This is a genomic window from Kribbella endophytica (genome assembly GCF_054781295.1).
Genome location: NZ_BAAGUR010000004.1, coordinates 799,715 through 913,290 on the forward strand (window position 1 = coordinate 799,715; position 113,576 = coordinate 913,290).

Sequence of the window (113,576 nt, forward strand, 5' to 3'; positions counted from 1 at the left end):
ACTTCACCGGCTACTGGCGGCGCGCGGAGATTGTGGCGTCCGACGTCGACCCCGCCGTACCGGACCTCGAGCGCAACGACGAGGCTTTCGAGAAGTTCCACGAGCTGTCCGAGTTGCTTCCCCCACTGGCCGTTCGGGCAGCCGCGAATCTCGGGATCGCCGACTGCATCAGCCGCGGGGTGCGCACCGTCCCCGCGCTCGCGCGGCACACCGGCGCGAACGAACGCTCGCTGGCGAAGTTCTTGCGGTACCTGCAGGCGATCGAACTCCTGGAACCAGTGGGCGACGAGTACAAACTCACGGAGACCGGCGAGTTCCTGACGAACGAGTCCGTGCTCGATCACCTGGTGTCCAGCGGGGTCGAATTCCGCATGTCACAAGCCTTCTTCGGCCTCGAGGAGGCCGTCCGCCACGATCGTCCGGTGCTGGAGTCGGTGACCGGCAAGGACTGGGACGCTCTGCGCAGCGACGTGACCTTCGAGCACAAACGGTTGGAGAACAAGTCCCAGTTCGCTCAGGTACTCGCCGAGCCGCTGGCGAAGTCACCCGCGCTCGGGGGCGTCGGCACGGTCGTTGTGCACGGAGCTGGTGCCGGGGTCCACGCCGACTACCTCACCGCGGGGCGTCCGGAAGCAAGGGTGACCGTCGTGGCGCTCCCGACCGCGGCGGACTGGTTCCGCAGGGACCTGTCGATCAGCATCGCGGACGCGACCAGACGTGACCGGATCCGGATCGTCGAGCAGTCGGTGTTCGAGAAGACCGAACCCGCGGACGCCGTACTGATCATCGACACACTCGGGCAGCATCCTGACGCGGAGGCAAGGCTCATCCTCCAGCAGGCCGCCGCGAGCCTGAGCCCCGGTGGCCGGCTGCTGCTGGTGGAGGCTACTTTCGATCTCGACGAACTGGACGAACACGACGCAGAGCTCGACCTCATGCGGTTGACGCTGCACGGATCCGGATACCGCACCGAGGACGAACTCGAGGCGGTCATCGCCGCTGCCGGCCTGACAATGATCGAGAAGTCGCTCGTCGGCTGGGGCAACACGCTGCGAGTACTGACACAGCCTGAGCCGTAGCACCTGCGAGGTCTGACCCCTGCAGGCCGGAGAACACCAGCAACTCACCGGTCTGCCCGCTCACCGGACGACCCGGATCGTCATCGCCCGGGGTGTAAACCTCGCTGGGACGCCACTACTCTCCGAACCAGTCGACTGTTGACCGGCTGCGGGCTGATCGATTGACAGCATGTGACCAACTCTTGCTTGCGGGTGGCGCCGGTGCATAAGTTTTCTCCGTCGGTAAGTCATAGGATCTGCTCGGCCTCAGGGCTCGCAGCTCCTGGGGGTCCTTGTCCCGCGGTGAGGAGATGACGGATGACTGCCCAAGCCAACTACAACGACTTGGCCATGACCCTGCACGACCAGATCGGAACCCTGGCCACCGTGGAAGGTGTGCTGCAGTTCGCCGTAGAAGCGCTGCACTACGACCACGCGTCCGTGATGCTGATGCACCGCAAGCAGCCTCTGACGATCGCGGCGACCGACCAGTTGATCACTGACGCGGATCAGCTTCAGATCGACCTCGGCGAGGGGCCCAGCTTGCTGGCCATCTCAGGCCGCGACGACATCCTGGTCGAGGACACCAGCACCGACACCCGATGGCCCAAATGGGCACCAACCGCAAGCGCCAGCGGTATCCGCTCCGTGCTGGCGATCCGGTTGTTCACTTCGCATTCCACCAGCGGCGTACTCAACCTGGTGTCATCGCAGCCTCTCGTCGTCGACGAGGCCGAGCGCGAGGCAGCCCGGCTCCTCGCCCTGCACGCCTCGATCGCCATCGCATCAGCCCGGACCGAGGACTCCCTGCACCGAGCCATCGACTCGCGGAAAGAGGTCGGGCTGGCCATCGGGCGGCTGATGGAGCGGTACGACGTGGACGCGGTGCAGGCGTTCGCCGTACTGAAGCGCTACTCCCAGGACCGTAACCAGCGCCTGTACGACGTCGCCCGGCACGTCATCCAGACCGGAAGACTGGCGGACTGAGAGTTACCCGACGGTCTGCAGCGCTTCGACCTGCTGGCGCTGCCGGTGGGCATCACAGGCTGCAGCGGGCGGTGACTCGAGGTCGATGAGATATGCGTCGGTCTCGCGTCAGAAGTACGGAGACAGCCGTCCTCCGGGGTGCCGGCGCTCAGTGCCGCGCGGCGGCGAGGTGGGCGAACGGGGGCGGGCCGAGGATCTCGATGCCGCCGTTGTCGCGGCCCGACTGCGCGATCTTGGCGAAGTCGACCTCGTGGGTGGCGCCTTCGACGTAAGGCTCGCTGGCGCCCAAGTAGAAGTCCTGCCCGATCCCTGGCGTGAGCAGGCACAAGATCCTCGCCTTCTCGGAGGTGACCAGGAACGCGTGCGGCATGCCGCGCGGCACCATCACCATCCCGCCCGCGCCGACCCGGCGCTCGGCGCCGTCCAGGTGCATCAGGAGCTCACCCTCCAGCACGATCATCGACTCCTCGGCCTCAGGATGGAGGTGTAGCGGCGTCACCTTGCCGCCCTCCATCGCGTCCTCGAACAGCAGATAGCTCCCACCGGTCTGCTCGGCCGTGGCCAGCCAGCGATGTACTCCCCCGCCGAAGAACCAGTGCAGCTCGCCTTCACCAGCGTTCCGGACGATTGCTTCGAGTCCACTCACGGTCCCCACCTTCCAAGTTTGTGAGACTTCGGTCTCACCTTGAGAGTGCGGTATCATCTTTAGTGTGTCAATGCCCTACGAGCTCGGCGGCCGCAGCCGGCAGAAGCAGCGCACGAGAGATGCCCTGGTGGCGGCCGCTCGTGAGCTGGTCGCGTCCGGGCTGACGCCGACCGTCGAGGAAGCGGCCGTGGCGGCCGAGATCTCCCGCCCGACCGCCTACCGGTACTTCCCGAACCAGCGCGCCTTGCTGTCCGCAGCCCATCCCGAGACCGCCGCCACCAGCTTGCTGCCGGAGGACGCGCCCGCCGATGTGAGCGAACGCCTCGCAACCGCGATCGACACCTTCACGGCCCTGATCCTCGAAACCGAGGACCAGCAACGCACGATGCTTCGACTCTCTCTCGAGGCCGATCCCGCCGAGCGTGCGGCGCTCCCGCTACGGCAGGGCAGAGCGATCGCCTGGTTCGAGGAGGCGCTGGCTCCCCTTCGTGAGGAGATGCCGGCGGAATCCGTTCACCAGTTGGCGATCGCGATTCGCAGCGCCACCGGGATCGAGGCCCTCAGCTGGCTGCTCGACGTAGCGAAACTACCGCACGACGAGGCGGTCGCGGTGATGAAATGGTCAGCCCAGTCCCTGCTGTCCGCGGCGGTGGCCGGGTCGCTCCCGCCGGTCGGGTCGCCTTTCGAAGGGCCATCTGAGTGAGCGCTCCCATCGTGAGCGCCGACGGTTACCCCGCGTAGCGAACGCGGAAGGACGCGATCCGGTCGTTCATGTAGTCGGAGACGTACCACGCGTTCGAGCGGTAGGTCTCCTGGTCACCGACGAACCACCCACCGGTGTAGGCGGTCGTGTAGTTGCACGAGCCGTGCACGGTGAAGGACGAGATCCGTCCCAGCATGTAGCCGGGGTGAGGGATGCCGTAGCCCTCCGAGTCACACGGGCCGTACTGCCCGTAGTACTCGGCATAGACACCGCCGTACCCGATGTCGTCGTAAGCACGGAGGAGCAGCAAGCCCGCCTGAGCCCTGATGCCGGTCAGTTCCTTCTCGTCGGTGGCGCACTTCTGCGCCAGGATCGGGCTGGTCCTCGTGCCGGCGTCGTACTTGTCCAGTACGACGACGCAGCGTCGTGGACCCTCGGCCTCGGTAGTGGCGGCCGCGGAGGGTGCGAGGCCCGCGCTGACGCTGCATACGGACGCGGTCAGCACAGCCATGGTGACGAGGCTTTTCATTGTGCGCATGTAGGTTCCTTGCTCCGAGGCCGCCGAAGCGGCCAGACGATCAGCGATGCGCAGAGGTAACACCTCGAGAGGGGCATCCTCGCGTCACTTCGACCCTGATCGATCCGGACGGTGCCTCGTGACATCTGGCCGGGACTTTCGGCCCTACCGGCGAAACGCGCCGCCCGCGAAGCTGGACGGCATCATGAAGTACTCACGACGGTCGCCGCTTGTCCCGCTCCACCGCGTAGACGGCGGCCTCGGTGCGGCGCTCCATGCCGAGCTTGCGGAGCAAGCCGGAGACGTAGTTCTTCACCGTCTTCTCGGCCAGGAACATCGTCTGCGCGATCTGCCGGTTCGTCTTGCCCTGCGCGATCTCGGCAAGGATCTTGCGCTCCTGCTCGGTCAACGACTCGTACCGCGGATCGTTGTCCTCCTCGGCCGGGTGCCGCAGACGCTCCAGTACGGCGGTCGTCATCGCGGGGTCGAGCAACGACTCCCCCGCCGCGAGACGCCGTACCGCACCGACCAAGTCCGTACCGCTGACCTGCTTCAACAGGTAGCCCGCGGCACCGGCCATGATCGCGGTGAACAAGGCCTCGTCGTCGGAGAACGACGTCAGCATCAGACACGCCGGCGGATTCTCCATCGCGGACCGGATCTCGCGGCACACCGTGATGCCGTCACCGTCGGGCAGCCGCACATCCAGTACGGCGACGTCGGGCTGCAACGCAGGAACACGCGCGATCGCCTGCGCCGCCGTACCGGCGTCGCCGACGACCTCGATGTCGGGTTCGGCCTCCAGCAACTGACGCAGGCCGAGGCGCACCACCTCGTGGTCGTCGAGCAGGAACACCTTGATCGTCATCGTGCCTCGCTCACCGGGTGGAAGTCCCTGCCGCCCACAGTAGCCCCGAGGCGCCTCGGGAGGCTGAGATGACTTCCGCGCGACACTTCGACGACACCGGCCTGGAGATCCTCGACGCGCAGGAGTGCCTGCACCTGCTCGGTTCGGTACCGGTAGGGCGGCTCGTGTTCACCCTCGGCGGCTTGCCCGCGGTCCGGTTGATCAACTTCCTTCGCGACGGCGACACCATCGTCTTCGCCACCGGCGGAGGCGACAAGTACCGCGCCGCCGAACGCGGCGATGTCGTCGCCTTCGAGGTCGACGACATCGACCAGGACCGTCACCTCGGCTGGACCGTGACGGTGGTCGGTCATCTGTCGGTGGTCCCGCCCGAAGAAACAGCCCGGTTGCAGCACACCCTGCCGCTGCGGCCATGGGCTCCCGACAGCGACCAGTACTTCGTCCGCCTCGGTATCGAGTCCACCTCCGGACGACGCCTGCTCCCCTGGGGACTCCGCCCACGGACCGACTGAAGCAGCGCGGCAGTCCGCGGGTCCTTCGTCCCACCTGGACGTCTGTTCACTTTCCGCTACGCCTTCCGTACGGTGGGGCCGTGACCGAGCGACCGAAAGATCCCAACGCGAGCTGGGACGAAGGCACGCTCGAGTTCGCCGCGCTGTCTCGCGTCAGGCTGGACGCGCTGCTGCAGGAACTGCTCGGGCGCGTCGACGAGATCATGGATTCCCAGGAACGCCTGCGGGCCCTGCTCGACGCGGTCGTCGGCATCGGCGCCGATCTCGACCTGAACAGCACGCTCGACCGGATCGTCACCGCCGCCTGCAAGCTCGTCGGGGCCCGGTACGGCGCACTCGGCGTCGTCGGCCCCGACGGCAAACGCCTGTCGCGCTTCATCACCCACGGCGTCAACGCCGAGCAGATCGCTGCCATCGGTCCCTATCCCGAAGGTCACGGCATCCTCGGGCACCTCATCGAGCACCCCGAACCACTGCGGCTGACGGACCTTTCCCAGCACCCACGATCGTTCGGCTTCCCGCCCAACCATCCGCCGATGAACTCCTTCCTCGGCGTACCGATCCGCACCCGTGACTACGTGTTCGGCAACCTCTACCTGACCGAGAAGCCCGACCACGCCGACTTCACCGAGGACGACGAGCGCACCGTGACGGCGCTCGCCGTGGCGGCCGGCGTGGTGATCGACAACGCCCGCCTGTACGCCGACACCGAACGCCGCCGCCGCTGGCACGAGGTGACCGCCGAGATCACCCAACTCATGCTCGGCGAGTTCGATCCCCAGGACGCTCTGCAACTGATCGCCACCCGCGCCCGCGAGGTGTCCGGCTCCCTGGTCGGCGCGGTCCTGCTGCGCGCCGACGACCACCTGGTCATCGAAGCCCTCGACGGGCCCGCGCCGTTCCAGCGCTTCCTCGGCCGAGCGATCCCGCTCGACCAGCCCGGGCTCACCGACATCCTCGAGGGCGACCAGCAGGTGGTGATCGAGGACCTGGCCGAAGTCTTCAAGGACCACGGCCGGCTGACCGATGCGCCAGAACTCGAGAACCTCGGCCGGACCATGCTCGCCCCACTCCCCGCCGGCACCGGCACCACCGGCGGCGTACTCGTCGTGGCCGCGGCCGCCGGCGCCACGCTGGCGGTCACTCCTGGCACCGATCTGGTCCGCATGTTCGCCAACCAGGCCACGCTCGCCCTCGACCGTGCCCAGGCCCAGCGTGACCAGTCGGTGATCGCTGTGCTCGAGGACCGCGACCGGATCGCCCGCGACCTGCACGACCTCGTCATCCAGCGGCTCTTCGCGACCGGACTTCAGCTGCAGGGCATGCAGCGCATGGTCCAGCCGGACGTCCAGCAGCGGATCAGTCGGGCCGTCGAGGACATCGACACCACGATCCGCGATCTCCGGGCCGCGATCTTCGAGCTGCACCACCAGCCCGAGCAGAGCTCACTGCGGGCCGATGTGCACGCGCTCGTCGCCGAGTACGCCGAACCGCTCGGCTTCCGCCCCCGCCTGGTGTGCGACGGCCCACTGGACACCGCCGTCCCCGCGACCGCCCGGCCACAGATCATCGCCGCGATCCGCGAGTCGCTGTCCAACGTCGTCCGGCACGCGCGGGCAACCAACGTCCTGGTCGAGGTCACCGTCACCGCCGACGAAGTCGTCGCACGAGTGACCGACGACGGCGTCGGAATCTCCGGCAGCAGCAGGCAGAGCGGCCTGCGCAACCTGCGCGAGCGCGCCGAGGCGTTGGGCGGCGCCGTCCAGCTGACGCCCAACGAGCCGCACGGCACTGTGCTGGAGCTCCGCGCACCGCTCAACACGCCCTCCAACTGACCGGGACCGGTTGATCGCCGCCAGGCAGCGCGGCGCGAAATGGGTGCCGAACGGCCTGTCAGGTCGGGACTCTTGCCCTCTGCGCCCACCCTGAGGCGAGGACGACTGTGGGAGCAGGCACGAAAGTCGTGCCGCACAGGCCGAGGAGGCCCCCATGTCGGACGACCAGCTGTCGCTGCAACAGATCGACGTACTGCTGACCGCCGCCGTGGCGGCACCGAGCATGCACAACACCCAGCCCTGGCGGTTCGAGGTCAACGGGCACGTCGTCGACGTCTTCGTGGACGGCTCCCGGGCCCTGCCCGCCGAGGACCCGACCGGCCGCGCGATGCGCATCGCCACCGGCGCCGCGATCTTCAACCTGCGCTGCGCCGCCGCCTCGATGGGTTTCGAGAGCTGGCTGGGACTGTGCCCCGACCGGCGCGAACCGGACCTCGTCGCCCGGATCGTCGTCGAGCCCCGGCGTACTGCCGACAACGAACTGCGCGACCTGTACGACGAGATCCCCCGCCGGCACACCAGCCGTACGCCGGTCCGCTCCGAGCCGTTGTTCCAGGAGGACCGCCTCAGCCTGATCCGCGCCGCCCTGGCGTCCGACGCGGAGCTGACCTGGCTGTCCGAACCGCAGATCTGCACGGTGCTGGATCTCGTCCTGGACACCGAGCTCCGCGAGATCCACGACTGGCACCGCAGCGCCGAACGCACCCACTGGATCGGCGGTGAACGCCCCCACGAGGGCGTTCCCAGCGCCGCACTCGGGCCCCGTACCGCGCACTACCCCACGGCCGTCCGCGATCTCGGCACCGCGCCTGCGGACCGGATGCGTCCCCAGGCGACCTTCGAAGAGCACCCGGCGCTCGCCGTCCTGTCCACCGTCGACGACAGCGCGGCCGACCAGGTCGCCGCCGGCATCGCGCTCGAACGGGTGCTGCTCGCCGCGACCAGCCGTGGCATCGCCGCGTCGTTCCTCAACCAGCCGCTCGAGTACGACGACCTGCGCGCCCGGATCCAGCGGACCACCGGCAAGCCCGGCTTCGCCCACATGGTGATCCGCTTCGGACGGAACAGTTCCGCAGGCGTCACCGGACGCCGGGCCGTCGCCGACGTCGTCACGATCCGCTCGACGGAGGAGTCATGACCACCCTGCAGCTGGAGCTGGCTCGGTGGGAGAACGAACTGGAGACGCTCGAGAACGAGTGCACCGCGGAGGACTGGAGCAGGCCCGAGCGCTTGATGGCCGCGGTACGGAAGACGCTCGCCGCCTACCGGCGCAGGATCCTGCCGCGGCTGAAGGCCGAGCACGACCTCGTTCTGCCCGCGCTACCGGACGTCGCGGCGGTCGCTGCCGTTGAGGCCTACGACGCCATCGTCGAGGACGAACTCGTCCAGCACGTGGAGCGGTTGGACGACCTTCGCCGCGAGCTGGTCCGGGTCGGAGCAACAGCCGAACTCGAACTGCAGATCGCGGAGAGCCTCGCCGCGCTGCGCGCTCTCACGAAAGTGGCGGTGCGATTCGGCCGAGAGCTCGAGGAGCCACAGCTGGACCAGGCCCTGACCTCCGCGCACGCGTCCGGCCTCGCCCGAGCTGTCCGCCGCTACGCACTGAGCCTGCGATGAGTGAGCACGCACGATGCCCAGCCGCGATGATCCACCACGAGGAGAAGACATGCACGAGGTGACGGACAAGCCACTGACGTCCGACGAGGTCGACGCGTTGGACGCCTACTGGCGGGCCGCCAACTACCTGGCGGTCGGGCAGATCTACCTGATGGACAACCCCTTGCTGACCGAGCCGCTGCGCCCGGAGCACATCAAGCCGCGGCTGCTCGGCCACTGGGGCACGACGCCCGGGCTGAACATGGTCTACACCCACCTGAACCGGGTGATCAGGCAGCGCGACCTGAACATGATGTACGTCATCGGCCCGGGCCACGGCGGTCCCGCGATCGCCGCCCAGACCTGGCTGGAGGGCAGCTACAGCGACACCTACCCCGACGTCTCACGAGACGCGGCCGGCATGCAGCGGCTGTTCCGTCAGTTCTCCTTCCCCGGCGGCATCCCGAGCCACGTCGCGCCCGAACTGCCCGGCTCGATCCACGAGGGCGGCGAGCTGGGCTACTCCCTGAGTCACGCGTACGGCGCGGCGCTCGACAACCCCGACCTGGTGGTCGCGTGCGTGATCGGCGACGGCGAGGCCGAGACCGGACCGCTGGCCGCGTCGTGGCACTCGAACAAGTTCCTCGACCCGCGGACCGACGGCGCGGTGCTGCCGATCCTGCACCTCAACGGCTACAAGATCGCCAACCCCGCCGTACTGGCCCGCATCGGTGACGACGAGCTCACCAGCCTGATGGAGGGCTACGGCTACCGGCCGTACCTCGTCGACGGCGACGACCCCGAGGCCGTGCACCAGCAACTGGCCGCGACGCTCGACCAGGTGCTCGACGAGATCGCCGCGATCCAGGCCGAGGCCCGCGCCGACGCCGCAGTGCCGCGCCGGCCGTGGCCGATGATCGTGCTCCGTACGCCGAAAGGCTGGACCGGACCGCACGAGGTCGACGGTGTCCTGGTCGAAGGTACCTGGCGGTCCCACCAGGTCCCGCTGTCCGGCGTACGGAACTCACCCGAGCACCTCGCCCTGCTCGAGCAATGGCTGCGCAGCTACCGCGCCGACGAGCTCTTCGACGAGAACGGTACGCCGCGCGAGCAGCTGCTGGCCCAGGCCCCGGTCGGCGATCGGCGGATGGGCTCGAACCCGCACAGCAACGGCGGAACGCTCACCCGCGACCTCACCCTGCCCGACATTTCGTCGTACGCCGTCGAGGTGCCGAGCCCCGGTGGTACGGCGCACGAGCCGACCCGCGTGCTCGGCGACTACCTGCGCGACGTGATGCGCGCAAACCTTGCCGAGGGCAACTTCCGCGTCTTCGGTCCCGACGAGACCGCCTCGAACCGGCTCGGCGCGCTCTACGAGGTCACCGACAAGGCATGGAACGCCGAGATCCTACCGACCGACGAGCACCTCGCGACCGGCGGCCGCGTGATGGAGATCCTCAGCGAACACACGGTCCAGGGATGGCTCGAAGGCTACCTGCTGACCGGACGGCACGGCTGGTTCTCCTGCTACGAAGCGTTCGTGCACCTGGTCGACTCGATGGTCAACCAGCACGCCAAATGGCTCAAGGTCACCCGCACAATCCCCTGGCGCCGCCCCATCCCGTCACTGAACTACCTGCTCACCTCCCACGTCTGGCGCCAGGACCACAACGGCTTCTCACACCAGGACCCCGGCTTCATCGACCACGTGGTCAACAAGAAGGCCGAAGTCATCCGGGTCTACCTGCCACCGGACACCAACACCCTGCTCGCCACCGCCGACCACTGCCTGCGGACCCGCAACTACATCAACGTCATCGTCGCAGGCAAGCAACCGCAGGCCGACTGGCTCGGACCCGAGGACGCCGAGCTGCACTGCGCCCGTGGGCTCGGGGTGTGGGACTTCGCGTCGAACGACGACGGTGAGCCCGACGTCGTGATGGCCTGCGCAGGCGACGTACCGACGCTGGAGACGCTCGCCGCCGTCAGCCTGCTGCGCGAACACCTGCCCGCATTGAAGATCCGCGTCGTCAACGTGGTCGACCTGATGCGCCTGCAGCCGTCCACCGAGCACCCGCACGGCCTGTCCGACCCGGAGTTCGACGCGCTCTTCACCACCGACAAGCCGGTCGTCTTCGCCTACCACGGCTACCCGTGGCTGATCCACCGCCTGACCTACCGCCGGCACAACCACGAAAACCTCCACGTCCGCGGATACAAAGAAGAAGGCACCACCACCACACCGTTCGACATGGTCGTCCGCAACGACCTCGACCGCTACCACCTCGCCATCGACGTCATCGACCGCGTCCCCGGCCTCGCCCAGCGCGCCGCGACCGCCCGGCAATGGCTCACCGACCAGCGCACCCGCCACCACGCCTACATCCTGCAACACGGCGAGGACCTCCCCGAGATCCGCGACTGGCAATGGACCCCGCAGTGACCCGTACCCATGGCCGGCCACTGGCTGGCCTGGCTGAGGTAGGCGCGGACCACGCGAACCGCGGCCTCTCGCCGACCTTCGCCGCTCAGCCGCCGCGAAGAGGACTCATGGTCCTCGCACTCGGGACCTTCCGCCCTGCCGGGGATCCGGCGTAGGGCGGATGCTCGAAGTAGCGGGAGACCAGCCGGTTGCCCCGCCGACGAAGGAGACACGATGTCCAAGAAAGTGCTGGTGGCCTACGCCACCAAGATGGGCGCGACGGCCGGCATCGCGTCGGCCATCGCCGACGAGCTGCGCCGCAAGGGCCACGACGCCGACGTGCGCGAGGTCGACGACGTGCAGACGATCGACGAGTACGACGCGGTGGTGCTCGGCAGCGCGATCTACATGCGCCGCTGGCGCCCCGAAGCCGTCCGATTCCTGCGCAAGCACACCGGGGAGCTGCGCGACCGCCAGGTCTGGCTGTTCCACAGCGGCCCGGTCGGAGCTGACCGGGAACAGATCCAGACGATGCCGGCCAACGTCACCCGGCTGGCCCGCCGGATCGGAGCGACTCCCGCGATGACCTTCGCCGGCCGGCTGGAGCCTGACACCGCGAAGGGCTTCCTCGCCCGCCGGATGGCGACCAGCAACCTCGCCGGAGACTTCCGCGACTGGGACCTGGTGAATGCCTGGTCCGAGGACGTCGCCGCCGCGATCCACGCCACCGAAGCAGCCCCGTGGCACCGCCCGGCGAACACATAGCACGATCAAGCCGACGCCCCGGGAGATGCAGAGCCACGCCGCGTGGTTGACCAGAGGGTGAGGACTCCCTGGTCAACCACGCTGCCCCCGGCGCATCAGCGCAGCCGCCGGGAGTACCAGTCGGGTTCGGGACCCTCGACGGGCGCCAGGCGGAGCTTCACGTCCACGGTGTACGCGCCTGACGGTGCGGCCATCAACGGATTGATGTCCAGCTCGGCGATCTCCGGAACGGCCTCGGCCAGCCAGGCGATCCGGTGCACGACCTGCACGACCGCGGCCTCGTCAGCTGGTTCCGCCCCGCGGTAGCCGGCCAGCAAAGGTGCACAGCGCAACGACCGCAGCATCTCGGTGGCGTCGAGGTCGGTGAGTGGCAGACCACGCCAGCGCCGATCGGCGAGCAGGTCGGTCAGGACTCCCCCGCTGCCGGCCATCACGACCGGGCCGAACAGCGGGTCCCTGACCATGCCGATCACCAGCTCCGTGCCCTTCGGCGCCATCGCCTGGACGACGACCCGTTGGTCACCGGTGGACGCGACGATCTCGTCGTACGCCGTCTCGACCGCCTTTCGGTCGCCCAGGCCCACCCGGACTCCCCCGACGTCGGTCTTGTGGACGATCCCTTCGGCCGCGGTCTTCAGCACCAGCGGGTACCCGATCGACGCCGCCGCGGCGACCGCCGCGCTCCGTCCGGAGACCTGGAGTGCGGAGACCACTGCGATGCCCGCACACCGCATGAGCTGCTCCGCGTGCTGGGTGTCGATCCAGCCGCCGGCCGGCCGATGTTTCAGGTAGTTGCGCACCACCATCCGCGCACCGTCACGATCGACCCGGTCCAGGACCGGTACGACGCCTTGCGGCCGAGCCCGCCACTCGGCGTATCGGACGACGTGCGCCAGCGCGCGCACCGCACTCTCCGGAAACGGGAAGACGGGCAGACTCGAGCCGTCTTCGAGCGCGACCAGCGGTGCCGCTTCTGGTGCGCCCAGGCAGTTCACGAGCACCGGCAGTTCCGTGCCCGCCGCGGCATCGGCGATGGCGCTGTAAGTGTCCGCAACGCTGCCGGCACGAGTGGCGGCGTAGCAGACCAGGACGGCGTCGACCTCACCGCTCACCAGGACGGTTCGCAGCGCGTGCTCGAGGGTCCGCGGCGAGGCAGCGGCCCCGAGATCCACGGGATTGCCGGCCCCGACCGCTCCGGCCGCATCGGCGAGCTCGTGCTGAGTCGCCGCGCTGAACTCCGGGATCTCCAGACCGAGCCGGGCCGCGGCATCCGCCGCGAGAACTCCCGCACCACCGGCGTTGCCGATGACGGCCAACCGGCGCCCGCGTGGGAGCGGCCGGCCGGACAAGAGGCGTGCAGTGTCGACGAGCTCTTCGAGCGTCTCCATCCGCAGTACGCCGGACTGGTCGAACAACGCGTCGACCGCCGTGTCCGGGGTCGCCGCGGCGGCGGTGTGCGAGGCACCTGCCCGGCGTCCACCGCTGGACCGTCCGCCCTTGACCACCAGGATCGGCTTGGTCCGACCGACCAGCCGGGCGATCCGGCCGAACTTGCGCGGGTTGCCGAACGACTCCAGATACAGCCCGATCACCGTCGTCCGCGGCTCGTGCCACCAGTGCAGCAGCAGGTCGTTGCCGCTGACATCGACCTTGTTGCCCAGGGAAACGAATTCCGAGATGCCCAGGCCGGCGCGGGCGGCCTGATCGAGCACCGCGATCCCGATCGCTCCGGACTGCGCGGCGACCGCCAGGCTGCCGGGTGCCGGGTCGAGGTTCGCGAAGGTCGCGTTCAGCCGCACGTCCGGCGCGGTACTGACGACGCCCAGACAGTTGGGGCCGATCAGCCGGATGCTGTGCTCGCGGGCGACCGCCAGGATCTCGGCCTGCAGACGGTTGCCCTCGGCGCCGAGCTCGGAGAACCCGGCGGTCAGGATCACCGCACCGGCGACACCCGCGCGACCGCTCCCGACGAGCACGGACCGCACCTGGGCTGCCGGCACCGCGACGACGACCAGGTCGACCGGACCGGGAACCTGCTCGATCGACGGGTAGGCCTCGATGTCGCCGATCCGGCCGGCGTGCGGATTGACGGCGTACAGGCGGCCAGCGTAGTTGCCGTTGGCAATGTTCCGCAGCGCCTCGTGACCGATCCCGCCGGCGCTGCGACCGGCCCCGATCACTGCGACGGCCCGGGGCGCGAAGAGCGGACGCAGCGACTCGTCCCCGGCCTTTCCCTCCCGTTCGGCCATCCGGTCGAGGGTGCCGTCCGAGTACGCCGTGTCCAGGGACAGCTCGACCAGCCCGCTGTCCAGCGTGCGGACCTGCGCGAACCCGGAGCCGGCGAAAACCTTCAGCATGACGGCGTTCTCGGCCAGTGTGTCGGCTCGGAGTCGCCGAATGCCGTGCTCGCGGGCGAGCGCCGCCAGCTGCTCGAGCATCAGCGTCCCGATCCCCCGGCCGTGCACCGCGTCGTCAAGCAGGAAGGCCATCTCAGCCTCGCCCGGCCGCAGCAGCTCGTAGCTGGCGACTCCGACCAACTGCCCGCCGTACTCCGCGACCAGGCCCGTGTGGTCGTGACCGGGCACGGCGAGGTGGTGAGCGTGCTCGTCCGCGCCGGACCGGCTGAACCCGAAGAACCGCAGGTAGATCGTCCGGTCCGAGACACGATGGTTCAGCGCCTTCAACGCGTCCTCGTCCTCGGGTCTCAGCGGCCGGATCCGGACCACCGAGCCGTCGGTGGCCAGGACGTCCCAACCGCTGACGGCCGAGGTCGGCTCTTCGAGCGTCGTCATCTCAGGTCCTCTCGTCATGTTCTATCCCACTGGTTCCGGCACGGGCACGACCGAGGCCTGGTCACCGATCCGCACGAGCCTTCGGCTGCCAACAGGACGGAGAACCCTTCGCCCCACGTCGATCCGATGGATCGACGGGACCCGGACCTCCATCGAACGCACACCGACCGTTGGGGCCGCCAGCAACTGGTCCATGCCGTGCTCGTCGCGATACGCGATGGCCAGGTCGCTGAACGCCGCTCCGTAGCAGCGCTTGACCGCCGCGAGCAGATCCCGGCCGTTCCTGACGTCGAGGAACGTCTCGGACCGCCATGCCGTGCCTGGCAGCCCGGTGGTGTTCTCGTTCCGTACAGCGACGCGCGTGCCGTCGCCGCCGAGTTCGGCGTACGCGGCGAGGATCTCCTGGGCGAGGTCGTCGGGGAACTTCGCCCACGCGATCGCGGTGCGGATCGCCGCGCCAACGGCGAGCAGGTCCCTGCCGTGCCGGAAGCGACGAACCTCCGCAGCGATCACCGGCCCGAGCCGCGCGGAACGGACGAACTGCCCGTACGCCGCCGGCGTGATCGCGAACGCCGTACCGGACCGATCGGCCGCCCGAGTGATGTGATCGTTCATGACATCGTCCTTTCCACACTGCACCGGGGCCGTGGAGCCGGCCTCCTCGTCTGCCTCCATTCCATGCCGTCCGACGCCTGGTCAGCAGAGTCGAAGGTCCCTCGGCCTTCCGCCGGACGGCTCTACAGCAGCCGGTGCCTCGTCCGAGGACGAGACACCGGCTGGTTCAATGGTGCTGCGGGTCAGCGCAGCCAGGAGTACCGCTGGACGATGCTGGTGCCGGCCCAGGTCTTGCCGAAGCCCCAGACGTTGCCTGCGGCCACCAAGGCCAGGACGATCAGGGTGATGGCGCCGAGGATGTGGTCGTCGAGGAACGGGTTCGTCTCCGGGGGTAGCGCGGCGGTCCACATCATCAGGTAGAGCACGGTGCCGGCGACGGCGGCGATGCGCATCCCGATACCGAGCATGAGGGCCAGGCCGATGCCGGCCAGGGCGATCATGAACAGCGGGGTGACCCAGAAGTCACCGACGAGGGACTTGTAGAAGTCGGCGAACGGGCCGCTGGTGCCCTTGCCGAGGAAGCCTGCGGTCGGATCGCCACCGTCGATCCAGCCCTTGCCGGCCGGGGTGGCGTAGCCGAAGCCGAAGACCTTGTCGACGAAGGCCCACAGGAAGGTGAAGCCGAACGCGATCCGCAGGACGGCCAGCGCGCGACCGGCGGCGGTGCCGACCCGGCCCGGCTGGGTGCCGGTCGTGGCCGGGGCGGAGTTGTCGGTGGTGCCGTCGTGCCGGTGGCCGAGGATCGTCATGAGGTGTCCTTCGTTGAGCTGGTTGATGCCTCAAGCCTCGCGCCCGGACCGTCACCACCGGCAGGGCCGTGAGTCCCCGCTCCGCCCTCCCAAGGTCCCGACCTCGAGGAGCTGTCGGAGGCGGCCGCCCAGGCCCAGCTGCTGGTGCCGCCCGTCGCGGGAACTACGGCCGCCACTGGTCCCCACGTGGGGAACCAGTGGCGACGAAGGTTAGTCGGCTGTGAGTTCGTAGGCGCGCAGGATGGTCTGGTCGACGGTATTGCCGCTCAGATCACGCGCCTTCGCTCGGAGCGAGACGAACCCGGCGCTCGGCTGGTTGAGCGTGGCCGTCCACCCGGTAGGCGTCTTCCGGACCGGCACGCTCGCCCAGGTCTTGCCGTCGTACGACACCTCAACCGCGAGGCTGACCACCCGAGCCCGGGTGGAGCCGTGCTGGTGCTCGACCCGCACGGGGAGGTCGAACCGCCCTCCCAGAGCCTGGTTCCGCTCGTTCACGTGAGGCGCGAACCGGACGGACATCAGCGGTAAACGGGTGTTCTCACCATCCGGCGTACGAGCCGACTGGAAGGTCCAGGACGAGGTGATGTCGGTCGACCAGCGGAAGAATTCCTCGGACCGCTGGACGTGCTTGGTCAGCCGGTAGGTCCCGGCCTCGGCAGGAAGCGCGAAGGTCTGCTGCAGGGGGGACTCGGAGGTACGCAGCAACGAGCCGTCGCGATAGAGGCTGGTGGTCTCCTTCTCGACCTCGGAGACCCCGAACCGGCCGGCACCGGGATCGGCGAACATCGGCGCCGCCACCGTCAGGATGTCGCCGTCCCGCCAGACCCAGGGCTCGTCCTCGCGCCCGGGGTTACCGGCCTGTGAGCTCGGGAGGTTCGGGCCGACCACGGGGTGGTTCCAGGTCAGCTTGGTGGTCTTGCCGCCCGGGTACGACCGTATCGGCTCGGCGGTCAGCGCGATGTACCTGACCTCACCGTCCGGCAGGATCCGGATGGTGTCTGCCTCGAAGGCCCAACGTATTCCGCCGGTGACCGAGTAGTACTCCTCACGCTGGAACGGCATCGTCATCTCGACCGCCGGGGTGAAAACGAACCCGGCCACGGGTCGGCCCGCGGTGTCGCTGGCAGGCAGTACCGGATATCCGAAGTTGTTCATTCGGTTGCCCTTGGCACCGAGGTACGTAGCGTCGATCCGGGCGTAGTCCTTCGGCGCGGTGACCAGCGACGGGTTGTCCGGGAAGCGGGCCGGCCAGCTGATCGCGTCGTGGTAGAGGTACGGGCTGTTCAGATAGAGGTCCCGCTCGGGATCCTGGCCGTCCGGCATTCTCGCCCAGGCGAGGTGTGCGAAGCCGGTGAAGGTCTTGGCGGAGCCGGTCAGGTTCGGCGCGACGGACAGGCTGGGCGCGTAGTCCGGCCGGAACGAGTTGGAGATCGCGAGACCAGTGGTGAAGGTGAAATCGCGGAGCGGCCGGGCGAAGCCGACACCACCCGTGGCCGCGGTGGCTCCGGCGACCGGGGCCTTGAGCTTGATCGGCTTGGCGCGGCGCGCGTCCAGTACGAGCGTCCCGGGCTTGTCGACCACCACATCGGGCTCACCGAGATAGATGGCCTGCTCGATGCCCACGCCGCTGAACATCGCGATACCGCCGTCGACCACGTACCGGCCCTTCGTCAGCGTCAAGGTGTCACCGGACGAGGCGAAGTAGCCCAGCAACGTGTCGACGTTGAACACGAGCAGCCCGGCCGACAGGTCGTCACTGGGGACCACCGGCTTGCCGTCGGTCCCTAGAATCGTGAACTTCTGCTCGTACGTCGGCAGCGCCTTGCCGACACCAACGGCCGTCCGGACGACCTGGCCATTGCCGGTGGCAACGATCCAGCCGGCGTACGCTCCGTCGGGCCCCGGCAGGGAGGTGTCCGCGGTGACGTCCAGTGTCACCGTGCCGTGGGCGGGGATCCGTACGACGGACCGGCTCAGCTTGAACATCCCTGCGGGAGCCGTACGGCCCTTCGGCCCCTTGGCGCTCAGCTCGAGCGTCAGCGTGACCGCCTGGTCGCCGTCGTTGCGATACGTCAGCGCCTTGGTGACGGTCTTGTCGTCGTCGTGCGGCGCCTCGACCGGCCCGAGGTCGACCTTGCTCGGTGAGGTGGTGACCGCCTGCTTCAGCGCACGGGCGATATCGACCCGGCCGGCGCCCTGGCCGAGAACACCGATGCCGGGCAGGCCGAGAGACGACCCGGTCAAGGCGGAACGCAGCTCCTCCGCCTTCCAGTCCGGGTGCAGCTGGGCCAGAATCGCGGCGGCGCCCGTCACGTGCGGAGCCGCCATCGACGTACCGGACAAGTCGGCGTACGAGTCGTTGACCGCCAACGGCTCCAGCCGTGCACCAGCGGCCCGGGCCGCGACGATGTGGCTGCCGGGGGCCGCGATGTCCGGCTTGAGGCCGAAGTCGTCGGCGCGCGGACCACGACTGGAGAAGGCGCTCAGGCCGTCCGATTTGGTGACCGAGGCAACCGTCAGGGCCGCGTCCGCCTCGCCGGGACTACCTACGCTGAAGTCTGCGCCGGAGTTCCCGGCGGAGATGACGAACAGCGCGCCGGTACTGGCGGTGAGGTCGTTGACCGCCTGCTCCAGGGGGTCGATCCCGTCGGTGGGACCGCCGCCGAGGCTCAGGTTGATCACCCGGGCGCCCGAGGTGGCTGCCCACTCCATGCCCGCGATGATCGCCGAGAACTCGCAGTCGTACAGGCCGCAGACCTTGCCGATCATGAGGTCCGAATCCGGTGCTACGCCGCGGTACTTGCCATCGGAAGCCGCACCCGAACCAGCCACCGTCGACGCCACGTGCGTGCCGTGACCGGCTTGGTCGACTGCATCCTCCCCCTCGCTGGTGAAGCCCTTGGCAACGGATACACGGCCCTTGAGGTCGGGGTGCGTCTCATCGATGCCGCTGTCCAGTACGGCGACCTTCACGCCCTTGCCGGTGGCTCCAGCCTTCCAGGCCTCCGGAGCGCCGATCTGCTGGGTACTACGGTCCAGCAGTGGTTTGACCCCGCCATCGAGCCAGACCTTGCGTACGTCACCCGCGAGCGCCGTACGACGCTTGGGCTGCTTGTTGTCGGTCCAGCTGTCCCAGAGGAGGTTGGCCGACACGCGCTGCTGGCTGATCGCCAAGGCGTCCACGATCGGCAACTCCCGGCGGACCGTCGTACCGGCCGTGAGCGCGGAACGAGCTGTGCGGGCGGCTCCGTTGTACTGGACCAGCAGGGGCAACGTCGGCGAACTGGCGTCGTCCAGGCGCAGGTCGGCCAGCAGGGAGACGTCGAACAGCCGCTGGTCGAGTACGCCGGAGGCCAGCAGCGGCACAGCGTCCAGCGGCACGATGGTCTGTTTGTTGCCGAGGGCATGCTTTTGGAAGACCATGCCCTCTCGGCCCGGTCCGGGCTGGACGTCCACGGCTTGGCCGGCTCCGCCCCGATGACCGGGGCGATACGTCACCTTGTCGCCGGTGATCAGGGTGATGGTCACGCTCTTGCCCAACAAACCGGCGGAGGTAGTGGTCGGCTCGGCGGCCGATGGGCGGAACGGGATCGCCGTGGCGGCCAGCGCGGCGGCCATGGCAGCGGCAAGCCAGCGCTTGCTGCGGGGTCTCGTCAAAACACACCTCTTCGAATAGGGCGGCGATGGAGGACTTCCCGCAGGGTAAAGCGGACGAAGGCCAGGAGTGGCCGTCGCCGGGAGAGCGGGGAGCTGATCGCGAGCCCACCGCTCCGAGGAGTCCGACACGCTCACCAGCAGGCGGTGCTCAAACCCCCCGAGGCGGCGAGTGCGCCAGGACCCAACCGAGCGCCGCGGTCAGGTCGCCCTCATTCAGCACCCGGCCGTTCCACCGCACCGACCGCCCACCGGCCCCGAGCGGAAGCCAGTACAGCTCGATCCCCGGCTCCGGCATCGACGACATCACATCTCGCTGTCAGGAGTCAGTACGGTTTCGGCCCGCTGCTTGATGCCGAGCAGGCACTTGCGCATCATCGGAAAGTCGAACGGCTCGACCAGGAGAAGGCTGAACAGGATCGCCGGATGTGTCCAGCGATAGTGCGTGCGGACTCTCGTCAGCAACCGACTGGCATCTGCACCGGCCGGTTCCAGGAACCACAGCCAGGTCGTGTACCCGGCCTTGTCGCCCCAAAGCAACCAGCGGCCGGGCTCCAGATCCTTGACGTACAGTCCACCCCCACCCGGCCCCAGCGGCACTACACGAAAGCAAACGCGACCACCGCGGCCGACGTGAACAGAGCCGGCCAAAGCCGCGGCCGAACCTGGCGCGGAAGAATACTGTGGCTATCGGCAACCAATCTGCTGGCTGCCTGCACGGAGCCCAGTCCCCTGGCCGGCTCCTTCGTGATCTGCGCGTCCATGGGCATGGCAGGTCAGTTCACCGTCGTGACGAGGTCTTCGACCGCCCGTGGCTGTGCGAGTTGTTGCCCGGGTGCCGGGCGGTGCGGAACGACCGCGACCGGCCCGTCGACGACGGCCATCGCACGGCGGGTGATCGGATCGCCGATCGGGAGAAGGCCCGGGTGCGCGCCGAGCACCATGAGGCTCACCTCGTGGGACTTGTGCAGCAGCGCCGCGACGACCGGGCGGCACGTCAGATACCGCGTCACCCTCACCTCGGGGTGCTGCGCGGACCACCTTCCGAGCACCTCGGCGAGTTCGAGCTCGGCCTTGCGGACCCACAGGCCGTCGGGAGCTGAGAAGCGGGGCGCCGCGTGAACCGCGATCAGGTTGCCGCCACGGGCAGCCGCCGCCTGGAGCGCGTACCCAACCGCCTCGGACGACAACGCCGTACCGTCGACGCCGACCGCGACATCCCGCTGTGACGGAGCCGGTTTCCACGAGCCTGGTACGACGATCAGCGGGCAGTCGCTCCGCCTGGCCATCACCAAGTTGCTCCGCGCTGCGATCAGGCGCTCGGCCCCACAATGCCGCGCGCGCCCGATGACCAAAGCCTGGGCGCCACGGGCCGACGCGGGCAACACCTTCATCCGCGTCCCCACCTCGCTGACCGCGATCACCTCGACCGCGTCACCGATCTGTCGATGGACATGCGCGGTGGCGACCCGCAAGAACTCGCCGGCACGCTGAGCCGACGGCCAGGGCTCCCGACCAGTTACTGCCTGGGAGGGCTGATGCGCGGCGACCAGGACCAGGGCGGCCCCGTAGCGGACCGCCTCCGTGCAGGCGAAGTCGATCACGCGCAACCCCTCGGCCGACCCGTCGACCTCGACCACTACCGGACCTGTGTTCGAGGTATCGGCCATCACTCGGAGTCCGACCGCGCACGGTGGACCACCGCGACCGGGCAGGTCGCATGCTGGAGTACCCCTCGAACGACCGAGCCGAGAAGCAAGGGCGGCAGGTGCGGACGCTGGCGTCCGCCCAGTACGAGTACCTGGGCATGGACTGCTTCAGCCGCCTGCAGCAGGCTTTCGACCGCGTGACCACGCCGTACGTCGAGGACGATTTCCAGCTCAGGGTGCTTGCGGCGCCACTGCTCCGCGACGGCCGAGTAGTGCCGATCAGCAGTGCTCGTCCAGTCCTCGCCCACGGCCATCTCCATCGCCGGGTTCCAGCCGTAGACGGCGGGCAGATCCCAGGCGTGGACCAGCCACAGCGGCGCCTTTCGTTCGACGGCCAGCTCGACCGCGAACTCGATGGCTGGATCGTTCTCACCCGAGTCGTCCAGACCAGCCACCACCGGCGCGCTTTCCGACGGAGGTGTCCACCCCGCCGGTACGACGACCACCGGGACCTGACCTCGGCTGGCGGCCGCCTCGGAGGTCGATCCGAGCAGCAGCCGTTTGAAAGTCCCCATCCCTCGGCGGCCGACCACGAGCATCCGGCTCCCCAGCGCCGTGCTCGTCAGGCTGTCGGCGGACGGACCCGCAATCAACTCTGCTGCGTGGTCGAGATCCTCACCGTTGGCCTTCAGCCACTCGCGGACGTCGTTCACGAGGTTGGTCTCGCTCTGGGTGGTGACGACCGGCTCGTAGTACCGGGTGCGCTCGTTCTTCTGCTCGACAACATGTACGACGTGCAGCGGTTCACGGCGCAGCAGGGACTCGTGCATCGCCCAGTCGAGTGCGCCGGCCTCTCGCCAGGCGCCGTCGACACCAACCTCGATCACCGGGCGGACAACTTCGGGTGACAACGTGGAGGACACGATGGTTCCTTCCAGTTCGGGGAGACTCCCCCGAGCGTGCCCCGCGACCACCGCTCACCGGCAGGGCCCCCGGTCCCCCGATCGACGCCGAAAGACCTTTTCGGCCCTGTGCCGTCAGATCACCGAGCCTGAACCGCACCTGCCGCAGCGCTGAAGTGAGTCAGGCTAGGCAGACATCGAGTCTCCCTAGGAGAAGGCTACTGGGAGACGCTGGTGAGGCCTTGGCGAGCGACGGTGGCCTCGTCGGCGTAACCGGTGGATTCGGCGAGGTCGAGCGCCTGCCGGTAGACCTCGCGCGCTTCGTCGACGAGACCAGCTGCCCTGCAGGTCTCGGCGTAGCTGTTCAGGAAATTCACCGCCCATTGGCGCTCGGTGGAGTCCTCGACGATTTGCAGTGCCCTGCGGTGGTCGGCAAGTGCCTCGTCGTACCGGCCGGCCTGGCGGAGCGCGACGGCCAGATAGTTGAGACACCAGGCCTGGTTCTGCAGGTGGTCGTCCTCGCGAGCGAGCCGGAGCGCCTCGGTGAGGTACGCGATCGCTCCCTCGGGGTCGGTGCCTCCGGTCGCCGCGCCGAGGGTGACGAGCGCCGTGATCGGCGGCGGCCAGTCCGCCGCGTCCTGGTGCAGCGCGGCGGCCTTCCCGGCGAGGCTGGCAGCCTCGTCCAGCCGTCCGAGTTGGTACGCCGCCCAAGCCTGGAACGCCGTCGCGTGCGCAACACCCTTCGGCTGGTCGTCGGCGGCGAAGAGCTGAGCGGCCTGCTCGAACAACGCCATCGCCCGAGCGGTCTCGCCAAGATCCTGGTGCAGGTAGCCGCGGCGAACCGCCAAGGAGGCCGAGGCGGGCATCGCGGCCGCGGCCGATTCGTAGGACCGCAAGGCTTCCGGGAAGCGGCCTGCGCTGTAGCGGGCGAATCCGAGGTCCGCGTGGACGGCAGCGACGAGCGCCGGATCGGCCAGCCGTTCGGCGGCTGCCAGGGCGAGGTCCAGCAGGCGGTTCTCGTCGGCGGACGCTCCGCGCCGGAAGTAGTACGGGCGGAGCAGACGTGGCAGGCGGCTGACGTGCAGATCCGAGTCGACCGCCAGGACCTCGACGAGATTGGAGTACTCGCGGTCGAACCAGAGGAGCGCGGCGTCCTGGTCGGCAAAGGCCTGCATGGCAGCCGGCTCGGGGCAGGACAGCGGCACGTCTTCGGGGTACGCGTACCGGAGCAGTTTGCTCGCCGCGGCAGCGGTGTGCACGTAGTAGTCCAGCACCCGTACGACGGCCTGTCGCTGCTCCGCCGCCGACTCCTCGGCGGCCGCGAGCCGACCGGCGTACGCGCGAACCAGATCATGGAGCCGATAAACACCCGCTTGCGGTTGTTCCACGAGATGGCTGTCGACCAGATCCTCCAGCGCGGCCCGGGTCACCGCGAGCGGACGACCGGTCAGCGCAGCCACGGTGTAGTCGTCGAAGGTTGCTCCTAGCAACAGACCGAGCAGCCGGAAGGAGCGCCGCTGGGCGTGGTCCAGTTGCCGCAGTGACATCGACAGCGCTGTGTCGACGTGGTCCGAACCGGCGCGCAGCCGGTCCGCCAGTACGCCGACGGTCCAGCCCGGTCGATGCCGCAATCGTGCCGCCGACAACCTGATCGCCAACGGCAACCCGCCGCAGAGCCGCAGCACCTCGGCTGCGGCGTCGGGCTCGTTCGCCACCCGGTCGCCGGGGCCGCCTGCGTGGCGGAGGAGCTCGATCCCCTCGGCGTCGTCGAGCACCGCCAGCGAAACGGGTGGGACGCGATCGAGCTCGACCAGCCGATTGCGGCTGGTGATCAGGACCGCGCTCGCTCCGGCACCCTGCAGCAACGGTCTGACCTGCTCGGCGGTGGCCGCGTTGTCCAGCAGCACGAGAACCCGGCGATCTGCCAACTCAGCCCGCCACCGCGCTGCCAACTCCTCGAGTCCTCCCGACTCGCCCGGCACCGCGACCCCGAGAGCGGCCAGCAGCATCCGTACCGCGTTCGCCGGATCCAGCGGTTCACGGCCCGGGGTGAAGCCGTGCAGATCCAGGTAGAGCCGGCCATCGGCGTACTCGGCTGCCAACTGATGAGCCAGATGCACAGCCAGGCAGGTCTTCCCGACTCCGGCCATTCCGTCGATCGCCACCGCACGCCCGGCGGCGAGGCTCGCCCGGACGGCGTCGAGTTCCGCCTGCCGCCCGGTGAAGTCGGTGACATCCAGCGGGAGATCGTTGCGGCCGGCGACCTTGGGGCGGGCCTGCGGTGGCGCCGGTGCCAGCCGGGAGGCCTGCTCCCAGAGTTCGCGCAGGGGACGGGGGTCGCGTTGCACCAGCCGGCAGAGCGCGACCACGGAGGTCCACGGTGGGAGGCTGCGGCCCGCGAAGTACCGCGACAGCGACGACGAACTGATGCCGGTGGCCCGTTCCAGCTCACGCAGGCTCCGCCCGGACAGCTCCTGGATCGCCTGCAATCGCCCGGCGAGCTCGGTTCGGGGCGACGCGGCCCGTTGTGTCACTCCCACCTCCAGCGGTGTCCCACCCCGGGACGTTCGTCTCCCCGCACCTTAGTGCAGGTGGGAGGGCGTTCCGCTGTCCCACGGTGTCCCACGGATCTGGCTGTGGCACTGGCTCCGATGGTCCGATCTGTCGTGTTCACAACGAACAAGAACCGACCGAGACACGAACCGAGAAGGAGCCGACAATGCAGTCACGGATGAAGAACCCGGTCATGGTCATCACCGAGGCGATGGGCCCGGCCCAGAAGTTGATGGGCGCGGCGAAGCTGGGCGGCGTACCGGAGACGACCCTCGAACTGGTCCATCTGCGGGTCAGCCAGGTCAACGGCTGCAGCGCGTGTGTCGACGGGGGCACCAAGACGGCCCGCAAGGCCGGTGAGACCGACGACCGGCTCGCCGCGCTCGTGGCCTGGCGCGAGACGCCGTACTACACCGACGCCGAGCGAGCGGCGCTGGAGCTGGCCGAGGCCGCGACCCGGCTGGCCGACGCCGCAGGCGGCGTCTCCGACCAGGTGTGGGACGAGGCCGCCCGCTACTACGACGAGCGCGGACTGGCAGCGCTCGTCCTGATGATCGGCGTGACCAACCTGTTCAACCGCCTCAACGCCACCACCCGCCAGATCGCCGGCGCCTGGGGCTGAGCAACCACCTCTCGAGGAGAACCCGATGAACACGATCACCGTACGAATGCACACCTACCGGGTCAGCCCGGACGACCTGAACGAGTTCCTCAGCCTGCGGGCGGCCCTCGTCGCCGACCTGCGGACGGAGCACCCGGGGCTGGCGCAGGTTCAGCTGATCCGCCTGGAGGACGGGACCTACCGCGATACCTGGCACTGGGACTCGTTCGAGCAGATGGCGGCGGCCTTCCCCGCAGCGGGCTCGCCGCAGGCAGCGGCCGTTCAGTCGTTCACCGCCGACGCCGACGCCCTGAACGGCGAAATCGTCGACGAGCGCTGACCGGTCGATCGGCCGGTCAAGCGCCCCCTTGCACGGCGTGGTGAGGCGCGCGGGGCGGAGGGCGGTCACCTCCGCCTTCGCAACCCTCACCGTCCTGTTCGCCGTGCTCCGCACCAACACCCACTACCAACCACCCGCGCTCCGCGTCAGTGGTTGTACAAGGCTTCGAGCTTGGTGCGGCGGGTGGTGACGTCGTCAGGATCGTCGCCGAAGACGATCAGGTGCAGCGTGGTCTGGTTGATCGTGTTGTCGGTACGGCGGGTGTCGTGGCCGCCGGTGACGATGAGTCCTCCGCGCTGCAGCACGGGCCGCAGCTCGGCCAGCAGTGTGGCGATGGATGCGGTGGTGGTGAGTTTCGTCGACTCCGACGGACTGTCCAGGGCGTCGGGGCGGATGGTGTGCAGCGCCAGCAGCGGGATGGACCCGCTGGTGATGCGGAAGTTGAGGTCGAGCATGACGAGTCCGCCGTCGTAGGTCTGGGCGCAGTCGAGGCTGCACATGCCGCGGTAGCCGACGTCGGCGGCGCGCTGGGCGATCGCCAGGCACTCGGTGAGCAGGTCGGCGGGCAGGGGAACGATGAGCCCGAAGCGGCCGCCGGTGTAGACGCCGTCGGCGTCGATCCGCTGGTCGGTCACGGCGAGCAGGCGGGCCCGGCCGTCGGCGGCGACGTACAGCTGGACGCCCCAGTTGCGGTGGATGTCCAGGTACTCCTCGACGACCACCTCGGTGACGATGCCGGTGAACGCGGGCAGGACCACCGGGTCCCCTGCTCGGTGCAGGTAGACGTCGAGGCTGGCGCCGTGAGCGGCGTTGGTGGCGGCTTTGAGCACCCAGGACTTCTCGGCAGGGATGGCTTCGGCGAGCTCGTCGATGGTGACGATCTGGCGGCGGGCCTGGAAGCGGGGGTCGACGAAGGTGCTGATGCTGGCTTTGTTGTTGAGGTAGCCGACGAGCTCGGCGCTCTTCACGGAGCGTTCGTCGGGATACAGGGCCGTGGGCTGCGGGTACTCCATGGACATGAGCAGGCCGTCGCTGAGAGCTTCGGTGACGCGGGCGGCGAACTCGGCCTCGCTGCGGAACTCGCGTGGATCGGTGCCGACGGGCAGGCCGCCGTCGCGGAGGGCGGCGAGGAGGTTGGGTTCAGTGCCGCCCGCGCTGGTGATGACGGGAGTGTCAGCCGCGATGGCGAGGGGGCGGGCGGACAGGACGTCGCGGGTGTTCCGATGCCTGCTCGACGGAACAGTCGGTTCCTGAGCAGGGCGTGCGCAGACGGCGATACCGGGGCCGTAGATGTCGGTGAGGCTGCGAGGAGCGGCCAGGATCGGCGTGAGCGCGGAAGCGGTAATAAGAGATCTCCCTTGTGGGGTGGTGTTCGTACCTGGTCCTGGCGTGGAGTGGTGCGAAATGACCGGGAGCGGTGAAACGCGCCAGGATGAGGCGGCGTCCGCGCCGGGCCGAAGGCGCCCGCGGGTGTGAACCCGGGGCGGGTATGTACGCCAACTGTCTCACGTTTCGCAAGGCTCGGCGCCGTCGGCGGCGCGAGAGCGGCGACAGCGCCTGAAGCCACGCCGGTCTCAGTTGATGTCGGCCGATCCTGACCGCTCATCCAGCTAGCCGCACAGAACGCTGTCCACCAAGGTCCTGGCAGCTTCGTCCTGCGTCTGCTGGGCCACGGTTGCGCGCTGTGTGGAGATGGACACGGCGACTGCTCGCCCGCCGTCCGCCGTGACCCCGTTGCGGGAGCCCATGCCGGGAGTGTTCCCGTGATGGTGCCAGAGGCCGGCCGGGCAACCCTTCGCCGGCCGCCAGGCGAGACCAAGTCCGTACCGAGTGCCCGGGAAGCCGTCGAAATCCTTGGCCGGGACGGTGGCGCGCGAGCTTGCCTGCTACTTCACTTCGGCTCTCATCACCTGGCGGAGTCCGACGAGCAGCGGGACCACGAGCCAGACGATTCCGGTGACGCCGATGTTGGCCCACTGCTCCCCGGTCAGGGTCTTGTCGAAGACGAACAGGCCGCTCTGGGCGAACTGGATGTCGATCCACGGCTGCAGGTCGTGGAACCACTGCTGGCTGCTCGCCAGCAGGCCGAAGATCGTCGGAAGGAAGAAGGTGTAGACGAAGTAGGCGACGACCGCACCGATCGACGCGCGGAAGAGCACACCGAGCATGAATCCGATCAACAGGCTCAAGACCATGCCCAGTACGTAGTACAGGCACTGGGTGACGCTCACGTCCCACACCAGAGTGGTACCGGTGACGGCGGCACTCAACAAGTTGCCCAGAGCACCGACCGCGAAGGTGAGGGCCATCGCGGCGATGGCGATGACCACCGACGAGATCGCCTTGGCGGCGATGATCCGGCCCCGGTGCGGGACCAGTGTGAACGTCGTCAGCCCGGTCCGCTGGCTCCACTCGCTGGTGACCGCCAGGATCGCGATCAGCGGGAGGATGATCACCACCGGGAAACGGATCGCGGTCGCGAAGGTGGAGTAGGTGAGCTGGTCGTCGGGGGCGAAGAGGATCACGCCGCCGGCAGCGAGGACAGCGGAGATGGCGATGCTGGCGATCAGCCAGAAGCCGGAGCGGGTGTCGAACATCTTGCGGAGTTCGACTGCCGTGATTCGGCTCAGCGGGATGCGTGGTGTGGTGGTGCGTCCTGCTCGGACGGTCTGCACAGCGATAGCGGTCATGCCGGTACTCCTTCTCGCTGGCTGGCGGAGGTGAGTTCGAGGAACATCTCCTCGAGCCCGGCGCCTTCGGCAGCGCGCAACTCGGTCAAGGCGATACCGGCCCCGAAGGCGACTACGCCGACGTGTGCGGCCTCTGCGTCGGTGTGCAGCGCGCCGTCCCCGGCTCGGGTCGTGACGAGTCCCGCGGCGCCCAGAGCCTGTTCGAGCTGCGCCATATCCGCGGCGCGTACGACGGTGCCGGCCGCCCGCAGGAGATCGGTCTTGGAACCCTGCGAGACAATGCGGCCGAGGCCGATCATCACGATGTCGTCGGCGATGACCTCGATCTCGTGCAGGAGGTGCGACGAGAGCAGCACGGTTCCGCCACGGTCGGCGTACCCGCGCAACAGGTCGCGCATCCAGCGGATGCCGGCCGGGTCGAGCCCGTTGGCGGGCTCGTCGAGGATCAGCACCTCGGGGTCCCCGATCAGGGCGGTCGCGATGCCGAGGCGTTGACGCATGCCGAGGGAGTACTCCCCCACCCGCCGCCCGGCCTCGTCCGGGGTCAGGCTGACCACCGCGAGCATCTCTTCGACGCGTGCGCGCGGCAAGCCCATGTACTGCTGGGCGAGGGTCAGGATCTCCCGGCCGGTACGACCGGCGTGCTGGGCGGACGCGTCGAGCAGGACGCCCACTTCGAGCCCGGGGTTCGGCAGGTCCGCGAACCTGCGGCCGGAGATCGTGGCGTGCCCGGAGGTGGCCCGGGTGAGTCCGACCATGATCCGCATCGTGGTCGACTTCCCGGCGCCGTTCGGGCCGAGGAAGCCGGTCACCCGGCCAGAGGCCGCGGTGAAGGTGACGTCGTCGACCGCGAGCGTGGTGCCGTAGGTCTTGGTGAGTCCGTCGATGGTGATCATGGACAAGGTGGAGTGGTCATTGTTGCTCCCGTGGAAATGGTGTCCTGCCGAGCCGGCTCAGATGGTGATGGCGACCTTGCCGCGCACGTTGCCGGCGGTGAGGTGACGCATCGCGTCCGGCACCTCGTCGAGGGCGAAGGTCCGCTCGAGGCTCGGCGTCACCTGGCCGGTGTCGATCAGGTCGGTGATCCGCTCGAGGGCGCTGCCGCTCTCCTTGTTGACGACCATGGTCAGTCGCTGGCGCAGGAACACCGACGTGATCAGGGCACCCAACTGGCGGTGCATGCCGCCGGTCAGCTTGCCGCCGCCCTCACCGCCGGTGAGTACCGCTGTGCCGGTGGACGTGAGCGCGCGGCGCAGCCGGGACAGGGACGGATTGCCGGCGATGTCGATGATCAGGTCGTACGGGCCGGACGCCGCGAAATCGTCGCGGGTGTAGTCGATGACATGGTCCGCACCGAGGGCTTTCACCAGGTCGAGTTTGGCGGTACTGGCAACGCCGGTGACTTCGGCACCGAAGGCTTTCGCCAGCTGTACGGCGTAGCTGCCGACCCCGCCCGACGCTCCGGTGACCAGGACGTGCTGATCGGCCTCGATCCGGCCGGCGGTCACCGCGGCGAGCGCGGTCAGCGCGGAGATCGGGACCACCGCGGCCTGCTCGAAGGACAGGCCGGCGGGCTTACGGGCGAGCTTGTCCTCGCGGGCTACGGCGTACTCGGCGAACGATCCCGGCGCGACGCCGTACACCTCGTCCCCCACCGACCACCTGGTCACCGCCGGGCCGACAGCTTCGACCGTGCCCGCGACGTCCCGTCCCGCCACCGGGTTCTTCGGTCCCCTGAGCCCGAACGCGAGGCGAAGCAAGTACGACGTACCCGTCATCAGATGCCAGGTGCCGCGGTCGAGACCGGCGGCGTGCACGCGGACGAGCACCTCGGTGCCGGAGATCTCGGGCCGGTCGATCCGCTCCGGGTGCAGGACGTCGGCCGTGCCGTAGCCGTGCTGGATGATCGCGCGCATGGTTGCCGTGGTGCTGGTGGCCATGGAGTTCCTCTGAAGGATCTGGGGGCGGAACCGACGCCGGTGCCCCGCGCACCGATGGCCTTTCTCGTGCTCTGTACGGGCAGATGTGCCCGCGGCCGGGCTACGGAGCGGGCTTGAAGCCCTTGACGATGAGGTAGATGCCGAACGACAGCTCCCAGATGAACTCGGGGATCGTCGCGAGGGCCTGCAGTGCGCCCCCGCGGTCGGTGATGTCGAACATGACCGCGACTCCCGACAGGATGATCAACGGACCTCCGACCAGGCCGAACATCGCCAGCTTCCGCGGCACAAGACCGGTCCGGTACATCAGATAGCCCAGAATCAGTCCGTTCGAGACGCCGACGACAACCCCTGGCCCGATCAGGAACGCCCGGTCGTAGATCGCGACGAACGCCTGACCGAGAGCGGCGTCGGCCGTGCCTTCCTGCCGCATGTACACGAACGTGAGCAGACTGAGGATGCCGATGGCAGTGAAGATGCCCTCCACGAGGCGCGCGGCGACGTATCCCAGTGCGAGGCCTTCGCTGTACCGCTTGTAGATCGCGTAGGGCACGACGGCGGTGCCGAGGCTGGCGACGATGAGGACGAGTTCGAGGACAGCGCCCAACGCCACACTCGCAGTGGGGTCGGCGCCCGTCCCGGTGATCAGCCCGGGATTGTCCCGGACAGGGGCGTACAGGAAGAAGAACGCCGGAATCGAGGTGACGAAGGTGATCACCATCAACCACCCCGTCAAGGTGGCGGTCTTCCGGTCACTTGCCGTGCTACTGCGTCGATCTACGTCGATGCTCATGTGGAATCCCACCCGGAGCCGACACGGCCGAGCGACCCTGACCGGGTCACCGCACGCCAAACGCGACTCAATCTGCAGCATGTGCCTATTCGCGAGTCCTGTCTACCATCAGCGTCTCGGCGCTGCTGCTGTCGAGCCTGGACAGGGCTGGTGGAAAGGAACATGCTGTGGCCAGCGCGGTCAGATCTTGCGCTCAGCAACCCCTCAGGGTTGCCACAGTTTCGTGCCGTGCTGAGGGCGGTTCGCATGGGCACGATCAGCAACAGTACGGCGGCGTCCTGCTGCTCCGGCGGGTGAACGGTGATGCCAATGAGCGGCAGGACTGTTCTGATCACCGGTAGCACTGGAGGAATCGGCAAGGCGACCGCACTCGGCCTGGCGAAGCTGGGCGCCCGGGTACTGATCGCCGGACGAGACCCAGCGCGCACCGAAGACACCGCTCGCGAAATCCGGGCAGCGGGCGGTCAGGACGTGGACCTGTTCGTCGCGGACCTGTCCTCCCAGCGGGAAGTGCGGCGACTGGCCGCCGAGGTGCTCCAGCGCCATCCACGCATCGACGTACTGATCAACAACGTCGGCGGCTACTGGAACACACGCCACCTCACCGCTGATGGACTCGAGCACACCTTCGCCCTCAATCACCTCGCACCGTTCCTCCTCACCAACCTGCTCCTCGAGAGCCTGAAGCAAAGTACCGCCGGCCGCGTAGTCACCGTCTCCTCCAACGCGCAGGCGATGGGGCGCATCGACTTCGACGACCTGCAGGGCGAACAGTCCTACTCCGGCGCCCGCGCCTACAACCAGTCCAAACTCGCCAACATCCTGTTCAGCTACGAGCTCGCCAGGAGACTGCGGCACGCCACAGTCACCGCCAACGCAGTACATCCCGGCCTGGTCAGCACCTCCTTCGGTGCCAGCGACCCTGGACGAGCCCAACGGCTGCTCGTCCCGATCCTGCGCCCCTTCATGAAATCCCCCGCCCACGGAGCAGCAACCTCGATCCACACAGCATCCGCGCCGCAGATCGAGCAGATGTCGGGCCGCTACTACGCCAACAGCAAGGCCACGCGGTCGTCCCGCCGCAGCTACGACGAAACGGTCGCCGCGCGACTGTGGGAGGTGAGCGCCGACCTCGTCGGGCTCACCGCTCGGGCCGGCGGCGCGGACCCCAGGAGCTGAGAACTGTGAACCGAACACCACCACCACCCGCTTTCCTCCGAACCTGGATGCTGTGGACCGCGGGCTTCCTCGCCTTTCCGATCGCCGGCATCGCCGGCAACCTGACCGCCGGACGCGTGAACGACGCCCTCGCCGCACTGCTCGGTGGTGTGGTCACCGGTGCCGTCCTGGGAGCCGGACAGGTGCTGGTCAGCCGCCGACGGCTCGATCCGCGCACCTGGATACCAGCCACCGCGATCGGTATGGGCCTGGGTCTCCTGCTCGGCGCCACGACCGTCAGCTACGGCACCACACTGGGCGACCTGGCTTTGATGGGCGTCCTCACCGGCGTCGTCCTAGGCGCGGCGCAAACACTCGCGCTACCAGCCAAGACCCGCCAGCGGTGGGCATGGGCCGCGGCCCTGCCGATCTTGTGGGCGCTCGGCTGGACCGTGACCACCATCGGCGGAATCAGCGTGGAAAACCAGTTCACGATCTACGGCGCCTACGGAGCAATCACCTTCTCCGCCCTGTCCGGCCTGCTGCTCCACCACCTGCTGCCGTACCGCGCCGAGGCCGGACCGACTCCCACGCAGCCGCGGATCGCGACCGAAGTATGAGCACGCCACCGCACGTCATCTTCGGCACCGGCGCAATCGGTCTCGCGTTGCTCGCTGCGCTTCACGCCCGCGGCGAGACCGTCAGGCTCGTGAACCGCTCCGGACGCGCACCTGTCCCCGACGACGTCGAGGTCATCGGCGGCGACGCCCGCGATCCCGCCTTCGCCACTGGCGCCGCCGACGGCGCCCGCGTCGTTTACCAGACGCTGAATCCGCCGTACTCCGAATGGACGGAACAGTTCCCCGCTCTGCAGGCCAGCGTGCTCGCCGCCGCCGAAGCCACCCGCGCACGCCTGGTCAGCATGGAGAACGTCTACATGTACGGGCGTCCCACGGGCCACCCGTTCACCGAGGACCACCCCTACGACGCTCACACCAAGAAAGGACAACTCCGAGGAGGCATGGCGCGCGAACTACTCGCAGCCCACATCGCCGGCCGCGTCGAGGTAGCGATCGGCCGCGCATCCGACTACTTCGGACCACGCGGCGGTGCGCAATCCAATCTCGGCGATCGCGTCTTCCCCGCCGCTCTGGCCGGCAAGGCCGCCACCGTGCTGGGAGATCCCGACCAGCCACACACCTACACCTACATCCCCGACATCGGCGAAGCACTCGCCGTACTCGGCGAACACCCCGACGCCCCCGGCCAGGTGTGGCACCTCCCGAACGACCCAGCCACCCGCACCACGCGCCAACTCGTCGACATCGTCTACAAACACGCCGGACAATCGCGCACGAAGCTCCGCGTCATGCCTCCACTACTGCTCCGCGCCCTCGGAGCCTTCAACCCAACCGTCCGCGAACTCACCGAGATGCAGTACCTGTTCGAGCAACCGTTCATCGTGGACAGCACCAAAATCGCGGACAAACTCAACCTCCACGCCACGCCCATCGACCAAGCCCTGGCCGACACCCTCGCGACCTACCGGCCTACCCGCTGACCGCCCGTCAGCGACAGTCAGCGAAAGTCACGGGACTTGGTTTTAGCTGCCAAGGGCAACGGTTCCATGTGCTCGGCGTTGAGGTTGACGACTTGGCCGGTGCGTTGGACGCGGCCGCGGACGATGATCGCGGCGGCCGTGCGGGCGACTTTGGCGTGATGGTTCCAGGCGCCGACGGAGATGACGATGTTGGCCATCCCTGTTTCGTCTTCGAGGTTCATGAAGGTGACGCCGGAGGCGGTGGCGGGACGTTGGCGGTGGGTGATGACGCCGGCGACCCGGACCTTGGACCCGTCGTCGGCTTGGCGGAGCTCGGCGGCGGACAAGATGCCCTCAGCACGGAGTTGGGCGCGGATCCGCTGGACGGGGTGACTCGTAGGCGTGATGCTGGTCGACCAGAGATCGGCCATGTCGGTCTCGACCTCCGACATCCCGGGCAGCATCGGCGGTGGTCCGGCCGCGGTGATCCCCGGCAGCCGGTCCGCGCGTTCCTCGGCTGCAGAGCCGGCCTCCCAGATCGCCTGGCGCCGGTCGAGACCGAAACACTCGAACGCACCAGCAGTCGCCAACGCGTCCACCTGCTTGGCGGTAATGCCGGTACGCCGTACGAGATCAGCCATCGAGGCGAACGGACCGTTGGAGTTGCGCTCGGCAACGATCCGCTCGGCGTCCTTGGTGCCGACGTGACGCACCTCGGCCAGCCCGAGCCGCACGGCGTACGCGCCGTCGCGACGATGCGGCGTCGTGTCAGGATCCGCGTGCGGATCGAAGTCGCCGACGACGGGCTGCGGGTCGACCAGGCAGGCCGGATCTCCAGTGGGGCCGGTGACTTCCTGGCCGTCGACCAGGTTCTCCAGGGCGGCGTCTGCGCCGGAGCGCTGGATGTCGGGCCGGCGGACCTCGACCCCGTGCCGGCGAGCGTCGGCTGTGAGCGATTGCGGCGAGTAGAACCCCATCGGCTGCGCCCGCAACAGTGCGGCGAGGAACGCGGCCGGGTAGTGCAGCCGGAACCAGGTCGAGGTGTAGACGAGCAGCCCGAAGCTGATCGAGTGCGACTCGGCGAACCCGAAGTTCGCGAACGCCTCGATCTTGTCGTAGATCTCGTCGGCCAGGTCGCCGGTGATCCCGTTGCCCGCCATCCCGGCGTACAGCTTGGTCTTCAGCGAACTGATCTTCTCGATCCCGCGCTTGGACCCCATCGCGCGCCGCAGCAGGTCGGCCTCATCGCCGTCGATGTCGCCGACGGCCATCGCCATCTGCATCAGCTGTTCCTGGAACAGCGGCACCCCCATCGTCCGCTCCAGCACGGGCTTCAGCTTCGGGTGCAGGTAGGTGATCTCCTCCTCCCCCGTCCGCCGCCGGATATAAGGATGAACGGCGCCGCCCTGGATCGGGCCGGGCCGGATGAGCGCGATCTCGCACACCAGGTCATAGAATCGCCGCGGCAGCAACCGCGGCAACGTCGCCATCTGCGCCCGCGACTCGACCTGGAACACCCCGACCGAATCCGCCCGGCACAGCTGGTCATAGACCCCGGCCTCTTCCTTCGGGATCGTGTGCAGCGACCAGTCCTCACCGGTGTGCTCACGCACCAGATCCATGCAGTACTGCAACGCCGCCAGCATCCCCAGCCCGAGCAGGTCGAACTTCACCAGCCCCATCCACGCGCAGTCGTCCTTGTCCCACTGCAGCACGGTCCGCTTCTCCATCCGCGCATGCTCGATCGGCACCACCTGCCCGACCGGCTGCTCGGTCAGCACCATCCCACCGGAGTGAATCCCCAGATGCCGCGGGAACTTCAGCAACTCCGACGCCAGACTTACCACCCGTTCCGGCATCTCCCCTGCCTCGATCTCCGAAGACCAACCATCGACATGCTTGGACCACGCATCCTGCTGACCGACCGAATATCCCAGCGCCTTGGCAGCATCCCGTACGGCGGACTTCGGCCGGTACTGGATCACGTTCGCGACCTGCGCCGCGTTCTCCCGCCCGTACTTGCCGTAGACGTACTGGATCACCTCCTCGCGCCGATCGGAGTCGAAATCCACATCGATGTCGGGCTCCTCGGCCCGGGTCGAGGCCAGGAACCGCTCGAACGGCAACCCGTACAAGATCGAGTCGACCGCCGTGATCTCCAACGCGTAGCACACCGCCGAATTCGCCGCCGATCCCCTGCCCTGGTAGAGAATCCGCTTCGACCGCGCGAACCGGCAGATGTCGAACACGATCAGGAAGTACCCCGGGAACCCCTTCTCCTCGATTACCGCCAACTCCCGCTCGAGCCGCGCATAGGCGTCCGGGCGCTGGTCGCGCGTTCCGTACCGGATCTTCGCGCCCGAGAAGGTGAGATGCCGCAGCCAGCTCATCGGCGAATGCCCCTCCGGGACATCACGCAACGGCAGCTTCGGCTTCGCCCGCCGCAGATCGAACCCCAACTGTGCGGCCAGCCGCACCGAATACTCCACCGCACCCGGGAACCGCCGGAACAACTGCCGCATCTCCTCCCCCGACCGCACGAACGCCGTACCCGCCGACGGCAGCCACCCGTCCATCGCGTCCAGATCCCGCCGAGCCCGTACGGCGGCCAGCGCCGCCGCCAACCGGTGATCCCGCGGCTGGGCGTAGTGCACGTTGTTCGTCGCCACCACCGGCAACCCTCTTGCAGCAGCCAGATCGGCCAGGACCCGGTTGCGAGACGAGTCGGTCGGCAACTGGTGATCGGTCAACTCGACCACCACCCGCTCCGCCCCGAACAAAGCGGTGAGCCGGTCGAGCTCGGCGCCCGCGGCGGCTGGGCCGTGCGCATAACCTCCGGCCTCCAGCGCTTGCCGCACCAGCCCCTTGCGGCACCCGGTCAGCACCACCCAGTGATCCCGTCCCCGTGCCGCCAGCTCCTCCAGGTCGTACACCGGCCGGCCCTTCTCCCCACCCGCCAGCTGCCCGGCCGTGATCGCCCCCGACAACCGGTGATACCCGTCCTGCCCGACGGCCAGAACCAGCAGATGCGCCCCCTCCGGATCCGCCACCCCGTTCTGCGGACCCGTCAGATCCAGCGACAACTCCGCCCCGAACACCGTCGGCACCCCGTACGCCGTCGCCGCCTCCGCGAACCGAGCCGCCCCGTAGAACCCGTCGTGATCGGTCAACGCCAACCCGTGCAACCCCAGGTCGGCCGCGGTCTCCACCAACCGCTCCGGCTGCGACGCACCATCGAGGAACGAGAACGTCGAGTGCGCATGCAACTCGGCGTACGGCACCGCCGTCTCCCGCAGCCGCGCCGCCCGCTCAACCGCCGGCTCACCGTCCTCGGCCGGGATGTACGGCCCGCGATGCTGCGACCACGCCGGGGAATCGCCACCGTCCCCAGCCGCGGGACGGCCGCCGTCGCTGCCCGGCCTCGACCGGTTCGACAGCCGCCGCTCCAACTCCGACCACTTGACCGGAGGGTTGTTGTAGCCCATCCCGTGTTCCTCCCGTGAACCCCGAGAATAGAACATCTGTTCGAAGATGAGCTACGGTGGTCCCATGCTTGGACGGTTCACGGTGCGACCGTCGAACGACGGGGACGGCACCTACGGAGTATGGGACGGCGCGGTCAACGGCTGGCGAGCCAGCGGCTTGGTCGACGCCGCTACAGCCGAGCTCATGAAATCCGACCTCGACCTCCAGTACAACGCCCACGGCCCCCGGCCAGCCGGCGACGTACGCCGAGCCGACCCGGTCGAGCCGGTTCTGTTCGCTGTTGGATGGGAGCCGGGTGAACTGGACGCGTGGGTCCGCGAAAAAGGGCAGTGGCTCGGCCGAGTGCGCGGTCATGACGGGCACATCCAGTGGATCCCTGCCGCCGACCTCCGCAGAGGCGGCGAGGATGCGCCGTAACAGAGACAGGCCATTTCCGCCTGGCTCCCGAGAGTGGGACCTGTTCGTCGCTCAGCGTGGCTGGAAGGCGCGGCGGTAGGCTTGCGGGGAGGTGTGCACTCGCCGCGTGAAGTGTTGGCGCAGGTTGATCGCGGTGCCGAACCCACAGTGCCGGGCGATGTCTTCGACCGACAGCGCCGTGGTCTCCAGGAGCTCTTGGGCGTGGCGCACGCGCTGAGTGAGTAGCCACTGCAGCGGCGTCATCCCGGTTTGTTCGCGAAATCGCCGGTTGAGGGTGCGCGGGCTGATGGCCGCATGGTGTGCGATGTCGGACAGCGTCAACGGTTCGCCGAGCCGGTCGTGCAGCCAGCGCATCGTCGGTTCGAGCGAACCGCTGTCAGCTGTGGGTTCCCGGTGCACGATGAACTGTGCCTGATCGCCGGCGCGCTGTGGAGGGACGACGATGTGGCGGGCGACGTCGGCTGCGACTGCCGCTCCGAAATCGTTGCGCACCATGTGGAGACACAGGTCGAGGCCGGTCGCCGCCCCGGCCGACGTGAGCACGTCGCCATGGTCGACGAACAGCACGTTGGGGTCGACCTCGACCCGAGGGAAGTGCTGAGCCAGGGACCCGGCCGACGTCCAGTGTGTCGTCGCTCGCCGTCCGTCGAGCAGCCCTGCCGCGGCCAGAATGTGGGCCCCGCTGCAGATCGAGGCGACCCTCGCGCCACGACCGTGCGCCTGCCGCAGGAGATCGATGACCTCGTCCGCTGGTTCGGCATCCAGGCGTGCACCCGGCACGATCACTGTGTCGGCCGTCAGTGCTGCGGCCAGTTCGTGGGGCGCGGTGAGCCGAAACATCTCAACTCCCCCGCGGCCGGTCACGACGAGGTCGGGACGCACTCCGCACACGAGCACTTCATACAGCGGAGCACCGAAAAGCTCTCCCGTAGGTCTGTCCTGTGAGCTCGCGGTGCCGAACACCTGCCCGGGGATCGCGAGATTGAGACTGTCCACCCGATCAACGGCAACGACTGCGACCCGATGCATGACAATAATCTATCGCAGGACGGCATTCTTGCCACTGTCGAGCATCATCGAACCTCGCAACCATGAGCTGCATGCTCATCCTCATCCAGCTCGTCACCTACGTCGTCGGAGTCCTGCTGCTGCTGGTGTTCGGCTGGATTGCCGACCAACTGTCACGTCCACCGACACCGCCGCGCGCCCAGGATGAGGCCCACTCCGACAGCCGAGTCCTAGACCAAGTCGTCGGCCGGCGTGAGCAGCTGGACGCGTCGCTTCAGGTGTCGCCACTGATAGACCTGGTAAGTAATAACGACGACAAGCAGCACTGCCAAGGTCACGAAGAGTGGTCGCGCTGAGCCGTACCTGTGGGAGAACACGGCCACGATCATCAGCACTGCGAAAGGAACACCTATAACCGCACCGAGGATCGCTTTGGACGAGTCGCGTTCAGCCACTCTCAGCGCAGCCGCCCGAACCTCGGAATCTGCAGGCACCGGCCCCCGCCGCGCAGCGCGGAAGACCGCGCCGAAGGGCAGGCCGTACAGCAGACAGAGGACCCAGCGCGGAGCGGTGAGCAGATAGGCCCGCATCACCTACATGTCTCCTGTGCGCCAGAGATCCCCAGGTCGTGCGCGACCACCCTGATCATCAGTTGATGCGCCGGCAAGGACGCGTTGCTCCTCCAACCTGCTTCGTAACCACAGCGCGAACGGACGAAGATCGGCGACGTGCATGTGCGAGATCGGCAGCCGGCGAGGTTTGCCGTCGGCCGGTCGCACGTTGAGGTACGCATAGAGCCACCGTCCGATGGGGTCGCTGATGGTCGCGATCCGGTCCCAAGGCAGTTCGGTCTCATCGCGAAGGTTGTCCACCAACTGCCAACCCGAGCTCAGGGTCAGAAACCCGAACAGGCCGAGGCGCCAGTACAACGACCGTCGGCGCTGAGGAAACACCACCTCACCACGCATTTCCCACTCTGCGGTCCAAGCCGCCGGTCCTTCACTCCCCCACTCACGCACCTGATCTCCTCCCAACGATCAGGCATCACGTACCCGCCGCGGGGATCCGCAACCGAGAAGAGTCGAGCAGCGCCGCGGCCGCCGAGAAGGCTCTACTCGCTGGCGGCAAGGTGTAGTCATCATACAAGTTGAGGACTTGTATGATGACTCCATGAGCGATCGCATCCGTCATCTCCGACTGTCCTCTGTGGTGCTCCCTCTCGACCAGCCGATCAGTGACGCCAAGGTGTTGACCGGGCGGCAGAAGCCGATGACCGAGATCGTGGTGCTGTTCGCCGAGATCGCCACCCAGGACAACCAGCACGGGATCGGGTTCAGCTACTCCAAGCGAGCCGGCGGACCGGCGCAGTACGCCCATGCCAAGGAGATCGGGCAGAACCTGATCGGCGAGGATCCCTCGGACATCGCCAAGCTGTACGACAAGTTGCTCTGGGCAGGCGCCTCGGTCGGCCGGTCCGGCGTCGCCACTCAGGCGATCGCAGCCATCGACATCGCCTTGTGGGATCTGAAGGCGAAGCGTGCGAGCCTGCCACTGGCCAAGCTCCTCGGAGCTCATCGGGACTCGGTGCGCACCTACAACACCTCAGGCGGTTTCCTGCACGCGCCGATCGAGGAGGTCAAGGAGCGGGCGTCGGAGTCGCTGGCCGACGGCATCGGCGGCATCAAGATCAAGGTCGGCCAGCCCGACAGCCGGATCGACCTGGATCGGGTCCACGCCGTCCGCGAGCATCTCGGCGCCGGCGTGCCGCTGATGGTCGACGCCAACCAGCAGTGGGATCGCGGCACGGCGCTCCGCGTCGGGCGGACCCTTGAACAGTTCGACCTGGTCTGGATCGAGGAGCCGCTCGACGCCTATGACGCCGAGGGACACGCTCAACTCGCCGCGACCCTCGACACCCCGATCGCCACCGGAGAGATGCTGTCCAGCGTCACCGAGCACGTCCGGCTGATCGAAGCCCGCGCCGCGGACATTCTGCAGCCCGACGCCCCGCGGATCGGGGGCATCACCCCGTTCCTGCGGCTGGCGACGTTGGCCGATCACCACGGCCTGCAACTCGCTCCACACTTCGCGATGGAGATCCACCTGCACCTCGCCGCGGCGTACCCGCGGGAGCCGTGGGTGGAGCACTTCGAGTGGCTCAACCCCTTGTTCAACGAGCGCCTCGAGACGAAGGACGGACGGATGCTCGTGCCGGATCGGCCGGGGCTGGGGTTCACCACCAGCGATCAGTGCAAGGCCTGGACCGTCGACACCTGCGATTTCGGCACCCTATGAACGACCGGCACGACGGCGAGCCGCAAGGCCTGGATCGCGAGGGTGGGCGCGGCCTGGCGCACGAGTTGGTCGAGCGGCTCAAGGAGCGAATCCTGGCGGGCGAACTCGAACCGGGCAGCAAACTACCCACCGAGAGTTCGCTGACGGCGGAGTTCGGGATCAGCCGGACCGTGGTTCGCGAGGCGATCTCCCGGCTGCAGGCGGCCGGGCTGGTGGAGACCTTCCAGGGCCGCGGGTCGTTCGTGCTCGCGCTGCCCGCGCACGAGTTCTCGCTCGACGCGTCCCGGATCCGCTCGCACCACGACGTCCTCGACCTGCTCGACTTCCGGATCGGGCTCGAGGTCGAGGCCGCCGGGCTGGCGGCCGGACGGCGTACCGAGCATCAACTGAAGGCGATCGCCCGGGCGCTGACCGACTTCCGCCGGGCCGGGCAGAATCCCGGGAAGCTGGTGGCGGCGGACTTCGCGTTCCACCTCAAGCTAGCCGTTGCCTCTGGCAACCGTTTCTACTCGGAACTGCTCGACTCCCTCGGACCGATGATGATCATGCTGCCGCGCACCCGCCTGGACCCGTCGTTCTCCCCCGCCGACGCCTCCCACTTCACCCGGGTCATCGCGGAGCACGAGAACATCTACGACGCGATCGCCCGTTCCGACCCCGAGGGCGCCAGGGCCGCGGCCCGTGTGCACCTCTCGAACACCCGCCACCGCCTGCAGAAGTAGCCGTCACCACCGTCGGCGATCCCGGAAGCACGGAGCTGCCGTACCTGACCGGTGACGGCAGCGGCGACCGGTGGTCGGAGTTGCGGCGTCAAGAAGCGGTGACGCCGGACGCGGTGGTGGCGCTGGCCGAGGCAGCGCAGGAACGCTACGGCTTCGCCGATTTCAAGCTCAAGGGTGGCGTTCTCGCCGGCCTTGGCATCGAGCTGGATCGGGATGCCCTCCAGGCCGCGCACGAGCTCTACCTCAGCAAGGGCCTCGGCGCCCGCGACGACGCGATCGCGATGCAGTACCTGATCGAGGATTGGACGTTCGACCCGAAGCGCCCCTGTCTGGTGCGCTGAGCGGCTGCACGTGGCGGACTCTCCGTCTCCGTGAGCAGGCTTCAGCCTTCGAGTGTGACCACCGTGCCTGTGGTCCGCGCCTTTTCGGCGGCCCAGACGACTCGGTGGGTGGCGAGGCTGGCGGCGGCGTTGGTGGGGAGCAGGGTCGGGTCGCCGGTTTCGACCGCATGGAGGAAGGTCTTGGTGAGTTCCTCGTCTCCCCCGCCGTGCCCGTCGCCATCCGCTTCCGGTACGGCGAGGAATTCTTCCTCGCCGGTGCGGAAATCTACCCACCGGATGGTCTGGCCGTCGCCGTCGAGGAAGCCATGAGTGCCGAGGAGTCTGGTCCGGCGATGCTCCATCGGCGTGAAGGCGCTCATCGTGAACGAGCAGGTGCCACCGTCGGGGAACTCCAGGTTCACCACCTGGTGGTCGACAACATCGTTGTCGCAGGCATACACGCAGCGCCCGTAGGGACCGGTCCGTAGCGCTTCGAGTACGCCGGCCTCGGTGCGGTCGTTCGTCACCGCGCCCAACGGCCAGAACTGCTGGTCGGGGTCGGCCAGGCAGCCGAGATAGAGGCGCTTGGCAGAGTACGGACAGGTCGGTTCGAGCGGGCAGTCGAGACAACGCGCCGCGGCCTTGGCCGGACGCTCGGAAGCCTTGAAGTGCGTCAGGCTGCCGAACGAACTGACCCGCGCCGGCGCAGTGCCGAACAGATGCACCAGCCAGTCGAGGTCGTGGCACGCCTTCGTCAGCAGCATCGGCGCCGACGTGTCCGATCGCCGCCAGTTTCCCCGCACGAAGGAATGTGCCTGATGCCACCAACCCACGGGTTCCAGGTGTTGCACGTTCACCAGGCGCCCGATCCGGCCGGAGTCGAGCAAGTCCTTCAGACTTCGCGTGTACGGCGTGTACCTCAGCACGTGGCAGACCGCCAGGATGGTCCCGTTGCGCTGTGCCGCGCTGGTGATCGCGGCGGCATCCTCCTCGGTGGTGGCCATCGGCTTCTCCAGCAGCAGGTGATAGCCGAGATCTGCGAGCCGTACGGCGGGAGCGGTGTGCATCTGGTCCTGGGTGGCGATGATCGCCGCGTCGGCCAGCCGCCCCGCATCCGCGAGCTCGACCCAGTCGGAGTACAGGTGATCGGCCGGTACGGCGAACTCGAGGGCGAGTGCCGACCGGCGCGCCGGGTCGGGTTCGGCGATCGCGGTCACCCGTGCCGCTCCGGAACCGACCGCCGACCGCGCGTAGAGCTGACCCCGCAGTCCACCGCCGACCAGGGCTAGAGTCACGCTAGTCATGGATTCCTTTCCTGCAATTATTAAGGAGTCCATCATTATTGGCACCAACAGTGACAATCCTCAAGGGGGCGGCGATGACCGAGGAACCCAGTGGCGGCGACCTGTCTCGACTCCGGCAGCTCAACGCGATGGCAGCGATCCGCGCACTGCGCGACGACAAGCCGCTGACGCTGACGGAGCTGGCCAAGCGCACCGGCCTGTCCCGGGCGTCGACCGAAGATGTGACCAGGGAACTGGTCGAACGCGGCTGGGTGGCCGAGGTCGAGCCGACCGTGGGCACCGTCGGTCGTCCCGCTCGTCGCTACCGCTTTCGCGCCGACGCCGGCCGGGTGCTCGGGGTCGACATCGGTGGTCACACCATCCGCGCCCTGGTCACCGACCTCGACGGCGAGGTGCTGCACTCCACCAGTGTGCCGGTGACGCCCGAGCTCGGCCGCCGGGAGCGCCTCGCCGCCCTGGACAAATGCGTGACCGCCGCCCTCAGCGGCGCGAAGATCACTCCCGCCCAGATCTGGTCGACGGGCGTTGCCACCACCGGCCTGGTCGACGGCACCGGCCGGGTGATGCTGTCCGACTCCCTGACCGAGTGGACGGGCGTCGACCTCGCCGAGCATCTCCGTCGACTGGTGCCCGCGCCCACCCGGGTGGACAACGACAGCAAGCTCGCCGCGCTCGCCGAGTCCTGGCAGGGAGTCGCCCGCTACGCCAAGGATGTGGTCTTCGTCCTGGCCGGCGTGCGGACCGGAACCGGCCTGATCATCGACGGCAAGCTGCATCGCGGTTTCGGGAACGCCGCCGGAGAGCTCGGCGCGCTGCCTGCGATCGGCTGGCTCAAGGCCCCCGAGCACCTGCGCGCCTGGTCGAGCGGAAACGACGAGGTCGAGGACGTCTTCCAAGCCGCGCGCGCCGGCGACCGCGGCGCGGTCAAGGCCGTCCGCCAGTACACCCGCGACATCGCGGTCGGCGTCTCCGCACTGGTCCTCACCCTCGATCCGGAACTGGTCGTGATCGGTGGCGGTTTCTCCCGGTCCGCCGACGTGGTGGTTCCCCCACTGCGCGCCGAACTGGACCGCTGGTGCCTGCGCACTCCTGAGATCCGGATCTCGACCTTCGGTGACGAAGGTGTGGTGCTCGGAGCGGTCCGGCTGGCGCTCGAACAGGTCGAGACCAGCATGTCCGAGGGTGCTGACCCCTTGACATAGTTTCACTGGACTCCATGATTAGTCCCAATCACTCGGGATGTGTCTGGAGGATCACGATGCGGATGTCGAAGAGGCTGAGCGCCGTACTGATCGGAACGCTGCTCGCCGTTTCAGCCTGTTCGGGAGGTGGCGACGACAAGACCGCCGCCGACCCCAACGCGAAGGTGACGTTGTCGTACGGCGTCTGGGACGCCAACCAGAAGCCGGTGATGGACTCCCTGGCCGCCGAGTTCACCAAGACCCACCCGAACGTCACCGTCCAGGTCCAGCTCACCCCGTGGGCGGACTACTGGACGAAACTCAAGGCCGCGGCGACCGGCGGCGCGGCTCCTGACGTCTTCTGGATGAACGGGCCGAACTTCCAGCTCTACGCCTCCAACAAGGTGATCGGCCCGATGCCCGGCCAGGCGGACCTGTCGGTCTACCCCAAGCCGCTGACCGACCTGTACACCTTCGAGGGCAAGCCGTACGGGTTACCGAAGGACATGGACACCGTCGGTGTCTGGTACAACAAGTCGCTCTTCGACGCCAAGAAGGTCCCGTACCCCAAGGACGACTGGACCTGGGCCGATTTCAAGGACGCCACGGCGAGGCTCACCGACCCGGCCAAGGGCATCTACGGCACCGCCGCCAACCTGGGCAGCTTCCAGGAGTACCAGTACAACACGATCGCCCAGGCCGGCGGCTACGTCATCTCACCGGACGGCAAGAAGTCGGGGTACGACGACCCGAAAACCATCGCCGGCCTGACGTTCTGGACCGACCTGATCAAGAACAAGCAGTCCCCGGACCTGAAGACGATGACCGACACCACGCCGATCCAGCTCTTCGAGGCCGGCAAGATCGCGATGTACTGGGGTGGCTCCTGGAACGTCTCGGAGTTCACCGGCAACAGCTACACCAAGGGCAAGGTCGACGTCGCCCCGCTGCCCCGCGGCGAGAAGCAGGCCACGGTCATCCACGGGGTCGCGAACGTCGTCTCGGGCAAGACCGAACACCCGGACCAGGCGTGGGAGTTCGTGAAGTACCTCGGCTCCAAGGAGGCCGCGGAGCTCCTCGGCCAGAAGGGTCCGATCCCGGCGTACAACGGGACTCAGACCGCCTGGGTCAAGGCGCATCCTGAGCTCAAGCTCCAGACCTTCCTCGACTCGGTCAGCTACGCCGTACCGTTCCCGGTCTCGAAGAACAGCGCGGCATGGAACGAGGCCGAACTCACTCATCTCACCAAGGCGTGGACCGGCGCGGAACCCACCGACAAGGCCGCGACCGACCTGGCTCAGACCATGAACACCTTGCTCGCCAAGGAATGACATGGCGGTCACGATCACTCCTCGGCAGGAAACCTCGCGGCACAAGACGGCCGCCACGCCCGGCGGCCGGAACCGGCGGCCACGCGGACGGGTCAAGGAGGCCCTGTGGGGCTACGCGTTCATCGCCCCCACCGGGCTGGGCATCGCGATCTTCTACCTCTGGCCGGTGCTCCAGACGGCGTACTTCTCGCTGACCGAGTGGGGTGCGTTCGGCGGTCACACCTGGACGGGACTCGACAACTACCGACGGATGGTCAGTGATCCGGAGGTGGGCCGGTCCTTGGTGAACACCCTGACCTACACCGGGCTCGGCCTGATCAGCATCCCGCTGGCCATCGGCTTCGCCGTGCTGCTCAACCGCAAGGGAATGCGGTTCGTCGGGCTGTACCGGACGTTGTTCTTCCTGCCCGTCATCACCATGCCGGTCGCCATCGCGATGGTGTGGCGGTGGCTCTACAACGGCGACTACGGATTGATCAACTACCTGCTGTCGCTGATCGGGATCGACGGCCCGAACTGGGTCGCCGACCCGGCCACCGCCCTGTACGCGCTGGTCGTGGTCGGCGTCTGGGCCAGCGTCGGCTACAACCTGATCATCTTCCTGGCCGGCCTGCAGGCGATCCCCAAGGAGTACTACGAGGCGGCCGAGATCGACGGCGCCGGTCCGGTCCGCCAGTTCTTCCACGTCACGCTGCCGCTGCTGTCACCGACCGCCTTCTTCGTCTCGGTCGTCTCGGTGATCGGGTCGCTGCAGCTCTTCGACCTCGTCTACGTGATGGCCGGCTCCGGTGCGGCCGCCCGCGCCAACCCGGCCTTCCCCCGGCTGCAGACCGTCGTCCAGTTGTTCTACGACCGCGCGTTCGTCACCAACGACCGGGGGTACGCCGCTGCCATCGTGATGATGCTGCTGCTCCTGATCGTGGTCCTGACCGCCCTGCAGTTCCGGTTCCAGAAGAGGTGGGTGCACTATGCGTAAGAACCTGGGAGTGCACACGATCCTGATCGCCTCGGCGCTGGCGATGGTGGCGCCGTTCGTCTGGCAGGTGATCACCTCACTGAAGTCGTTGAGCAGCGCAACGAGCGTGCCGCCGTCGCTGCTACCGGAAGGCCGCTGGGAGAACTACGGCAAAGTGTTCGACGTCCTCCCGTTCGGTCATCAGTTCCTCAACACCGTCCTGATGGCCGGACTGCGAACGATCGGCCAGGTGCTGTTCTGCTCGATGGCCGCCTACGCCTTCGCCCGGCTGCGGTTCCCGGGCCGCAACGTCCTGTTCGGAGTGCTGCTGTCGGTACTGATGGTGCCGCCGCAGCTGTTCATCATCCCGCAGTACCAGATCATGGCGGACCTCGGCTGGCTCAACTCCCTGCAGGCCTTGGTGGTTCCGGGCCTGTTCAGCGCGTTCGGCGTCTTCCTGCTCCGCCAGTTCTTCCTCGGGCTGCCGAAGGAACTCGAGGAGGCCGCGGCGATCGACGGCGCGGGACCGGTCCGCATCTACTGGTCCATCGTGCTGCCGTTGGCTCGCCCCGGCCTGGTCGCGCTGTCCCTGCTCGTCCTGCTCTGGTCCTGGAACGACCTCTTCTGGCCGCTGGTGGTCAACACCGACCCCGACAAGATGACACTGTCGGCCGGACTCGCTTCCCTGCAAGGGCAGTTCCAGACCGACTACCCGGTGCTGATGGCCGGCGCGCTGCTCGCATCGCTGCCGATCATCGCCATCTTCACCGTTCTGCAACGCCAGTTCATCCAAGGCATCGCCACCACCGGAACCAAAGGCTGACCCCTACCCGCCCCTAGGAGGCACCCGCCATGAGATCCGCCCGCCCCTTCGAAGTGCTGGCCGGCGTCGTCGCCGGCACGCTGCTCGCCGCCCTGCTCCCCCTTTCCTCCGCCTTCGCCGCCATCAGTGGCCAGTCGGCAACGAACACCGCGACCACGGTCACCTACAAGTTCAACTACACCGGTACGCCGGCCTTCGCGCGGGTCTACGTCGACACCGACCGCAATGCCGGGAGCGGCTTCGCTCAGAGCGGCGTCGGCGCCAACTACCTCTTGGAGAACGGCAACCTCTACAGCCACAACGGGGGCGGCGGCTCCGGCGACGTGACCTACACGGCGTCGGGTGACAACTTCGCCAACCCGGAGCGCGGTCTCTACCACCACACCGGAGACTGCGACAAGAACGACTTCTCGCTCTCGACGTTGCAGAACTACCGCACGAGCCAGGGCATCTCGCTGATGATGTGCGTCTTCTACCTCGCCGAGTTCAAGAACTCGGCAATCTCCCAGGCGGCGCTGGACCAGTTCCAGCAGCAGGCCGCGACGGTCCGGGCGGCCGGACTCAAAATGGTGCTGCGCTTCGCCTACACCACCTCCACAGCCGGCGACGACGCGCCGCTGGCCCGGGTCCAGTCGCACCTCGACCAGCTCGCGCCGTACCTGAGCAGCAACAAGGACGTCATCGCCGTCCTGCAGTCGGGTTTCATCGGCGCCTGGGGCGAGTGGTACTACACGCAGAACTTCGGCAACGCCGGGGTGATCAGCGCGACCGACTGGGCCAACCGCAAGCTCGTCGTCGACAAGATCCTCAGCGTGCTGCCGACGGACCGAATGGTCCAGCTCCGGACGCCGAAGCTCAAGCGCACCATGTACTCGACCACCCCGATCGCGTCCGGCCAGGCCTACAACGGCTCGTGGCTGTCCCGGACGGGTCACCACAACGACTGCTTCCTGGCCGGCCCCGACGACTTCGGCACCTACGAGAACACGTCGGTCGAGTATCCCTACCTGCAGTCCGAGACCACCTACACCGCGATGGGCGGCGAGACCTGCGCGTCCAACCCGCCCCGGTCGTCCTGCCCGACAGCATTGAGTGAGCTCGGCCAGTTCCACTGGTCCTACCTGAACACCGACTACGAGCCCACCGTGCTCAACTCCTGGAGCACCGGCGGTTGTCTGGCCGACGTCACCAAGCGTCTCGGTTACCGCTTCGTCCTGCAGACCGGTTCCTTGCCGACCACAGCCACCAGAGGCGGCGGTCTGCCCATCACGATCACGGTGCGCAACGAGGGATTCGCCACGCCGTACAACCCGCACCCGGTCGAACTCGTCCTGCGCAACACCTCCACCGGAGCCGTCCAGAAGCTGGCGCTGACCGCCGACCCGCGCCGCTGGGCCGCCGGAGCCACCACCACGATCTCGCAGACGGTCACCGTCCCCGCGAGTCTGCCGACCGGGTCCTACGCCCTGTTCCTCAACCTGCCCGACCCGCAGCTGTCCAGTCGCCCCGAGTACTCCGTGCGCTTCGCGAACCAGTCCACCTGGGACGCCGCGAGCGGCATGAACTCGCTCCTGCGCACCATCACCGTCAGCTAAGTCCAAGGAGACCACTGTGAAACGGCTTCTCGCCTCCATCGCTTTGCTGGGTCTGCTCGCACCGACCCAGGCAGCCGTTGCTACCGGCAACGGATCGAAGAGTACCCGGACCTACGCCGCGTCCGAAGCGGTGATCGCCAACCCCGAGCGCGGCTTCTACCACCACACCGAGACGCACTACCGGGCCGACGGCACCGGCTACGTCCCGCTCGACAGAACCACCCTGACCAACTACCGCACGAGTGAGAACATCACCCAGATCCTCCGGGTCTTCTACCTGGAGAAGTTCGCCAGCCAGGACAAACTCGACAAGGCCTACCTGGACAAGGTGCGCGCCGACTTCACGACGATCCGTGCTTCCGGGGTGAAGGCGATCGTCCGGTTCGCCTACGCGCTGCCCGGTACCGGCTGGCCACCGCCCACCCCCTACGGGGACGCACCGGTGGCCCGGGTGCTCAAGCACATCGCCCAGCTGACGCCGATCCTGCGCGAGAACTCCGACGTCATCGAGGTGGTCCAGCAGGGCTTCATCGGGTTGTGGGGCGAGGGTTACTACACCGACCACTTCTCCGACCCCGCTGACCCGAGCATCGTCACCGACCAGAACTGGGCCGACCGCAAGGCCGTCACCGACGCGCTCCTCCGCGCACTCCCCCGCGACCGGATGATCCAGGTGCGCACGCCGTACATGAAACAGCGCACCTACGGCGTCCCGACCGGTGCCGCGGGTGGACTCACCGCGAGGCAGGCGTACAACGGCTCGCCGCTGGCACGGATCGGGCACCACAACGACTGCTTCCTGGCCAGCCCGGACGACTTCGGCACCTACCTCAGTGACCCGGTCCAGCTCGACAAGGACTTCGTCGCACAGGACAGCAGGTACTTGCCCCAAGGCGGCGAGACCTGCGCCGTGAACTCACCCCGCTCGGACTGGCCCGAGGCCTCCGCCGAGATGGCCGACCAGCACTGGTCGTACCTGAACACCGACTACAACAAGGACGTCCTCAGCACCTGGGGCGACGCCGGCATCACCGCCGCCAAGAAGCAACTCGGCTACCGCTTCTCCCTGACCAAGGGGACCTTCACCAAGAACACCCGGCCGCGCGGCACCGTCTCGGTCGACCTCGACATCCAGAACAGCGGCTGGGCCGCACCGTACAACCCCCGAGTGGTCCAGCTGATCTTCCAAGGCGACAAGCACAGCTACACCGTCACCGTGCCGGCCGACCCACGCCGCTGGGCACCCGGTACGACGACCGAACTCGCACTCCAGGTGCGCGCACCCGCCGTACCGGGGCGGTACCGCCTCCTCCTCAACGTCGCCGACGCGTCGCCAAGGCTGCGATCGCTGACCAAGCTGCCGGGATCCACGGACACCTACAACTCGGCGTACGCGATCCAGCTCGCCAACACCGGCACCTGGCAGCCCAAGACCGGCTACAACGACCTCGGTCAGACCGTCACGGTCCACTAGAGCTCGGTTCCGGCCCCGTCTGCGATCCGGCAGACGGGGCCAAGGTGCTCTCCGTGCATCAGCGGTGGGGGGACACGCACGGGCAGCGGGTGCTAAGTCCAACTCTCTCGGATTCGGCCAGGACGGCGGTCCACTGTCCACAATTTTCATGTCACGCGGAACACCGGCCACCCGATCTCCGTGCGCCAGGCGGCCGGATCACTCACATCCTTGGGCCCCACGCGGTAAACCTCCCGCACGGAGCCAGCCACCGACATCGCGTTCTCCACGACCCACGCACCGAGCTCGCCGTAGGTGACGTCCACGCCATCGTGCTCGCCGACGTGGGTGGTCACCGCCAGTTCCGCGGCGGGCAGGGTCACGGCGTGTACCCGTCCGGTGCGCGGCGGGGTGAGGGTCGGCAGGTAGACCAGCACCCGACCGCGGCCCTCCTCGAACAGCGAGTTGTCGTAGGTACCCCCCGGCGGACCCGTCACCCCCGCGCCCACGGCTGCTTCCAGCTCGGCCATCGCGCCGGCGAACCACGCCTCGACGTCGGCGTGCCCGATCACGGCCTCAATCGCCGCGACTTCGCGGGCCGGTTCGGCGCGCAGCTCGACCTCGATCGGCGCGGGGCCGGGCTGCAGGAGGCGGCGCAGCGAGGTGACCGCGGCCCGGGTGCGATCCAGCTCGGCCTCCAAGCGCCGCAGGTGACCCGCGACCAGGGTCGACCGGACGCCGGGGTCCGGCGTCCGCAGGATCTGCTGCACGTCGCTCAAGGGGACGTCGAGCTCGCGGAGCCGGTTGATGACCTGCGCGGTCGGGATCTGCTCGACGGAGTAGTAGCGGTAGCCGGTCGCCTCGTCCACGACGGCCGGCTCGAGCAGCTCCCCCTCGTGGTAGCGGCGCAGGGTCCGCACGCTCAGGTGGGTCAGACGCGAGAACTCCCCGATGGTCAGCACGCCTCCAGTGTGAAGGCTCTCCCTGGGGGAGGGTCCAACGCTTGACCCTCCTGCGCCGCGAGGCCGCACGGTGACGACATGACACACAACGACCTCCGCTCCGACACCCTCCCGACCACCGTCCGCGACTTCCTCGCAGCAAGCACCGTGCACGACGCCGACACGGCCTCGTCGTTCCTCGTCGAAGACGTCGTGATCGTCGACCAGAACGAGACCTTTCGGGGTCGCGACGAGGTGCACGCGTTCCTGCGCGACGCCGGCGCCGAATTCGAGTACACCACCGAGCAGATCGGCGCCCGCCGCGTCGACGACGACCACTGGGTGGTGACCCTGCGCCTCGAGGGCACCTTCCCGGGCGGCGTCGCCGACCTGGACTACCGCTTCACCCTCCGCGGCAACCTCGTGGCCGAGCTGGTCATCGCCAACCACGAAGCCTGAGCCCGACCGCACACCACCGAACCGTCAGAAGGAAGAGGAAGCATGTCCAGCAAAGAACGTGACCGCCTCGACGGCCGCCACGCGCTCGTTACGGGCGGGTCGAAGGGTTCGGGCAAGGCCGTCGTCACCCGCCTGCGGGAGATGGGCGCCGACGTGTGGACCACGGCCCGGACGATGCCCGACGGGTACGACCGCCCCGAACGGTTCATCGAGGCGGACACGTCGACCGTCGATGGCGCGCAGCTTGTGGCGGACCGCATCGCCGAGTCCGTCGGCGCGCTCGACATCCTCGTGCACGTCGTCGGGGGCGCCTCGACGCCGTCGGGTGGGTTCGCAGTCATCACCGAAGAGCAGTGGCTGACCGAACTGAACCTGAACTTCTTGGGTGCGGTGCGGCTCGACCGAGCCCTCCTGCCGCCGATGGCCGGGGCCGGGTCGGGTGTGGTGCTGCACTTCACCTCGATCCAGCGGGAACTACCGCAGTACGACGCGTCGCTGGCGTACGCGGCAGCCAAGGCGGCGCTGCGCACGTACAGCAAGGGCCTCGCCAACGAACTCGCACCACGCGGCGTGCGGATCAACGCGATCAGCCCCGGCGGCATCGAGACCGAGGCCTACGAGCGGTTCGTGGACCGGATCGCCGAGGGCAACGGGCTCACCCGCGAGGGCGCCAAGCAAACGATCTACGACTCCCTCGGCGGGGTTCCCCTGGGGCGGTTCGCCCAGCCCGAGGAGATCGCCGACCTGGTCGGGTTCCTGGTCTCGGACCGCGCCTCGGCCATCGTGGGCGCCGAGTACGTCATCGACGGCGGCACGGTCCCGACCGTCTGAGCCAATGGCGGGGCGGCCTCAAGGAGATTGTGGCCGCCCACCGCTGCACCGCACGGGGTAGTCTCCGCGGTGCCCGACGTTGCGGGTGACTTCCCCAATCCGTGCACATCAAGCGTTGCCGGGTCGGCCATGGCAAGCTGCACCTCGACGACGGCTGCGATGCCTCGGGAAACAGCCAGCGCATCCTTGCAGAATTCCACACGGACGGCTCCGGCCTACACGCATTCGCTCTCAGGTACGGCTCGCCTCGGCAGCCTCCGTTTAGGCGGCGCGTCGAGCGCCGGAATCGCCAAGGCTCCAAGGGCTGCAAGATGCGCCGCCTTGCGGCGGCAGGCAGATCTTGCCCATACATTTGCGCGACGAGGGTGAGCTGGGTGATCACCGCGAGCAGCTCCGCACGCGTCCGCAGCCGGCCAAGGAATTGCCGAAGTTGCGGCGAGATCTGGAGCTGTGTCATCGGTGTCTACGGGTCGGCAATGGTCGCCTCGGCAGTCGTCAGGTCACCGCGGCCGATAGAATCACCAAGTGACCAACGAGTTGGGTGAGTTCCTCCGCGTCATGCGGTCGCAGGTCGAGCCGGCGGACGTCGGGTTGCCGGTGCACGGCCCACGACGAGTGGCCGGTCTTCGCCGCGAGGAGCTGGCGGTACTCGCCGGTGTGAGTACTGATTACTACATCCGCCTGGAACAGGGCCGGGAGCGCAATCCCTCGGGCCGGGTGGTCGACGCGATCGCCCGGTCACTCAAGCTTTCCGAGGACGCCCGCCTGCACGCGTATCGCCTGGCCGGCTTGTTGCCGACGCCAACGGAAGGCCCGGGCGACCAGGTCGATGCCGCACTCCTGCAGCTGATGGACGCATTCCCGACAGCCGTTGCCTACATCATCAACCGCCGCCTCGAGGTCCTGGCCGGCAACGACCTGGCAGAGGCGCTGCTCGCCTCCCTGGTCGACCGCCGCAACATGCTGCACACGCTGTTCCACGACCCGGCCGCCCGCGAGCTGTTCGCCGACTGGCCGAAGGTCGCCCGCGACTCGGTCGAGGCACTCCGCCTTGCCAGCGCCGAAGACGTCGCTGTCCGCGCCCTCGCCGACGATCTACTTGCCTCCAGCAAGGACTTCGCGCAGCTCTGGAACGAGCACGGCGTCAGCAGCCTCGGCAGCAAATCCAAGACTTTCAATCACCCAGAGCTGGGCCGGATCACGCTGAACTACCAGACCTTCGACGTCCAGCACGCGCCCGGCCAGTACCTCCTGGTCGGTACGGCGGCCGCTGGCAGCCAGGACGCCGACTCACTCGCCCTTCTGGGATCGCTCCACGCCGGGAAGCGCCGCATGTAGAAGGTCCTCCTGGGGATCTCCACCGCGTGCCAACTGTCCTCACCGGCTGGGAGCGTCAGATGATGTAGCCGCCGGAGATCTCGATCGACTGGGCATTGACCCAGCGGGTCTCCGCTGACAGCAGGCTCGCGACGACCTCGCCGACCTCCTCCGGTTCGCCGACCCGACCGAGCGCGGTCTGCCCAGCCAGTAACGCCTCGAACTCGTCGTTGATCCCACCAGCCAGCTCGGTGCGGATGGGGCCAGGGGCGACCGAGTTGGCCCGGATCCGGCGGTCGCCGAACTCCTTGGCCATGTACCGGGTGAGCACTTCCAGCCCACCCTTGAAACTCGCGTACGGCGCGACGCCCGCCGTCGCGACGCGGCTTGTTGTGCTGCCGAGGTTCACGATCTGACCGCCGTCCGCCATCAACGGCAACAGGGCCTGGGTCAGGAAGAACGGCCCCTTCAGGTGCACGTTGTACAGCCCGTCGAACTGCTCCTCGGTGACGGTGGCGATCGGGTTGAACAGGCCGTAGCCGGCGTTGTTCACCAGCGAGTCGAAGTCGTCGCGGTCCCAGGTCGCGCGCAACGCCGTACGGACTTCGTCGACGAAGGCCGGGAACGACGAACTGTCCCCGACGTCGAGCTTCAGCGCGACGGCCTGCCCGCCGTCCTTGACGATCCGCTCGACCACGTCGTCCGCGGCTGCGGGGCTGCTGTTGTAGGTGAGGATGACGCCCATACCGCGGGCCGCACAGGCGACCGCGGTCGCGGCGCCGATGCCGCGACTGCCGCCGGTGATGATCACGATGCTCATGGTTACTTGCCTCTCAGGTTTCGTTGACCTGAGTCAACGTCACCCTGAGCTACCGCAGAAGGGTCTGCTACTCCTGGGTGCGCCACACCCAGTTTGAGCACAGATCGGAAAGATCGTCTTGGCAACGCAGCGAGTACCCACTCGGCTATGTCCTTCCACAACGACTGGTACCAGCCGTGCGTCGTCGATTCCGAGCTGCCGGACCAGCTGGAAGATGTCTGAACACCGCGGCAGCGTCGTCCTTGGAGCGTAGAGACTTCGAGGCACAGTCCGAACCTCCACGCAGACAAACTGGCCACCATTGGCCACCACAGATCTCAGGCGCGGGGTCGCAGTCCATCCAGTAGCAGGTCGAGCATCCGGCCGGCCTGCCCGCTCTCTGCCGCGGCGCCGGCAGCCATGGCAATGCCGCTCAACGTCATCAGTACGTCGTCGACGTTCACTCCGGCTCGAGTGGCGCCGGCCTCAGTCGTCGCGCCGATCAGAATCTCCAGCGCCGCATCGAGCCGTTCACGACTGCGGGCGTAGGGATTCGTCCCGGCCGAGATGACGGCGCGCATCGCTTCGCCCATCCCGATCTTTGTCGTCATGTAGTCGACGAAACGATCCATCCAGGCACGCAGCGCCTCCTCGGCGGGCAGAGCTGCGACAAGCTCAGGCGCCGCGTCACAGACCGCGTCCAGCTCACTTTGGTACGCCGCCTCGATCAACGCCTCGCGGGTCGGAAAGTGCCGGTAGACGGTGCCGACGCCGACTCCTGCGTCCTTCGCGATATCGATGAAGGTGGCCTCGGACCCACGCTCGACGAGCAGCCGTGAGGCCGAGGCGAGCAGCCGCTCGCGATTGCGGCGCGCGTCAGCACGCGGAGCACGCTCAGGGGGCACAGCTCTTCCTTCCCACCAGCACCGTCGTTGCGAAGCGGAATAGATTCCGGTTACGGTGGCGTTAAACCGGAAGAGATTCCACTTCCACTGTAACCCCACCAGAAGGACCCTCGACTGATGAGCACCGAGCGCTTCACGACACCCTTCAGCCGCACGACGACCGACGACGAAGTACTGGACGGGCTCGACCTGACCGGCAAGCGCATCATCGTCACCGGCGGCGGCTCCGGCATTGGCGCCGAGGCCGCCCGCGCCCTGGCCGCGAAGGGCGCAGAGATCACGATCGCCGTGCGCGACGTCGCCGCTGGAGAGCGCGCGGCCGAAGAGATCCGCGCCAAAGCCCAGGCGGGCAGCATTCAGGTCGCGAAGCTCGACCTGCTCGACCGCGATTCCATCCACGCCTTCAGCGACGGCTGGACGGGATCGCTCGACGTCCTGATCAACAACGCCGGCGTGATGGCTCTGCCCGAGATCCACCGCACCCCCGAAGGCTGGGAGCTTCAGTTCGCCACCAACCACCTCGGGCACTTCGCGCTCGCGCTCAGCTTGCACAGCGCGCTCGCCGCCGCCGGCAACGCAAGGATCGTCTCAGTCAGCTCGAACGCGCATCGGGTCTCCCCGATCGTGTTCGACGACATCATGTTCGAGCACCGGCAGTACGAGGAGTGGTCCGCCTACGGGCAGTCGAAGACCGCCAACGTCCTCTTCGCCGTTGAAGCCGGCCGTCGCTGGGCTTCCGACGGCATCACCGCGAACGCCTTGATGCCTGGCGGGATCCGCACCGCGCTGCAGCGCCACCAAACCAGCGCGGCCGCCCAGGAGATCTTCGACAACTACGACTGGAAGACCCCCGAGCAAGGCGCCTCCACCAGCGTGCTTCTGGCCGCCTCTCCTCTTCTGGAAGGCGTCACCGGCCGGTACTTCGAGGACAACAACGAGGCCGAACTCACCGACGAGATCGAAGGCGAGTCCGGCGTGCGCCCCCATGCGCTCGATGCCAAAGACGCCGAGCGGCTCTGGGACGTGTCTCTCGAGCTCATCGCGCGCTAGCAGGAAGGCTCCGAACCCATGGAGATCAGTGGCAAGGTGGCGCTCGTCTCCGATGCCGACGCCGTGCGGGCGGCCGTCCCGCAGACCGTCGAGCAGTTCGGCAGCCTGCACCCCAACATCAACACCGCGGGATTCATCGCCGACGCCCCGGTTGTCCGCAACGGCGCGGCTACTCCCCTGGCCGAATTCGACCGGCTCGTCACCACCAACCTAATGAGGTGATCCGGCCAGCTTCGCGTCGGCGATCAGTCGGGCGACTCGCGGCAGACCGTCGGCACCGGCCAGGCCCAGGGTCAGGATCTCACTCGGGTCGCCGCCGGCGTCTCGTACGACATCGGCGAAGTGCTGCATGTCCTTGCTCATCAGGTGGTGAACATGGTCCGCCAGCTCCGGCGTCAGGTCGTACCCGAGGCCATGGAGAGCGGCGCTTCCACCGCTGCTGGTACCGACAACCTCGATCAACGCGGGAAGGTCGAGCCCTGCCCGCGCGGCGAGCGTGAGCACATCCTCGGCGTTCTTCATGTTGGTAATGGTCAGCGCGTTGTTGAACAGCTTCGTGAGCTGTCCGGCGCCCACCGGCCCCATCCGGCGGGTGGTGTTGCTGAACGTCTCGAAGACCGGCAGCGCGCGCTCGACCACTTCAGGGGAACCTCCCACGAAGGTGGTCAACGTCCGAGCACGAGCACCCGGACTGCCGCCGCTGACCGGCGCGTCCAGATAGACAGCGCCGACCTCCTCAACATGTGCGGCGATCCGTTCGGCCTCACCGGGATCACCGGTACCGTGATTGACGACAATCGTGCCCGCAGCGAGATTCGCCAGGAGTCCCTGGTCGTCCAGCACACTCCAGATGTCGGCGTCGTCGCGCAAGCAGAGCGCGACCAGGTCGACCGCTCCCGCCAAATCCGCCAAGGTCTCGTCGACGACGTGCGGCACGCTCTCGACTGCCGCGAGCGATGCCGGCCGCCGGACCCACACGTGGAGCTCGAATCCTGACTCACCGATGGCCTCTGCCATCGGTCCGCCCTGGTCACCAAGGCCGATGAACCCGACCTCTTGATCTTCTCCATCATCCGTCCCTTCGACTCAGCGCACGATGCGGGACGCGAGGTCCCACAGCCGCGTAGCGTTGACAGGATCCAAGGCATAGGCCGCGACGCCCGGCTGGCCGAGCTCCGCCGGGCGTGAGGTCACGACTGGCGCCTCATTGACATCCTCGAAGTAGCGACCGCCGATGTTCTCGACCAGCGGGGAGGCTGCAAGGAACACCGAGGTGGCCGCGCCCTGCTCGATCGTCTTGCGGTACGGCTCGGGAGTACGCAGGCCACCCGTGTGACGCTGCAGGTTCGTGGCGATCGCCCCGGGATGCAGAGCATTCGCCCGGATCCCCTCCCCCACCCACCGACGGTCCGCCTCGACCGCGAGGAGGATCTCAGCGGTCTTGGACTGCCCGTAGGCGGCGAGCGCGTCGTACGGCCGGAAGCGGAAGTCGAGGTCGTCGAAGACCACCGGAGAGAACAGGTGACCTCCCGACGCCACCGAGACGACCCGAGCACGCCCGGCCGCTGTCAGCGCATCGTGCAAGCCCAGCGTCAGGGCGAAGTGCCCGAGATAGTTGGTGGCGAACTGTTGCTCATGGCCACCGATTCCCCGCGAGAGCTCGGGCGGCATCATGATGCCGGCGTTGTTGATGAGGATGTGCAACGGCCCGCGCCACCCGGCGGTGAACGCGTTCACCGAGTCAAGGTTGGCAACGTCGACCTCTGCCACGTGAATCGCGTCGTTCCCGGTCGACTTCCTCAGGTCGTCGGCCACCTCCTGGCCGACCTCCGGCCGGCGTACGGCGAGGGTGACCTCCGCGCCCGCGGCGGCGAGCGCCCGAGCCGTCTCGACACCGATCCCGGAATTGGCCCCGGTGATCACGGCACGTCGGCCTGTCAGGTCGACACCTTCGACAACCTCGGACGCCGTCGAGTTCCGGTCGAAGGGACTGCTGAAAAGTTCGGTCATGCCATCAGTCTGTGGCGGCGACCAGGAGTGGCCCAGGGTGCGCTGAGACTGGGAGCGTCAGGGCTACCCAGGTCGTCGCGGTCGGTGCCTACCCTGGGGACATGGCATCGACCGATGATCTGGGCACCCTCGCGAACTACCTGCGCGCTCGCAGAGAGCTCGTGCAGCCGGGCGCCGTAGGGATCCCCGATCTGGGAAACCGGCGCGTCCCTGGCCTCCGGCGCGAGGAGGTGGCCTTCCTGGCCGGGGTCAGCTCGGACTACTACGTACGGCTCGAGCAGGGCCGCGACCGTCATCCCTCCGAACAGGTTCTCCTCAGCATCGCCAACGCACTCCAGCTCGACGACGAGGCAACCGCCTACCTGGTTCAGGTCGGAACGCCGGACAGCCGCCGGCGCAACCGGCCCCGGCGCCCGGAGACCGTTGCCGACGGCATCCGCACGTTGATCGACAGCTGGCCACTCACACCCGCCTACATCCACGGCAGGTACATGGACGTGCTCGCGGCCAATCGTCTCGCGGTCGCGCTCTCGCCGGTCAATACGCCGGGCCGGAACAGCATGATCGCCGCCTTCCTTGATCCTGAACTCCGCGAGCTGCACACCGACTGGGACGCGATGACCGCCCGGATCGTCCCCTACCTGCGGTCCGTCGCCGGCGCCGACGTCGACGACCCCCGGCTGGTGGAGATCGTGGGCGAGCTCTCGCTGCGCAGCGAACGCTTCCGCAAGCTGTGGGCCCGCCAGGATGTCAAGCACAAGTCCAGCGGAACAAGCATCTTTCAGCACCCCCAGGTCGGCCCTCTCGAACTGGGCTACGAGAAGTTCCTCGTCCCTGGAGCCGGCGGACAGACTCTCGTCACCTACCACGCCCTCCCCGGAAGCGACAGCGAAGAGCGCCTGCGTCTGCTCACGACCCTCGACTCACCGGCCCAACCGTCTCGCGACCCTGCCCACACCCGCATCGAACACCGGTGATCCCCCAGCATCCTTGCCACCGAGAGCTTCCGACACATTCAGGCGCACCGCCGGTAGCGGAGGAGAGGGTGTCAGCTCAGCTTCAGAACCTCGTCGACGAGCACTTCCGGATACTCCAGCGGCGCGAAGTGCCCGACGCCGTCCACGAACCGCAGCGTCACGTCACTGAAGAACTCGTCCACCCGGTCCGACCACTCCCGCGGAAACAACGGGTCGAACTCGGGCCACACAACAGCAGTCCGTACGCCGATCCGCCGCGCAGCCTCCGGCACGACCTCGGCGACTGACGCCGCGACCGCCCCCGCACCTGCCCGGTACCAGTTGATCGACGCCGTGAACGCACCCGGCACCGAGTACTTCTCAACCAGCCCATCCAGCTCAGGCTCGAACCCCGGCCCGGACCAGTGCGTCCAGAAGTGCCGCAGATAGTCCCGTACGGCGTCCGCCTTGCCGTCGATCAGCTCCTCGACGACCGGCAGCTTGTGGAACGGCTGGTACCAGAACTCCGCCTGCGCCGGCTCCCCGAACACCCGTGTCCCGATGCCCGGCAACGGCGGCGCGATCACCAGCCCGCCGACCGCGTCCGGACGCGTCTTGGCGATCGCCTGCGCGATCCGGCTCCCGATGTCGTACCCGACCAGCACCGGCCGCTCCAGGCCGAGCTCGTCGATCAGCCCGAGCACACTCCGCCCCTGCGCGGACGCGTCGTACTGGCCGTCGACGACGTGCTTGTCCGAGTCACCGAACCCGCGCAGATCCGGCACCACGACCTGCCGCCCGGCCTCGACGAGCATCGGCGCCAGCAGCCGGTAGTCCGACCGATCCCCCGGCCACCCGTGCAGCAGCACGACGGGAGGCCCCTCCCCCGCCCGGCCGTACGCCAACCGAAACCCGTCCACCTCAGCACTCGTCAGCATGCCTACCTGTCCCACAGCCTTCTCCTGACTGGTCGAGATCCAGCGAGGGCCCATTTGGGCTTCCACCGCACCTTGCTCATCGAGGAGTTAGCAATATAGGTCTCTGACTTCAGTTGAGTAAAGCCAGCAAATTCGACCAGCCCGGCCATGCCAGGAGGTCCGGGGCCGCGAACGTTAGGCCGACCCTCCAAGTTGGGCCGCCTGGGCCGTCACTGTCGCAGTCAGCCGATGAAGGTTCTCGCGCAGTTCCCTGAACTGCTCGTCGTCGAGTCCCGTCGCCGACTCCACGGCGACACGAACCGGCGTGACTCGCTTCTCCATCTGCGCCCCGCGAGCAGTGAGATGAATGCGGACGACCCGTTCGTCCTCGGCACTGCGCTCACGACGCACCAACTCCAGGCGTTCCAAGCGCTGCAGCAAGGGCGAGAGCGTGCCCGAGTCGAGACCCACCGCCGCACCGACCTCCGCCACAGTGAGTCCGTCGTGCTCCCACACCGCGAGCATCGCGAGATACTGCGGATACGTCAGGTCCAGCTCCTTCAGGAGCATCCGATACGCGCCCGACACGGCTTTCGACGCCGCGTACAGCGCGAAGCACAGCTGATCGTCGAGCCTCGCGTGCCTCGCTGTTCGATCAGCTGTCGTTGTCACATCGTCCTCGATCGTCATCGCGGCTCAGTTTACCCACCCGGCTTGCGCAATTTGGTTGTGCACAAGTAAGTTGTACACAACCAATACAAGGAGGCCTGCCATGTCAGACTCGTGGCTCCCGACACTGACGACCGAAACCCCCGAGGCGGGGTTCCAGCTCGCCATCAAGATGGCCCGCGTCGGCGTGAAGATGACCCAGCCGTCGGACGAGGTCCGGACTCGACTGCGGCCGGAGTACGCCGAGAACCCCGACAGTTTGATCGCGAGCTCTCAGGTCATCGCGATCAACTTCCAGACCGTTGCCGCCGCCAACGGATACTGGCGGGCGTCGTAGGCTCTGCCCGGCACAGAAATGGCCGTGATGGACCCGGTGCGCGGTCGATGTATCGCCCCCGCGCGGTCGTTCGTGACGAGGCCCGAATGAAGTGATCAGGCCCCGTGCCGGGTGATGTCGTTCCACGGCCGACACGGAGCCCTGTTCTTGATGGGTCAGTGCCCGTGACCGTGCCCAACTTCGCCGTCGCGGTGGTCGTGGCCGTCCGGGCGGTCCGCGAGCAGCAGGGCCCGGGCGGTGACCTCACCGGTGACCGCACCTCCGAGCACGTCCTCGAGCGCACCGAGCCAGTGCTCGTAGTAGCTCCACCCGCACTGCTCGGCGTCCGCCTCCCATGCCGCGATGCGCGCGATCAACGCCGCCTGGAACACAGGCCAGGTCAGTACGCCGTCCTCGTACAGGGCCATCACCAGGCCGAATGCTCTGCTCTCCCAGGGGGCGGCGAAAACCAGCTCCCCGTTCGACCGGGGCGGAGCTCCCGGTCCCTCCACCTCCAACGGCGCGCTCATGGCGCCGCGACCTTGGCCACACCGATCATCGCGTCCCGGCTGACCAACGGCACGAGGTCCTCCTCGGCCCACCCCTCGGTGCCGTCCGGCCGCTCGGGCAGCACGAGCCAGCGCACTTCGCTGCTCGAGTCGCGAACGATGACCTCGACGTCGTCGGCCAGCGACAACCCCATCTCCGCCAGGACCTTCCGCGGTTCTCGCACCACCCGAGCCCGGTACGACGGATCCTTGTACCAGCTCGGCGGCAGCCCGAGCACCGGCCACGGATAGCAGGAACACAGCGTGCAGACCACCACGTTGTGCACGCTCCTCGTGTTCTCGACGACGACGATGTGCTCCCCCTGCGAACCGCTGAACCCCAGTTCCTTGATCGCCGCGGTCCCGTCCTCGAACAGCCGGTCCCGGTAGGCCGGATCGCTCCACGCTTTCGCGACCACCTTGGCGCCGTTCAGCGGCCCGACGTTGGTCTCGTAGTTCGTGATCAGCTTGTCGACCACAGCCGGGTCGATCAGGCCGCGTTCGGTCAACAGCTGTTCCAGCGCCTCGGTGCGCAGCGCCGCGGACGGGGGTTCCGGCGTACTCATGCGGTCTCCAGGTAGTTCTCGAAGAGTTCGATGGTCAGGGCGAACGACTCGGCCTCACTGCCCCACAACTCGTGCGAGTCGAAACGCACCGAGTAGACGTACTGCGGGTTCTCGCCAAGGAAGTGCGCGTGGGTGTCAGGCAGCAACGCCGACGGCTGGACCAGCTCCACGACACCGCGCCGGCCACGGACGTACTGCGGCAGGCGGCTGTGTCCGGGCACGGACCGGTCTTTGGCGCAGACCTCGGCGCCGACGGCGTACAGCGGTGGTGTGTCGAGCGGCCGCAGCGACCCCTCAGCGGTCGGCTTGTAGTCCGGGCGGTTCGGCTCCGGTGTCGGCGGCTCCTCGACCGTCTCGCCGCGCAGGTTCCGCGCGCGGGCCGCGATGGCGCCGGGCGCGAGAATGCCGCTCTCGGTCAGCATCGTCTCGGACGCGTTCAGCCAGCGCCCGAAGTACCCGTCATTCAGGTAGTCGACCGGGTCCAGCCGTTCCAGCGCGTGCCGGAACGCGTCGACGTTCCGGCCCGAGACGCGGATCGACAGCAAGGTCAGCGCGAACGCCCGCCCGTGCCAGATCTGCGGGAACACCTTCTCGTCCGGGTCCGGCGCGGTCACCCGCCCCCAGCCGTCCGCGCCACCGAGGTCGGCGATTCCGTCCATGTCACAGCCCCTTTCGCGCAGCGGCAGCCGGCGGCCCGCTCTCCCGGTCGAGGATCGGCGGCGGGATCGACCCGAGCACCGACTCGACCTGCCGGGCGATGTCGAGCAACCGCTCGTCGTCGTGCGCTCGTCCGTCCAGCTCGATACCGACCGGCAGCCCTTCGGCGGTCAATCCCATCGGCAGACTGATCCCCGGGAGCCCAGCGGTGTTCGCCAGATGCGTGTTCCGGGCGAGGTAGGTGTCGGTCACCGGCTGCCCGGCCACCGAGTAGCTCCACTGGTCCGCGATCCGCGGCGCCGCGCACGCCGTGGTCGGGAACACCAGCGCGTCAGCGACGTCGAACGCCAGTTCGTCCAGCCGCCACCGCAGCTCCGGCCGAGCCGTCTGCACCGCGGCGGCGTACCGCTCGGCCGAGATCGCGTCCGGCGCGCCGTCGACAACCAGCCGGGACCACCGCCCGCGGATGTGCTCGCCCATCGCTGCGTGGACCTGCTCGAAGGACGCCGGTACGCCGTACCGGCGCAGGAACTCTTCGATGGCAGGCCGAGTCTCCCGGAAGAAGATCGGCCACGTCGCCCGATCGGCGACCGCGCCGAACTCCGCCCCGAGATCCACCTCGACGATCTCCGCCCCCGCGTCCTCGAGCCGCCGCACCGCGCGCAGGAAGATCAGCTCGACCTCGGGATCGACCCCGGTCAGGAAGTACGCCGGCGCCACGGCGAGCCGCACTCCCTCGAGATCGCCGACCACCGCGCTGCCACTCGCGGACCCGGCGAGCACCGAGTCCATCAGCACGCAGTCCTCGACGGTCCGGGCCACGACGCCCGTGGCGTCCAAGGCGGACGAGATCGGCGCCGCGCCCACCGACGACCATCGCAGCGGCGTCGGCTTGAACCCGACCACCCCGCACAGCGCGGCCGGCACCCGAATCGACCCGATCGTGTCACCTGCCAGCGCACCCGGCACGATGCCCGCCGCGACCGCGGCCCCGGCTCCGCTCGACGACCCGCCGGTGATCCGCGTGACGTCGTACGGATTGAGCACCTGGCCGTGGTGCGGGTTCTCACCGGTCAGCCCGAACGACATCTCGGCCAGGTTGTTCTTGCCGAAGACAACAGCCCCGGCCTCCCGCAACGCCGCCACCGCGGCAGCGTCGCGACCCGACCGATGATCCCGCAGGATCGCCGTACCGAACGACGTCGGCAGGTCTCGCGTGAGGAAGCTGTCCTTCACCCCCAGTGGCACACCGAGCAGCGGGCGGGCGTCGCCGGCGGCGATCGCCTCGTCCGCGGCCGCGGCGGCGTGCATGACCTGACCGGGATCGATCGTGACGAACGCATTCAGGCCGGTGCACTGCTCGGCTCTGTCCAGCAAGGTGGTCGCGTAGTCGACGGCCGTCAACTCGCCCGAGCGGATCAGCTCCGCGGCTGCGGCGACGCCGAGGATCTCCTCTGACATGGGCATACCTTTCACACGTGCCTGATATGAGGCAGCACGTCGTCACCGATCCGTGCGAAGGAGTTGAGGATCAGCCGATGGTCCCCGACGATGTGCCGGACAAGCACGAACGGAAACCCCAGGTCGTTGTACGCACGGAGTTTCTCGACCACTGTTCGCGCGCTCCCGATCAACGCGGTGTCATCGGCGTCGCCGAACCCGCGGTACCCCGCCTCCAGGATGGGCGCCACCTCGGCCCACGCCTGCTCGTCGGTCGCACCGACATGGATGTCACGGCGTAGCACAGGGTTCGGGACCCGGCCTGCCTCCAGGCATGCCTCGGTGTAGACCTTCAGTTGCTCGGACAACGCCTCGGCCGTCGCGATCGGGCTGGTCTCCCAGCCGTCACCCAACCGACCTGCCCGGACCACAGCCGGCCCCTTCGTCGCTGCCAGCCAGATCGGCGTCGGAACGCTCGGTACGGGGTTGATCCGAACCCCGTGCACCTGGAAGTACTCGCTCTCGTGCGTGACTTCCTCACCGGCGAGCAGCCGCCGGACGATCGTCAGTTGCTCCTCGGTTCTCCGCCCCCGGGTCCTCTTCGCAATCCCGAAGCCGTCGAACTGAACGCTGTCGTCCCCGTTGCCGAGCACCAGGGTCAGCGGCTCCGGGGCGAACGCCGCCAAGGTCCCGATCTGCTCGGCCGCAATCACCGGATGGTGGAAAGGAGCCAGGTACAACAGACCGACAGGCATGTTCCCGGTCACCGCCAGCAGCCTGGCCAAGGTGGGAGTAGGAGCGAAGATGTTCGCGTCGGCGGACGCGTGCCCGTCACCGACCATCAGGAAGTCGAGATCCGCCTGGGCCGCGACGGTAGCGATCTCCAGAAGCTGCTGAGCCTGCAACCGGGTGTCCGGCTCCCCGAGCGGGATGTCGCTGAACTCTCCGCGCGCGACCTTCTCGTGGTACCTGGTCATCGACTCCGCCGACGAAGCGAACTTGAACCGCAACGACGTACCCAGTCTCATGTCAGTTCCCAACCCTCATGTGCTCGCCGCGGGCACCCGCGACAGCGATACCGGAGGAGATCTTGTAGCGCCGGTCGATGGACAGCAGGACCGCGGTCAAGGGTTCGAGCCGGCGGGCCAGCACCCGACCGAGCGGCGCAGGCCGCGCTCTGGCAGAACGGAACCCGAGGCCCATCCCTTGTCTCCCGGTACCTCCGATGATTCCGATCGTCGTCACGATCGCTCCTCAGCTCGATCGAGCGGCACACCGATGCCGGTGAAGACAGGTCGCCGCTTCTCGAGGAATGCATCGACCGCCTCCCTGTGGTCGGCCGAGGTGCCGGTCTCCCGCATCAGCCGGGTCTCGTACACCAGCGCCTTGTGCAACGACTGCGTCGACGAGTAGGCCAGCGCCCGCCGAATGGCGCCGTAGGCAACCGTCGGTCCACGCGCGAACTCCTCGGCCAGCTCCCGCACCCGGATCGCGAGCTCGTCGTCCGGCACGACCTCGCTGACCAGCCCGAGCCGCTCTGCCTCCACGGCCGGAATGGTCCGCGGCCGCAACAGCAGCTCCTTGGCCTTCGCCAGCCCAACCAGTCGCGGCAGCGACCAGGTCGACCCGGAGTCCGCCGACAGCCCGATCCCCGCGAAGGCCAGGTTGAACCCGGCCGACTCCGCCGCGATCCGGTAGTCGCACAGGAACGTCAGCGCCGCACCGGCCCCGGCGGCGACCCCGTTCACCGCGGCGATCACCGGTTTCGGCATCGTCGCGAGCAGCTCCGCGATCGGCGAGTAGTGGTCCCGAACGGTGTCCCAGGTCGCCACCGGATCAGCATCGAGCGAGGACTGCAGCTCGCGCAGGTCCTGCCCGACCGAGAACGCCCGACCGGTCCCGGTCAGTACGACGGCGCGAACCCGTTCGTCGTCGGCGACCGTCCGCAGAGAACTCAAGAGGCTGTTCTTGAGGTCGAGGTCGAGAGCGTTCATCGCCTCCGGCCTGTTCAGCTCCAGGACCGCAACGCCCGCACCCATCACCACGTTCAGCGAACTCATCTCAGTGCCCCTTGAACTCGGCCGGCCGGCGATCGAGGAACGACCGCCGCCCTTCGACGGCGTCCGCGGAGTCCAGCAGCTCGACCAGCTCCGGCACGAGCTTCGCCGCCGCGGCCTCCTCGCCTTCGCGCAGGGCACGCCAGGCGGATCGCAGACTCGTCTGTACGCCGAGCGGCGCCTGCGCCGCGATCGTCTGCGCCAGCTCGACGGCCCGTTCCAGCTGCTTCCCGACCGGTACGACCTCCTGCACCAGCCCGATCCGCAGCGCCTCGGCGGCGTCGAAGACGTCACCGGTCAGGATGTAGCGCATCGCGTTGCCCCACCCGACCTCACGCGGGAACCGGAAGGTCGCGCCACCGAACGGGTAGATCCCCCGGCTCACCTCCATCTGCGAGAACCGGGCGTCCTCCGAGGCCACCCGGACGTCGGTCGCCAGTGCGGCCTCGATCCCCAGCGTCAGGCACCAGCCCTGGATCGCGGACACCACCGGCTTGGTCCGGTGCGAGCCGTGCAGCCCACGCCAGTCGACGCCGCCGTCGGGGATCCCGCCGCCGCCGCTCTTCAGCGCGTCGCTGACCTGCCCGAGGTCGAGCCCGCCGGTGAAGTGGTCGCCGTGCGCGAACAGTACGCCGCAGCGGACCTCGGGGTCGCGCTCCAGCTCGCCGTACGCGAAGGCCAGTTGCTCGCGCAGATCGAGGTCGAACGCGTTGCGCTTGGGGACCCGGTTCAGGCCGATCAGCAGCAGGTGTCCCAGCCGGTGCCGGGTCACGCTGCGCTGGTCGTCGGTGAAGTCGAGCTCGTCGAGTTTCATCGTGCGTCCGATCGGTCGGAGCCGGCCGGGGCCGACAGGAGAAGGCGGTCGATCTTGCCGACCGGTGTGCGCGGCAGCCCGGTCCGGAGCTCGACCAGTCGCGGCACCTTGAAGCGGGCCAGGTGTTCGTTGCAGTGGGCCACGATCTCGTCGACGGTCAGCTCCACGCCGGGGCGCAGGACGACGTACGCCTTGATCGTCTCGCCGCGGTAGTCGTCCGGTACGCCGACCACCGCGACCTCGGTGACGCCCGGGATCCGGCCGATCACCTGCTCGACCTCGGCCGGGTAGACGTTCAGGCCGCTGGCGATGATCACGTCCTTGAGCCGCCCGACGACGTAGACGTAGCCGTCGGCGTCGATCCGGGCCAGGTCGCCGGTCAGCAGCCAGCCGTCGCGGATCGTCTCCGCGGTCAGGTCGGGACGGCCCCAGTAGCCCTGCATCACCTGCGGTCCGGCGATCGCCAGCTCACCGACCTCGCCCGTGGGCAGCGGATCGAGCGACTGATGGGTGCTCTCGACAACTTTCACGTCGGTGAACGGCAACGGGATGCCCGCGCTGCCGAGCCGGCGCTCGAGGTAGAGCGGGTTCGCGTGCGTCGTCGGCGACGCCTCGCTGATCCCGAACCCGTCGACGATCCGCGCCCCGGTCCGGGACTCGAACTCGGCGACCTGGGCCGCGGGCAGTCCGGCGCCGGCGCTGTTGAACACGGCCACCCGGTCCAGCCGGTACTCGGCCAGGTCGGGTCGCCGCAGGAACCCGGCGTACATGGTCGGTACGCCGGAGAACGCGAACGGCTCCTCGTCCCGGATCGTCTCCAGCACCTGCTGCGCGTCGAAGCGGGACAGGATCAACTGGTTCATCCCGGTCCGGACCGCCATCAACGTCACACAGGTCAGCCCATAGACGTGACTCATCGGCAGGACGTTCACCACCGTGGCCCCCGCCGGCACGTCCACCGTGTCGAAGGTCAGCCGGAGCCGCTGCTCGATGTTGGCCAGGATGTTGCGGTGCGTCAGGCTCACGCCCTTCGGTACGCCGGTCGTCCCGCCCGTGTACTGGATCACCGCGACCTCCGCCGCCGCCACCCGCACCTCGGACACCTCGCCCAGCAGCGCCAGGTCCAGCGCGTTCTCGGCCACCACCGGATCGGAATCGACCAGGAGCATCAGCCGCGACGAAGCGACCTCACCCAGCCGCTCGGCGATCTCCGGCGTCGTCACCAGCACGTCGGCGCCGGAGTCGAGCAGGATCTGCTCGGCCTCGCCGCGGACGTATCGCGGGTTGATCTGCACGACGGTGCCGCCGGCCGTCCAGGTCGCGAACAGCGCGACCACGTACTCCGGGCAGTTCGCCAGCATGATCCCCACCCGATCCCCCGGCCGGAGGCCGCCGGCCACCAGTCGCGTCGCGAGATGAGCGACCAGCCGGCCGACCTCCACGAACGACCGGCGCCGGCCCTCGTACGTGATCGCGGTCGCGGTCGGCCTACGGGCGATCGTGTCAGCCAGAAGGTCGGGCAACGAGCGCCCGTCCACCCCGAGATCGGCCAGCGCCTGGGGTGGATACAGCCGCTCCCAGGGACGCGACGTCATCGCGAGCCCACCGACTCGCCCGACTTGTGCCGGTCGATCGACTTGGCCACACCAGCCGCCTTGACCGCGTTCGCCTCGTCGCTGAAGTGGCTCAGCTGGTGGGAGTCGAAGTGCGCCTTCAGCGCGGCCGAGCGGCCCATGATGTCGAAGGTCCGGTTCAGCGACTTCTTCAGCACCTTCATCGTGAACGGCGGTGCCTGCGCGATCCGGTTCGCCAGCGTCAGCACCTCGTCGTCGAGCTGCTCCTTGGTCACCACGCGGTTGGCCATCCCGGCCGCCAGCGCGTCGGCCGCGGTCAGCCGCTGACCGGTGAACAGCATCTCCTTGGCCTTGCGCTCCCCCAGCACCCACGGGTGCACGAGCACCTCGACCGCCGCGACGGCCATCGTGTGCATCACCGGGTCGGCGAAGAACGCGTCGTCGGAGGCGACCAGCAGGTCGCACATGTTCGCCACCATGAACCCGCCCGCGATGCACGCACCCTCGACCTGCGCGATGGTCGGCTTCTTCGCGTTCAGGATGTTCATGCAGTAGTCGAAGTAGTACTGCTCCTCGTACTCCCAGCGCTCCTCGACGCAGAACCCGGCCCGCAGCGCCTGGCCCTCCTTGAGATCGTGCCCGGCGGAGAAGTGCCCCCCTTTGCCGGCCAGCACGATCACGCGTACCTCGTCGTCGGCGTCGGCGGCCAGGACCGCGGTGTTGAGCTCCTCCAGCAACTGGGTGCTCTCGGCGTTGCGCAGCTCGGGCCGGTTGTGCCAGATCCGGGCAACCGGGCCGATCCGCTCGGAGATGATCTTCTCGTACGACATGGTGGTGGTCCTCTTAGTGGTTGGGTCGACTGACAACAGCGTTCGGTACGGCGGCCGGTGCAAGGTCCGGGACCGCCGTCAGGACGTGCCGGTGCGTCTCCCGTAGGGCCAGGATGCATCCGACGGAGAGAAGGCAGAAGGCGGCGATCGTGCAGGAGATCGCCAAGGTTCCGGTGCCGCCACCAGTGCTCTGCTGGATCCGGGCGAACAGCACGGGCGTGAACCCCGCGCCGAGACTCGCCAACTGGTAACCCAGCGAAGCGCCGGTGTAACGGTTCCCCGTACTGAAAAGCTCGGTGTAGAGCGCGGCCATCGGGCCGTAGATCATCGGCTGGATCACCGCGTTGCCGAGGATGAGGGCCAGGATCAACAATCCGCTGTTGCCGGCGTTGATCAGCGGGAACAGTACGAACCCATAAACGGCCATCGCGAGGGCGCCCGCCACAACTACCGGCCGACGACCGATCCGGTCCGACAGCGCCGACCATGCGGGGATACCGATGATCGCGCAGCTCGCGGAGATGGTGAGGGCGGCCAGCACCTCCTGCCGGGTGTGACCGACGCGCACGCCGTACGCCAGCGAGAAGATCGTCAAGGTGGCCTGGGAAACGAACGCCGCCAGCCCGACCCCGATGCCGAGCAGCAGGATCCGCGGGTGGTCGCGAAGCACCTCCAGCACGGGAATCCGGCGCTTGGTCTGAGCGACCGCCTTGAAGGCCGGCGTCTCGTCGACCTTCAGCCGGACGAACAGCCCGACCGCGAGCAGCGCCAGACTGAGCAGGAACGGGATCCGCCAGCCCCACGCCAGGAAGTTCTCGTCGCCGACAACGGCGCTCGTGGCGGTCAGGGCAAGCGTCGACAACACGATCCCGGTCGGTGCGCCCGCGTTGGTGAAACTTGCCCACAGCCCCCTTCGCCGGGTGGCATGTTCGGCCGTCATCAACACCGCGCCGCCCCACTCACCGCCCACAGAGATGCCTTGCACCACCCTCAGCACCACCAGTCCGACCGGAGCGAGGTTGCCGATCTGGCCGAAGGTCGGCAGCAGACCGATCAGGAAGCTCGAGACGCCCATCAGCGTCATGCTCACCAGGAGCATTCGCTTGCGGCCGAGCAGGTCACCGAAGTGGCCGAAGATCACGCCACCCAGTGGGCGAGCCAGGTAGCCGGTCGCCAGCGTGCCGAAGCTGGCGATCGTGGCGACCAGCGGGTCCAGCGAGGTGAAGAAGACTTTGTTGAACACGATCGCGGAGGCGGTGGCGTAGAGCATGAAGTCGTAGAACTCGATGGTGCTACCGAGGTAGCTCGAGAGCACGGCCCTGCGGAGCTGAACCCGTTGCTGGGTGCGCATGTGACTCCTCCTTCGGTTGGCGGTGCAACTGATGCAGAGCTGATCCGCGGCCAGCCTGCGGGGGACGGAGTCGTGCTCCGGACGAGACATTAACTATCGATGTTCGTTAATGACCTTGGCACGAGTATGCAGATCGCCTCCCTGGTTGTGAAGAGGCTGATTCGATATTTCTGAACACTGGTAGTTTTTGCCTCATCGCTGCTACCTTGTGGCATCGCTCGACCTGGGGATCGGAGACGCCATTGACTACGCAAAGCGAGCCCGTGCGTCGCGTGGGACGTCCCCCGCGACTGAGCCGGCAGCAGCTGGTGGACGCGGTCATCCTCCTGGTCGACCAGGAGGGCCTGGAGGCCGTCTCGATGCGGCGACTGGCGACCGAGCTGAAGGTGAAGTCGCCGTCGATCTACAACTACGTGAAGACCAAGGACGAACTGCTCGACCTGGCCGCGGACTCGATCGTCGCGTCCGTCGACGCGTCGTCGTTCGAGACCGAGCCCTGGCTGGTCGCGCTCGAGCGCTGGGCCCGCAGCTACTACGAGGCGATCCTCGAGCACCCGAACATGGTCCCCTGGCTGGCCAGGGGCGTACAGCGCGGCGAGCAGTCGATGCAGAACGTCGACAAGGTCCTCGGCGGCCTGACCCGGGCCGGCTGGTCACCGAAGTACGTGACACTGATCGGCGCCTCCACCCGCGCGATGATCTACGGCTCCACCATGGGCTCGTTCGCCGGCGGCTTCCCCGACGACCCCGGCGCCTACCCCCGCTCACTGCAACACATCACCAACGCCCACGAACTGCGCGCCCGCCGCCGCGCGATCGACCGCGAGGCCTTCGAACTGGCCCTGCGCTTCCTCCTGGACGGCGTGCAGAAACTGCACGCCGAGGTCACCGCCGAGCGTGCCCGCAGTCGCTGACTATGCCTTTGCATAGTCATCGGGTTACCGTGACACCATGACTTCAGTGCTACTGGTCGTCTCGGCCTCGTCCGTGTGGACGTTGCGCGACGGAACCAAGGAATCCACCGGCTTCTGGGCCGGCGAACTCATCCACCCCCACCAGGTCTTTCGCGAGGCCGGGTACGACATCGTCGTCGCCACTCCCGGCGGCCGCGCACCCACCGTCCAGGACACCAGCCTGCGGGCCGACCTGAACGGCACCGACCAGGCCGCAATGGACGCCCAGGTCGCCTACCTGACCTCGATCGACGCCGAACTCTCCGCGCCGGCGGTGCTCGAGGACCTCGACCCGGCCGGTTTCGACGTGGTCTTCGTCGTCGGCGGCCACGCCCCGATCGAGGACCTCGCCGATCACGCCGGCCTCGGCCGGATCGTCGCCACCACCGTGGCTGATCCGGGCAAGGTCGTCGCCGCGGTGTGCCACGGCCCGTGCGGCTTCCTCCCGGCCCGCGCCGCCGACGGCTCCTGGCCGTTCGAGGGTCGGCGGCTAACCGCTTTCACCGACGAGGAAGAGGGCGCCTTCGGGTACGCCGACAAGGTCCCGTGGTCCCTCGAGGCCGCACTGAAGGAGGCCGGCGCCACCTTCGACGGTGGACCGGCGTTCGCGCCGCAAGTGGTTGTCGACGGCAACATCGTTACCGGCCAGAACCCGGCCTCCGCCCAGGCAACAGCCGAGGCCGTCGTGCGGCTGGCGCACAACGTTTCGGCCTGACCGGGCAAGAGGCCGGCCCACCGACGATTGGCCGGCCTCGCCCAGTCCACCTACCGAAGCGTTCACCTGCGGCGAACGATGCACTCGATAGGGCAATGTGTCGGCAGGCTCTGCCTTGATCTCGTCGATCGACACACGAACGAGATCATGAGCGGTTGGAACGAAACGGGCGACGCGATGGTCTGGGTCATTCGGTCCCGCGCACCTCGGGCACACAGGTCGGCGCGGAGGCGGAGGATAAGAGCGAGGAGCAGATGGCCGCGGCTCGCCAACGCACCGACGAGGCGGAGACGACGATGTAGAGGCTGCCAGCGGACGCTTGGAGCTGGCTCAGCGTCCCAGCAGCCTGGCCAGCCAGCCGCCGCCCTGACGCTCCGCCTTCGGGTGACCGGGGCACCAGTCGTCGGGCGGGACCATCGCCTTCACCTGGGCGACATGCTGGCCGCAGCCGGCCCAGGTGGTTTTGGCGCAGGTCTTGCAGGTGACTGGGCGGCACACGGTGGCCCCTTTCGCGCCGGTACAAACCGAAGGCGACACGATTTCTCGTGTCGCCTTGTCTGTTGCTGTGTCCGAGGGGGACACGCACCTTAACCACACGCCTGCGGCTCAGCGCCTGAGCACAGACGGGACTACCCCTCGGACGGCTAGGGGCGGACCAGAGCAGCGACAGCAATACGTATCCAGGTCCGACCCCGTCGACGGGCGTAATCTGACGTAGCGCAGTACGCCGACTGGGGTGAGCGCGCCACTCGCTGGTAGTGGACCTGCCCGGTACGATCGCCGGCCACACCGCGCTGCCGAATCGGCGTGCGGCGGGCATCGAATCCAGCGGGCTGTTCCTGTGCGATTTCGCTGACGCACTCGAGCTGCAGCGGGTCGTGGTCCACGGCTGGTCAGCGGGCGGCGCGATCGCCTTGCTCTTCGCCGACCAGGCGCTCAACGGATCGCCGGAGTCGTGTTCGTGGCGCCGACACGTCCTCCCCCGCTGAGTCACAGCGAGGCGCGCCGGTGGCGAACGATCGGCCGAGCAGCGTTGGCCGTCCTCACCCCGGTCGCCCTCGTGCTGGTTACCTTTCAGGGCAGCGCATGATCACCGCGCAACTGCGGGTACTGGACGACCCAGCCTCGATTGCGGGCAGCAGATGGAACACGGGCGGCGACCTGACCAGAATGTCGCCGGAACTCGCCAGCCTCCTGCGAGAGGAGATGTCCGCCGTCGAGCCAAAGCTCTTGGGAAGCGCGGTCACGGCGTACGCCTCCCTGATGTCGTTGATGTTCGTCCGACGGCGGCCCGTGCTCGGCGCGATGCGCCGGGTCGCGGCGCCGACTCTCCTGGTCAGCGGCGACGACGATCGCCTCAGTCCGCGCGCATCGATCGATGACTGGACGGCCCTGCGGCCCGACTGGAACCGGGCGGTTCTGCGCGGCGTGGGTCACGCGCCGCCGATCGACGTCCCCGCCGAATACGCTCAGACGGTGATCGACTGGTGCGGTTCACAGGTTCAGAACCAATAGAGCTCGCCCTAGCGAAACCATTGGATCGGCTCATGGTGCATCGAGATCACGCCGTTGGAAGAGTGTGTGGCCGAGGAAGGCCAGACCCGCCGCGATCACGGTGAGGATGATCAGCGGAGTGGCTTCCAGGCCGGCGAGCGGCATCACGGTGAGGTGGCTGAACGGCGAGAGGTCCACGACCAGTGACGGCAGGTCGAGCAGTGCGCCGAACATGCCGAAGAAGAACGCGTAGCCGACGAGCAGCCAGGCCCACACCGTCAGGCCAGGCCGGAGGCCGAACAGGGCTGCGGCCAGCCCGACGACCACCAGCACGGGGGGCAGGAAGGCAAGCGTCGCGAGCAGTACCTCGCCGACGACGGCCGGGCCGGCCGCTCCGCTGACCGCACCCAGGCCGACGCCGAAACCGCTGACCAGGAGGAGAATGATCGAGGCGAGGATCGTGAAGCCGATCCAGGCCGAGATCCACCGGCGGCGGCTCACCGCGGTCGCGAGCACTGCTTCGGTGTGCCCGGTCCGTTCCTCGGACCGCAGCCGGAGCACCGAGGTGACGGCGAAGGCCGCGATCATCAGCGCGAAGAACAGCGCCATCGTGGAGTAGAAGCCGTCCGTCGGGTCGAGTCCGTTGCGGGCGAACATCTCCCCCATCGTCGGGTTCTCCGCCACCGCGTCGGTCACCGAGTCGCTCAACGAGCCGGTGGCCACCGCGAACACGAACAAGCCGACGGCCCAGCCGATCACCGAAGCACGTTGCTGCCGTACGGCGAGCCCGAACGGCGTCGACAACGACGCCGCAGCCTCGGCCCGGCCGAGTCGAGCAGGGATCAGCCCGGCGCCGACGTCACGCCGTACCGCCAACGCGCGAGCGAGGACCACTGCCGCCACCAGGACACCAAGAGACAGCAGCAGCGGCCACCAGCGCAGGTCGACGAACGGACGGCTCTGCTGGATCCAGGCGAGCGGCGAGAACCACGAAACGATGCTGCCGCTCGGCTGGGCCGCGTCGCCGACGGCCCGGACCAGGAAGGCGGCACCGAGCACCGCCATCGCGAGGCTGGACGCCGACCTGGCGTGTTCGGTGAGCTGCGCGGTCACGGTCGCGACACCAGCGAAAGCCAGTCCGGTCAGGCCAAGACCGATGCCCACGGCAAACGAATCGGTCGCGTCCAGCCCACCACTGATCATCGCCAGAGCGGTCAGTACGGCGACGCCCGCGTTGGCCAGCAACGCGACGATCAGCGCCGACACCGGCGCGGCGTACCGGCCGACCACCGCCGACCGGATCAGCTCGGCCCGGCCGGTCTCCTCCTCGGCCCGGGTGTGCCGGACGACCAGGAAGATGCTCATCATCGCGGCCGGGACCGCAAGCCACAGGACCATCTCGTTGGTGACCATCGCGCCAAGCGTGTAGTCGTCCAGCCCGTAGCCAGGTCCGGACATCATCGTTGCCGCCGGCGACTTCATCAGCTCGGCCCGGACCTGACGCTCCGCCGGAGTGGCATATACGGTCGGCAGCGCGGAAACGGCGTACAGCATGCCCAGGCCGATAGCACCGATCCAGATCGGCAGCTTCACCCGGTCCCTGCGCAGCGCGAACCGAACGAGGTCGACGGTCGCGGTCAGACTCGACGTCATACCGACACCTCCTCGGCCGGCAACTGATCGCCGTACTGACGAAGGAACAGCTGCTCCAGCGACGGCGGCACACTGTTCAGACTCTGTACGCCGAGAGCGCCGAGCGCCTGCACCGTCCCGGCCATCCGGTCGTGGTCGACGTCGAAGGTGACCACGTCGCCGTCGATCCGCAGGTCGTGCACGCCCGGCAGCGCGGCCAACGGCTCAGCCGCTCGAGTGATGGTGGCCGTAATCGTCGTGCGGGTGAGATGCCTGAGCTCGGCCAGCGTGCCGGTCTGCACGGCGCGGCCGGCCCGGATGATCGTCACCGTGTCGCAAAGCTTCTCCACCTCCGCGAGGATGTGGCTCGACAGCAGCACCGATCGCCCGGCCGTCTTCGCCTCGGCGATGCAGTCCTGGAACACGGTCTCCATCAGCGGGTCGAGCCCGGATGTCGGCTCGTCCAGGACGAGCAGCTCCACGTCGGTCGCCAGCGCCGCCACGAGCGCGACCTTCTGCCGATTGCCCTTGCTGTAGGTGCGGCCCTTCTTCGTCGGGTCCAGCTCGAAGCGCTCGAGCAGCTCCGCCTTGCGGGCGCGATCGGCTCCACCGCGCAGCCGGCAGAGCAGGTCGATCGCCTCACCGCCGGTCAGGTTCGGCCACAGGCTCACGTCGCCGGGAACGTAGGCCAGCCGTCGGTGCAGCTCGACGGCGTCGTCCCACGGGTGCCGGCCGAGCACCTCGACCGTGCCGCCGTCCGCGCGCAACAGGCCGAGCACGACCCGGATGGTGGTCGACTTGCCGGCACCGTTCGGGCCGAGGAAACCGGCCACCTGGCCGATCGGGACGGTCAGGTCGAGCCCGTCGAGGGCCTTCACCTGACCGAAGGACTTGTGCAGTTGCCGGATGTTCAGGGCAGCGGTCATCGCTGAACCTCAATCTGGTGATCACGTCTGATGTCGTCAGGGCGTCCCGGCCGGGACGCGTGTCCGCTACTGAGCCGCAGGCCCGTTCGGCGGGTCGGGGACGTACATCAGGTACTCGTCCAGCATCGTCCGGTCGACGAACAGCCCCTCGGTGAACAGCTCGAGCGCCGGCAGCGTGATCTGGTCGGAGATCTCCCGCAACGCCGACCGGAAGTCGTCGACCGAGACCGTCTCGGGGCGCAGTGAGATCCACAGCATCAGCGACCCCATGCCCTGGTAGGTCAAGTACTTCGCCCGCCCGGCCGGATCCCGGCTCGGTCGGACCCTGCCCGCCGCCACGCCGGCGGCGAGGTACTCCTCGGCGTCACGGACCATCTGGTCGACGAACGTCGTCGCCAGCGCGCCACCGGCCTGCAGACTCCGTACGGCGTACAGCGCGAACGGCCCGTACTGCTCGACCTCAGCCAGCTGCGCGAGCATCCCGGTCGCCGTCGAAGCTGTTGCCGCACGCAACTTCTCCGACCGGATCACTCCCAGCACGTGCTCGTCGCAGGCCTGCCGCAGACCGTCCTTGGACCCGAAGTGGTGCACCACCAGCCCCGCCGTCACCCCGGCATCGGCGGCGATCGTCCGTAACGACGCCGAGAAGCCATCCCGGCCGAACCTGGCCACGGCCGCGTCCCTGATCCGCTCGACCGTCGAAACGGGAGCCGATTCCGAGGCTGGCGTTGAACGCATGTTCAACATTAAACACGTATTCAACGGGAGCGCAAGTCCCTGCTCTCGCCCTTCAGATTGTTAGCGGCTAACATTCTGAGGTGACCAAGTTGCTCCGGACTCGCCACCGTCTCCAGCAGGCAGCCCTCGAGCTGTTCGCGGACCAAGGGTTCGACGCGACGACGGCGGCGCAGATCGCCGCCCGCGCCGGAGTCACCCAGATGACCTTCTTCCGCCACTTCCCCACCAAGTCGGCCCTCCTCGTCGACGATCCGTACGACCCGGTCATCGGCGACATGATCCGGGCGCAACCGTCCGGCGCCGATCCGATCACCCTCGCCGCACGCGGCGTTCGCAAGGCCTGGCAGGACCTGCCACCGCCGGCCGCCGACGAGGTCCGCATCCGGCTGAGGATCGTCGCGCAGACGCCGTCTCTGCGGGCCGACCTCGCCGCCGGGACAGCCGCCACCGAAGCCGTGGTCACCGAAGCTCTGGTTGCCCAGGGCATCGACCCACGGACGGCGGTCGTTGCCGCGGGCGCCGTACTGGGCGCTCTCAACGCCGCACTGCTGGCGTGGAGCCTGACCGATGACGGCGACCTCGGCGGAGCGATCAACACCGCCCTCGACACTCTCGAACAACGCCATGACTGAGTACGCCGTGCACGCACACGGCCTGGTCCGCGTCTTCGACGACGGAACCGGCGTCCGCGGCACCGACCTGCACGTCTCCCCCGGCGAGATCCACGCCCTCGTCGGCCTCAACGGCGCCGGCAAGTCGACCTTGATGCGTCTGCTGCTAGGCATGCTCAAACCGACCGCCGGCCGCGTCAGCATCGCCGGACGAGACCTGGAACACGCCGACTGGTCGACGGTCGGCCACCTCGTCGAGTACCCGCTCGCCTACCGCGAACTCACCACTCGGCAGAACCTCGCCCTCGGCGCCCGCCTCCACGGCGTACCAGCACACGACATCCCCGCGATGACCGACGCGATCATCACCGAGCTCAAGCTCACCCAGTACGCAGACCGCCGCAGCGGCAAGCTCTCCCTCGGAAACCGCCAGCGCCTCGGCCTCGCCTCCGCCCTGCAACACCGTCCGCGCCTGATCGTGCTCGACGAACCCACCAACTCCCTCGACCCCTCCGGCGTCATCCTGCTCCGCGAAGCACTGCTCCGCCGCGCCGCCGACGGCGCCGGCATCCTGGTCAGCAGCCACCACCTCGACGAGGTCGCCCGGATCGCCGACCGCATCTCGATCCTCAACGCCGGCCGCGTGATCGGCACCCTCGACCCCCGCGAGACCGACCTAGAACGCACCTTCTTCGCCCAGGTCCTCGCCGACGACAAGGCCCACGCATGAACGCCGCCTTGGCCACCGAAGCCGTCAAACTCCGCCACGCCACCGTCGCCCGCGCGACCCTGCTGCTGATGGCCCTCGGGATCTCCCTGATCTGCTCGACGATGCTCCTGGCCGCCGGCACCGACGACCCCCAGCTCGCCGCCAAACTCGGCGCCCTCGTCGACCCCGGCGGCTGGACCGGCTACCTCACCACCGCCGCCCAGGTCACCGGTGCCGCCGGCCTACTCGCCCACGGCGTCCTGCTCAGCTGGCTCTTCGGCCGCGAATTCACCGACGGCACCATCACCGGCCTGTTCGCCCTGCCGATCCCCCGCCGCACCATCGCAGCCGCGAAACTCGCCGTCTACCTCACCTGGAGCATGATCGCGAGCGTCGCACTCCTCGCGGGACTGGTGATCCTCGGCCTGGCCGCCGGCCTGGGCAAGATCCCTGGCGACGCCGTACCGGCTCTAGGCCGTCAACTCGTGCTGTCCGTGCTGACCTGCGCGATTGCCGTACCGGCAGCCTGGGCGACCACCTTGGCCCGCTCCGTCCTGGCCGGCATTGCCACCACGATCGGCATCGTCGTCCTGTCCCAGATCGCCGTCGTCGCGGGAACCGGCGGCTGGTTCCCCTTCGCCGCACCAGCCCTCTGGGCGATCAGCGCAGGCACCGAAGTCTCCGCGGCCCAGCTCCTCGCCGTAGCCCCCGTCGTACTGGCATCCGCCGCGCTCACCCTGCTCAGCTGGCACCGCCTCCAACTGGACCGCTGACGGGATCAGGTACCAGACGTAGCACCGAGAGCCTTGGTGGCCTTGTCGACCGCGGCCTTGGTCAAGAAGTCGATGTCACCAGGTGCTCCGCCCATTACCGTCACCGACACCACGACATCCTGTACGCCGGTGGTCGCCATCGTGACCTCCAGCCCCTCGAGCGGCCCGCTCGACGCACTGAACCGGACCCCCACCGGAGTGGACCCCACCTTGGGCGCGGACACCTCGCGCACCGTGATCGGCGAGCGCCCCTCCCCCGGGATCGACAGCGTCATCCCCCGGCAGCTCCGGATCGCCTGCCGGAACGAGTTCTGCAGCGCCTGCACCGCGGCCGACGAGCCCATGGCGTCCAGCCCCTCGTCGATGAACGGCCCCTGCTCGCTGGCCGAGAACGCCCGGTACGCCGAGGCCTTCGACCCCGGCGCGACGTCGGCGTTCATGTACGCAACGAGCTTCGCGCACTTGGGATCCTTCGACGACATCTTCACGTCATCACCCTCGTCGCCGCTGTCCGGATCGATCGAGATCCCGGCCGGCAGGTCCTCCAACGCGAGCAAGGCCTTGGTGAGCTGCGCCGCGGTCCTTTGCGCAGCAGCGGGCGGCTTCGTGGGCGTCGGGGTCGCTGTCGGCGCGACCGATGACGGCGTCACAGTCGCCGTCGTACTCGGCGACGGCGAAGTGGTTCCGCTGGACTGCGACTCGCCGGAGCACGACGCGGCCACAAGAGTCAGGGTCGTCGCGGCAATGATGCTCAAGCCGAAGTGTCGGTTCACTGGTGTGCTCCCTAGGTCAAGGCATGACTGAGACATCGCCGACCAGTCTTCCCGGCACACCTGAACTGCCCCACCCGGACCTTCCAAGGCCAGGCGACCGCTACATCGTATCCTGCCCGCCTGGCGTTACACCGGAGCTTCACTTGCTCTCGGCAACGGTCAGATTCCGCCGACGGAGGGTTCGCTCTGCTACGACGGACCACCTGGACCGGACATCCACTGCCCTGCCTCCACTCGAGCGAAGTCCCCTGAGGTGGTGCAGTACGCCGACTGGGGCGAACGACCCGCTGCACACAGCAAGGTCGAGATGCCCGCCCGAAACAATCTCCGCGAAAACACGCACTCAGGCAGGTGGGCGCCGGGCCGTGAAATACCGGTTGGACCGTCTCAGGGATACCAACGGGATGAGTGCGGCCATCGCGAGCAGGACCAGGGCGCTTCGCGCGTAGTCCAGTACGAGGTACGAACTCGGGAACTCGAAGAACGGGGGTATGTCCGCGGTCGTGAAGCCCTGGGTGTCACCCCGGATCAGGGCGACGAGGCTGGACAGCGCCCACAGGGAGGCGAACACGGTCATCGTGATCCGCGCCCAGTGTCGGCCGCCGCGCATCTTGAGACCGAGCAGGGTCCAGAGGCCGCTCAGGAACAGGTCTCGGACCGTGAAGAAGATGAACAAACCGAGCAGGGGCCCGTTCACCTTGTCACGAAGTTCGACCATCGACGCCTGAGTGTCCCCGCCCGTCGTGCCGAACACGTCGTCCACAGCCATCTTCACAACCACGAAGGCGGCCACGTTGAGCACGATCGCCAGCGGCGGCACCACGACCGCGATCCAGAACGCGATCTCGACCGCGGCCGGTCGTCTGCCGGTGAAACCGTACGAGCGCGGCGGCGAAGGCATGCGACAGAACTATAGGCGTCCCCGCCTGAGCCGTCCCAGCAGCTGACCGCCCAGGAGATCTGCGCGATGGTCGCTGAACTCGGTGACCTGGCCCGCGTCCTCGATTACGTACGACGACGCACAAACGCGGGCTGATTTCTTCATCAGCCCGCGTGGGTCTTGCTGTGTCCGAGGGGGGACACGCACCTTAACCACAAGCCTAGATCTCAGCGCATGAGCATGGCAGATGGGCACGTGAAGCCCCCGGCCCTCAACTCCTCGATGCGTTCGGTGTACATACGTCTCAGCATTCGTCGTACCTGTCAGGGGTCCGAGTAGCGGACAGCCCGCTAGCGAGAGGGGCGTCGTTCGATCCGTCGGTGGACACTTGGCGCATGGGGACGTCCCTGGACAGCCCGGATCGGGAAGTTGTCGGCCGGGCGGTCGAGCAGCAGCTTCTCGTGAGTGCTCTGACGGGCACCATGAGTGGTGGTCCGTGCGCGGTGGTCGTCCACGGCGAAGCCGGCGTCGGCAAGACCTGGCTCGTTCGCCAGACGTGTGAAAGCTTCGGTAGCGACGCTGAGGTCCTTTGGGGTGGCTGTGTGCATTTTGGCGAGGCGTCGGTACCGTTCGCACCGGTGACCAGCGCACTCCAGGCCTGGCTGGCGCGGGCTGATGCGGCTACCCGCGCGGAGGTGTTCGCCGGAGCGGAAGAACTCGGCGCATTGCTGCCGGCACTAAGCACGGGTGATCATCGACCAAGGCAGCCAGGGAGACTGCTGGCCCTGATCGACATGGTTCTGAACCGCCTCGCCGAGCGAAAGCCGACCGTTGTCGTTATCGACGATCTGCACTGGGCGGACCGCACCTCGCTCGACACCCTTGCCTACCTGATTACCGGCTTCCGGGACCAGCGCCTGGCGTTGCTGGCGACCTGTCGTGACGAGCACCGGGGCGCGGGTCATCCGTTGCACGGTTGGCTGGCCGACATGCGGCGGATGCCGATGTTCAAGGAGATCCATCTCGACCGGCTCGACTTGGCAGCGACCGAGAGTCAAATTCAGCGGGTGCTCGGGCACGCGGTCGACATCGAGTTCGCCGCCGAGATTCACGAGCGCTCCTGCGGCAACCCATACCTCACCGAACTTCTGGTCCGCGGCCTGACCGGCGATGAACCGAAGGCTCCGACAACAGTGCCGGCCGTACTCCGCGACGCCTTGGTGGCCGGCTGGCATGGCCTCTCCGTCGAAGCTCGCCAGGCAACCCGCGTGCTCGCGGTCGGCGGCCGGCCGATCGACTTCGTTGTTCTGGCCGGCGTCGCGGCTGTGCATGGCATCCCGCGAGAGGCTCTGGCCAGCTGTCTGATCGAAGCGGAGGATCACGGCGTCGTACGCCATGATGACGAAGGCCGAGCATGGTTTCGCCACCCCCTGATCGCCGAGGCCCTGCACGATGCTGTGCCGCCCGGCGAAGCGGCGAACCTGCATTCGGACTACGTACGCATCCTCGAGTCGCAACTGGAGTCTCCACCTGGGCCCCTCGCGGCGGATCTGGCGATCCACAACCAGCAAGCCGGACGTATCGATGAGACCTACCGCTGGTCGCTTGTTGCGGCGGACTATGCGGAGAGTCTTCACGCCGCCGCAGAGCTGTCACTTCACCTGGAGCGCGCATGTTCCCTGTGGGATCGGGTCTCGCCGAGTCTGCGAGGGGAACCGGCCGAACATGTAGCTCTACTCCGTCGGGCGAGCCGGGCCTCGGACAGGGCCGGCCGGCTTGAGTCCGCGATTGCTTTGGCCGAGCAGGCAATGGCGCTCGTCGACCGCGGTCGCGATCCGCTGCATTTCAGCACCCTCCTGCGCGAGTGGAGCCTTGTCTACCTACGGCACCTGGCTCCGGGCAAGATCCTGCATGCCGCGCATACCGAGGGCATCGAACTGACCCGGGCCTTCCCTGACAGCCCTGAGCATGCCCAGGCCTTGGCCTCCCTTTCCATGGCGGAATACTGGGACGGACTACAAGACAGCGCTGCGGCCCATGCGGAACAAGCTGTGCAGGCAGCGCATCGATCCGGATCCCGCGCGGCCATGGCAGACGCCCTCATCGCTCGTTCACGTACGACCAGAGACGCAATGACATCATTGGCCGACGCCGAAGAGGCAGAAGTGCTCGCACGGCTCTGCGACGACAGCTTGCTGGTGGAAGACGCTGCAATGTGGCGAGTTGGCCGCCTTCGGCTGCTCGGTCGAATCAGCGACTCCGTCGAAGTGGCCAATCAAGCGTTTCGTGACGTGCTGGCGGCGGGCTCGCTGCAGTGGGGCTACTACCTTGCGGCCCAGGCCGCTGACGGGATGCTGCAACTGGGACGCTGGCAGGAGTGTCGTGAACTCCTGCGCACTGCGCTCGCCGCCAGGTGCGGGGGTATTCCCGGCGCCGCCGTCCGACTCAGTGCGGCACGACTTGCGGTTCGGACTGGCCAGGTGACGGAGGCCAAAGGGCATCTGACCCGCGTCCTCGAATTGGTTTCACCCACATATCCGATCCTTGCCCGACAACTGGGAGAGGTCACTGTGGAGGTTCTGGCGGCCTGTGGCGAGCCGCTGCGGGCGTTGGAGTGGCTACACGAGCGGAACGTGGTGCCGCACACCGAGGCGGACCTACACCGTGACGAAACCCTAGCCATTTTTGGCCACATCGCCGCCGAGGCCGCCGTAGCGGCCCGCGACCTCGACGACACCGCCGGTGCGCTACGCGCGGCGACACTTCTTGAAGAGGTCATCGACAACTGGCCCGAAGAGCGATTCGCCGGACGCCGACGGGATGTCGTCAACCAAGCCGCGTTCAGGGCTCTATTCGCAGCCGAGGCCGCGCGTTGCCGGCGGGAGGTAGGCCAGATGGAGCTGTGGCGGCGGGCGATCGAGAAGTGTGATCTCGCCGGCTGGCCCTGGGAGAAGGCCGTCTCGCGTCTGCGGTGCGCAGAGGCCATGATCGCGGACGGCTCATCAGGGTCGGCAGTGAACGACCTGTTGCGGCACGCGCACGCGACTGCCGAGGAGCTCGGAGCCCTGCCGTTGCGAGAGCAGGTCGAGTCGCTCGCACGGATGACTCGTGTGCCCCTGCGGCAACCCGTCCCGATCGCGGACACGACCCGAAGTCCGACACCGCTAGCCGGTCTCACAGCTCGGGAACGGGAAGTCCTGGCGCTCCTGGTGGCCGGGCGATCGAACGGCGAGATCGCCAAGGATCTGTTCATCAGTCACCGGACAGCAAGCGTTCATGTCTCCAATATCCTGCGGAAGACCGGCACCTCGAGCCGGGTGGAAGCGGCCGCTCTTGCCGAGCGGTTGGCCAGCCGCAACCCTCTTCAGGAAACGCCCGACTAGCCGGCCAGCGTGTGCCGGCGGTACAGCCACATGCAACCAAAGGCGGCGCCCGCCCCGCCAAGTGCCGAAGCGCCCGCCTTGGCCAGCTCGCCCCAACTGTCGTCCAACGTGCTCTGCACCGCGGCTGCCTGCACAGGCGGTACTTCGTACGCCGGGTCGTAATTCGGATAGTTGTACGTGTGGTTGTACTGCCCCGATCCCGGATCCGGATCTTTCAGCCTGGCCGACGCGTCGGCCGCGGTGAGAGCCACGGCACCCATCCCAACGATGGACAGTGCGACACCCGAGTACCTGCGCTTCACGATTCCTCCAGTGAGCCAATTGCGGCGAGCCGCCGCCTGCTCCAACCGTCGATCCACATGCCCCGCAGCCACATCGTCCACACCACCTCAGAAAGTACGCACAGACCCCTTAGAACCCCAACGGCCCCTGCACAGGAGAGATGAGCAGATGGGACTACATGAGCGGGGCGTCTTGACCGAAAGGTCCGTGACCATCTGTCAGACTCAGGCTGGGACCTGCCCCTTGCGGTGGAGTTGCTCTGACTCAGGACGGCGCGGAAGCTTCGCTGACCAGGGTGGTGATGCAGGCATCTCTGCCCGATCCGCCGGCTTCCTCGCGGGCCTGAGGTGACGCTCGCCCGCTGAACCAGGTCTTAATCTGGATGTGGTCGGCGCCTGGCTGTGGGGTTCCGTTGTTGGAGATGGTGATGTACTGAACGTACGACGGCGGTGTGACGATCCTGGACCCCGGTGAGGTTGCCCTGGGACCGATGATTCGACATGTCGCCGGTCCATTCGCCGTCATAGACCCACCAGTACCCTTTCGGGCAGTAGGGCCGCGACCGCTCGGGACCGCCTGACCGTCGCCGCAGTACGTGCGGAAGCTGTGGCGATCACAGCAACAATGACAGTCATCACTTTCCGGATCACGCGATCTCCTCCACTGTTCGCGTTACGCATGAGCCCGCGGTTGCAGGGGGCCGAACACATCGCCTGAACAGGTCGCAGTGGGCGACAGATCCACGACACCCTTTCCAGCCAAACGCAAGGCTTCTCAACGACTCGCCGCGCACGCTGCGATCGCGACCTTGCGAACAGATAATTCTTCACGAAGGATCTGGCGGGCCGTTTCCGCGCAGATGACATCCTTCGCCCCTCCGCTGGCCTGCGCAGTGAGGTGTCAGATGTCCAGACAGAGACAGCGAAGGCACGAGACCGCATTCTTCATCGTCGTTGCGACGGTCGCCGCCGCAGCGTACGCCGTGTACTCGTTCGCCACTCATGACTGGAACTCAGGTGTGTGGACTAGTTGCATCGCCGTCGGGGTGCCTTGCTGGTTGTTCGCGCTCAAGGCCCCGACAATCTGCGGCGTACCCACCAAGACCGGTGGTCGGTGCCGAAACAGAACGTACGGCGTCTTGTTCGGCTGCGGCAGCGCCGAAGGGCACACCTGGACAAAGTTCTTCTCCAACCTGGGCTGGCGACGCAACCTTCCGGTGCCTTCGCGGCCTGGTCGGAACGCGTCGCAGTCCGCCGAGTCCGCGCCACATCCCCACACCCGCGCTCGTCCCAACAGTTCAGATCAGCACCACGATCTGAGAGCAGCGATCGTGTTCTGGGCTGCCATGATCGCGACAATCGCCGGCGTTATCTCGATGACAACCGACCTGATCGGGCTGCTGTCGAAGTAGGCCGAAGCGATCACGGAGACCCTATGCAGACTTTCGACCGTGCCGGAGACCGGTGTGTGCTCGTCGAACCTCATCGACACCGTGACCACCGATCGAGCACCCGGCGGATGCTGCGGCGCGGTCGATATCTCCGCTCCGGCCGGGCAGGGCCTGGCGACCGGCATCGCAGGTGGGCTGCTCACGGTCATTGACTCCAAACCCGCCACGGCCTCGGGCTACTGCAACTGATGGATCGCGCAACGGCCACCGCTCCCAGCCCTGCCAGGGTCAGCGGCGGCGGCGTACCGCGCCGCTTGCTCTCCGCGCTGGCCGTCACGCATCCCCGTCAGCCGGGCCTTCCGCCCATTTCCGCGGATCAGGTCAACCTCTATGCCGCTACGTCCCGGAGCTCGCGGGCGAGGCAGGGGTCAGGAGATCGATCTCGAGGACGCCGTAGCCGTGGGCAACCATCTCCGGCACGCGGTTGACTGTGACTCGGACATACCGGGCGGTCGTGGACCCAGTGAACGGAACTGTATCGATGCGGCTGCCCGTGCTCGTTCCTGTGAAGACTGGGCGGTACGTACGATCGTCGGTGGAGACGTGCACGGTGAAGGCATTCTGCTGGGTTTCACCCAGGTACCAGGCGATCATCGTTCCGCACACCAGTTCGGCCGATCCGAGGTCGAGTGTCAGGCTGCCCCCCGATCCCATCCCCGACCAACGAGTGTCAAGATCACCGTCGATCGCTTGCTTGGCGGGATGTCCCGACAGCTCCGAACCTGCTCGCGCGTTCGCCGGCTGGAGGACATTCGCTTGCGCGCACCCACCGTCTGTGCTGGCAGCTGCCTCGCCGTCCGACGACTTGGTCACCACCATGGTCGAAAGGGTCAGTGCTGCGCCGAGCAAAAGACTCAGCGGCAGTCGCCGGCGCAGAGATCTGCTTTGAATCATGAGGGTTCCTCCCTGACATATCAGAAATAGAGACACCAAGGCTGAGAGCACCCGGTGTACCCGCTGACCACCGGGCTAGCGACGCCGGAGGCTACGGTGCTGCTGTTGATCACCCGCGCCTGGGAGGCCCGTCTGCGAACGGGGTGTGAGCACCAACTCCTGCGACCACGTCGGAGACCTCTACCTCAGCCGTCGTGAAGTCGAAGTCCAGCAGATCTCCGACTCGGTCCAGGATCGTGCGCATCTCGGTGTGCGACTCTGCTTGGCCGGACAGGAAGTCCAGTTGGGCGGTCGCGGTGCCACCTTCGAATACAGCGCCGGGCTCGGCGAAGAGCTGGTAGCGGGTGATGCCGGCCAAGGCGCCGACCTCCGGACCACCGGTGAAAGATCTGAGCCGCGCACGGCTGGTGGGTCCGCAGCTGTAGCGCTGGAAGTAGACGGACTTCGGCTCGACCGGTGGGACAGCGGGGCTCTGGCCGAGGGCAATCTTGGCGGCCAACGACACCAGGTCCAGATTGGCGGCCCGGAGGGCGAGGTCGGTGAGATTTCCGCCCAGGCGGCCGTTCACCTCGATGATGCGGGGGCCGGACGGCGTCAGCTTCACCTCGGTGTGGCTGATACCGAAGCTGATGCCCAGGGCACCGATCGCCTTGCCGGCCAGCGCCATGATCTCGTCCTGGTCGCGGGCCGGAAGGTGGCAGGGCCAGAACTGGCCCGTCTCCCGAAAGGGCTCCTCCAGCGGCAGCTTTCCGGTGACCGCGATGTGCTTCGTCTGCCCGTACGACGTGACGCTCTCCACGGACACGTAGTCGCCCAGTCCTGGTTCCGGGCACCCGTGAAGAAACTCCTCGGCGACCAGCGTCACCGCTGACCGGAGCAGGGGTTCCAGCAAGCGTGCACCGCTGTCTCGATCATGGACCAGATACGTGTCCCGGCTGGCTTCGCCATTGCTGGGCTTCAGCACCAAAGGAAAGCCCACCTCGTCGCAGGCGCCGCGCCAATCCTCGGGCCGAGTCAGCCGATGGCAGCGCACCGAGTCGACGCCTGACTCTGCCAGGCGCCGGCGCTGCGCGTACTTGTCCGTGACCAGCTCGACGACCTCCGCCGAATGTCCAGGGAGGTTCCAGACGGCCGCCAACTGCGAGGCCGATCTCAGCATCCGCTCGCTGAAGGTGACCACCCCGTCGGGACGTGGCCCCGCCAGCGCGTCATCGAGCGACCGCACTTCGCCCAGGGCCCGGAGTACCGGCGTCGCTCGCTGTGCGTGGAGGGACTGCGGTACGACGAAGACCAAGTTGGCGAACGGCCGCAGAGTTCGCGCGAACTCGAACGGCAGCACCGCCCCACGGTCGTATACGACCGCCAGTGTCGGTTTCCCGGCGGTCACGGCTGTTCCGACGCTGCCAGGGCCTGGCGAAGACTCAGCGGACGCAGATCCGTCCAGGTCCGCTCGATGTACTCCAGACAGTCCTCTTCAGAGCCGCTGACCCCGACCTCCGTCCAGCCCGGCGGCAACCCACGGCCGGCGGGCCACAGCGAGTACTGCTCTTCTTCGTTGCGTACGACGGTCCGCTGGCCGCTGCTGGTGGTCATCTTGCCTCCTGGCCGACTCGTGAGAGCATGTCCGGGTGAATTTGGTAGTGGAGCCGGTTGACGCGACCCGCTGGGAAGACCTGGCCGAACTCTTCGGCCCCAATGGCACGTACCGAGGATGCTGGTGCCAGACCTGGCGCCTGACCAGCAAGGAGTTCACGGCCAATGGGAACGCCGGGAACCGGGCCGCGCTCGAGTCGATGGTGAAGTCCGGGCAGCAGGTGGGACTGATCGGGTACGCCGACGGCACGCCGGCGACGTGGTGCTCCGTTGCTCCGCGACCGACCTTCCCGAAGGTGATTCGCTCGACAACGATCGCTCCGGCCGACCCCGACGACGAGTCGGTCTGGTCGATCGTGTGCTTCTTTGTCCGCTCCGGCTTCCGGCGCAAGGGGCTGCTCGACCCTATGCTGGCCGCCGCCGTGGACGCGGCACGCAAGGGCGGCGCCCGCGCCATCGAGGGCTACCCGGTCGACACCGAGGGCGGCGCCAAGCCAGGCGCTCTCTACACCGGCACCATCGAGCTGTACGAGCGCAACGGCTTCAAGGAACACATCCGCCCGTCCTCCGGCCGTCGCGTTGTAATGCAGCGACTGCTCGACTGACGGACGCCACGGGCTCACGGACTCGCTCCGAACACCGGAGCCGGCAGCGCGCGATGATCGACCTTGCCGCTGCTCGTCAGTGGAAGCGCCGGCAGCACCGTCGTGGCGGTAGGAATCATCGAACTCACGAGCCGCTGTGCCATCCGCGATCGCAGTTGCCGCGGATCGACCGTGACCCCGTCGGGCGGAGCGACGTACGCCACCAGGCGTTTGCGCCCGTCCGCGTCCACCCACACCGTGACGTACGCCTGCGCGACCTCCGGGTCGCGCATCAGCGCCGCCTCCACCTCACCGGGCTCGACGCGCACACCGTGCAACTTGACCTGACGATCGATGCGGTCGAGGAAGACCAGTCGCCCGTCCGCCAGGCGACGAACCCGGTCACCGGTTCGGTAGAGCCGAGCGCCCGGTTCGGTACCGAACGGGTCGGGCACGAAGGCCCTCGCGGTTTGCCCTGGACGACTGAGGTAGCCGTAGGCCAGCCCGGTCCCACCGATCACCAGTTCGCCGGGGACACCGTCCGGCACCGGATCGAGGTCCTCGTCCACGACGTACGCGACGTGGTTCGCGATCGGCAGACCGATCGGCGGGGATGTGTCCCACAGGCCGTCGCAGTCGTGCGTGATCATCGTGACCGTGCACTCGGTCGGTCCGTAGCCGTTGACGAATCGACGCCCCTGGTTCCACGCGTTGACCAGCGAACCCGGGTAGGCCTCGCCCCCGACGAACACCACTCGCAGAGCGGGCAAACGGGTCGGATCGAGCATGCCGAGCACAGCCGGCGGCAGATCGGCGACCGTGATCCGCTCGTCCTCGAGCAGCCGCTGCAGACGCCGTACGTTCAGCCGGTCGGCGTCGGACGCGACCTGGACCCGGGCTCCCGTGAGCAGTGCACCGAAGACGTCGAAGATCGACACGTCGAACACCGAGGCGGCGAAGGCGACGATCCGGTCGGCAGGGGTCAGCTGGAACAGTCGCTCGACCGCGGCCACGAAGCCGACGACCGCTCGGTGCGGAACGACCACGCCCTTCGGTGTCCCCGTACTGCCCGACGTGTAGAGAACGTAGGCGACGTCGTCACCGGAGAGCTTCTCGGCCTCGACCTCGCCAGGTCTGCCCGTCGATCGGGCCGCCACCCGCGGGATCGTCCCGTAGGCCTCGGAATCCAGGTCGTCGGTGACGATCACGCACGGCGACGCGTCGTCGAGGATCGTCCGGACCCGCTCGGCAGGCATGCCGCGTTCGAGTGGGACGAACGCGGCACCGGCCCGAAGGATTCCGAGCATCGCAACGACCAGCCAGGCATCACGTCGTACGGCGAACGCAACGCGCTCGCCGCGCCGGACACCCGCCGACCGCAGCCGGCCCGCCAGATCGGCCGACGCGGCATCGAGCTCCGCGTAGGTCAGACTCTCGTTGCCTGCAGCAACCGCAATCGCCTCGGGACTGCGCGCGACCTGCTCGGCGAACCGTTCCGGGATCGACCGGTCCGCGAACGGGAGCCGATGCCCCTGCCGGCGCAACTCGTCGTCGAGCACCTCGGCCGTCATCGGGACTCCCGTGCCGCGAGCTCCTGAGCCAGCCGATCGACCTCGTCCACGTCGAGAGCGGCGACCTGCGCCTCGAGCAGACCCTCCACCAGAACAGCCTGCGCCGCGATGGTGGGCCGCTCCATCAAGTCGGCGATCCTGACCGGCACACCGAACAGCTCGGACAGCCGTACGGCGAGCTTGGCGACCAGCAGCGAATGACCGCCGAGGCCGAAGAACGACGTCTCCACTCCCTCGACCTCGAGCGCCAGCAGAGCGGACCAGGCCGACGCCAGCTCCTTCTCCAGCATCGTGGTCGGCGGCGCTCCGGCATCCTCGTCGAGCCACGTGACAGCCGGCTCGCCGTGACCGGGTCGTAGAGCTTCCGGAAGCTCCACCGGCGTCCACGCAAGCTCGTCGACGCGGCGGTCGAGATCACTCAATGCCGGACCGAGTCCTGCGGCGAACCCCACGGTCATCTGCTGAACGAGCTCGGCGTCGTCCGCCTCGCGGTGCGCCCACTCCATCACCATGCCCGTCTCGGTCCGCCCGATCGAGACCATCAGCGGCAGCGTCGGCAGTCCAGGTGTCTCCAAGTCGAACACGCTCGTCTGCAATCCCGGCAGGTCGAGTGCCGGCAGATCGGCCTGCTGGTAGGTGAGGGAAACCTGCAGGAGCGGGTCGTCCGCACTCCGCCCGTACGAGCGCGCCAGGATTTCGTACGGCAGCTCCCGAGTCGCCAACGTACCGAGAACGGCGACGCGCTCGTGAGCGAGCAGCTCCCGCACGGTCACACCATCACTGACGTCGACCCGGCTGACGACGAGGTTGATGAAGTATCCGATCAGGTTCTGGTGCTCAGATCTCGTGCGCGCCGAGACCGGTGTGCCGAGCAGCACAGCCGGCACCCCGACGGCCCCGGCCCACCAACCACGGAAGAGTGCCGCGAGCACGATGTACGGCGTGAGGCGGCAGCTGCGCGCCACGTCGAGAACACGGTCCACGACATCATCCGGAAGTTGCAGGCGCTGGAGTCCGCCCTCGGCCGGACCTGGCCGGCTCGACAGCGGGACCGGCGGCGGCTCGCCGATGGCCTCCCGCGCCTTGGCCAGCAGACTCGCCAGGCGGTCTCCGCTGACCTCGTCGCGCTGGCGCTGGGCGATCTCGCCGTACTGCAGTGACAACGCCGGCAACGTGGCCTGCTCGCCGGTGACAGCCTGCCTGTAGAGGGCCTCGAGCTCGCGTGCGAAGACCGCACCGGACTCAGCGTCCCAGGCGATGTGGTGCCGAACCACGAGCACGACATGTTCGTAGTCGGACAGCCGGTACACCCTGGCGCGCACCGGAGGATCGCACGTCAGGTCGAAACCCCGCCGTACCTCGTCCACGCAGGTGTTCCGAACCTGCCCCGGATCACCTGACAGCTCCACCAGCTCGAAGTCGGGCTCGGCATTGCCGCCGACCTCCTGGACGCAGGTCTCGCCGCCGAAGTGAAACGTGCTGCGCAGTACGGCGTGCCGGGCCGTGATCTGTGAGAACGACTGACGCAGCGCGGGAACGTCGAGTGCCCCGGTGACCCGCACACTCAACGCAGGCGCGGCCAACGCCGCGGGGCCGAGCAGCTGGTCGACGAGCCACAGCTGCTCCTGTCCGAACGACAACGGATACATCGCGATCAGCTCCGGTTCACGGATTCAGGACGCCGCTTGGACGCGGCCGGCGGCGAGCTCACGCCCGACGATCTGCGCCAGCCGGCCGAGAGTGGGCGCTTCGAAGAACTCGGCCACGTCGATTTCGACCCGGCAGTGGTCCTGCGCCGCAGTAACGACGCGCATCAGGTCGATACTGTCGGCACCCAACGCGAAGAAGTCGTCGTCGGGACCGACCACGGTGTCACCGAGGACCGGCCGATAGCAGTGCCGGCGAAGGTCGTCGAGCAGTGCGTCGACGCTGGTCGCTTCCGTGGAGAGATCTGTCATCACGCTTCCGTCCGATCGCTGGGCGAGTGCTGGGGCTGGCGGTGCTCGCCGCAGAGCTGGGCGAGCAGTTCGGCGAACTCGACGGCGTAGCCGCGCATCGTGCTCTCGTCGTACTGGTCGACCGGGTACCGCACGGCGAGCTCGAGCTCGTCGTCCCGGTCGAGCACGGTGAAGGAGACGTACGGGACGCCGCCCGACAGCGGCAGCTCCATCGACTCGATCACCAGGCTGCTGGTCAGCGACAGAGTCCGGCCGACGGACTCCACCGGAAAGTAGGTCAGCATCGTGTCGAACAACGGGTTGTCGAACGGGCCACGCGCGCCACCCACGGCCTCGACCACCCGGGCGAACGGGACGTCACGACGACGCAGCCCCTGGTTGAGAGTGTGCTGCGCCGCGGCCACCGCGTCGTCGTACGGAAGGTCGGGGTCGGCGGTCAGGCGAACGGGCAGTGTGTTGAGGAAGTAGCCGATCAGCTGGTCGGCGCCTTCCTGCTCGCGACAGGAGACCGGGGTGCCGAAGACGACGTCGGAAGCCTCGGTGTAGCGGCCCAGGAACCGGCCGAAGGCAGCCGCGAGCGCCGCGAAACGAGTCACGCCTCGTGCGGCCGCCAACGTTCTGAGCGCCTCGGACGCGCCGCTCGGGAAGGATTGCCGCAGTACGGCACCCGGAAGCACCAGGCGGGCACCGGCCGGACGATCGGTCGGCAACAGCACCGGTACGCCGCCGGCGAGCGCGGTCGTCCAGTACCGGACGCCCTCGTCGAGGTCCTCCGGAGTGGTCCGCTCGGCGACATCACCGCACTGGACCCGCAACGAAGGAAGCTCCGGGAGCTCACCGGTCGCGGTGATCGCGGCGTAGGCCTGGCCGAGCTCGGCCTCCAGCACGGCCGATCCGTGCTCGTCGATCGCGATGTGATGGAACACGAACAGCAGCAGGTAACGCTGCGGCGCGTAGCGGCACACGTGGACCCGGAACAGCGGTCCTGTGGACAGATCGAACGGCAGGTCGGCCTGCTGCGCCAAGAGATCGAGCGCTTCCGGGAGATCCGCCGCGACGTCGTACCCGATCTCGACCGGTCCCGGATCGCCGACGACCTGGAACAGATCGCTGCCGTCGACCTCGAAGGTCGTCCGCAGCATCTCGTGACGAGCCACGACGAACCCGAGGCTCTGCCGGAGAATGCGCAGGTCGAGCGGGCCTCGGACGTCGTAACACATCGGTACGTGGTGCGCGGCGTTGGCCGGTGCCAGTCGCCACAGGAACCACTGCGCCTGCTGGGTGGGCAGCGCCCGGAAGCGTCGTGGCCGCTCGGTGACGGCAGCCATCTCCGACCGCGGGTTGCGGCTGCGGTGCAAGATCTCCCGACGCTCGTCGGCGGGCAGGGCCAGCAGACGTTCCATCAGATCGGTCGCCATCGCTCTTCCTCACTCCACGGCTGCCGCAAGGGCAGCAAGTCGTCGGGGTACGTCGATGTCTTCGGGCACTCGAGCAACCAGGACGTGTCCAGCAGCCGTACGCCACTGCTCCAGCCACTCGGCCGGTCCGTCGAGGGCCGCGTAAGCGGTCGGTCCGGATCCCAGCGGAGCCGCCGGCGCCGGTCCGTCCACGACGAGGATCGGCACGGTCAGTCCGGCTCGCTCCACCAGTTCGTCGCGGAGGGCCAGCGCGGCCGGGACTCCATTGCCCGTGGCAACGAGGACATCCGCCGTACGGGACGCCACGACGGCCGCGGGATCGTCCTCGACGGCCGGATCGAGGATGCCCACCGGGCGCCGCACCTCACCGGCGAGCCGTTCGGCCAGCTGCTGGCCCGGCACACCGGACGCGACGACCAGCAGTGCCGCCTCCCCTGCCTCCGTCAACCAGCGGATCGAGCCGGTCGGTGCGACCGGACCGGCCGCACGCGCTTGGCGAAGTCGCTGGGCCAGTGCGGAACTGACCGAGGCCTCCAGGAAGGTGCGCAGCGGAAGATCGAGTCCGAGCTCGCACCGAGCCAGGTGCCGCACCTGTGCCGCCCGCGGAACGTTGCCGCCCACGGCGAAGAAGTCACCGCCCTTGATCTGGTCGTCCTCGAGGACCCGAGCCCAAGCACCGACCACCCAGGCCTCATCCGGGTCCATGACGCCTGATCCGGACGTGTCCGGCTGGGGCGGCCGCAGCCGCGACAACGCGGCCCGATCGATCTTGCCGTTCACCTGGACCGGCATCGGATCGACGATGCCGAACGCCGACGGGACCATCACGGCAGGCAGCCGATCGGCCGCCAGGACCCGGATCTCCTGCCGGAGCCGGGCCGGCTGCGCGCCGCGCCGTACCTGCAGGTAGGCGACGATCCGGCGGGAGTCGGCCTGGCCCGTCACGTCGACGGCGGCCAACTCGACGTCGGGGTGCGCGGCCAGCACCGTCTCGATCTCCCCCGGCTCGATCCGGTGCCCGCGGATCTTGACCTGCCGGTCGTTGCGGCCGTGCAGCTCGAGCCGGCCGTCCGGCCGCCATCGGGCCAGGTCCCCGGACCGGTAGATTCGCGCGCCGGGGACGTCGAGGTCGGGCACGAACTGACGCGCGGTCAGCGCGGGCCGGCCGACGTACCCGCGGGCCACGCCCGCACCACCGATGCAGAGTTCGCCGATCACGCCCGGCGGCACCGGCCGCAGCTCGGCGTCCAGGATCCGCAACCAGGTCCTCGGCAGCGGGCGGCCGAGCGGGAGGATCCCTGGCTGGTCACCCGGCTCGATCGGTTGGCAGGCGGTGTACATCGTGGTCTCGGTCGGCCCGTACGTGTGCCAGAACGATTTCGTGCAGGCGGTCAGTCGTGCCGCCAGCATCGGTGGTACGACGTCGCCGCCACAGGACACGGTCAGCTCGGGCGCCCCGGACCAGCCGCACAGGAACAGCATCTGCCAGGTCAGCGGCGTCGCCTGAACGATGTCGGGACGCCACCGGTCGAAGGCCGCCATCAGGGCCTGACCGTCGCGAGCCTCCGCGCGGGACGCGATCACCGTCTCGCCGCCGGAGACCAGCGCGAGGAACAGCTCCAGCATGGCGATGTCGAACGAGATCGTCGTGACGGCCAGCAGGCGCTGGCCGTGCCCGACCCGCATCAGCTCTCGGGTCGCCCACAGGTTGTTCGCGAGACCCCCGTGCGTCACCCCGACGCCCTTGGGACGGCCGGTCGACCCGGACGTGTAGAGGACGTAGGCGAGTGCGTCCGGGTGGACGACCGGGTGAACCGACTGCGCAGGCGGTGGCACGAGAAGCTCGGACACCTCCAGCTGCTTGACCTCTGACAGGTCGAGCCGCGCTTCGCCCGCGGTGACGACGAGCGCGACACCGGCATCGTCCAGCACGTAGCGGATCCGGTCGACCGGGTGCTCAGGGTCGAGTGGAACGCAGATGTGGCCTGCCTTCAGCACGCCCCAGATCACCGCCGGCAGCTCCACCGCGCGAGGCAGCAGCAGGCCGATCGGTGTCTCGGGCGGCAGCTGGAGACCAGCGAGGTTGCCGGCGACGGCGTCGCTGAGCGCGGCGAGCTCCGCATAGGTCTGCCGCGCGTCGTCGTGCCGTACGGCGACGGCGTCGGGTGTGGAGTCGATCCACACCCCGATCTGCTCGCCGAGTGACTTCGGGCGCCGGAGGGCGATGTTCCGCCCTTCGACCTCGGCGAGGTGATCGCGGTCCGCCGCGGTGAGCAGTTCGATGCCGGACACGGGCTGGGTCGCATCGCGCATCGCTTCGACCAGCAGCACCGTGAATCGGGCGGCCAGCGCTTCGACCGTCGCACGGTCAAGCACGCCGTCCGAGAACCTCCAGCTGAGCTGCGTGATCCCGGCGACGACCGAGACCTGTACGTCGAGCTCCAGCTCGGAGCGCCGTACCGGCAAGTTGACCGGTACGGCGGCGAGGCCACCCCACGTTCCGTCCTCCGCACGGGCCGCGACCGAGAACGCGACCTGCACCAGGGAGTTGGACAGCAGGTCCGACTCCGGCCGCAGCGCGCGGGACAACAAGGTCAGGGACAGGCCCGTTCGGGTTCGGTCCGCCGAATGACCCGCGGCCTCAGCGACCACGGCGTCACGGAAGGCCGGATCGCCGGCCAGGTCGAGCCTGGCCGGCAGGACGGCGTCAGCTGAGCAGGCCGTCAGCTCAGCCGTGGGCGGGATCCCGATCAACAGATCTGGCTGCCGCGTGTGCCGGTACAGCAGCACGCGCAAGCCGGTCAGCAGGACCGTCGGCCACGGCACATCGAGGTCGTCGGCGAGCGACTTGGCCTGATCGACCAGCTCCTGCGGCAGCGAGCTCTGCACCGCACTACCGGTCCCGAACCGCCGTACTTCCGACTGGTCGGAAGGCCAGCTTGCGACCGACGTCGCTCTCGAGAGCCGCTGGAGCCAGTACTGCAGTACGTCGGCTCCGTCCTTCGCGTCGGGCTCCGTACCGCCCCGCCGCGGGAGGACTACGCCCACGTCTCCGCCCACGCCGAGGGCCCGGTAGGTGCGTCCGACATCCGCGAGAACGGACTGCACCGCCGGCGCCTCGATGGCGACCGTGTGCACGGTCAGGACCAGTACGTGGTCCTCGGGTCCCAACCGGTACGCCGTCAGCCGAGCCAGTGGACCGGTGGCGAGGTCGAAGGGTACGCAGGCGTCAGATGCCGCCTGCGCCCTCCAGTCCTCGTCCGCCTCAGCCACCCGTACCGGGATGACGGGGTTGCTCGACCGGCGGGCGGCCGGACGACCATCGGTGTCGTGGAATTCGAAGGCCAGCTCCTGGTACCGGGCTGCCACATGCTGCGCGGCCGTGTCCAGTAGCTCGGTGTCGAGCGAGCCGGTCACGCGCACTGTTCGGCTGCTGTTCCAGATTCCGGACACCTCGGCCAGTTGCTCGGCCAGCCAGACGGCCGACTGCCGGGGCCGGATCGGGACTGTCGTGGATTCGGCCATGGCCGCACCTCCGGGAGCCGCATCACGGGAAATGACGTCGTACGGCCGATGGCCGCCGGATTTCTCACCAGGGCCAGTCGATTTGCACCGGAAACATCGGGCCGCCTTTCGTCGAGAGTCACCGGGAATGTCATGAACACAATGTCCGTGCCCATGACAATTACTCTACGAAAGCACCCGGTAAACCGTCGTCAGCGCGACCGCTGATTTTCTGTAGTTGTTTTGCGGAGCAGCCGTCAACAGAATGCGTAGACGTCCGGTCAGGCGGCGATGCCGAGCCGGAACTGGTAGCCCAGCAGGACGGCCTCGGTCCGGCTGTGCAGGCCGAGCTTGGTCTGGATCCGGTAGACGTGCGTGCGGACCGTCGCCTCGGAGATCACCAGGGTGCCCGCGATCCCGGCGTTGGTCCGGCCGGCCCCGAGCTCCTTCAGCACTTCCTGCTCTCGCTCGGTCAGCATCACCTTCGCGTGCAGCAAGGGCGCCGGATCGACCGGCAACTGCGCCGCCAGCCAGTCCAGCAGCGGCCCGGCCATCATCGGCGACAGGAACACCCCGCCGCCCGCCACCGCTCTGACGGCCGGCGCCAGCTCGCTGTCCACCGCAACGTCACTGACGATGGCGCGGCATCCCTGCCGGATCGCGCCGAGCACGACGTGGTGCGGGACCGCACCGGCGATCGCTACCAGCGGATGGGACACGTCGGCCCCGATCGCGCGATGCAGTCCCTCGAGGACCGACGGTCCGCCGATGACGACGGTCATGTCGGCCGGCGAATGGCCGTTGGCACCGGCTTGGGCCGGGCCTGCGACCACTTCGATCCCTTGTTCGGACCGCAGCAGCGTGGTGATCGCGCCTGCGATCAGTACTTGCTCGGCGGCGACCGCAACCTTGATGGGCCGGGGCGGGCTCGAATCATTGTGGCGAGTACTGCCGAACATTGTTTCCCCCTTGTTCCGGAAACCTCACCGGAGGACGTGTATGCCTCACATGAAATACAGAGTCACTGCGCTTTCTCTCACCGGTATTACTACTGTCAAAGCCCAGGGCCGGGCAGGCCCGAGCAGGCTACGAGCCGTATGCTAATCATTACAAGTGTCAGTAGCTGCAGGGCGGGCATCCGATCCGAGAAGTGCGTACCGTGATTGCTCCATCACCTTTTGTGACGAAGCCGGATTCTCCGGCGATCGCGTCAGCTCACGAAGGATGTCGCTGTACTCCGCGATCAGGCCCTCGACGTGCTGACGGTCGAAGAGCTCGGTGCTGTACTCGACTCCCACGTCAGCATGGTCACCGAAGTTGAGCCCCCAGGCCATGTCGAAGCGCGCCGTGCCGTGATGCATCGGCAACGGTTCGACATCCAGGCCCGCCAGCTGCGGGCCTGCCTGGCCACCGCCAACAGCAAAGGAGACCTGGAACAGCGGCGATTTCCCGCTGCCCCGATCCGGTGCGACGGCTCGCACGACTTCCTCGAACCCCAGATCGCCGTGAGCCAGGGTCTCGGTGATGCAACGGGTGGCGCGGTCGACCAGTTCCGCGAACGTGGGGCCGTCCGCGAACCGGCCGCGCAGCGCCACCACGTTCACGAAGTAGCCGATCGAGTTCGCGACCGCCGCATGGTTCCGCCCCGCCGTCGACGAACCGACGACCACGTCCCGCGCGCCGGTACGCCGGTGCAGCAGGACCCAGAACGCGGCCAGGCAGACCACGAAGACCGTCGTACGACGCTGCCTCGACAACTCCCGCACCGCAGCACACACGTCGGCCGGCACCCGGCCGGTGGCCACCGAACCAGCACCCGTCGGCTTGGCCGACCGCGGCCGGTCGGTCGGCAGGTCCACCGTCTCGGCGTCCCCGAGTTCGCTTCGCCAGAAGTCCTTCAGGACTCGTAGCCGATCGCCGGACAACCGCCCGACCTGCCAGCGCGCGAAGTCGGAGTATCTCGCCGGAAGGTTCGGAAGCCTCGCTTCCGACCCGCCACACTCCTGCGAGTAGAAGGCGGCGAGGTCACGGTCGAAGACGGCGAAGGACAGGCCGTCGAAGATCGCGTGGTGCACCACAAAGACGAACAGATGCTCGTCCGGGGCGGTCCGGTAGAGGCCAGCACGCCACAGCGGCGGCCGATCCAGGGGCAAGGGCGACCTGCCGTAGACCCGGTCGGCTTCGTTCAGCACATCGTCGATGGTTCGGCCGACGGCATCGTGAACAGCGACATCGACCAGCACCTGCGGAAGGATCACCTGCACCGGCCCGCTGTCGCGGTCGAGCAGCAGACTCCGGAGCGCCTCGTGGCGTTCGACCACCCGGCCCAGCGCGCGCCGAAGCGCGTCGACGTTCAGCGGTCCGCGCAGCCGCAGGTACTGCGGCAGGTTGTACGTCGGCGTGCCCGGGTTGAGCTGCTCGACGAACCACAAGCTGCGCTGAGCCGCGGTCAGCGGCGCCTCGACGTGGGACGGATCGGTCCGCGGGATCTCGTCGTCGCGATCCGGCTCACCGGCGCGAAGCCTCGCCAGCAGTGCGGCGCGGCGACTAGGCGGCAAGGCGGCCAACTGTCCGGTCAACTGCGTCATCTGTCGACTCCCCCACAAGGAGATATGACTATAATCAATGCCAGACTTTACTATAGTCATCACGTCAACCCCGGCCGGTTGAGTTACGGGCGGGGTCCGTCGAGCGGTCCCCGGGAGCCCAGCATGGAATCGAACGCGACTGACAGCACACCGCGCGGGACGACCCTGTCCGAACGCAAGCAGCGGCTGCTCGCCGAGCTGCGCCGCCGACGGGAGCAGCGGCCGGACCGGCCGAGCCGGCTGCACAGGCTCCGGACCGGCGAGGGAGCGCCGCTGGTGCTCGTCCATCCGGTCGGCGGGCAGGTGTTCAGCTACATCGACCTGGTCGGCGACCTGCAGTCCGGTCGTCCCGCCTACGCTCTCGAGGCCGACGAGGGACTCAGCAGCGAATCCGGTACCCCGCTGGAGGAGTTGGCGGCCGGCTACTGGCAGCGGTTGGAGGCTGCCGGCATCCGGCCCGGTGTCCTGGCCGGCTGGTCTTTCGGCGGCGTACTGGCGTACGAGATGGTCCGGCAGGGTCCTCGGGTCCCCCTGGTCCTGATCGACTCGATGCCACGGCCGGCGATGTACGACGGGATGACGCGAACCGAGGCGCAGTACCTGGAAGGCTTCTTCCACGACCTGCTGCGCTCGGCGGGCGATCCTACCGATCTCGGGACCCTGCCGCCGGAAACCTGGGGATACCCGCCGGACGTCGCGATCGCGATCGCGGAGGCCGCGCTGACAGCGCGTGGGAGCCGCCTCGACCAGTCGGCCACCGAGCTGCTCCAGCGCTACCGGGTGCACCGCAACGCGACCTGGGCGCTGGACAAGTACAACCCCGATCCAGCAGACGTCGCCGTACACCTCATCCGGGCCGCCCGTTGGGACGGACCGAACGCGACCGATGCGTGGCGAGCGCTGGTGGGCGACGAGAACCTGGTGTCGATCGACGTCGACGCCGACCACTACGGCATCCTTCGCCGACCGGTGGTCGAGATCGTCAGAACTGTTGTCGATTGTGTCGTCCAGGGCCAGCCCCTTCCCGCACAGGTGCCCGGCGCTGTCGAACCGGTCGTCACCGCCGGCGAGGCCGGCCCGGTCGTCGAGCAGCCCGAGATCGCGCTCGTCGTGCGGCAGACTCCGGCCGGCGGGATCGAAGGACGACTCGACTTCGATCTCGACTGGTACGACGAGCCGGCCGCGTTGGCCATGATCGAGAAGTTCCTCGCGAGCGCGCGGGACGCCGGCCCCGGTCCGATCCCGCACACGCTGGTCGGCGAGATCGCGGCGGAACATCCGGACGCGGTCGCTCTCCGCTGGGCCGACGGCGAGCTGACGTACCGCGAACTGGTGACCGCCGCGGACACGCTCGCGAGCCGGCTGGGCGGCGCGGGGCGGGTCGCCGTGTGCCACCGCCGGACCAGCGAGCTGTACGTCGCGATCCTCGCCGTCCTCCGGTCCGGTGCGGCGTACGTGCCGATCGACCCCGGGCACCCAGAGGACCGGCGGAACTTCGTCCTCGCCGACAGCGGCGCGCAGGTGCTGCTCTGCGACGTCAACGCGGCCGAGCGCTGGACCGTACCGGACGGTTGCCGCCTCGAACCGATCTCCGTCGAGCCCGCAGCGGTCCCGGTGGAGCCGCGGCCGGTGGACGCGTCCGACCTGGCGTACGTGATGTACACCTCGGGCTCGACCGGCGTGCCGAAAGGCGTGGCGATGCCGCACGGTCCACTCGCCAACCTTCTGCGCTGGCAGCGCGCCCGCTCGGCGTGCGGCCTCGGCGACAGCACCCTGCAGTTCTCCGCTGTCACCTTCGACGCCTCCTTCCAGGAGATCTTCGCGACCTGGACGACCGGCGGCACACTGGTCCTGGTGCCCGACGAGGTCCGGCAGGATCCGCGTCACCTGGTGAACCATCTCGAGGAGCAGCGGATCAACCGGTTGTTCCTGCCGTTCGTCGGCCTGCAACTGATAGCGGACGCCGCGGAACACACCGGCCGGACGCCGACCCACCTGCGCGAGGTCGTCACCGCCGGCGAGCAGTTGCGGATCACCAAGACCCTCAGATCCTTCTTCCGTACGACCGGCGCAAGCCTCGACAACCAGTACGGTCCGACCGAGAGCCACGTGGTCACCGCCGAGCTTCTCGACGGCGACCCGGACCTGTGGGCCGAGCTCCCCCTCATCGGCGCCGCGATCGACCGCGCCGTCGTCGAGGTCTGCGACCCGTCGGGTGAACCCGTCGGCACCGGAGAAACCGGTGAGATCTACCTGTCCGGGCCGGTGCTAGCCGACGGCTACGTCGGTCGCCCCGACCTCACCGACGATGCGTTCACCCACCGGACTGACGGGCGCCGGACGTATCGCACCGGCGACATCGGACGGATGCGTGACGACCACCGGATCGAGTACCTGGGCCGGGCCGACAACCAGGTGAAGATCAGCGGCTGCCGGGTCGAACCGGCCGAGGTCGAGTGCGCCCTGTGCGCCATCGACGCGGTCGCCGACGCGGTGGTGCTGCCCCGGCGCGATGAGGTCGCTCAGCAGACCGTCCTGGTGGGGTACCTGGTGGGCAGGCCGGGCGTCGAGCTCGACGCCCGGGCCGTGCGCGAGCAGCTGTCGGCCGTCGTACCCGGCCATCTGGTGCCGCAGCACCTGGTGGTCCTGCCGGCCTTCCCTCTGGGGAGCACCGGCAAGGTCGACCGGCTCGCGCTCGCCGCGATGCCGCTGACTTCCGCCCCGGTCGAACCCCCGGCCACCACGGACACCGACGAAGAGGCCGCGGTGGCGATCGGGACGCTGTGGCAGGAGCTCCTCGGGCGTGCTCCGCAGCCGCAGGACAGCTTCTTCGAACTGGGCGGCAACTCACTCAGCCTCGCGTTGCTGGCGATGCGACTCGAGCAGCGGTTCGGCGTGCCCGTCCAGCTGCCGGACCTGTTCACGCACAACACGCTCGAGGCGCAGGTCGCCCTGATGGAGAGTATGTTCCTCGCCGAGCTGGCTCGATTCTCTGACGACGACACCAGCCGCACGCTGACCGAAATTCTCGAACCCTGAAGCGGAGCCGCATGACCATCGCAGTACACCCCGTCAACGCGACCCGGTGGGCCGACCTGGAGGAACTGTTCGGCGGCTCCGGCGGCTACGACGGGTGCTGGTGCATGTTCTGGCGCCTGCCGAACAAGGAGCTCAGCAGCAACGGCCCCGAGGACAACCGGAAGGCCTTGCACGATCTCGTGCACACGGATGCACAGGTCGGCCTGGTCGCCTACCTCGATGGCACTCCGGTGGGGTGGTGCTCGACCGGTCCTCGTCCCGGGTACGCGCGGATCGAGCGAACCAAGGCGCTGAAGCCGAACGACCCCGCGGATCCCCGGGTCTGGTCGGTGCCGTGCTTCTTCGTGAGCAAGGAACACCGCGGCCACGGAGTCGCACGCGCCCTCCTCGAGGCCGCCGTCGCCCGCGCCGTCGACGCCGGTGCGGCGATGATCGAGGGCTACCCGGTGGCCAACCCGAAGGGTGCGGGTGCGGCCCTGTCGACCGGAACGGTCGACCTGTTCGCGGCGGCCGGGTTCGAGGTCGGCGGCGACCAGCCAGCCTCGGGCCGGCGAGTCGTCACCCGACGCGCTCTCTGAACAAGACGCCCCGGCGGTCACGACCGCCGGGGCAGCGTCCAGGATCGTCAGGCGCGCAGTTCGTCGATCTCCCGCCAGACAGCTGAGGCCAGCCGGTAGCTGTCGCTCTCCTCGTACAGGCGGGCCGCCCGCCGCAGCACCTCGATGGCCGCCGGGCTGTCGCCGGACTCGCGGAGCGCCGCGGCCTGTCCGCGGAGAGCCACGATCAGTGGCAGCCCGGTGAGCGCCTCCGGTCCCTCGGTGACCTGCGCGTAGAGCGAGGCGGCCTCGGACGCGTTACCGGCGGCGAGCTCGTACTCTGCTCGCACGCGGAGAAGGGCCATCCGCTCCGTGGACAGGTCGGTCACCCCGGCGGCCGCCTCCGCGGTCGTCAGCCAGGCCAACGCCGATTCCGGATCACCGGCGGCCAGCAGGATCGAGGCCGTCGACCGGCAGAAGCGCAGCCAGTCCAGCATCGGCATCGAGCCGAACTGCAGCAACGAGCCGGCCCGCTTGAGCTCCTCGACGGCTTCGTCCTGGCGGCCGAGGCGGACCAGCGCCATCCCGGTGAGCCAGTGCGCCCGTCCGACGATCGCGTTCTGACCGGTGGCCGCGGCTTCGGTCCGCAGCTCCTGCGTCAACCGCTCCACGTCCTCGAGCTCGCCGAGCTCGCACAGCACCGAGACCAGTACGCCGAGCAGCCGGACGCGCTCGTGCCGCACCGCGGCGTCGCCGAGGACGTCCTCGGACAGCAGCTCCTCGGCCGCCTCACGGGCCTGGCCGAAGCGGCCGAGCTCCCGCAGGGTCGAAGCCCGGTCGATCGCGACCGCGAGCCTGACGACAGGCACCGTCCGGCCTTCGGCGCCGAGCATCTCGTCGAGCAGCGCGAGCCGGGCAGGATGATCGCCCGCGGCCGCCAGCACCCGGCTGAGCTCCAGGCTGAGCTCGAGGACTTCGTCGCCGGCGGCGCGGCTCCTGGCCTGCACCAGCTCACGCTCGAGGACCTCGCGGGCTCCGGCGTAGTCGCCCAGGTCCATCAGACTGCGGGCGTACAGCTGCCCGGCCACCGCGCTCGACCCCAAGGGCGTCGCCGTGGGCGTCGGGGCGAACACGTCGCGGTAGTCCTCGCCCAGCAGATCGGCCGGCGTGGTCTCCAGGGCACGGGCCAGGTGCAGGATGACGTCGAGCGTCGGCATCCGCTCCCCCGCCTCGAGCAGGGAGATGTAGCTCGGGGTGACGACATCACTCGCCAGCGCCTTTTGGGAAAGGCCCTTCTGCACCCGCAGCGTACGTAGCCGAGTCCCGAGATACGGCTGTGTTGGTCTCATTCCGGGGCGCCTTTCGACGTTTGCAGCTGTCAAACCCGAACGACATCAGAATAACAGGAGAAATCTTGGACGTAGACAATAGTCAGCACGGCGTGGCCAACTGGTGCTCAGTTGCCGCGCAGCGGCTCGCCGGCGGTCAGCGACCGTGCAGGACGACCGGCAGCCGGACGACACCATTGACGAAGTTCGAGGCGAGGTGTCGCACCGGTCCGGTGATCTCGAACCGGGCGACCCGCCGCATCAGCTCCTCGATCAGCAGCCTTAGACCGATCCGGGCCGCATGCGCGCCAATGCAGAAATGTGGACCGAAGCCGAAGGCCAGGTGAGGATTCTGCGCACGCCACGGATCGAACCGGAAAGGATCCTCGAAGACCGATTCGTCCCGGTTGGCCGACCCGACCCAGGCCGCGACCAGATCGCCTTGCCGAACCGGTTGACCGGCCAGCACCGTGTCCTGGGTGACGAGCCGTAACAGGTGATTGGTCGGCGTCGCCCACCGCAGTGCCTCGTCGAGCAACAGATCGACATCACCCGTCGCGGTCACCCGTTCCCACAGCGTCGGCTGGGCGGCCATCACCAGGGCCAGGTGGTGGATCACCTGTGGAGTGGTGATCGCGGCGCCCATGGTGAAGGCGTAGACGTTGATCACCACCTCCTCGTCCGTCAGCGGCCGGCCGTCGAGCTCGACGGCGCCGAGCGCACTGATCAGGTCGTCGGCAGGCTGCGCCCGTCGTTTCGCCAGCAGCTCCGAGAAGCACGTCAGCAGCTCCAGATGAGCCAGCATCAGGGTCTGTGACTCGCTGCCCTGCATCAGCGTCGGGTCGTCAGGCGCCACACTCGCCATCGTCCACCGGGCGAGGTCGTGCCAGTGCTCGCTCGGCAGTCCGATGATGTCGGCCGCCAGAAGCATCGGCATCACCGTCAGTTCCCGGACGAGGTCGATCTCGCCTTGACCGGCCATCGCATCCACCAGCTCGGTCATCAGCGGCCTGACCACCGGCTCCCGGTCGCGGACCTTGGACATGGAGAGATGCCGCATGCCGGAGGTCCGCAGGCCACGGTGGCCGCGCCCGTCGATCAGGTTGATGGCTTTACCGGCCTCCGGATCGCCGTGCAGCACGGAGAGCATGGTGCTGTGCTCAGAGGTGAAGTGCTCGGTGTCGCGGAGTACGGCAAGGACGTCGTCGTAGCGCGTCACCGACCAGAACGGCGTTCCGTCGGGTGCGAGCTGACGCCAGACCGGCGCCTCGGCGCGCAGCAGCTGCCACGCGCTGTGCGGTGCACCCGAACGGTAGAAGTCGGCTGGGTACAGGTCGATCGTCGCGACGTTCGGCAGGTCGTCGGCGTACGGCTCCATCAGCATGGCAGGACCTCGATCAGCCGACGGCGTGCTCGGAACGAAGCGCCGCCCGACGCACCCGCCGGTAGTGCGCGGTGTAGCGCCGCAGCACGCCCGCGTCGGCAGCTGCCAGCCGGACGCCCGCCTGGGAGAGCAGGCCGACGCTCCGTGACCTCGTGCATCCGACGCCGGCCTCGCCGAACAACTGTAGGAGACTTTCCTCCAGCGCCTGGTCCGGTACGTCGCGCCCCGCGGCCGGCAGCATCGCGAGCAGCGCCGCCATGTCGTCGTTCAAACCGTCGGACAACGCCTGCTCCTGCAGACGAAGCCAGAACTCACGGTAGGGCACCGGTTCGAGACCGAACTCGAGCGCGAACTCGGCCAGCAGGTCGTCCAGCCGGACGGGCTCCGGCTGGGCCAGGTGGAACCAGCCACGCGCACCTGAGCGGACCCCCGTCGTCACCAGCGTCGTGACCTGGTCGATGGGTGTGTAGTCCAGCACGATCGGACTGCGGAACGCCAACCCCAGCTGGACGTTCCAGCGCACGATGAGGTCGGGCAAACTCTTCGGGGACGGTACGCCGGTCACCGAGTGCGGCATCACCTCACCCAGCCGGTAGACGGCCGCCGCCAGCCCCCGGTCGGCAGCCTGCTCGACCAGCCGTTCCGCTGCCCATTTCGACAGGCTGTAGCCATTCATTGCTGGGGGCAACTGTGCGGGAGCCGACTCCGGCCGGCCCGGTACCGCCTCCAGCAGGCTCAGGGTCGAAATGTGGTGGAAGGCCTTGTGCCGTCCGGTCGTGGCCAGCCGGAGCGCCTCGGCCGTCCCCAGCACGTTGGCCGCACGGTGCGACTGGTACCCCAGGACCAGGTTGACCATGGCGCCGTTGTGCACGACGACGTCGACGACCGAGGTCAGCTGGGCCCACTCGTCGTCCGCGAGACCGAACCGAGGCTGGGCCAGATCACCGACGACGGGAACCACGCGGTCGAGATCGGTGGCGTCGAGGTGGTAGAAGAGCAGGCTGTCGTGGATCCGGTCCAGTGCGGCCGGGGCGTCCGCGGCGCGGACCAGGCAGTGGACGACTCCCTCGGTGTGGCGGAGCAACCCGTGCAGCAGGTGCGTGCCGACGAAGCCCGTCGCACCGGTCAGGAAGATCTGCTCGCAGGTGGTCACCAGCTCGCCGACCGGCCGGACGTCCGCGGTGAGAACGGCGTCCGCGACGGCCGACGGCAGATCGGACTCGGGGTCCTGCCTGGCCACCGGTCCCGCACTGATCCGTTCGGTCAGGGCCGCGATGGTCGGCGCCGCCACCAGGTCCTGGACCGTGAGCGACGTTCCCAGCTTCTCGTTGATCTGCAGAGTCAGGCGTACGGCGGTGAGCGAGTCGCCGCCCGCGGCGAAGAAATCGCCCTCCGGTCCACCCGGCACGAACCGGTTCCACGCCGCCTGGACCGCGACCGCGACCGGGTCACCGACGTCGGCCGACGCAGTGTGGTCGTACTCGGCCGCCAGGCCGGCCAACTGGTTGCGGTCGAGCTTGCCGTTCTGGTTCAGGGGCATCGCCTCGATCTGGATGATCCTCGACGGCACCAGACCGGCGGGCAGTGACCGGCGCGCGTGGTCGAGGACTCCGGCCGTCTCGACCACGCTCCGGCTCGTCACGAAGCCTGCTAGGCAGTTGCGTCCCGACGGATCGGCGTACACCGTCGCCCGCGCGTCGGTCAGTCCGGGGCAGTCGCGCAGCGCGGCCTCGATCTCACCGATCTCGACCCGCATGCCGTTCACCTTGACCTGGTCGTCGGTCCGGCCGCGGAAGCCGACCAGACCGTCCGGACCGACGACCGCGAGATCACCGGTCCGGTACAGCCGGCGGGCCGGCAGCCCGGGCAGGTGGTTGTCCGCGAACACCAGGTTCGTTCGCGCGGGATCGTCGAGGTACCCGGCCCCGACGCACTCCCCGCCGATCCACAGGTCGCCGACCTCGCCGCGCTCGACCGGGCGCAGGTCCTCTCCGAGGATCGCCAGGCAGGTGTTGGCGATCGGCAGACCGATCGGGATGCGCTCGACGTCGACGTCGCGGACCTCGTGGAAGACCATGCCGATCGACGCCTCGGTGGGCCCGTAGGTGTTGGTAATCCGAACGTGCGGCAGCAGCCCGCGGAACGTCTGCACGGGTCCGGCCAGCATCTCCTCCCCGCCGATGAGGAGGTGCCTCATCGAGCGCAGCTGTCGGACCATCGACGGCTGGGCGACCAGCAGCTCCACCAGCACGTTGAACACCGACGGCACGAAGTCCGTCATGGTCACACCGCACCGCTCGATGGTCGCCACGACGTCCTGCAGGTCGACGACCCCGGACCGGTCGGGGATGACGACCTGGGCCCCCTTGGTCAGCGGCCAGAGCATCTGCCAGACGCTGGAGTCGAAGACGTGCGGGCTGTTCTGCAGCACCACGTCGTCCGGCGCCGCCCCGAACCGGTGCGACATGTACGCGAAGCGGTTCCGCAGACCGCGGTGGATGTTCAGCGCGCACTTGGGCATGCCGGTCGAGCCGGAGGTGTAGAAGCCGTAAATCAGATCGTCGAGGCCCGGCGGCCGGTCGGCCGTGGCTGGGCGGTCACCGCTCGACGGAACAGCCAGGTCGATCTCCAGTACGGCGGTGGGCAGCGCCTTTCCCCCGCCGGCGGCGACGAGCGCGACCTTCGGGGACATCGCGGTCAGAACCTGCTCGAGCCGGGCGGCCGGCCAGCAGGCGTCCATCGGTACGAACGGAGCGCCGATGCGCATCGTCGCCAGCATGGCGATCGGGATCTCCAGACCGCTGGACAGCACGAACGGCGTCAGGTCCCCCAGACCGACTCCCGCGTCGAGCAGCCGGCCGGCCAGTCCGGCACTCAGCACGTCGAGGTCGTGGTAGCTCAGCGTCCGGCCGAGATGACTGACGGCCGGGGCCTCCGGCCGCTGCCTTGCCTGCCGGAGGAAGAGGTCCACGACGGTGAGCTCGTCGTGGTGTTCGAGGGTCGGGCCGACAATCATGGACGACATCGAAGCTCCTGGTGATCTAGCTGATGGCGGACGCGACGAGGTGATCGTCGACGGGGCGGTAGCGACGGGCGGCGTCCACGGAATCGCCACGTTCGCGCTGCCCGAGCTCGGACCAGAGGGTCGCGGGCGGGCCGGCCAGGGCCGCGCTGTCCCGGATCGCCAGGTAGTACCTGCTCAGGTCGGCGCCCGCCGTCAGGCCGCGGGCTCCGTGGGTCTGCAACGCCGTCCGGGTGGCGGCGGTCGCTGCTTCGAGCGCAAGGCCGAGCGCCTGCCCGGCCGCCAGCGGGTCCGGGAGACCACCGTCGTCGATCAGCCGCGCTGTCCGGCGTACGGCGAGCTCGGCGGCGCGCAGCGAGACCCAAGCACGGGCGAGCGGAAAACTGACGCCCTGATTGCTGATCAGCGGCCGGTCGAACTGTCGGCGGTGCTGCGCATAGGCCGCAGCCCGCGCGTGCGCGCCGTATCCGATCCCCACCAGCCAGGCCGCGTGACGGACCCGAAGCCGAGCGAGCAAGCCGTCCGGGTCCGACAGGGGCCAACCGGTTCCAAGGCTTCCGACGACATGCCGGTCGTCGACCTCGACGGACGCGAGCTCGACGGTCCGCACCCCGCCGGCGATCCGGCTGGTCAGCTGAGCGACCGTTTCCGGGTCGAGCAGGACCAGCAGCACTTCATTGCCGGAGGCAACCGCCGTGCAGATGGCCGACGCCGTCGAAGAGGTCGCACAGACCCGGCCGTCGAGCCGCCAGCCGGAGGGTACGGCGGTGGCGGCGGCCGGACCGGTCAGTCCGCACACCTCCACCGGAGTGCCCTGGTTGATCAGCTCGACCGGCAGGTCCCGCGGGCCACGCCGAACGGTCAGGAGGTCGGCCAGCAAGCCGGGACCGTTGTAGCAGTCGGGCAGACCGGCGCGGCCGAGCTCCTGGCCGACCACAGTGCCGGCTTCGAGGCCCAGGTCCAGGCCGCCCGCATCGACAGGCAGCTCGAGCTCGGCGGCCAGCACCGCCTTCAGCACCGTGGTCGCGTGGGCTTCCAGGCGTGAACGAACTTCTCGGAGATCGGCGGGATCGTCGCGGACGGGGTCCGGCCCGCTCGACCGGATGGTGTCGCGAACACTTCGGCCGAGCTGGTCGATCAAAGGGTCGGGCGGCAGGTTCATCGCAGATCTCCTGTCTCGAGCTCGAGGCCGGACGTCAGGCTCGAGACGATCTCGAGCATCACCTGCGAGGTCCCGGCGGCCAGAGTCAGCCCGGGAGCCTCGCGGAACGCCGACTCCAGGTCGCCGATCGCGTCCGGTGGCAGGTTCGTGTCCGCACCCGGCGGGTACAGCTGCGCCGCCCAGGTGGCGATCTGCTGGGCGGCCTCACTCGTGTACAACTTGGCCGCCGCGGCGCCCGCGTCGTCGGTCACGCCGCGGTCCAGCCCGTCGAGTACGTCGTACGTCAGCAACCGGCCGGCGGCCACCATCGCCCCGAACCGTCCGGCCTCGGCGAGGACGGCGTCGGAGACCGATTCGGACGCGGCGAGCCCGCCGACGGCGACCCGGTGCCAGGCGCGCGCCTTGAGCGAGTAGTCGAGTCCGGTGCGTTCCAGCGGCAGGCAACGGTTGAGCTGCTCCCAGCCGTCTCCCTCGTGCCCGATCAGGCTCTCGGCACCAACCCGTACGTCGACCAGCTCGACCCGGTCGAACTGTTCGTCGCCCAGGGTCGGCATCGTCGAGCGGTGCACTCCGGGCGCGTCGAGGTCGACGAGGAACAGGCTGATCCCGTCGTACTTCGAGACGCCGTCAGCGGTCCGCAACGAGCACAGGGCCAGGTCGCTCTGGCCGGACTTGAGGCCGAAGACCTTCACCGCGTCGAGACGCCAGCCGTCACCGTCGCGGCGCGCCTTTCCGCTCAGCGATGCCAGATCGGAGCCGGAGTCGGGTTCGGTGTAGAGAACGGTCGCGAAGCGTTCACCGGAGGCGAGCGCCGGTAACAGCCGCTTCTTCTGCTCCGGGCTACCGACCTGCATCAGGAACGATCCGACGATCTGGATGCTCAGCACATGAAGGGTGTCCGGCATCCCGGCCAGGACGAGCTCCTCCAGAGCCGCGGCCGATGCGACCTGTCCAGCTCGCCGACCGCCGAACTCCTCCGGCCATCCCGGCGCGAGCAGCCGTCGGCGGCCCAGCTCACGGTAGAGACCTCGTACGTCGGGCTCGGACGCCCCGGGCGCTCGTCCGGTCGCCAGCCCGGCCTCGGCCGCCGCCCGCACAGCGGTGTACTCGGCTTGCACAGCGGGATCCGCGAGCGCCTCGCGGACCGCGGAGATCAGGTCGGCCGTCGACTCCATCACTGGTTAACCTCCGCGTCCCCGAGGCGCAGGATGCGCTCGGCCTGTTCCTCGGACATTTCCTCGAGCAGCTCCAGCAGGCCTTCGTCGTCGAGCTGCTCGGCCCGGGCGGCATCGATCACGGTCGACAGCCCACAGATCGTCGCGTCGCGGAAGAAGTCGGCCACCCCCGCCTCGACACCGAACCGCCGACGGATCGCGGAGATCAGCTGCGCCGCCTGCAAGCTGCTGCCACCGATCGCGAAGAAGTTCGCGTCGACCGGGATCCGCTCCCGGCCGAGCATCGGGCCGATCAGCTCCTCGGCCAAGATCCGTTCGGTCTCGGTCAGTGCTCGACCCGAGTCCGCTGCCGGATCCTCCAGGGCATCCATCAGCGGCGCCGGCAGTGCGGCCCGGTCGACCTTGCCCGAGGCGGTCAGCGGCAGACGGTCGAGAACGACCACGAAGTCGGGCACCAGCGCGGCCGGCAGCCGCTCCCCGAGGAGCCGGCGAAGCTCCTGGTCGTCCGCACCGGCGATCGGCCGGGCGACCCAGGCGACGAGGTGCCGCTGCCCGACCGAATCCACCCAGACGTCGACAGTGGCCTGCATGACGTCCGTGAGACCGGCCAGCGTCTCCTCGACCTCGGCCGGCTCGATCCGGACACCGCGGATCTTGATCTGACGGTCGAGCCGCCCGAGGAACACCAGCTCGCCGTCGCGGCGACGGCGGACCAGGTC

106 protein-coding genes (2 of these 106 running past the window's edge) are annotated in these 113,576 nt (G+C 68.3%); 44 read left to right on the top strand and 62 right to left on the bottom strand.

Annotated elements, in window-relative coordinates:
* Together ACYVIO_RS35455 and ACYVIO_RS35460 are read left to right on the top strand one after the other, a co-directional pair.
* Positions 1-1,079 carry the 3' portion of an SIP domain-containing protein gene (locus ACYVIO_RS35455; protein WP_460655336.1) on the top strand. The gene continues 781 nt to the left of window position 1, outside the view, so only the last 1,079 of its 1,860 coding nucleotides appear in the window; the start codon falls outside the window, past its left edge; it ends in the stop codon at positions 1,077-1,079.
* A gap of 297 nt (positions 1,080-1,376) precedes the next feature.
* Entirely contained in the window at positions 1,377-2,045 is a 669-nt protein-coding gene (locus ACYVIO_RS35460; RefSeq protein ID WP_460655337.1) for a GAF and ANTAR domain-containing protein, read from the top strand.
* Positions 2,046-2,193: 148 nt separating this feature from the next.
* Here the strand turns inward: ACYVIO_RS35460 and ACYVIO_RS35465 are convergent, their stop codons facing one another.
* Positions 2,194-2,691, bottom strand: coding sequence for a cupin domain-containing protein (locus tag ACYVIO_RS35465; RefSeq protein ID WP_460655338.1), 498 nt, complete (start codon positions 2,689-2,691; stop codon positions 2,194-2,196).
* Between the two features lie 70 nt (positions 2,692-2,761).
* Between ACYVIO_RS35465 and ACYVIO_RS35470 the strand changes: the two genes are divergently transcribed.
* A complete protein-coding gene (locus tag ACYVIO_RS35470) occupies positions 2,762-3,394 on the top strand; it encodes a TetR/AcrR family transcriptional regulator (RefSeq protein ID WP_460655472.1) in 633 nt (210 codons plus the stop codon).
* Positions 3,395-3,419: 25 nt separating this feature from the next.
* Here ACYVIO_RS35470 and ACYVIO_RS35475 read toward each other — a convergent pair whose 3' ends face one another.
* Both ACYVIO_RS35475 and ACYVIO_RS35480 read right to left on the bottom strand, forming a co-directional pair.
* The gene (locus tag ACYVIO_RS35475; RefSeq protein WP_460655339.1) at positions 3,420-3,932 is read right to left on the bottom strand and encodes a hypothetical protein; all 513 of its coding nucleotides are present in this window, start codon (positions 3,930-3,932) and stop codon (positions 3,420-3,422) included.
* Positions 3,933-4,125: 193 nt separating this feature from the next.
* Positions 4,126-4,779 (bottom strand): response regulator, encoded by a 654-nt coding sequence (locus tag ACYVIO_RS35480; protein WP_460655340.1) that lies wholly within the window; start codon positions 4,777-4,779, stop codon positions 4,126-4,128.
* Between the two features lie 68 nt (positions 4,780-4,847).
* Between ACYVIO_RS35480 and ACYVIO_RS35485 the strand changes: the two genes are divergently transcribed.
* From ACYVIO_RS35485 to ACYVIO_RS35510, 6 genes are all read left to right on the top strand, one after another.
* Positions 4,848-5,291 carry a pyridoxamine 5'-phosphate oxidase family protein gene (locus ACYVIO_RS35485; RefSeq protein ID WP_460655341.1) on the top strand — a complete coding sequence of 148 codons (444 nt, stop codon included), beginning with the start codon at positions 4,848-4,850 and terminating at the stop codon, positions 5,289-5,291.
* 80 nt (positions 5,292-5,371) lie between these two features.
* Positions 5,372-7,126, top strand: a complete 1,755-nt coding sequence (locus tag ACYVIO_RS35490) for a GAF domain-containing sensor histidine kinase (protein WP_460655342.1) — start codon at positions 5,372-5,374, stop codon at positions 7,124-7,126.
* A 154-nt stretch (positions 7,127-7,280) separates the two neighbouring features.
* Positions 7,281-8,264, top strand: coding sequence for an Acg family FMN-binding oxidoreductase (locus ACYVIO_RS35495; RefSeq protein WP_460655343.1), 984 nt, complete (start codon positions 7,281-7,283; stop codon positions 8,262-8,264).
* On the top strand, positions 8,261-8,743 hold the full coding sequence (locus ACYVIO_RS35500) for a hypothetical protein (RefSeq protein ID WP_460655344.1): 483 nt from the start codon (positions 8,261-8,263) through the stop codon (positions 8,741-8,743). Before ACYVIO_RS35495 ends, ACYVIO_RS35500 begins: the two co-directional genes overlap by 4 nt.
* A gap of 49 nt (positions 8,744-8,792) precedes the next feature.
* On the top strand, positions 8,793-11,165 hold the full coding sequence (locus ACYVIO_RS35505) for a phosphoketolase family protein (protein ID WP_460655345.1): 2,373 nt from the start codon (positions 8,793-8,795) through the stop codon (positions 11,163-11,165).
* A 213-nt stretch (positions 11,166-11,378) separates the two neighbouring features.
* The gene (locus ACYVIO_RS35510) at positions 11,379-11,909 is read left to right on the top strand and encodes a flavodoxin domain-containing protein (protein WP_460655346.1); all 531 of its coding nucleotides are present in this window, start codon (positions 11,379-11,381) and stop codon (positions 11,907-11,909) included.
* Between the two features lie 95 nt (positions 11,910-12,004).
* Here the strand turns inward: ACYVIO_RS35510 and ACYVIO_RS35515 are convergent, their stop codons facing one another.
* The 9 genes from ACYVIO_RS35515 to ACYVIO_RS35555 all read right to left on the bottom strand — a co-directional run bounded on the left by ACYVIO_RS35515 (position 12,005) and on the right by ACYVIO_RS35555 (position 24,804).
* On the bottom strand, positions 12,005-14,701 hold the full coding sequence (locus ACYVIO_RS35515) for a bifunctional acetate--CoA ligase family protein/GNAT family N-acetyltransferase (RefSeq protein ID WP_460655347.1): 2,697 nt from the start codon (positions 14,699-14,701) through the stop codon (positions 12,005-12,007).
* Positions 14,702-14,722: 21 nt separating this feature from the next.
* Positions 14,723-15,316: a PEP/pyruvate-binding domain-containing protein gene (locus tag ACYVIO_RS35520; RefSeq protein ID WP_460655348.1), complete on the bottom strand. Its 594-nt coding sequence runs from the start codon at positions 15,314-15,316 to the stop codon at positions 14,723-14,725.
* 182 nt (positions 15,317-15,498) lie between these two features.
* A complete protein-coding gene (locus tag ACYVIO_RS35525; protein ID WP_460655349.1) occupies positions 15,499-16,065 on the bottom strand; it encodes a hypothetical protein in 567 nt (188 codons plus the stop codon).
* Positions 16,066-16,275: 210 nt separating this feature from the next.
* Positions 16,276-19,722 (bottom strand): S8 family peptidase, encoded by a 3,447-nt coding sequence (locus ACYVIO_RS35530; RefSeq protein WP_460655350.1) that lies wholly within the window; start codon positions 19,720-19,722, stop codon positions 16,276-16,278.
* A gap of 148 nt (positions 19,723-19,870) precedes the next feature.
* Entirely contained in the window at positions 19,871-20,026 is a 156-nt protein-coding gene (locus ACYVIO_RS35535; RefSeq protein ID WP_460655351.1) for a hypothetical protein, read from the bottom strand.
* Complete coding sequence (locus ACYVIO_RS35540; RefSeq protein WP_460655352.1) at positions 20,026-20,319, bottom strand: hypothetical protein; 294 nt, start codon at positions 20,317-20,319, stop codon at positions 20,026-20,028. The genes ACYVIO_RS35535 and ACYVIO_RS35540 overlap by 1 nt, the downstream gene beginning before the upstream one ends.
* A gap of 176 nt (positions 20,320-20,495) precedes the next feature.
* Complete coding sequence (locus tag ACYVIO_RS35545; protein ID WP_460655353.1) at positions 20,496-21,389, bottom strand: universal stress protein; 894 nt, start codon at positions 21,387-21,389, stop codon at positions 20,496-20,498.
* A complete protein-coding gene (locus ACYVIO_RS35550; protein WP_460655354.1) occupies positions 21,389-22,291 on the bottom strand; it encodes a universal stress protein in 903 nt (300 codons plus the stop codon). The genes ACYVIO_RS35545 and ACYVIO_RS35550 overlap by 1 nt, the downstream gene beginning before the upstream one ends.
* Positions 22,292-22,488: 197 nt before the next feature.
* Positions 22,489-24,804: an ATP-binding protein gene (locus ACYVIO_RS35555; protein WP_460655355.1), complete on the bottom strand. Its 2,316-nt coding sequence runs from the start codon at positions 24,802-24,804 to the stop codon at positions 22,489-22,491.
* 185 nt (positions 24,805-24,989) lie between these two features.
* On the opposite strand from ACYVIO_RS35555, the gene ACYVIO_RS35560 reads away from it, so the two are divergent.
* Both ACYVIO_RS35560 and ACYVIO_RS35565 read left to right on the top strand, forming a co-directional pair.
* The gene (locus ACYVIO_RS35560; protein ID WP_460655356.1) at positions 24,990-25,445 is read left to right on the top strand and encodes a carboxymuconolactone decarboxylase family protein; all 456 of its coding nucleotides are present in this window, start codon (positions 24,990-24,992) and stop codon (positions 25,443-25,445) included.
* A 25-nt stretch (positions 25,446-25,470) separates the two neighbouring features.
* Positions 25,471-25,764 (top strand): hypothetical protein, encoded by a 294-nt coding sequence (locus ACYVIO_RS35565; protein WP_460655357.1) that lies wholly within the window; start codon positions 25,471-25,473, stop codon positions 25,762-25,764.
* A gap of 146 nt (positions 25,765-25,910) precedes the next feature.
* Here the strand turns inward: ACYVIO_RS35565 and ACYVIO_RS35570 are convergent, their stop codons facing one another.
* From ACYVIO_RS35570 to ACYVIO_RS35590, 5 genes are all read right to left on the bottom strand, one after another.
* Entirely contained in the window at positions 25,911-26,777 is an 867-nt protein-coding gene (locus ACYVIO_RS35570; protein ID WP_460655358.1) for an ATP-grasp domain-containing protein, read from the bottom strand.
* 873 nt (positions 26,778-27,650) lie between these two features.
* Entirely contained in the window at positions 27,651-28,454 is an 804-nt protein-coding gene (locus ACYVIO_RS35575; RefSeq protein WP_460655359.1) for an ABC transporter permease, read from the bottom strand.
* Positions 28,451-29,350 (bottom strand): ABC transporter ATP-binding protein, encoded by a 900-nt coding sequence (locus ACYVIO_RS35580; RefSeq protein WP_460655360.1) that lies wholly within the window; start codon positions 29,348-29,350, stop codon positions 28,451-28,453. Before ACYVIO_RS35580 ends, ACYVIO_RS35575 begins: the two co-directional genes overlap by 4 nt.
* Before the next feature lie 57 nt (positions 29,351-29,407).
* Entirely contained in the window at positions 29,408-30,394 is a 987-nt protein-coding gene (locus ACYVIO_RS35585) for an NAD(P)-dependent alcohol dehydrogenase (protein WP_460655361.1), read from the bottom strand.
* A gap of 100 nt (positions 30,395-30,494) precedes the next feature.
* Positions 30,495-31,187, bottom strand: coding sequence for a DUF4386 domain-containing protein (locus ACYVIO_RS35590; RefSeq protein WP_460655362.1), 693 nt, complete (start codon positions 31,185-31,187; stop codon positions 30,495-30,497).
* A 309-nt stretch (positions 31,188-31,496) separates the two neighbouring features.
* On the opposite strand from ACYVIO_RS35590, the gene ACYVIO_RS35595 reads away from it, so the two are divergent.
* The 3 genes from ACYVIO_RS35595 to ACYVIO_RS35605 are packed head-to-tail and all read left to right on the top strand — an operon-like array spanning position 31,497 to position 33,906.
* Positions 31,497-32,366, top strand: coding sequence for an SDR family oxidoreductase (locus ACYVIO_RS35595; RefSeq protein WP_460655363.1), 870 nt, complete (start codon positions 31,497-31,499; stop codon positions 32,364-32,366).
* Positions 32,367-32,371: 5 nt separating this feature from the next.
* Positions 32,372-32,965 carry a hypothetical protein gene (locus ACYVIO_RS35600; RefSeq protein WP_460655364.1) on the top strand — a complete coding sequence of 198 codons (594 nt, stop codon included), beginning with the start codon at positions 32,372-32,374 and terminating at the stop codon, positions 32,963-32,965.
* The gene (locus tag ACYVIO_RS35605) at positions 32,962-33,906 is read left to right on the top strand and encodes an NAD-dependent epimerase/dehydratase family protein (RefSeq protein ID WP_460655365.1); all 945 of its coding nucleotides are present in this window, start codon (positions 32,962-32,964) and stop codon (positions 33,904-33,906) included. The genes ACYVIO_RS35600 and ACYVIO_RS35605 overlap by 4 nt, the downstream gene beginning before the upstream one ends.
* A 17-nt stretch (positions 33,907-33,923) precedes the next feature.
* On the opposite strand, the gene ACYVIO_RS35610 is transcribed toward ACYVIO_RS35605, so the two are convergent.
* Positions 33,924-37,370: an error-prone DNA polymerase gene (locus ACYVIO_RS35610; protein ID WP_460655366.1), complete on the bottom strand. Its 3,447-nt coding sequence runs from the start codon at positions 37,368-37,370 to the stop codon at positions 33,924-33,926.
* Between the two features lie 64 nt (positions 37,371-37,434).
* Here ACYVIO_RS35610 and ACYVIO_RS35615 point away from each other — a divergent pair, with 64 nt between their 5' ends.
* Entirely contained in the window at positions 37,435-37,788 is a 354-nt protein-coding gene (locus tag ACYVIO_RS35615; protein WP_460655367.1) for a hypothetical protein, read from the top strand.
* Between the two features lie 51 nt (positions 37,789-37,839).
* Here the strand turns inward: ACYVIO_RS35615 and ACYVIO_RS35620 are convergent, their stop codons facing one another.
* Complete coding sequence (locus tag ACYVIO_RS35620) at positions 37,840-38,817, bottom strand: GlxA family transcriptional regulator (protein ID WP_460655368.1); 978 nt, start codon at positions 38,815-38,817, stop codon at positions 37,840-37,842.
* Between the two features lie 71 nt (positions 38,818-38,888).
* On the opposite strand from ACYVIO_RS35620, the gene ACYVIO_RS35625 reads away from it, so the two are divergent.
* Positions 38,889-39,152 carry a hypothetical protein gene (locus tag ACYVIO_RS35625; protein WP_460655369.1) on the top strand — a complete coding sequence of 88 codons (264 nt, stop codon included), beginning with the start codon at positions 38,889-38,891 and terminating at the stop codon, positions 39,150-39,152.
* A gap of 237 nt (positions 39,153-39,389) precedes the next feature.
* On the opposite strand, the gene ACYVIO_RS35630 is transcribed toward ACYVIO_RS35625, so the two are convergent.
* Positions 39,390-39,815 (bottom strand): hypothetical protein, encoded by a 426-nt coding sequence (locus tag ACYVIO_RS35630; protein WP_460655370.1) that lies wholly within the window; start codon positions 39,813-39,815, stop codon positions 39,390-39,392.
* Between the two features lie 151 nt (positions 39,816-39,966).
* Here ACYVIO_RS35630 and ACYVIO_RS35635 point away from each other — a divergent pair, with 151 nt between their 5' ends.
* From ACYVIO_RS35635 to ACYVIO_RS35645, 3 genes are all read left to right on the top strand, one after another.
* A complete protein-coding gene (locus ACYVIO_RS35635; RefSeq protein ID WP_460655371.1) occupies positions 39,967-41,091 on the top strand; it encodes an L-talarate/galactarate dehydratase in 1,125 nt (374 codons plus the stop codon).
* A complete protein-coding gene (locus ACYVIO_RS35640; RefSeq protein WP_460655372.1) occupies positions 41,088-41,813 on the top strand; it encodes a FadR/GntR family transcriptional regulator in 726 nt (241 codons plus the stop codon). The genes ACYVIO_RS35635 and ACYVIO_RS35640 overlap by 4 nt, the downstream gene beginning before the upstream one ends.
* Before the next feature lie 98 nt (positions 41,814-41,911).
* Entirely contained in the window at positions 41,912-42,154 is a 243-nt protein-coding gene (locus ACYVIO_RS35645) for a hypothetical protein (protein WP_460655373.1), read from the top strand.
* Positions 42,155-42,195: 41 nt separating this feature from the next.
* On the opposite strand, the gene ACYVIO_RS35650 is transcribed toward ACYVIO_RS35645, so the two are convergent.
* A complete protein-coding gene (locus ACYVIO_RS35650; protein ID WP_460655374.1) occupies positions 42,196-43,437 on the bottom strand; it encodes a Gfo/Idh/MocA family protein in 1,242 nt (413 codons plus the stop codon).
* Positions 43,438-43,511: 74 nt separating this feature from the next.
* Between ACYVIO_RS35650 and ACYVIO_RS35655 the strand changes: the two genes are divergently transcribed.
* From ACYVIO_RS35655 to ACYVIO_RS35680, 6 genes are all read left to right on the top strand, one after another.
* Positions 43,512-44,639: an ROK family protein gene (locus ACYVIO_RS35655; protein WP_460655375.1), complete on the top strand. Its 1,128-nt coding sequence runs from the start codon at positions 43,512-43,514 to the stop codon at positions 44,637-44,639.
* 62 nt (positions 44,640-44,701) lie between these two features.
* Positions 44,702-45,949 (top strand): ABC transporter substrate-binding protein, encoded by a 1,248-nt coding sequence (locus ACYVIO_RS35660; protein ID WP_460655376.1) that lies wholly within the window; start codon positions 44,702-44,704, stop codon positions 45,947-45,949.
* A 1-nt stretch (position 45,950) separates the two neighbouring features.
* Positions 45,951-46,925: a carbohydrate ABC transporter permease gene (locus ACYVIO_RS35665; RefSeq protein WP_460655377.1), complete on the top strand. Its 975-nt coding sequence runs from the start codon at positions 45,951-45,953 to the stop codon at positions 46,923-46,925.
* Positions 46,918-47,727 (top strand): carbohydrate ABC transporter permease, encoded by an 810-nt coding sequence (locus ACYVIO_RS35670; protein ID WP_460655378.1) that lies wholly within the window; start codon positions 46,918-46,920, stop codon positions 47,725-47,727. Before ACYVIO_RS35665 ends, ACYVIO_RS35670 begins: the two co-directional genes overlap by 8 nt.
* Positions 47,728-47,756: 29 nt before the next feature.
* The gene (locus tag ACYVIO_RS35675) at positions 47,757-49,322 is read left to right on the top strand and encodes a DUF4832 domain-containing protein (protein WP_460655379.1); all 1,566 of its coding nucleotides are present in this window, start codon (positions 47,757-47,759) and stop codon (positions 49,320-49,322) included.
* Positions 49,323-49,338: 16 nt separating this feature from the next.
* A complete protein-coding gene (locus ACYVIO_RS35680; protein ID WP_460655380.1) occupies positions 49,339-50,796 on the top strand; it encodes a DUF4832 domain-containing protein in 1,458 nt (485 codons plus the stop codon).
* 146 nt (positions 50,797-50,942) lie between these two features.
* On the opposite strand, the gene ACYVIO_RS35685 is transcribed toward ACYVIO_RS35680, so the two are convergent.
* On the bottom strand, positions 50,943-51,737 hold the full coding sequence (locus ACYVIO_RS35685; RefSeq protein WP_460655381.1) for a MerR family transcriptional regulator: 795 nt from the start codon (positions 51,735-51,737) through the stop codon (positions 50,943-50,945).
* 78 nt (positions 51,738-51,815) lie between these two features.
* On the opposite strand from ACYVIO_RS35685, the gene ACYVIO_RS35690 reads away from it, so the two are divergent.
* The 3 genes from ACYVIO_RS35690 (at position 51,816) to ACYVIO_RS35700 (ending at position 54,344) form a co-directional block, all read left to right on the top strand.
* The gene (locus ACYVIO_RS35690; protein ID WP_460655382.1) at positions 51,816-52,175 is read left to right on the top strand and encodes a nuclear transport factor 2 family protein; all 360 of its coding nucleotides are present in this window, start codon (positions 51,816-51,818) and stop codon (positions 52,173-52,175) included.
* A 42-nt stretch (positions 52,176-52,217) separates the two neighbouring features.
* A complete protein-coding gene (locus ACYVIO_RS35695) occupies positions 52,218-53,006 on the top strand; it encodes an SDR family oxidoreductase (RefSeq protein WP_460655383.1) in 789 nt (262 codons plus the stop codon).
* Positions 53,007-53,531: 525 nt separating this feature from the next.
* Positions 53,532-54,344 carry a helix-turn-helix transcriptional regulator gene (locus tag ACYVIO_RS35700; RefSeq protein ID WP_460655384.1) on the top strand — a complete coding sequence of 271 codons (813 nt, stop codon included), beginning with the start codon at positions 53,532-53,534 and terminating at the stop codon, positions 54,342-54,344.
* Between the two features lie 55 nt (positions 54,345-54,399).
* Here ACYVIO_RS35700 and ACYVIO_RS35705 read toward each other — a convergent pair whose 3' ends face one another.
* Together ACYVIO_RS35705 and ACYVIO_RS35710 are read right to left on the bottom strand one after the other, a co-directional pair.
* Positions 54,400-55,143, bottom strand: a complete 744-nt coding sequence (locus tag ACYVIO_RS35705; protein WP_460655385.1) for an SDR family NAD(P)-dependent oxidoreductase — start codon at positions 55,141-55,143, stop codon at positions 54,400-54,402.
* A gap of 317 nt (positions 55,144-55,460) precedes the next feature.
* Positions 55,461-56,027 carry a TetR/AcrR family transcriptional regulator gene (locus tag ACYVIO_RS35710; protein ID WP_460655386.1) on the bottom strand — a complete coding sequence of 189 codons (567 nt, stop codon included), beginning with the start codon at positions 56,025-56,027 and terminating at the stop codon, positions 55,461-55,463.
* Between the two features lie 117 nt (positions 56,028-56,144).
* On the opposite strand from ACYVIO_RS35710, the gene ACYVIO_RS35715 reads away from it, so the two are divergent.
* Positions 56,145-57,077, top strand: a complete 933-nt coding sequence (locus ACYVIO_RS35715; RefSeq protein WP_460655387.1) for an SDR family NAD(P)-dependent oxidoreductase — start codon at positions 56,145-56,147, stop codon at positions 57,075-57,077.
* Positions 57,078-57,095: 18 nt separating this feature from the next.
* Positions 57,096-57,299 (top strand): hypothetical protein, encoded by a 204-nt coding sequence (locus ACYVIO_RS35720; protein ID WP_460655388.1) that lies wholly within the window; start codon positions 57,096-57,098, stop codon positions 57,297-57,299.
* Here ACYVIO_RS35720 and ACYVIO_RS35725 read toward each other — a convergent pair.
* Together ACYVIO_RS35725 and ACYVIO_RS35730 are read right to left on the bottom strand one after the other, a co-directional pair.
* Complete coding sequence (locus ACYVIO_RS35725) at positions 57,288-58,121, bottom strand: NAD(P)-dependent oxidoreductase (protein WP_460655473.1); 834 nt, start codon at positions 58,119-58,121, stop codon at positions 57,288-57,290. The two genes, ACYVIO_RS35720 and ACYVIO_RS35725, sit on opposite strands and share 12 nt — an antisense overlap.
* Positions 58,122-58,163: 42 nt before the next feature.
* The gene (locus tag ACYVIO_RS35730; protein ID WP_460655389.1) at positions 58,164-59,087 is read right to left on the bottom strand and encodes an SDR family NAD(P)-dependent oxidoreductase; all 924 of its coding nucleotides are present in this window, start codon (positions 59,085-59,087) and stop codon (positions 58,164-58,166) included.
* A 101-nt stretch (positions 59,088-59,188) separates the two neighbouring features.
* On the opposite strand from ACYVIO_RS35730, the gene ACYVIO_RS35735 reads away from it, so the two are divergent.
* Entirely contained in the window at positions 59,189-60,064 is an 876-nt protein-coding gene (locus ACYVIO_RS35735; protein ID WP_460655390.1) for a helix-turn-helix transcriptional regulator, read from the top strand.
* A gap of 71 nt (positions 60,065-60,135) precedes the next feature.
* Here the strand turns inward: ACYVIO_RS35735 and ACYVIO_RS35740 are convergent, their stop codons facing one another.
* The gene (locus ACYVIO_RS35740) at positions 60,136-60,996 is read right to left on the bottom strand and encodes an alpha/beta fold hydrolase (protein ID WP_460655391.1); all 861 of its coding nucleotides are present in this window, start codon (positions 60,994-60,996) and stop codon (positions 60,136-60,138) included.
* Between the two features lie 159 nt (positions 60,997-61,155).
* Entirely contained in the window at positions 61,156-61,650 is a 495-nt protein-coding gene (locus ACYVIO_RS35745) for a MarR family winged helix-turn-helix transcriptional regulator (RefSeq protein WP_460655392.1), read from the bottom strand.
* Between the two features lie 82 nt (positions 61,651-61,732).
* Here ACYVIO_RS35745 and ACYVIO_RS35750 point away from each other — a divergent pair, with 82 nt between their 5' ends.
* Positions 61,733-61,966, top strand: a complete 234-nt coding sequence (locus ACYVIO_RS35750; protein WP_460655393.1) for a hexameric tyrosine-coordinated heme protein — start codon at positions 61,733-61,735, stop codon at positions 61,964-61,966.
* A 155-nt stretch (positions 61,967-62,121) separates the two neighbouring features.
* Here the strand turns inward: ACYVIO_RS35750 and ACYVIO_RS35755 are convergent, their stop codons facing one another.
* Genes ACYVIO_RS35755 through ACYVIO_RS35805 form a run of 11 tightly spaced genes read right to left on the bottom strand, consistent with a single transcriptional unit; the run spans position 62,122 to position 71,782 of the window.
* Positions 62,122-62,475 (bottom strand): nitrile hydratase accessory protein, encoded by a 354-nt coding sequence (locus ACYVIO_RS35755; protein ID WP_460655394.1) that lies wholly within the window; start codon positions 62,473-62,475, stop codon positions 62,122-62,124.
* Positions 62,472-63,059, bottom strand: a complete 588-nt coding sequence (gene nthA, locus ACYVIO_RS35760; protein WP_460655395.1) for a nitrile hydratase subunit alpha — start codon at positions 63,057-63,059, stop codon at positions 62,472-62,474. Before nthA ends, ACYVIO_RS35755 begins: the two co-directional genes overlap by 4 nt.
* Positions 63,056-63,718, bottom strand: a complete 663-nt coding sequence (gene nthB / locus ACYVIO_RS35765) for a nitrile hydratase subunit beta (protein WP_460655396.1) — start codon at positions 63,716-63,718, stop codon at positions 63,056-63,058. Before nthB ends, nthA begins: the two co-directional genes overlap by 4 nt.
* Before the next feature lies 1 nt (position 63,719).
* Positions 63,720-65,177 (bottom strand): amidase family protein, encoded by a 1,458-nt coding sequence (locus ACYVIO_RS35770; RefSeq protein ID WP_460655397.1) that lies wholly within the window; start codon positions 65,175-65,177, stop codon positions 63,720-63,722.
* A gap of 11 nt (positions 65,178-65,188) precedes the next feature.
* A complete protein-coding gene (locus ACYVIO_RS35775; protein WP_460655398.1) occupies positions 65,189-66,184 on the bottom strand; it encodes an LLM class flavin-dependent oxidoreductase in 996 nt (331 codons plus the stop codon).
* A gap of 1 nt (position 66,185) precedes the next feature.
* Positions 66,186-66,401, bottom strand: a complete 216-nt coding sequence (locus ACYVIO_RS35780) for a hypothetical protein (RefSeq protein ID WP_460655399.1) — start codon at positions 66,399-66,401, stop codon at positions 66,186-66,188.
* Positions 66,398-67,216, bottom strand: a complete 819-nt coding sequence (locus ACYVIO_RS35785) for an enoyl-CoA hydratase/isomerase family protein (RefSeq protein ID WP_460655400.1) — start codon at positions 67,214-67,216, stop codon at positions 66,398-66,400. Before ACYVIO_RS35785 ends, ACYVIO_RS35780 begins: the two co-directional genes overlap by 4 nt.
* Before the next feature lies 1 nt (position 67,217).
* On the bottom strand, positions 67,218-68,027 hold the full coding sequence (locus ACYVIO_RS35790) for a crotonase/enoyl-CoA hydratase family protein (protein ID WP_460655401.1): 810 nt from the start codon (positions 68,025-68,027) through the stop codon (positions 67,218-67,220).
* The gene (locus tag ACYVIO_RS35795; protein WP_460655402.1) at positions 68,024-69,622 is read right to left on the bottom strand and encodes a long-chain-fatty-acid--CoA ligase; all 1,599 of its coding nucleotides are present in this window, start codon (positions 69,620-69,622) and stop codon (positions 68,024-68,026) included. Before ACYVIO_RS35795 ends, ACYVIO_RS35790 begins: the two co-directional genes overlap by 4 nt.
* Positions 69,619-70,431, bottom strand: coding sequence for an enoyl-CoA hydratase (locus tag ACYVIO_RS35800; RefSeq protein ID WP_460655403.1), 813 nt, complete (start codon positions 70,429-70,431; stop codon positions 69,619-69,621). Before ACYVIO_RS35800 ends, ACYVIO_RS35795 begins: the two co-directional genes overlap by 4 nt.
* A gap of 13 nt (positions 70,432-70,444) precedes the next feature.
* A complete protein-coding gene (locus ACYVIO_RS35805) occupies positions 70,445-71,782 on the bottom strand; it encodes an MFS transporter (RefSeq protein WP_460655404.1) in 1,338 nt (445 codons plus the stop codon).
* 272 nt (positions 71,783-72,054) lie between these two features.
* Between ACYVIO_RS35805 and ACYVIO_RS35810 the strand changes: the two genes are divergently transcribed.
* Together ACYVIO_RS35810 and ACYVIO_RS35815 are read left to right on the top strand one after the other, a co-directional pair.
* On the top strand, positions 72,055-72,696 hold the full coding sequence (locus tag ACYVIO_RS35810; protein WP_460655405.1) for a TetR/AcrR family transcriptional regulator: 642 nt from the start codon (positions 72,055-72,057) through the stop codon (positions 72,694-72,696).
* Between the two features lie 37 nt (positions 72,697-72,733).
* The gene (locus ACYVIO_RS35815; RefSeq protein ID WP_460655406.1) at positions 72,734-73,450 is read left to right on the top strand and encodes a type 1 glutamine amidotransferase domain-containing protein; all 717 of its coding nucleotides are present in this window, start codon (positions 72,734-72,736) and stop codon (positions 73,448-73,450) included.
* 330 nt (positions 73,451-73,780) lie between these two features.
* On the opposite strand, the gene ACYVIO_RS35820 is transcribed toward ACYVIO_RS35815, so the two are convergent.
* Positions 73,781-73,948 carry a hypothetical protein gene (locus ACYVIO_RS35820; protein ID WP_460655407.1) on the bottom strand — a complete coding sequence of 56 codons (168 nt, stop codon included), beginning with the start codon at positions 73,946-73,948 and terminating at the stop codon, positions 73,781-73,783.
* A gap of 260 nt (positions 73,949-74,208) precedes the next feature.
* On the opposite strand from ACYVIO_RS35820, the gene ACYVIO_RS35825 reads away from it, so the two are divergent.
* Entirely contained in the window at positions 74,209-74,439 is a 231-nt protein-coding gene (locus ACYVIO_RS35825; protein WP_460655408.1) for an alpha/beta fold hydrolase, read from the top strand.
* A gap of 97 nt (positions 74,440-74,536) precedes the next feature.
* Positions 74,537-74,965 carry an alpha/beta fold hydrolase gene (locus ACYVIO_RS35830; protein ID WP_460655409.1) on the top strand — a complete coding sequence of 143 codons (429 nt, stop codon included), beginning with the start codon at positions 74,537-74,539 and terminating at the stop codon, positions 74,963-74,965.
* A gap of 30 nt (positions 74,966-74,995) precedes the next feature.
* Here ACYVIO_RS35830 and ACYVIO_RS35835 read toward each other — a convergent pair whose 3' ends face one another.
* From ACYVIO_RS35835 to ACYVIO_RS35845, 3 genes are all read right to left on the bottom strand, one after another.
* Positions 74,996-76,597 (bottom strand): ABC transporter permease, encoded by a 1,602-nt coding sequence (locus ACYVIO_RS35835; RefSeq protein WP_460655410.1) that lies wholly within the window; start codon positions 76,595-76,597, stop codon positions 74,996-74,998.
* Positions 76,594-77,502: an ABC transporter ATP-binding protein gene (locus ACYVIO_RS35840; protein ID WP_460655411.1), complete on the bottom strand. Its 909-nt coding sequence runs from the start codon at positions 77,500-77,502 to the stop codon at positions 76,594-76,596. Before ACYVIO_RS35840 ends, ACYVIO_RS35835 begins: the two co-directional genes overlap by 4 nt.
* A gap of 66 nt (positions 77,503-77,568) precedes the next feature.
* Complete coding sequence (locus ACYVIO_RS35845; protein ID WP_460655412.1) at positions 77,569-78,240, bottom strand: TetR family transcriptional regulator; 672 nt, start codon at positions 78,238-78,240, stop codon at positions 77,569-77,571.
* Between the two features lie 80 nt (positions 78,241-78,320).
* On the opposite strand from ACYVIO_RS35845, the gene ACYVIO_RS35850 reads away from it, so the two are divergent.
* From ACYVIO_RS35850 to ACYVIO_RS35860, 3 genes are read left to right on the top strand one after another with little or no spacing between them, the layout of a single operon-like run.
* Positions 78,321-78,872, top strand: coding sequence for a TetR family transcriptional regulator (locus ACYVIO_RS35850; RefSeq protein ID WP_460655413.1), 552 nt, complete (start codon positions 78,321-78,323; stop codon positions 78,870-78,872).
* A complete protein-coding gene (locus tag ACYVIO_RS35855) occupies positions 78,865-79,581 on the top strand; it encodes an ABC transporter ATP-binding protein (RefSeq protein WP_460655414.1) in 717 nt (238 codons plus the stop codon). Before ACYVIO_RS35850 ends, ACYVIO_RS35855 begins: the two co-directional genes overlap by 8 nt.
* On the top strand, positions 79,578-80,333 hold the full coding sequence (locus tag ACYVIO_RS35860; protein WP_460655415.1) for an ABC transporter permease: 756 nt from the start codon (positions 79,578-79,580) through the stop codon (positions 80,331-80,333). Before ACYVIO_RS35855 ends, ACYVIO_RS35860 begins: the two co-directional genes overlap by 4 nt.
* A gap of 5 nt (positions 80,334-80,338) precedes the next feature.
* On the opposite strand, the gene ACYVIO_RS35865 is transcribed toward ACYVIO_RS35860, so the two are convergent.
* Both ACYVIO_RS35865 and ACYVIO_RS35870 read right to left on the bottom strand, forming a co-directional pair.
* Positions 80,339-81,106 (bottom strand): sensor domain-containing protein, encoded by a 768-nt coding sequence (locus ACYVIO_RS35865; RefSeq protein WP_460655416.1) that lies wholly within the window; start codon positions 81,104-81,106, stop codon positions 80,339-80,341.
* A gap of 343 nt (positions 81,107-81,449) precedes the next feature.
* Positions 81,450-82,007, bottom strand: coding sequence for a hypothetical protein (locus ACYVIO_RS35870; protein ID WP_460655417.1), 558 nt, complete (start codon positions 82,005-82,007; stop codon positions 81,450-81,452).
* Positions 82,008-82,381: 374 nt separating this feature from the next.
* Between ACYVIO_RS35870 and ACYVIO_RS35875 the strand changes: the two genes are divergently transcribed.
* Positions 82,382-85,369, top strand: a complete 2,988-nt coding sequence (locus ACYVIO_RS35875; protein WP_460655418.1) for a helix-turn-helix transcriptional regulator — start codon at positions 82,382-82,384, stop codon at positions 85,367-85,369.
* On the opposite strand, the gene ACYVIO_RS35880 is transcribed toward ACYVIO_RS35875, so the two are convergent.
* The gene (locus ACYVIO_RS35880; RefSeq protein ID WP_460655419.1) at positions 85,366-85,752 is read right to left on the bottom strand and encodes a hypothetical protein; all 387 of its coding nucleotides are present in this window, start codon (positions 85,750-85,752) and stop codon (positions 85,366-85,368) included. The two genes, ACYVIO_RS35875 and ACYVIO_RS35880, sit on opposite strands and share 4 nt — an antisense overlap.
* 1,349 nt (positions 85,753-87,101) lie before the next feature.
* Here ACYVIO_RS35880 and ACYVIO_RS35885 point away from each other — a divergent pair.
* The gene (locus ACYVIO_RS35885) at positions 87,102-87,290 is read left to right on the top strand and encodes a hypothetical protein (RefSeq protein WP_460655420.1); all 189 of its coding nucleotides are present in this window, start codon (positions 87,102-87,104) and stop codon (positions 87,288-87,290) included.
* A 147-nt stretch (positions 87,291-87,437) separates the two neighbouring features.
* Here the strand turns inward: ACYVIO_RS35885 and ACYVIO_RS35890 are convergent, their stop codons facing one another.
* The 3 genes from ACYVIO_RS35890 to ACYVIO_RS35900 form a co-directional block, all read right to left on the bottom strand.
* Positions 87,438-87,995: a discoidin domain-containing protein gene (locus ACYVIO_RS35890; RefSeq protein ID WP_460655421.1), complete on the bottom strand. Its 558-nt coding sequence runs from the start codon at positions 87,993-87,995 to the stop codon at positions 87,438-87,440.
* Between the two features lie 109 nt (positions 87,996-88,104).
* Positions 88,105-89,334: an ATP-grasp domain-containing protein gene (locus tag ACYVIO_RS35895; protein WP_460655422.1), complete on the bottom strand. Its 1,230-nt coding sequence runs from the start codon at positions 89,332-89,334 to the stop codon at positions 88,105-88,107.
* Positions 89,335-89,378: 44 nt separating this feature from the next.
* Positions 89,379-89,588: an MbtH family protein gene (locus ACYVIO_RS35900; protein WP_460655423.1), complete on the bottom strand. Its 210-nt coding sequence runs from the start codon at positions 89,586-89,588 to the stop codon at positions 89,379-89,381.
* 35 nt (positions 89,589-89,623) lie between these two features.
* Here ACYVIO_RS35900 and ACYVIO_RS35905 point away from each other — a divergent pair, with 35 nt between their 5' ends.
* The gene (locus tag ACYVIO_RS35905) at positions 89,624-90,193 is read left to right on the top strand and encodes a GNAT family N-acetyltransferase (RefSeq protein ID WP_460655424.1); all 570 of its coding nucleotides are present in this window, start codon (positions 89,624-89,626) and stop codon (positions 90,191-90,193) included.
* Positions 90,194-90,207: 14 nt separating this feature from the next.
* On the opposite strand, the gene ACYVIO_RS35910 is transcribed toward ACYVIO_RS35905, so the two are convergent.
* The 7 genes from ACYVIO_RS35910 to ACYVIO_RS35940 form a co-directional block, all read right to left on the bottom strand.
* Positions 90,208-91,743: an amino acid adenylation domain-containing protein gene (locus ACYVIO_RS35910; protein WP_460655425.1), complete on the bottom strand. Its 1,536-nt coding sequence runs from the start codon at positions 91,741-91,743 to the stop codon at positions 90,208-90,210.
* Positions 91,740-93,392 (bottom strand): condensation domain-containing protein, encoded by a 1,653-nt coding sequence (locus ACYVIO_RS35915; protein ID WP_460655426.1) that lies wholly within the window; start codon positions 93,390-93,392, stop codon positions 91,740-91,742. The genes ACYVIO_RS35910 and ACYVIO_RS35915 overlap by 4 nt, the downstream gene beginning before the upstream one ends.
* Before the next feature lie 24 nt (positions 93,393-93,416).
* Positions 93,417-93,701 (bottom strand): acyl carrier protein, encoded by a 285-nt coding sequence (locus tag ACYVIO_RS35920; protein WP_460655427.1) that lies wholly within the window; start codon positions 93,699-93,701, stop codon positions 93,417-93,419.
* A complete protein-coding gene (locus ACYVIO_RS35925; protein ID WP_460655428.1) occupies positions 93,701-95,119 on the bottom strand; it encodes a condensation domain-containing protein in 1,419 nt (472 codons plus the stop codon). The genes ACYVIO_RS35920 and ACYVIO_RS35925 overlap by 1 nt, the downstream gene beginning before the upstream one ends.
* Before the next feature lie 9 nt (positions 95,120-95,128).
* A complete protein-coding gene (locus ACYVIO_RS35930) occupies positions 95,129-98,644 on the bottom strand; it encodes a non-ribosomal peptide synthetase (RefSeq protein WP_460655429.1) in 3,516 nt (1,171 codons plus the stop codon).
* A gap of 260 nt (positions 98,645-98,904) precedes the next feature.
* The gene (locus ACYVIO_RS35935) at positions 98,905-99,582 is read right to left on the bottom strand and encodes a helix-turn-helix transcriptional regulator (RefSeq protein ID WP_460655430.1); all 678 of its coding nucleotides are present in this window, start codon (positions 99,580-99,582) and stop codon (positions 98,905-98,907) included.
* Positions 99,583-99,723: 141 nt separating this feature from the next.
* Complete coding sequence (locus tag ACYVIO_RS35940) at positions 99,724-101,211, bottom strand: condensation domain-containing protein (protein WP_460655431.1); 1,488 nt, start codon at positions 101,209-101,211, stop codon at positions 99,724-99,726.
* Between the two features lie 123 nt (positions 101,212-101,334).
* Between ACYVIO_RS35940 and ACYVIO_RS35945 the strand changes: the two genes are divergently transcribed.
* Together ACYVIO_RS35945 and ACYVIO_RS35950 are read left to right on the top strand one after the other, a co-directional pair.
* Entirely contained in the window at positions 101,335-104,250 is a 2,916-nt protein-coding gene (locus ACYVIO_RS35945; protein WP_460655432.1) for an amino acid adenylation domain-containing protein, read from the top strand.
* A gap of 11 nt (positions 104,251-104,261) precedes the next feature.
* A complete protein-coding gene (locus tag ACYVIO_RS35950; protein ID WP_460655433.1) occupies positions 104,262-104,828 on the top strand; it encodes a GNAT family N-acetyltransferase in 567 nt (188 codons plus the stop codon).
* Between the two features lie 47 nt (positions 104,829-104,875).
* Here the strand turns inward: ACYVIO_RS35950 and ACYVIO_RS35955 are convergent, their stop codons facing one another.
* From ACYVIO_RS35955 to ACYVIO_RS35980, 6 genes are all read right to left on the bottom strand, one after another.
* Entirely contained in the window at positions 104,876-106,135 is a 1,260-nt protein-coding gene (locus ACYVIO_RS35955; RefSeq protein ID WP_460655434.1) for a helix-turn-helix domain-containing protein, read from the bottom strand.
* A 136-nt stretch (positions 106,136-106,271) separates the two neighbouring features.
* Positions 106,272-107,498, bottom strand: a complete 1,227-nt coding sequence (locus tag ACYVIO_RS35960; RefSeq protein ID WP_460655435.1) for a cytochrome P450 — start codon at positions 107,496-107,498, stop codon at positions 106,272-106,274.
* A gap of 13 nt (positions 107,499-107,511) precedes the next feature.
* Entirely contained in the window at positions 107,512-110,523 is a 3,012-nt protein-coding gene (locus tag ACYVIO_RS35965; RefSeq protein ID WP_460655436.1) for a non-ribosomal peptide synthetase, read from the bottom strand.
* 16 nt (positions 110,524-110,539) lie between these two features.
* Complete coding sequence (locus ACYVIO_RS35970; RefSeq protein ID WP_460655437.1) at positions 110,540-111,682, bottom strand: acyl-CoA dehydrogenase family protein; 1,143 nt, start codon at positions 111,680-111,682, stop codon at positions 110,540-110,542.
* Positions 111,679-112,857, bottom strand: coding sequence for an acyl-CoA dehydrogenase family protein (locus ACYVIO_RS35975; protein ID WP_460655438.1), 1,179 nt, complete (start codon positions 112,855-112,857; stop codon positions 111,679-111,681). Before ACYVIO_RS35975 ends, ACYVIO_RS35970 begins: the two co-directional genes overlap by 4 nt.
* Positions 112,857-113,576: the end of a non-ribosomal peptide synthetase gene (locus ACYVIO_RS35980; protein ID WP_460655439.1), read on the bottom strand. It continues 2,352 nt past the right edge of the window; only the last 720 of its 3,072 coding nucleotides appear in the window; the start codon falls outside the window, past its right edge — the gene reads right to left on this strand; the stop codon is at positions 112,857-112,859. The genes ACYVIO_RS35975 and ACYVIO_RS35980 overlap by 1 nt, the downstream gene beginning before the upstream one ends.

Bases quoted from the DNA above. Each gene is read 5' to 3' on its own strand.
- ACYVIO_RS35615 (WP_460655367.1), top strand. From the start codon at position 37,435: ATGCTTGGACGGTTCACGGTGCGACCGTCGAACGACGGGGACGGCACC.
- ACYVIO_RS35815 (WP_460655406.1), top strand. From the start codon at position 72,734: ATGACTTCAGTGCTACTGGTCGTCTCGGCCTCGTCCGTGTGGACGTTG.
- ACYVIO_RS35845 (WP_460655412.1), bottom strand. From the start codon at position 78,240: ATGCGTTCAACGCCAGCCTCGGAATCGGCTCCCGTTTCGACGGTCGAG.
- ACYVIO_RS35870 (WP_460655417.1), bottom strand. From the start codon at position 82,007: ATGCCTTCGCCGCCGCGCTCGTACGGTTTCACCGGCAGACGACCGGCC.
- ACYVIO_RS35690 (WP_460655382.1), top strand. From the start codon at position 51,816: ATGACACACAACGACCTCCGCTCCGACACCCTCCCGACCACCGTCCGC.
- ACYVIO_RS35840 (WP_460655411.1), bottom strand. From the start codon at position 77,502: ATGACCGCTGCCCTGAACATCCGGCAACTGCACAAGTCCTTCGGTCAG.
- ACYVIO_RS35495 (WP_460655343.1), top strand. From the start codon at position 7,281: ATGTCGGACGACCAGCTGTCGCTGCAACAGATCGACGTACTGCTGACC.
- ACYVIO_RS35960 (WP_460655435.1), bottom strand. From the start codon at position 107,498: ATGCTGATGGAGCCGTACGCCGACGACCTGCCGAACGTCGCGACGATC.
- ACYVIO_RS35535 (WP_460655351.1), bottom strand. From the start codon at position 20,026: ATGTCGTCGATGCCGGAGCCGGGGATCGAGCTGTACTGGCTTCCGCTC.
- ACYVIO_RS35855 (WP_460655414.1), top strand. From the start codon at position 78,865: ATGACTGAGTACGCCGTGCACGCACACGGCCTGGTCCGCGTCTTCGAC.
- ACYVIO_RS35625 (WP_460655369.1), top strand. From the start codon at position 38,889: ATGCTCATCCTCATCCAGCTCGTCACCTACGTCGTCGGAGTCCTGCTG.
- ACYVIO_RS35475 (WP_460655339.1), bottom strand. From the start codon at position 3,932: ATGCGCACAATGAAAAGCCTCGTCACCATGGCTGTGCTGACCGCGTCC.
- ACYVIO_RS35545 (WP_460655353.1), bottom strand. From the start codon at position 21,389: ATGGCCGATACCTCGAACACAGGTCCGGTAGTGGTCGAGGTCGACGGG.
- ACYVIO_RS35770 (WP_460655397.1), bottom strand. From the start codon at position 65,177: ATGTCAGAGGAGATCCTCGGCGTCGCCGCAGCCGCGGAGCTGATCCGC.
- ACYVIO_RS35515 (WP_460655347.1), bottom strand. From the start codon at position 14,701: ATGACGACGCTCGAAGAGCCGACCTCGGCCGTCAGCGGTTGGGACGTC.
- ACYVIO_RS35470 (WP_460655472.1), top strand. From the start codon at position 2,762: ATGCCCTACGAGCTCGGCGGCCGCAGCCGGCAGAAGCAGCGCACGAGA.
- ACYVIO_RS35955 (WP_460655434.1), bottom strand. From the start codon at position 106,135: ATGAGACCAACACAGCCGTATCTCGGGACTCGGCTACGTACGCTGCGG.
- ACYVIO_RS35500 (WP_460655344.1), top strand. From the start codon at position 8,261: ATGACCACCCTGCAGCTGGAGCTGGCTCGGTGGGAGAACGAACTGGAG.
- ACYVIO_RS35925 (WP_460655428.1), bottom strand. From the start codon at position 95,119: ATGGCGACCGATCTGATGGAACGTCTGCTGGCCCTGCCCGCCGACGAG.
- ACYVIO_RS35785 (WP_460655400.1), bottom strand. From the start codon at position 67,216: ATGAGTTCGCTGAACGTGGTGATGGGTGCGGGCGTTGCGGTCCTGGAG.
- ACYVIO_RS35875 (WP_460655418.1), top strand. From the start codon at position 82,382: ATGGGGACGTCCCTGGACAGCCCGGATCGGGAAGTTGTCGGCCGGGCG.
- ACYVIO_RS35915 (WP_460655426.1), bottom strand. From the start codon at position 93,392: ATGTATCCGTTGTCGTTCGGACAGGAGCAGCTGTGGCTCGTCGACCAG.
- ACYVIO_RS35775 (WP_460655398.1), bottom strand. From the start codon at position 66,184: ATGAGACTGGGTACGTCGTTGCGGTTCAAGTTCGCTTCGTCGGCGGAG.
- ACYVIO_RS35715 (WP_460655387.1), top strand. From the start codon at position 56,145: ATGAGCACCGAGCGCTTCACGACACCCTTCAGCCGCACGACGACCGAC.
- ACYVIO_RS35795 (WP_460655402.1), bottom strand. From the start codon at position 69,622: ATGACGTCGCGTCCCTGGGAGCGGCTGTATCCACCCCAGGCGCTGGCC.
- ACYVIO_RS35650 (WP_460655374.1), bottom strand. From the start codon at position 43,437: ATGACTAGCGTGACTCTAGCCCTGGTCGGCGGTGGACTGCGGGGTCAG.
- ACYVIO_RS35805 (WP_460655404.1), bottom strand. From the start codon at position 71,782: ATGCGCACCCAGCAACGGGTTCAGCTCCGCAGGGCCGTGCTCTCGAGC.
- ACYVIO_RS35930 (WP_460655429.1), bottom strand. From the start codon at position 98,644: ATGGCCGAATCCACGACAGTCCCGATCCGGCCCCGGCAGTCGGCCGTC.
- ACYVIO_RS35970 (WP_460655437.1), bottom strand. From the start codon at position 111,682: ATGAACCTGCCGCCCGACCCTTTGATCGACCAGCTCGGCCGAAGTGTT.
- ACYVIO_RS35945 (WP_460655432.1), top strand. From the start codon at position 101,335: ATGGAATCGAACGCGACTGACAGCACACCGCGCGGGACGACCCTGTCC.
- ACYVIO_RS35910 (WP_460655425.1), bottom strand. From the start codon at position 91,743: ATGACGGCCGAGGTGCTCGACGACGAGTTGCGCCGGCAGGGGCATCGG.
- ACYVIO_RS35590 (WP_460655362.1), bottom strand. From the start codon at position 31,187: ATGAGCATCGACGTAGATCGACGCAGTAGCACGGCAAGTGACCGGAAG.
- ACYVIO_RS35830 (WP_460655409.1), top strand. From the start codon at position 74,537: ATGATCACCGCGCAACTGCGGGTACTGGACGACCCAGCCTCGATTGCG.
- ACYVIO_RS35460 (WP_460655337.1), top strand. From the start codon at position 1,377: ATGACTGCCCAAGCCAACTACAACGACTTGGCCATGACCCTGCACGAC.
- ACYVIO_RS35605 (WP_460655365.1), top strand. From the start codon at position 32,962: ATGAGCACGCCACCGCACGTCATCTTCGGCACCGGCGCAATCGGTCTC.
- ACYVIO_RS35480 (WP_460655340.1), bottom strand. From the start codon at position 4,779: ATGACGATCAAGGTGTTCCTGCTCGACGACCACGAGGTGGTGCGCCTC.
- ACYVIO_RS35835 (WP_460655410.1), bottom strand. From the start codon at position 76,597: ATGACGTCGAGTCTGACCGCGACCGTCGACCTCGTTCGGTTCGCGCTG.
- ACYVIO_RS35720 (WP_460655388.1), top strand. From the start codon at position 57,096: ATGGAGATCAGTGGCAAGGTGGCGCTCGTCTCCGATGCCGACGCCGTG.
- ACYVIO_RS35860 (WP_460655415.1), top strand. From the start codon at position 79,578: ATGAACGCCGCCTTGGCCACCGAAGCCGTCAAACTCCGCCACGCCACC.
- ACYVIO_RS35745 (WP_460655392.1), bottom strand. From the start codon at position 61,650: ATGACGATCGAGGACGATGTGACAACGACAGCTGATCGAACAGCGAGG.
- ACYVIO_RS35560 (WP_460655356.1), top strand. From the start codon at position 24,990: ATGCAGTCACGGATGAAGAACCCGGTCATGGTCATCACCGAGGCGATG.
- ACYVIO_RS35640 (WP_460655372.1), top strand. From the start codon at position 41,088: ATGAACGACCGGCACGACGGCGAGCCGCAAGGCCTGGATCGCGAGGGT.
- ACYVIO_RS35755 (WP_460655394.1), bottom strand. From the start codon at position 62,475: ATGAGCGCGCCGTTGGAGGTGGAGGGACCGGGAGCTCCGCCCCGGTCG.
- ACYVIO_RS35595 (WP_460655363.1), top strand. From the start codon at position 31,497: ATGAGCGGCAGGACTGTTCTGATCACCGGTAGCACTGGAGGAATCGGC.
- ACYVIO_RS35620 (WP_460655368.1), bottom strand. From the start codon at position 38,817: ATGCATCGGGTCGCAGTCGTTGCCGTTGATCGGGTGGACAGTCTCAAT.
- ACYVIO_RS35965 (WP_460655436.1), bottom strand. From the start codon at position 110,523: ATGTCGTCCATGATTGTCGGCCCGACCCTCGAACACCACGACGAGCTC.
- ACYVIO_RS35665 (WP_460655377.1), top strand. From the start codon at position 45,951: ATGGCGGTCACGATCACTCCTCGGCAGGAAACCTCGCGGCACAAGACG.
- ACYVIO_RS35950 (WP_460655433.1), top strand. From the start codon at position 104,262: ATGACCATCGCAGTACACCCCGTCAACGCGACCCGGTGGGCCGACCTG.
- ACYVIO_RS35520 (WP_460655348.1), bottom strand. From the start codon at position 15,316: ATGAACGATCACATCACTCGGGCGGCCGATCGGTCCGGTACGGCGTTC.
- ACYVIO_RS35735 (WP_460655390.1), top strand. From the start codon at position 59,189: ATGGCATCGACCGATGATCTGGGCACCCTCGCGAACTACCTGCGCGCT.
- ACYVIO_RS35505 (WP_460655345.1), top strand. From the start codon at position 8,793: ATGCACGAGGTGACGGACAAGCCACTGACGTCCGACGAGGTCGACGCG.
- ACYVIO_RS35670 (WP_460655378.1), top strand. From the start codon at position 46,918: ATGCGTAAGAACCTGGGAGTGCACACGATCCTGATCGCCTCGGCGCTG.
- ACYVIO_RS35920 (WP_460655427.1), bottom strand. From the start codon at position 93,701: ATGACAGATCTCTCCACGGAAGCGACCAGCGTCGACGCACTGCTCGAC.
- ACYVIO_RS35525 (WP_460655349.1), bottom strand. From the start codon at position 16,065: ATGACGATCCTCGGCCACCGGCACGACGGCACCACCGACAACTCCGCC.
- ACYVIO_RS35660 (WP_460655376.1), top strand. From the start codon at position 44,702: ATGTCGAAGAGGCTGAGCGCCGTACTGATCGGAACGCTGCTCGCCGTT.
- ACYVIO_RS35730 (WP_460655389.1), bottom strand. From the start codon at position 59,087: ATGACCGAACTTTTCAGCAGTCCCTTCGACCGGAACTCGACGGCGTCC.
- ACYVIO_RS35890 (WP_460655421.1), bottom strand. From the start codon at position 87,995: ATGATTCAAAGCAGATCTCTGCGCCGGCGACTGCCGCTGAGTCTTTTG.
- ACYVIO_RS35565 (WP_460655357.1), top strand. From the start codon at position 25,471: ATGAACACGATCACCGTACGAATGCACACCTACCGGGTCAGCCCGGAC.
- ACYVIO_RS35705 (WP_460655385.1), bottom strand. From the start codon at position 55,143: ATGAGCATCGTGATCATCACCGGCGGCAGTCGCGGCATCGGCGCCGCG.
- ACYVIO_RS35750 (WP_460655393.1), top strand. From the start codon at position 61,733: ATGTCAGACTCGTGGCTCCCGACACTGACGACCGAAACCCCCGAGGCG.
- ACYVIO_RS35800 (WP_460655403.1), bottom strand. From the start codon at position 70,431: ATGTCGTACGAGAAGATCATCTCCGAGCGGATCGGCCCGGTTGCCCGG.
- ACYVIO_RS35975 (WP_460655438.1), bottom strand. From the start codon at position 112,857: ATGGAGTCGACGGCCGACCTGATCTCCGCGGTCCGCGAGGCGCTCGCG.
- ACYVIO_RS35485 (WP_460655341.1), top strand. From the start codon at position 4,848: ATGACTTCCGCGCGACACTTCGACGACACCGGCCTGGAGATCCTCGAC.
- ACYVIO_RS35655 (WP_460655375.1), top strand. From the start codon at position 43,512: ATGACCGAGGAACCCAGTGGCGGCGACCTGTCTCGACTCCGGCAGCTC.
- nthA (WP_460655395.1), bottom strand. From the start codon at position 63,059: ATGAGTACGCCGGAACCCCCGTCCGCGGCGCTGCGCACCGAGGCGCTG.
- ACYVIO_RS35675 (WP_460655379.1), top strand. From the start codon at position 47,757: ATGAGATCCGCCCGCCCCTTCGAAGTGCTGGCCGGCGTCGTCGCCGGC.
- ACYVIO_RS35575 (WP_460655359.1), bottom strand. From the start codon at position 28,454: ATGACCGCTATCGCTGTGCAGACCGTCCGAGCAGGACGCACCACCACA.
- ACYVIO_RS35510 (WP_460655346.1), top strand. From the start codon at position 11,379: ATGTCCAAGAAAGTGCTGGTGGCCTACGCCACCAAGATGGGCGCGACG.
- ACYVIO_RS35585 (WP_460655361.1), bottom strand. From the start codon at position 30,394: ATGGCCACCAGCACCACGGCAACCATGCGCGCGATCATCCAGCACGGC.
- ACYVIO_RS35635 (WP_460655371.1), top strand. From the start codon at position 39,967: ATGAGCGATCGCATCCGTCATCTCCGACTGTCCTCTGTGGTGCTCCCT.
- ACYVIO_RS35610 (WP_460655366.1), bottom strand. From the start codon at position 37,370: ATGGGCTACAACAACCCTCCGGTCAAGTGGTCGGAGTTGGAGCGGCGG.
- ACYVIO_RS35900 (WP_460655423.1), bottom strand. From the start codon at position 89,588: ATGACCACCAGCAGCGGCCAGCGGACCGTCGTACGCAACGAAGAAGAG.
- ACYVIO_RS35940 (WP_460655431.1), bottom strand. From the start codon at position 101,211: ATGACGCAGTTGACCGGACAGTTGGCCGCCTTGCCGCCTAGTCGCCGC.
- ACYVIO_RS35580 (WP_460655360.1), bottom strand. From the start codon at position 29,350: ATGATCACCATCGACGGACTCACCAAGACCTACGGCACCACGCTCGCG.
- ACYVIO_RS35790 (WP_460655401.1), bottom strand. From the start codon at position 68,027: ATGAAACTCGACGAGCTCGACTTCACCGACGACCAGCGCAGCGTGACC.
- nthB (WP_460655396.1), bottom strand. From the start codon at position 63,718: ATGGACGGAATCGCCGACCTCGGTGGCGCGGACGGCTGGGGGCGGGTG.
- ACYVIO_RS35935 (WP_460655430.1), bottom strand. From the start codon at position 99,582: ATGTTCGGCAGTACTCGCCACAATGATTCGAGCCCGCCCCGGCCCATC.
- ACYVIO_RS35570 (WP_460655358.1), bottom strand. From the start codon at position 26,777: ATGGAGTACCCGCAGCCCACGGCCCTGTATCCCGACGAACGCTCCGTG.
- ACYVIO_RS35695 (WP_460655383.1), top strand. From the start codon at position 52,218: ATGTCCAGCAAAGAACGTGACCGCCTCGACGGCCGCCACGCGCTCGTT.